111 protein-coding genes and 2 tRNA genes (2 of these 113 cut by a window edge) are annotated in these 112630 nt (G+C 60.0%); 63 read left to right on the top strand and 50 right to left on the bottom strand.

From position 1 onward, the window contains the following. Nucleotides 1-1158, bottom strand: partial view of a hypothetical protein gene (locus KCG45_RS01405; protein WP_218315363.1) — the 5' portion only. 123 nt of this gene lie to the left of the window's left edge; the window shows 1158 of its 1281 coding nt (coding positions 1-1158); the start codon lies at nt 1156-1158; its stop codon lies off the left edge, out of view. A 121-nt stretch (nt 1159-1279) separates the two neighbouring features. Here KCG45_RS01405 and queF point away from each other — a divergent pair, with 121 nt between their 5' ends. Next, nucleotides 1280-1750 (top strand): preQ(1) synthase, encoded by a 471-nt coding sequence (gene queF / locus KCG45_RS01400; RefSeq protein WP_218315362.1) that lies wholly within the window; start codon nt 1280-1282, stop codon nt 1748-1750. Nucleotides 1751-1813: 63 nt separating this feature from the next. On the opposite strand, the gene KCG45_RS01395 is transcribed toward queF, so the two are convergent. Next, nucleotides 1814-3091, bottom strand: coding sequence for an NADH:flavin oxidoreductase/NADH oxidase family protein (locus KCG45_RS01395; RefSeq protein WP_218315361.1), 1278 nt, complete (start codon nt 3089-3091; stop codon nt 1814-1816). A 132-nt stretch (nt 3092-3223) separates the two neighbouring features. Here KCG45_RS01395 and KCG45_RS01390 point away from each other — a divergent pair, with 132 nt between their 5' ends. From KCG45_RS01390 to KCG45_RS01370, 5 genes are all read left to right on the top strand, one after another. Beyond that, the gene (locus KCG45_RS01390) at nt 3224-5086 is read left to right on the top strand and encodes a putative nucleotidyltransferase substrate binding domain-containing protein (RefSeq protein WP_218315360.1); all 1863 of its coding nucleotides are present in this window, start codon (nt 3224-3226) and stop codon (nt 5084-5086) included. Nucleotides 5087-5117: 31 nt separating this feature from the next. Then, nucleotides 5118-5753 carry a 3'-5' exonuclease gene (locus KCG45_RS01385; RefSeq protein ID WP_218315359.1) on the top strand — a complete coding sequence of 212 codons (636 nt, stop codon included), beginning with the start codon at nt 5118-5120 and terminating at the stop codon, nt 5751-5753. 109 nt (nt 5754-5862) lie between these two features. After that, the gene (locus tag KCG45_RS01380) at nt 5863-6141 is read left to right on the top strand and encodes a DUF4212 domain-containing protein (protein ID WP_218315358.1); all 279 of its coding nucleotides are present in this window, start codon (nt 5863-5865) and stop codon (nt 6139-6141) included. A gap of 13 nt (nt 6142-6154) precedes the next feature. Next, nucleotides 6155-7930, top strand: a complete 1776-nt coding sequence (locus KCG45_RS01375; RefSeq protein WP_218315357.1) for a sodium:solute symporter family protein — start codon at nt 6155-6157, stop codon at nt 7928-7930. Nucleotides 7931-8042: 112 nt separating this feature from the next. After that, entirely contained in the window at nt 8043-11381 is a 3339-nt protein-coding gene (locus KCG45_RS01370) for a PAS-domain containing protein (protein ID WP_218315356.1), read from the top strand. On the opposite strand, the gene KCG45_RS01365 is transcribed toward KCG45_RS01370, so the two are convergent. Then, nucleotides 11378-12013 carry a response regulator transcription factor gene (locus KCG45_RS01365; RefSeq protein ID WP_218315355.1) on the bottom strand — a complete coding sequence of 212 codons (636 nt, stop codon included), beginning with the start codon at nt 12011-12013 and terminating at the stop codon, nt 11378-11380. The genes KCG45_RS01370 and KCG45_RS01365 overlap by 4 nt on opposite strands. A 4-nt stretch (nt 12014-12017) precedes the next feature. Beyond that, nucleotides 12018-13949 (bottom strand): acetate--CoA ligase, encoded by a 1932-nt coding sequence (acs, locus tag KCG45_RS01360; protein WP_218315354.1) that lies wholly within the window; start codon nt 13947-13949, stop codon nt 12018-12020. A 146-nt stretch (nt 13950-14095) separates the two neighbouring features. On the opposite strand from acs, the gene KCG45_RS01355 reads away from it, so the two are divergent. After that, nucleotides 14096-15484, top strand: coding sequence for a DcaP family trimeric outer membrane transporter (locus KCG45_RS01355; RefSeq protein ID WP_255547893.1), 1389 nt, complete (start codon nt 14096-14098; stop codon nt 15482-15484). A gap of 177 nt (nt 15485-15661) precedes the next feature. Here KCG45_RS01355 and KCG45_RS01350 read toward each other — a convergent pair whose 3' ends face one another. Next, nucleotides 15662-17086, bottom strand: coding sequence for a hypothetical protein (locus KCG45_RS01350; protein WP_218315353.1), 1425 nt, complete (start codon nt 17084-17086; stop codon nt 15662-15664). 160 nt (nt 17087-17246) lie between these two features. Between KCG45_RS01350 and KCG45_RS01345 the strand changes: the two genes are divergently transcribed. The 9 genes from KCG45_RS01345 to pseI all read left to right on the top strand — a co-directional run bounded on the left by KCG45_RS01345 (nt 17247) and on the right by pseI (nt 26236). Continuing rightward, nucleotides 17247-18536 (top strand): lipopolysaccharide biosynthesis protein, encoded by a 1290-nt coding sequence (locus KCG45_RS01345; protein WP_218315352.1) that lies wholly within the window; start codon nt 17247-17249, stop codon nt 18534-18536. Continuing rightward, a complete protein-coding gene (gene pseB / locus KCG45_RS01340; protein WP_255547892.1) occupies nt 18529-19536 on the top strand; it encodes a UDP-N-acetylglucosamine 4,6-dehydratase (inverting) in 1008 nt (335 codons plus the stop codon). The genes KCG45_RS01345 and pseB overlap by 8 nt, the downstream gene beginning before the upstream one ends. Further along, on the top strand, nt 19536-20699 hold the full coding sequence (gene pseC / locus KCG45_RS01335) for a UDP-4-amino-4,6-dideoxy-N-acetyl-beta-L-altrosamine transaminase (RefSeq protein WP_218315350.1): 1164 nt from the start codon (nt 19536-19538) through the stop codon (nt 20697-20699). The genes pseB and pseC overlap by 1 nt, the downstream gene beginning before the upstream one ends. Beyond that, a complete protein-coding gene (gene pseF / locus KCG45_RS01330) occupies nt 20696-21388 on the top strand; it encodes a pseudaminic acid cytidylyltransferase (protein ID WP_218315349.1) in 693 nt (230 codons plus the stop codon). Before pseC ends, pseF begins: the two co-directional genes overlap by 4 nt. Next, nucleotides 21385-22404 (top strand): PseG/SpsG family protein, encoded by a 1020-nt coding sequence (locus tag KCG45_RS01325; RefSeq protein ID WP_218315348.1) that lies wholly within the window; start codon nt 21385-21387, stop codon nt 22402-22404. The genes pseF and KCG45_RS01325 overlap by 4 nt, the downstream gene beginning before the upstream one ends. Nucleotide 22405: 1 nt before the next feature. Then, the gene (locus KCG45_RS01320; RefSeq protein ID WP_218315347.1) at nt 22406-23071 is read left to right on the top strand and encodes a class I SAM-dependent methyltransferase; all 666 of its coding nucleotides are present in this window, start codon (nt 22406-22408) and stop codon (nt 23069-23071) included. Nucleotides 23072-23193: 122 nt separating this feature from the next. After that, nucleotides 23194-24438, top strand: a complete 1245-nt coding sequence (locus tag KCG45_RS01315) for an NAD(P)-binding protein (RefSeq protein ID WP_218315346.1) — start codon at nt 23194-23196, stop codon at nt 24436-24438. Next, nucleotides 24435-25184 (top strand): WbqC family protein, encoded by a 750-nt coding sequence (locus KCG45_RS01310; RefSeq protein WP_218315345.1) that lies wholly within the window; start codon nt 24435-24437, stop codon nt 25182-25184. Before KCG45_RS01315 ends, KCG45_RS01310 begins: the two co-directional genes overlap by 4 nt. Next, complete coding sequence (gene pseI / locus KCG45_RS01305; RefSeq protein ID WP_218315344.1) at nt 25181-26236, top strand: pseudaminic acid synthase; 1056 nt, start codon at nt 25181-25183, stop codon at nt 26234-26236. The genes KCG45_RS01310 and pseI overlap by 4 nt, the downstream gene beginning before the upstream one ends. Before the next feature lie 15 nt (nt 26237-26251). On the opposite strand, the gene KCG45_RS01300 is transcribed toward pseI, so the two are convergent. The 4 genes from KCG45_RS01300 to KCG45_RS01285 form a co-directional block, all read right to left on the bottom strand. Next, the gene (locus tag KCG45_RS01300) at nt 26252-27733 is read right to left on the bottom strand and encodes a hypothetical protein (RefSeq protein ID WP_218315343.1); all 1482 of its coding nucleotides are present in this window, start codon (nt 27731-27733) and stop codon (nt 26252-26254) included. A gap of 121 nt (nt 27734-27854) precedes the next feature. Next, nucleotides 27855-27930, bottom strand: a tRNA-Thr gene (locus KCG45_RS01295). Between the two features lie 56 nt (nt 27931-27986). After that, entirely contained in the window at nt 27987-28886 is a 900-nt protein-coding gene (locus KCG45_RS01290; RefSeq protein ID WP_218315342.1) for a hypothetical protein, read from the bottom strand. Then, nucleotides 28879-30234, bottom strand: a complete 1356-nt coding sequence (locus tag KCG45_RS01285; protein WP_218315341.1) for a replication-associated recombination protein A — start codon at nt 30232-30234, stop codon at nt 28879-28881. The genes KCG45_RS01290 and KCG45_RS01285 overlap by 8 nt, the downstream gene beginning before the upstream one ends. A 104-nt stretch (nt 30235-30338) precedes the next feature. Between KCG45_RS01285 and KCG45_RS01280 the strand changes: the two genes are divergently transcribed. Both KCG45_RS01280 and KCG45_RS01275 read left to right on the top strand, forming a co-directional pair. Continuing rightward, nucleotides 30339-30977 (top strand): PadR family transcriptional regulator, encoded by a 639-nt coding sequence (locus KCG45_RS01280; protein ID WP_255547891.1) that lies wholly within the window; start codon nt 30339-30341, stop codon nt 30975-30977. Between the two features lie 124 nt (nt 30978-31101). Then, nucleotides 31102-31539, top strand: coding sequence for a hypothetical protein (locus KCG45_RS01275; protein WP_218315340.1), 438 nt, complete (start codon nt 31102-31104; stop codon nt 31537-31539). Between the two features lie 3 nt (nt 31540-31542). Here KCG45_RS01275 and KCG45_RS01270 read toward each other — a convergent pair whose 3' ends face one another. After that, nucleotides 31543-32730, bottom strand: a complete 1188-nt coding sequence (locus KCG45_RS01270; protein WP_218315339.1) for a glycosyltransferase family 4 protein — start codon at nt 32728-32730, stop codon at nt 31543-31545. 157 nt (nt 32731-32887) lie between these two features. On the opposite strand from KCG45_RS01270, the gene KCG45_RS01265 reads away from it, so the two are divergent. The 4 genes from KCG45_RS01265 (at nt 32888) to KCG45_RS01250 (ending at nt 37352) form a co-directional block, all read left to right on the top strand. Beyond that, nucleotides 32888-34066: a phosphoserine transaminase gene (locus KCG45_RS01265; RefSeq protein ID WP_218315338.1), complete on the top strand. Its 1179-nt coding sequence runs from the start codon at nt 32888-32890 to the stop codon at nt 34064-34066. A 113-nt stretch (nt 34067-34179) separates the two neighbouring features. Continuing rightward, entirely contained in the window at nt 34180-35763 is a 1584-nt protein-coding gene (gene serA / locus KCG45_RS01260) for a phosphoglycerate dehydrogenase (protein ID WP_218315337.1), read from the top strand. A gap of 72 nt (nt 35764-35835) precedes the next feature. Further along, the gene (locus KCG45_RS01255) at nt 35836-36942 is read left to right on the top strand and encodes an ATP phosphoribosyltransferase regulatory subunit (protein WP_218315336.1); all 1107 of its coding nucleotides are present in this window, start codon (nt 35836-35838) and stop codon (nt 36940-36942) included. Between the two features lie 20 nt (nt 36943-36962). Further along, the gene (locus KCG45_RS01250; RefSeq protein WP_218315335.1) at nt 36963-37352 is read left to right on the top strand and encodes a RidA family protein; all 390 of its coding nucleotides are present in this window, start codon (nt 36963-36965) and stop codon (nt 37350-37352) included. Here KCG45_RS01250 and KCG45_RS01245 read toward each other — a convergent pair. After that, nucleotides 37349-38374: an alpha/beta hydrolase gene (locus KCG45_RS01245; protein ID WP_218315334.1), complete on the bottom strand. Its 1026-nt coding sequence runs from the start codon at nt 38372-38374 to the stop codon at nt 37349-37351. The genes KCG45_RS01250 and KCG45_RS01245 overlap by 4 nt on opposite strands. A gap of 184 nt (nt 38375-38558) precedes the next feature. On the opposite strand from KCG45_RS01245, the gene KCG45_RS01240 reads away from it, so the two are divergent. Beyond that, nucleotides 38559-39848, top strand: coding sequence for an adenylosuccinate synthase (locus KCG45_RS01240; protein WP_218315333.1), 1290 nt, complete (start codon nt 38559-38561; stop codon nt 39846-39848). 39 nt (nt 39849-39887) lie between these two features. Here KCG45_RS01240 and KCG45_RS01235 read toward each other — a convergent pair whose 3' ends face one another. Both KCG45_RS01235 and KCG45_RS01230 read right to left on the bottom strand, forming a co-directional pair. Beyond that, entirely contained in the window at nt 39888-40271 is a 384-nt protein-coding gene (locus tag KCG45_RS01235; protein ID WP_218315332.1) for a DUF6768 family protein, read from the bottom strand. Continuing rightward, entirely contained in the window at nt 40268-40837 is a 570-nt protein-coding gene (locus tag KCG45_RS01230; RefSeq protein WP_218315331.1) for an RNA polymerase sigma factor, read from the bottom strand. Before KCG45_RS01230 ends, KCG45_RS01235 begins: the two co-directional genes overlap by 4 nt. Before the next feature lie 144 nt (nt 40838-40981). Here KCG45_RS01230 and KCG45_RS01225 point away from each other — a divergent pair, with 144 nt between their 5' ends. Next, a complete protein-coding gene (locus KCG45_RS01225) occupies nt 40982-41956 on the top strand; it encodes a helix-turn-helix domain-containing protein (RefSeq protein WP_255547890.1) in 975 nt (324 codons plus the stop codon). Nucleotides 41957-41958: 2 nt separating this feature from the next. Here KCG45_RS01225 and KCG45_RS01220 read toward each other — a convergent pair whose 3' ends face one another. Genes KCG45_RS01220 through argH form a run of 4 tightly spaced genes read right to left on the bottom strand, consistent with a single transcriptional unit; the run spans nt 41959 to nt 45715 of the window. Then, entirely contained in the window at nt 41959-42834 is an 876-nt protein-coding gene (locus KCG45_RS01220) for a precorrin-2 dehydrogenase/sirohydrochlorin ferrochelatase family protein (RefSeq protein ID WP_218315329.1), read from the bottom strand. Next, nucleotides 42831-44090 carry a diaminopimelate decarboxylase gene (gene lysA, locus KCG45_RS01215; RefSeq protein WP_218315328.1) on the bottom strand — a complete coding sequence of 420 codons (1260 nt, stop codon included), beginning with the start codon at nt 44088-44090 and terminating at the stop codon, nt 42831-42833. Before lysA ends, KCG45_RS01220 begins: the two co-directional genes overlap by 4 nt. Nucleotides 44091-44102: 12 nt before the next feature. Continuing rightward, a complete protein-coding gene (locus KCG45_RS01210; protein WP_218315327.1) occupies nt 44103-44342 on the bottom strand; it encodes a hypothetical protein in 240 nt (79 codons plus the stop codon). After that, on the bottom strand, nt 44339-45715 hold the full coding sequence (gene argH / locus KCG45_RS01205; protein ID WP_218316343.1) for an argininosuccinate lyase: 1377 nt from the start codon (nt 45713-45715) through the stop codon (nt 44339-44341). Before argH ends, KCG45_RS01210 begins: the two co-directional genes overlap by 4 nt. Before the next feature lie 40 nt (nt 45716-45755). Here argH and KCG45_RS01200 point away from each other — a divergent pair, with 40 nt between their 5' ends. Continuing rightward, nucleotides 45756-46355: a TlpA family protein disulfide reductase gene (locus KCG45_RS01200; RefSeq protein WP_218315326.1), complete on the top strand. Its 600-nt coding sequence runs from the start codon at nt 45756-45758 to the stop codon at nt 46353-46355. A gap of 58 nt (nt 46356-46413) precedes the next feature. On the opposite strand, the gene KCG45_RS01195 is transcribed toward KCG45_RS01200, so the two are convergent. Then, nucleotides 46414-46489: transfer RNA gene (locus tag KCG45_RS01195), tRNA-Val, on the bottom strand. A gap of 119 nt (nt 46490-46608) precedes the next feature. After that, on the bottom strand, nt 46609-46764 hold the full coding sequence (locus KCG45_RS01190; RefSeq protein ID WP_218315325.1) for a DUF1328 domain-containing protein: 156 nt from the start codon (nt 46762-46764) through the stop codon (nt 46609-46611). Between the two features lie 118 nt (nt 46765-46882). On the opposite strand from KCG45_RS01190, the gene KCG45_RS01185 reads away from it, so the two are divergent. Beyond that, the gene (locus tag KCG45_RS01185; RefSeq protein WP_218315324.1) at nt 46883-47869 is read left to right on the top strand and encodes an asparaginase; all 987 of its coding nucleotides are present in this window, start codon (nt 46883-46885) and stop codon (nt 47867-47869) included. Nucleotides 47870-47876: 7 nt separating this feature from the next. Here the strand turns inward: KCG45_RS01185 and KCG45_RS01180 are convergent, their stop codons facing one another. Genes KCG45_RS01180 through fmt form a run of 3 tightly spaced genes read right to left on the bottom strand, consistent with a single transcriptional unit; the run spans nt 47877 to nt 50661 of the window. Continuing rightward, entirely contained in the window at nt 47877-48989 is a 1113-nt protein-coding gene (locus tag KCG45_RS01180) for a zinc-binding dehydrogenase (RefSeq protein WP_218315323.1), read from the bottom strand. Next, the gene (gene truA, locus KCG45_RS01175; RefSeq protein WP_218315322.1) at nt 48989-49759 is read right to left on the bottom strand and encodes a tRNA pseudouridine(38-40) synthase TruA; all 771 of its coding nucleotides are present in this window, start codon (nt 49757-49759) and stop codon (nt 48989-48991) included. Before truA ends, KCG45_RS01180 begins: the two co-directional genes overlap by 1 nt. Continuing rightward, nucleotides 49756-50661, bottom strand: coding sequence for a methionyl-tRNA formyltransferase (fmt, locus tag KCG45_RS01170; protein ID WP_218315321.1), 906 nt, complete (start codon nt 50659-50661; stop codon nt 49756-49758). The genes truA and fmt overlap by 4 nt, the downstream gene beginning before the upstream one ends. A 53-nt stretch (nt 50662-50714) precedes the next feature. Between fmt and recR the strand changes: the two genes are divergently transcribed. The 3 genes from recR (at nt 50715) to def (ending at nt 52380) form a co-directional block, all read left to right on the top strand. Beyond that, the gene (gene recR, locus KCG45_RS01165; protein WP_218315320.1) at nt 50715-51308 is read left to right on the top strand and encodes a recombination mediator RecR; all 594 of its coding nucleotides are present in this window, start codon (nt 50715-50717) and stop codon (nt 51306-51308) included. Continuing rightward, nucleotides 51308-51733, top strand: coding sequence for a GNAT family N-acetyltransferase (locus KCG45_RS01160; protein ID WP_218315319.1), 426 nt, complete (start codon nt 51308-51310; stop codon nt 51731-51733). The genes recR and KCG45_RS01160 overlap by 1 nt, the downstream gene beginning before the upstream one ends. Before the next feature lie 62 nt (nt 51734-51795). Continuing rightward, nucleotides 51796-52380 (top strand): peptide deformylase, encoded by a 585-nt coding sequence (def, locus tag KCG45_RS01155; protein ID WP_218315318.1) that lies wholly within the window; start codon nt 51796-51798, stop codon nt 52378-52380. A gap of 166 nt (nt 52381-52546) precedes the next feature. Here def and KCG45_RS01150 read toward each other — a convergent pair whose 3' ends face one another. Further along, nucleotides 52547-52951, bottom strand: coding sequence for a four-helix bundle copper-binding protein (locus KCG45_RS01150; RefSeq protein WP_218315317.1), 405 nt, complete (start codon nt 52949-52951; stop codon nt 52547-52549). 104 nt (nt 52952-53055) lie between these two features. On the opposite strand from KCG45_RS01150, the gene KCG45_RS01145 reads away from it, so the two are divergent. Next, nucleotides 53056-54474, top strand: a complete 1419-nt coding sequence (locus KCG45_RS01145; RefSeq protein ID WP_218316342.1) for a DNA recombination protein RmuC — start codon at nt 53056-53058, stop codon at nt 54472-54474. A gap of 87 nt (nt 54475-54561) precedes the next feature. Here the strand turns inward: KCG45_RS01145 and KCG45_RS01140 are convergent, their stop codons facing one another. From KCG45_RS01140 to KCG45_RS01105, 8 genes are all read right to left on the bottom strand, one after another. Further along, nucleotides 54562-56085 (bottom strand): hypothetical protein, encoded by a 1524-nt coding sequence (locus KCG45_RS01140; RefSeq protein ID WP_218315316.1) that lies wholly within the window; start codon nt 56083-56085, stop codon nt 54562-54564. A gap of 407 nt (nt 56086-56492) precedes the next feature. Beyond that, nucleotides 56493-57287 carry a TrmH family RNA methyltransferase gene (locus KCG45_RS01135; RefSeq protein ID WP_218315315.1) on the bottom strand — a complete coding sequence of 265 codons (795 nt, stop codon included), beginning with the start codon at nt 57285-57287 and terminating at the stop codon, nt 56493-56495. An 11-nt stretch (nt 57288-57298) separates the two neighbouring features. After that, a complete protein-coding gene (locus KCG45_RS01130) occupies nt 57299-57577 on the bottom strand; it encodes an HPr family phosphocarrier protein (RefSeq protein WP_218315314.1) in 279 nt (92 codons plus the stop codon). A gap of 10 nt (nt 57578-57587) precedes the next feature. After that, on the bottom strand, nt 57588-58013 hold the full coding sequence (locus tag KCG45_RS01125; protein ID WP_218315313.1) for a PTS sugar transporter subunit IIA: 426 nt from the start codon (nt 58011-58013) through the stop codon (nt 57588-57590). Nucleotides 58014-58038: 25 nt separating this feature from the next. Beyond that, nucleotides 58039-58980, bottom strand: coding sequence for an RNase adapter RapZ (rapZ, locus tag KCG45_RS01120; protein WP_218315312.1), 942 nt, complete (start codon nt 58978-58980; stop codon nt 58039-58041). Between the two features lie 70 nt (nt 58981-59050). Beyond that, nucleotides 59051-59470 carry an HPr kinase/phosphorylase gene (locus KCG45_RS01115; protein ID WP_218315311.1) on the bottom strand — a complete coding sequence of 140 codons (420 nt, stop codon included), beginning with the start codon at nt 59468-59470 and terminating at the stop codon, nt 59051-59053. Between the two features lie 14 nt (nt 59471-59484). Continuing rightward, a complete protein-coding gene (locus KCG45_RS01110) occupies nt 59485-61068 on the bottom strand; it encodes a sensor histidine kinase (RefSeq protein ID WP_218315310.1) in 1584 nt (527 codons plus the stop codon). Then, entirely contained in the window at nt 61061-61831 is a 771-nt protein-coding gene (locus KCG45_RS01105; RefSeq protein ID WP_218316341.1) for a response regulator, read from the bottom strand. The genes KCG45_RS01110 and KCG45_RS01105 overlap by 8 nt, the downstream gene beginning before the upstream one ends. A 330-nt stretch (nt 61832-62161) precedes the next feature. Here KCG45_RS01105 and KCG45_RS01100 point away from each other — a divergent pair, with 330 nt between their 5' ends. From KCG45_RS01100 to KCG45_RS01090, 3 genes are all read left to right on the top strand, one after another. Next, nucleotides 62162-63778 carry a phosphoenolpyruvate carboxykinase gene (locus tag KCG45_RS01100; protein WP_218315309.1) on the top strand — a complete coding sequence of 539 codons (1617 nt, stop codon included), beginning with the start codon at nt 62162-62164 and terminating at the stop codon, nt 63776-63778. A gap of 133 nt (nt 63779-63911) precedes the next feature. Then, complete coding sequence (locus tag KCG45_RS01095) at nt 63912-64232, top strand: hypothetical protein (RefSeq protein WP_218315308.1); 321 nt, start codon at nt 63912-63914, stop codon at nt 64230-64232. 31 nt (nt 64233-64263) lie between these two features. Continuing rightward, on the top strand, nt 64264-64785 hold the full coding sequence (locus KCG45_RS01090) for a DUF937 domain-containing protein (protein ID WP_255547888.1): 522 nt from the start codon (nt 64264-64266) through the stop codon (nt 64783-64785). An 81-nt stretch (nt 64786-64866) separates the two neighbouring features. On the opposite strand, the gene KCG45_RS01085 is transcribed toward KCG45_RS01090, so the two are convergent. The 3 genes from KCG45_RS01085 to KCG45_RS01075 are packed head-to-tail and all read right to left on the bottom strand — an operon-like array spanning nt 64867 to nt 68783. Further along, on the bottom strand, nt 64867-66489 hold the full coding sequence (locus tag KCG45_RS01085; RefSeq protein WP_218315307.1) for an FAD-dependent oxidoreductase: 1623 nt from the start codon (nt 66487-66489) through the stop codon (nt 64867-64869). Nucleotides 66490-66526: 37 nt separating this feature from the next. Beyond that, nucleotides 66527-68380, bottom strand: coding sequence for a DUF885 domain-containing protein (locus KCG45_RS01080; RefSeq protein ID WP_218315306.1), 1854 nt, complete (start codon nt 68378-68380; stop codon nt 66527-66529). A 37-nt stretch (nt 68381-68417) separates the two neighbouring features. Continuing rightward, nucleotides 68418-68783, bottom strand: coding sequence for a DUF3597 domain-containing protein (locus tag KCG45_RS01075; protein WP_218315305.1), 366 nt, complete (start codon nt 68781-68783; stop codon nt 68418-68420). 101 nt (nt 68784-68884) lie between these two features. Here KCG45_RS01075 and KCG45_RS01070 point away from each other — a divergent pair, with 101 nt between their 5' ends. Continuing rightward, entirely contained in the window at nt 68885-69091 is a 207-nt protein-coding gene (locus KCG45_RS01070; RefSeq protein WP_218315304.1) for a hypothetical protein, read from the top strand. Nucleotides 69092-69113: 22 nt separating this feature from the next. Here KCG45_RS01070 and KCG45_RS01065 read toward each other — a convergent pair whose 3' ends face one another. Further along, entirely contained in the window at nt 69114-69797 is a 684-nt protein-coding gene (locus tag KCG45_RS01065) for an energy transducer TonB (protein ID WP_255547887.1), read from the bottom strand. A 288-nt stretch (nt 69798-70085) separates the two neighbouring features. Next, entirely contained in the window at nt 70086-70742 is a 657-nt protein-coding gene (locus tag KCG45_RS01060; protein ID WP_218315303.1) for an alpha/beta hydrolase, read from the bottom strand. A 107-nt stretch (nt 70743-70849) separates the two neighbouring features. Here KCG45_RS01060 and KCG45_RS01055 point away from each other — a divergent pair, with 107 nt between their 5' ends. From KCG45_RS01055 to KCG45_RS01040, 4 genes are all read left to right on the top strand, one after another. Beyond that, nucleotides 70850-71908 carry a cysteine desulfurase family protein gene (locus KCG45_RS01055; protein WP_218316338.1) on the top strand — a complete coding sequence of 353 codons (1059 nt, stop codon included), beginning with the start codon at nt 70850-70852 and terminating at the stop codon, nt 71906-71908. Continuing rightward, nucleotides 71905-72978 (top strand): cysteine desulfurase family protein, encoded by a 1074-nt coding sequence (locus KCG45_RS01050; protein ID WP_218315302.1) that lies wholly within the window; start codon nt 71905-71907, stop codon nt 72976-72978. The genes KCG45_RS01055 and KCG45_RS01050 overlap by 4 nt, the downstream gene beginning before the upstream one ends. Then, complete coding sequence (locus tag KCG45_RS01045) at nt 72975-73310, top strand: 2Fe-2S iron-sulfur cluster-binding protein (protein ID WP_218315301.1); 336 nt, start codon at nt 72975-72977, stop codon at nt 73308-73310. Before KCG45_RS01050 ends, KCG45_RS01045 begins: the two co-directional genes overlap by 4 nt. Before the next feature lie 160 nt (nt 73311-73470). Then, nucleotides 73471-75651, top strand: coding sequence for an EAL domain-containing protein (locus tag KCG45_RS01040; RefSeq protein ID WP_218315300.1), 2181 nt, complete (start codon nt 73471-73473; stop codon nt 75649-75651). Between the two features lie 131 nt (nt 75652-75782). Here the strand turns inward: KCG45_RS01040 and KCG45_RS01035 are convergent, their stop codons facing one another. After that, on the bottom strand, nt 75783-76337 hold the full coding sequence (locus KCG45_RS01035) for a type 1 glutamine amidotransferase domain-containing protein (RefSeq protein WP_218315299.1): 555 nt from the start codon (nt 76335-76337) through the stop codon (nt 75783-75785). A gap of 157 nt (nt 76338-76494) precedes the next feature. Here KCG45_RS01035 and KCG45_RS01030 point away from each other — a divergent pair, with 157 nt between their 5' ends. Then, the gene (locus KCG45_RS01030; protein WP_218315298.1) at nt 76495-77271 is read left to right on the top strand and encodes an ion transporter; all 777 of its coding nucleotides are present in this window, start codon (nt 76495-76497) and stop codon (nt 77269-77271) included. A gap of 62 nt (nt 77272-77333) precedes the next feature. On the opposite strand, the gene KCG45_RS01025 is transcribed toward KCG45_RS01030, so the two are convergent. Next, nucleotides 77334-78581 carry an NRAMP family divalent metal transporter gene (locus KCG45_RS01025; protein WP_218315297.1) on the bottom strand — a complete coding sequence of 416 codons (1248 nt, stop codon included), beginning with the start codon at nt 78579-78581 and terminating at the stop codon, nt 77334-77336. 157 nt (nt 78582-78738) lie between these two features. Here KCG45_RS01025 and parC point away from each other — a divergent pair, with 157 nt between their 5' ends. Then, nucleotides 78739-81033 carry a DNA topoisomerase IV subunit A gene (gene parC / locus KCG45_RS01020; protein ID WP_218315296.1) on the top strand — a complete coding sequence of 765 codons (2295 nt, stop codon included), beginning with the start codon at nt 78739-78741 and terminating at the stop codon, nt 81031-81033. A 95-nt stretch (nt 81034-81128) separates the two neighbouring features. Here parC and KCG45_RS01015 read toward each other — a convergent pair whose 3' ends face one another. From KCG45_RS01015 to KCG45_RS00990, 6 genes are all read right to left on the bottom strand, one after another. After that, on the bottom strand, nt 81129-81707 hold the full coding sequence (locus KCG45_RS01015; protein WP_218315295.1) for a hypothetical protein: 579 nt from the start codon (nt 81705-81707) through the stop codon (nt 81129-81131). Between the two features lie 246 nt (nt 81708-81953). Then, nucleotides 81954-83147: a CCA tRNA nucleotidyltransferase gene (locus KCG45_RS01010; protein ID WP_218315294.1), complete on the bottom strand. Its 1194-nt coding sequence runs from the start codon at nt 83145-83147 to the stop codon at nt 81954-81956. After that, nucleotides 83144-83743: a CoA pyrophosphatase gene (locus tag KCG45_RS01005; RefSeq protein ID WP_218315293.1), complete on the bottom strand. Its 600-nt coding sequence runs from the start codon at nt 83741-83743 to the stop codon at nt 83144-83146. Before KCG45_RS01005 ends, KCG45_RS01010 begins: the two co-directional genes overlap by 4 nt. 17 nt (nt 83744-83760) lie before the next feature. Further along, a complete protein-coding gene (locus tag KCG45_RS01000) occupies nt 83761-84321 on the bottom strand; it encodes a DUF1285 domain-containing protein (RefSeq protein ID WP_218315292.1) in 561 nt (186 codons plus the stop codon). A gap of 53 nt (nt 84322-84374) precedes the next feature. Then, a complete protein-coding gene (locus KCG45_RS00995) occupies nt 84375-84932 on the bottom strand; it encodes a GNAT family N-acetyltransferase (RefSeq protein WP_218315291.1) in 558 nt (185 codons plus the stop codon). Nucleotides 84933-84978: 46 nt separating this feature from the next. Continuing rightward, entirely contained in the window at nt 84979-86151 is a 1173-nt protein-coding gene (locus tag KCG45_RS00990; protein ID WP_218315290.1) for a PQQ-dependent sugar dehydrogenase, read from the bottom strand. Between KCG45_RS00990 and rnhB the strand changes: the two genes are divergently transcribed. The 7 genes from rnhB to KCG45_RS00955 all read left to right on the top strand — a co-directional run bounded on the left by rnhB (nt 86150) and on the right by KCG45_RS00955 (nt 93629). Then, nucleotides 86150-86770 (top strand): ribonuclease HII, encoded by a 621-nt coding sequence (rnhB, locus tag KCG45_RS00985; RefSeq protein ID WP_218315289.1) that lies wholly within the window; start codon nt 86150-86152, stop codon nt 86768-86770. The genes KCG45_RS00990 and rnhB overlap by 2 nt on opposite strands. Nucleotides 86771-86795: 25 nt before the next feature. Next, the gene (locus KCG45_RS00980; RefSeq protein ID WP_218315288.1) at nt 86796-87719 is read left to right on the top strand and encodes a calcium/sodium antiporter; all 924 of its coding nucleotides are present in this window, start codon (nt 86796-86798) and stop codon (nt 87717-87719) included. 241 nt (nt 87720-87960) lie between these two features. Next, on the top strand, nt 87961-89106 hold the full coding sequence (locus tag KCG45_RS00975) for a site-specific DNA-methyltransferase (protein ID WP_439648913.1): 1146 nt from the start codon (nt 87961-87963) through the stop codon (nt 89104-89106). A 174-nt stretch (nt 89107-89280) separates the two neighbouring features. After that, a complete protein-coding gene (locus tag KCG45_RS00970; RefSeq protein WP_218315287.1) occupies nt 89281-90066 on the top strand; it encodes an outer membrane protein in 786 nt (261 codons plus the stop codon). A 266-nt stretch (nt 90067-90332) separates the two neighbouring features. Beyond that, nucleotides 90333-91460 carry a dihydropteroate synthase gene (gene folP, locus KCG45_RS00965; RefSeq protein WP_218315286.1) on the top strand — a complete coding sequence of 376 codons (1128 nt, stop codon included), beginning with the start codon at nt 90333-90335 and terminating at the stop codon, nt 91458-91460. 93 nt (nt 91461-91553) lie between these two features. Beyond that, nucleotides 91554-92327 (top strand): outer membrane beta-barrel protein, encoded by a 774-nt coding sequence (locus KCG45_RS00960; protein WP_218315285.1) that lies wholly within the window; start codon nt 91554-91556, stop codon nt 92325-92327. A gap of 99 nt (nt 92328-92426) precedes the next feature. Then, a complete protein-coding gene (locus KCG45_RS00955) occupies nt 92427-93629 on the top strand; it encodes an alkaline phosphatase D family protein (RefSeq protein ID WP_218315284.1) in 1203 nt (400 codons plus the stop codon). Nucleotides 93630-93635: 6 nt separating this feature from the next. Here the strand turns inward: KCG45_RS00955 and KCG45_RS00950 are convergent, their stop codons facing one another. After that, nucleotides 93636-94415: an SDR family NAD(P)-dependent oxidoreductase gene (locus KCG45_RS00950; protein WP_218315283.1), complete on the bottom strand. Its 780-nt coding sequence runs from the start codon at nt 94413-94415 to the stop codon at nt 93636-93638. Nucleotides 94416-94554: 139 nt separating this feature from the next. Beyond that, entirely contained in the window at nt 94555-96012 is a 1458-nt protein-coding gene (locus tag KCG45_RS00945) for a sigma-54-dependent transcriptional regulator (protein ID WP_218315282.1), read from the bottom strand. Nucleotides 96013-96266: 254 nt separating this feature from the next. Here KCG45_RS00945 and KCG45_RS15405 point away from each other — a divergent pair, with 254 nt between their 5' ends. From KCG45_RS15405 to KCG45_RS00880, 14 genes are all read left to right on the top strand, one after another. Beyond that, nucleotides 96267-96389 (top strand): hypothetical protein, encoded by a 123-nt coding sequence (locus tag KCG45_RS15405; RefSeq protein ID WP_255547886.1) that lies wholly within the window; start codon nt 96267-96269, stop codon nt 96387-96389. A 16-nt stretch (nt 96390-96405) separates the two neighbouring features. After that, the gene (locus KCG45_RS00940) at nt 96406-97530 is read left to right on the top strand and encodes an NAD(P) transhydrogenase subunit alpha (RefSeq protein ID WP_218315281.1); all 1125 of its coding nucleotides are present in this window, start codon (nt 96406-96408) and stop codon (nt 97528-97530) included. 3 nt (nt 97531-97533) lie between these two features. Beyond that, a complete protein-coding gene (locus KCG45_RS00935) occupies nt 97534-97815 on the top strand; it encodes an NAD(P) transhydrogenase subunit alpha part 2 (protein WP_190787839.1) in 282 nt (93 codons plus the stop codon). Between the two features lie 3 nt (nt 97816-97818). After that, nucleotides 97819-99264, top strand: coding sequence for an NAD(P)(+) transhydrogenase (Re/Si-specific) subunit beta (locus tag KCG45_RS00930; RefSeq protein ID WP_218315280.1), 1446 nt, complete (start codon nt 97819-97821; stop codon nt 99262-99264). Between the two features lie 12 nt (nt 99265-99276). Further along, on the top strand, nt 99277-99636 hold the full coding sequence (locus KCG45_RS00925) for a hypothetical protein (protein WP_218315279.1): 360 nt from the start codon (nt 99277-99279) through the stop codon (nt 99634-99636). Nucleotides 99637-99800: 164 nt separating this feature from the next. Continuing rightward, the gene (locus tag KCG45_RS00920) at nt 99801-101003 is read left to right on the top strand and encodes a parallel beta-helix domain-containing protein (protein WP_218315278.1); all 1203 of its coding nucleotides are present in this window, start codon (nt 99801-99803) and stop codon (nt 101001-101003) included. Then, complete coding sequence (locus KCG45_RS00915) at nt 101000-102028, top strand: SO2930 family diheme c-type cytochrome (RefSeq protein ID WP_218315277.1); 1029 nt, start codon at nt 101000-101002, stop codon at nt 102026-102028. The genes KCG45_RS00920 and KCG45_RS00915 overlap by 4 nt, the downstream gene beginning before the upstream one ends. Next, nucleotides 102025-103014, top strand: coding sequence for an alpha/beta fold hydrolase (locus KCG45_RS00910; RefSeq protein WP_218315276.1), 990 nt, complete (start codon nt 102025-102027; stop codon nt 103012-103014). The genes KCG45_RS00915 and KCG45_RS00910 overlap by 4 nt, the downstream gene beginning before the upstream one ends. A 76-nt stretch (nt 103015-103090) precedes the next feature. Further along, on the top strand, nt 103091-103795 hold the full coding sequence (locus KCG45_RS00905) for an aspartate/glutamate racemase family protein (protein ID WP_218315275.1): 705 nt from the start codon (nt 103091-103093) through the stop codon (nt 103793-103795). A gap of 311 nt (nt 103796-104106) precedes the next feature. Further along, nucleotides 104107-105303: a deoxyguanosinetriphosphate triphosphohydrolase gene (locus KCG45_RS00900; protein WP_218315274.1), complete on the top strand. Its 1197-nt coding sequence runs from the start codon at nt 104107-104109 to the stop codon at nt 105301-105303. Then, entirely contained in the window at nt 105296-106054 is a 759-nt protein-coding gene (locus tag KCG45_RS00895) for an NAD(P)H-binding protein (RefSeq protein WP_255547885.1), read from the top strand. Before KCG45_RS00900 ends, KCG45_RS00895 begins: the two co-directional genes overlap by 8 nt. Then, nucleotides 106054-106500, top strand: a complete 447-nt coding sequence (locus KCG45_RS00890; RefSeq protein ID WP_218315273.1) for an ABA4-like family protein — start codon at nt 106054-106056, stop codon at nt 106498-106500. Before KCG45_RS00895 ends, KCG45_RS00890 begins: the two co-directional genes overlap by 1 nt. Nucleotides 106501-106575: 75 nt before the next feature. Beyond that, nucleotides 106576-108138 carry a long-chain-fatty-acid--CoA ligase gene (locus tag KCG45_RS00885; RefSeq protein WP_218315272.1) on the top strand — a complete coding sequence of 521 codons (1563 nt, stop codon included), beginning with the start codon at nt 106576-106578 and terminating at the stop codon, nt 108136-108138. Nucleotides 108139-108140: 2 nt separating this feature from the next. Next, on the top strand, nt 108141-108740 hold the full coding sequence (locus KCG45_RS00880) for a DUF938 domain-containing protein (RefSeq protein ID WP_218315271.1): 600 nt from the start codon (nt 108141-108143) through the stop codon (nt 108738-108740). A gap of 12 nt (nt 108741-108752) precedes the next feature. On the opposite strand, the gene KCG45_RS00875 is transcribed toward KCG45_RS00880, so the two are convergent. The 3 genes from KCG45_RS00875 to KCG45_RS00865 all read right to left on the bottom strand — a co-directional run bounded on the left by KCG45_RS00875 (nt 108753) and on the right by KCG45_RS00865 (nt 110109). Continuing rightward, nucleotides 108753-108884, bottom strand: coding sequence for an entericidin A/B family lipoprotein (locus KCG45_RS00875; RefSeq protein ID WP_218315270.1), 132 nt, complete (start codon nt 108882-108884; stop codon nt 108753-108755). A gap of 117 nt (nt 108885-109001) precedes the next feature. Next, a complete protein-coding gene (locus KCG45_RS00870) occupies nt 109002-109133 on the bottom strand; it encodes an entericidin A/B family lipoprotein (protein WP_218315269.1) in 132 nt (43 codons plus the stop codon). Nucleotides 109134-109161: 28 nt separating this feature from the next. Then, nucleotides 109162-110109 carry a DMT family transporter gene (locus KCG45_RS00865; RefSeq protein ID WP_218315268.1) on the bottom strand — a complete coding sequence of 316 codons (948 nt, stop codon included), beginning with the start codon at nt 110107-110109 and terminating at the stop codon, nt 109162-109164. Between the two features lie 68 nt (nt 110110-110177). Here KCG45_RS00865 and KCG45_RS00860 point away from each other — a divergent pair, with 68 nt between their 5' ends. Next, a complete protein-coding gene (locus KCG45_RS00860; RefSeq protein WP_218315267.1) occupies nt 110178-110420 on the top strand; it encodes a hypothetical protein in 243 nt (80 codons plus the stop codon). Between the two features lie 58 nt (nt 110421-110478). On the opposite strand, the gene KCG45_RS00855 is transcribed toward KCG45_RS00860, so the two are convergent. Continuing rightward, entirely contained in the window at nt 110479-112014 is a 1536-nt protein-coding gene (locus KCG45_RS00855; RefSeq protein ID WP_218315266.1) for a TadA family conjugal transfer-associated ATPase, read from the bottom strand. 238 nt (nt 112015-112252) lie between these two features. Here KCG45_RS00855 and KCG45_RS00850 point away from each other — a divergent pair, with 238 nt between their 5' ends. Beyond that, a protein-coding gene (locus KCG45_RS00850; RefSeq protein ID WP_218315265.1) for a DMT family transporter crosses the window boundary here: on the top strand, nt 112253-112630 show its start. Its footprint extends 537 nt past the window's final position; 378 of the gene's 915 nt are visible here — the first part of the coding sequence; it begins with the start codon at nt 112253-112255; its stop codon lies beyond the right edge, outside the window.

Raw genomic sequence — 112630 nt, 5'->3', positions numbered from 1 at the left:
CACCACGAATGTGCGCGTGCGCTCGGGGAGGTCCGGCGCCGCTATCGTGACGTGCAGCAGCGGGATGAAGAGCGGGGTCTTGCCCTGGCGGAACCCCTGTACCTGCCCCAGAGGCAATTGCGCTTCGCCTGTGATCGTGCGGCTCTGATGCGGCCCGATACGCTCGATCTTCTGCGCGCGTCCGACGCCTGCCGGTGCAGCGAGGCCAGAATCTTTTGCAGCGCTTGTGAGCACGGCACCTACGGACACGTCGCGGGCGGCATGGTCCGAACGGTTGCAGATTGCGATCCGGTATTCGACCGAGAAGTTCATCACGCTGCGCTGCGCCCTGACGATATCGAGCTGCAAGTCGATGTGAAGCGGACCGTGAGCAGCAGGCACTGCTGCCGGTTTTGCCGCCGAGGGAACGCCTCTTGTTGGTGCCGTACCGATCGGGCGGTCAATCGAAGTGCGATTGTAGGCGCTGGTTTCCCGTGGATTGGTGCGAGCAGCCGAATTGACCTTCTTGCGCCAAATCCACCAGCCCAGACCGATCACGCCAGCGAGCAATGCGATGAGAGCGGCCAGGGCAGAGGCTCCGAAGCCATCTTTGCCCGTTCCTGATGAACCGGCTTCGCGCACTTCCAGATCAGGCAGTCCACTTGTGGCGGCGTCAGGCGCAATGTCGTTCAGAATATCGCTGCCGACCTGTGGGACGGCGTTCGTTTGCGGAGATCCCGCTTCGCTTTCTTGTGGCGAAGCAGCGACTTCGGCCTTCGGAGACGCGGTGCCAGTTTGCGGCTGCGCCGGTCGTGCGTCCGGCAGAACAGCACTTGTCTGCTCCACCGTCTCAGGCGTTACAACGGGTCTTTCCGTCGTCCGTGCCTCCGCAGGTGGCGGAGCCGGTCGCACTTCGGGAGACGGCTGCGGATTGGCTGGGGCCTGCTGCTCGCGAGGATCAGGGATGGTGACTGGCCCGAGAACCACTCCATCACGTTCATCGACCGGCCCCTGCGGCGCGGGTGTTGGCGTAGGGGTGGGCTCGGGCAGGCTGAAAGTGCCGGGCGAACTCTGCGCGGCGATCGCACTCGGTGTCAGGATCAGACCTGGCGCACTGGCAATCAGCAGCGCCTTGCGGAGCCGGGGGGGAATGCGTGTGATGATGGTATGCGCGCGCATGGTGCGGGTAAGTCGTTTAAACAAATTGTGGTGGGCGGGGAACGGCAACATAATAGTTTCCTGTTGCATCCAGTCCAGTTCCGAGCTTGCACCCAAGATCATTTCGCTGCAACAGCGCGGCATGGAAAGCACACCCGAAAACGAACCTAAACCGCAGTTTCTCGGCAAGGACACCCCGCTTCCCGCGTCGCCCGATGAAGCGGTGCTCGACTACGTGCCCAATCCGCGTCAGGGATCGCTATACTTGGTGCGCTTCGCGGCTCCGGAATTTACTTCGCTTTGCCCGGTCACATCGCAGCCCGACTTCGCGCATCTCGTCATCGATTACGCACCGGGCGACACGATCGTAGAATCAAAGAGCCTCAAGCTCTTCCTCGGAAGTTTCCGCAATCACAACGGATTTCATGAGGACGTGACGGTCGGGATCGGTCAACGTCTGGCCGAAGAGATGCAACCAAGATGGCTCAGGATCGGTGGCTATTGGTATCCGCGCGGCGGCATTCCGATCGACGTTTTCTGGCAGACCGGAGCCCCGCCGGAAGGTCTGTGGCTGCCCGATCAGGGTGTGCAGCCTTACCGCGGGCGAGGCTGAACGCAGCGGCCCCAATCCTAAGCGCAGAATTCTGCGTGGCCAACGCTCGCCGATTTGCCGTCATCACCCGCGCGCTTCCATGATCGCCTTGTTCCGGGCTTCGATCGTGCGGAACGCCTTGAACACAGAGTAGGCCTCGTCGACGCGCCCTTCGTGGCCGAGCAACCAGAGCTGCTGGTAGAACCAGTAAATTCCGGCGAAACCGTTGATTGCCTTCATCATCTGGAACCGCTTGAGAAAGCCCAGCCAGTTGGGGATGAGGTCGAGATTGTCTTCGTATCGTGGCAGCGCCTCGCGCCCTTCGATAAGCTGGCGCGGTGCATCCGTCACAAGGCACATGGGCCGGCCAAGCCCGATGACGTCGGCCGCGCCCATATCCAGCGCCTGCTGCATTGCGGCCCGGGTCCGGAATCCTCCCGTAACCATAAGAGGCACGTTGACCTCGTCCTGCATCGCTTTGGCAAAATCGACGAAATAGGCTTCGCGCGCGGCCGTCGAGGGGGCAACGTTCTGCGCTTCCTCGTCCTCCATCCCGGCAACGCCCATCAGCTTTGGCTGTTCGTATGTGCCGCCTGAAATTTCAATCAGGTCGACCGACGCCGCCTCAAGCCATTGGACAACGTTGATACTGTCTTCGAATGCGAAGCCGCCTTTCTGGAAGTCCGCGCTGTTGAGCTTTACCGAGATCGGGAAATCAGGGCCGACCGCGGACCGGACAGCGCCGACTGCTTCCAGTAGGATCCGGGCGCGGTTCTGCAGGCTGCCCCCGTATTCGTCGGTGCGCAAGTTCACGCGCGGGCTCAGGAATTGCGAGATCAGGTAACCGTGTGCGGCATGGACCTGTACGCCTGTGAACCCAGCTTCCTTGCATGCCTTTGCAGCGATGCCCCAGCGCTGCACGAGATCGGCGATTTCATCCTTGGTCAGCGGGGTGGGTCTGCCGAATTGTCCGCCGGGCAGGGCAAGCGCCACATCGGATGACGATTTCGGGTTCGGGTTGACGACCTTCGGCGTTTGGCGTCCGCCATGGCTCAGCTGAGCCCACAAATGATTTCCGCCCCGCGTTCCAGCCTTTGCCCAGCGGGCGAGGCGTGCTGCCATATCGGCGTCGGGCTCCCGCTCGATCACGACATTGCCGGGCCTTTCGAGATGATCTTTGTCGATGATAATATTGCCGGTCAGAAGCATGCCAGCGCCCCCATCGGACCAGATGCCATAGAGCCGCTCAAGCTCTTCGGTCGGTCGTCCGTCCGGCGTCGCCATCCCTTCCGTCATCGCGCCCTTGGCGATACGGTTCGGAAGCTCTGCGCCGCATGGCAGAGTAAGGGGTTGGTCAAGCATGGGAGCGCCTCCTCTGTCGGTTTTCAATCGAAACTGAGCTACTCCGATCTGGTTCGACACTCAAGCATTCCGTCAGCGCTTGCCACCTATGTCGGATATCGTAGCAGGGCAAAGGTGGTTAGGATCGCTGATATGACCAGCGAGATCAAAGCCGTCGCAAACTTCCTTGCGCAAACAGCGCCGTTCCAGTTCCTCGGCGAGGAGCGGATTGCGTCGATTTCTCGCAACGTTGAGGTGCGCTACGCCAGGTCGGGCAGCGAGATTATCCGGGCCGGCGAGCACAACGACCATCTCTTCGTCGTGCGCTCCGGCGCGGTCGAACTTCGGCTGGCCGGCGACGAGTTGACCGCACGCCTGGGGACCGGGAGCACATTCGCTTACCCTTCGCTCTTGCGCGGCGGTGAAGTGCACAACACGACAACCGCGAGCGAGGACACGCTTCTTTACACGATACCCGCAGAGCAATTTCACGCACTCCGCGACGAAGTCCCGGCGTTTCGCCAGTTTTTCGCGGAAGACGAAGCCGCTCGGATCAAGCACGCTCTGGACAATCGCAAGCAAACATCCGCGTTCCAGCTTGATACGAAGCGTCTCGGCGATCTGATCGTCAACACCAACCCGGTTTCCTGCCCGCCGGATATCGCGATTGCGAGTGCGGTCAGCCTGATGCATGAACATGATGTCAGCACGCTTGCCATTTGCGATGGGCAAAGACTGCAAGGCATTTTTACCGACAAGGATCTGCGCAATCGTGTCGTGGCAGAGAGAGTGGCTCTGGATATCCCCGTGCGCGACGTCATGACTGCATCTCCGCAAACTTTATCGACCGAGGCAACCGCGGCCGAAGCCATGGCACTGATGGCAGCTGGCGGGTTCCGCCATATTCCGCTGGTCAGTGCGGATGGTGCACTTGCGGGCGTATTGAGCGCGACGGATATCCTTTCTGCCATCGGCAACAATGCGATCGACACCGGAACGGCGATCACCCGCGCGCGGACTGGGGACGCTCTGATCGAGGCTGCCAAGCGCGTTCCTGAAAGCTTCGCAGCGATGACTGCCTCAGGTTTGCAGGCGAGCCACGCAATGCAGTTCACCTCCGCCCTTGGTGAGGCGGTCCACCGGCGGGCTGCCGAACTGGCGGAGGAGGAGCTGGGAGCGCCGCCTTGTCCCTATGGGCTGGTCGTGTTCGGTTCGCTCGCGCGACGCGAGCAATTGGTGGGTTCTGACCAGGATAACGGGCTTGTCATTGCCGAAGATACGGATTCGGCGGGCGCTTCTTATTTCGAGGCGCTCGGGACGCGCATATCCGACCTGCTCGACGCGTCGGGATACGTCTATTGCAAAGGCGGGATCATGGCGAAAAATGCCGGGCAGCGCCTGACGCAGGAAGCTTGGCTGGATCGCTACGAAAAGTGGATTGCCGAGCCAACCGAGGACCGTATCCTGAAGGCCACGATCTTTTTCGACATGCGCTGTGTCCACGGTGAAGCCGACCTCGTTCGATCGCTCCGTCGCGAAGTTGTCGCGAAAGCGGCATCTTCGAGCATTTTTATCAGCTACCTCGCGCGCGATGCGCTCCGAAACAAAGTACCCTTGGGCATCTTCCGCAATCTTGTTCTGGAAAAATCGGATGATGGACAAAAGGTGTTCGATTCCAAGGCACAGGCAATCATGCCGATCGTCGATATTGCTCGCACGCTGGCGCTAGCGCACGGTCGCACGGAGATCAGCACTGCCGATCGGCTCGCTGCTCTGGCGAGAGAGGGCAAAATGAGTGAAGATGATAGCCAGAGCCTCACCGACGCCATGCTGTTCGTCAATGAATTGCGGATCGCCCACCAAGTGCGCCAAGTGGAAAGCGGGATGCAGCCTGACAATCTGATATCACCGTATTCGCTTTCGCCGCTGGAGCGCGATTATCTGAAGGATGCCTTTGCGGTCATCCGTAACGGGGTCGACGCGCTGCGGCGAAACTATGCGGGCGGCATTGCCTGAAATGTTTGCCCGGTGGCGTTTTGAAAGACGATTGCGAAGTCTCGCCGCAGCCGGGCACAGAGTGTTGCAGGACTACGCCGCAGCAGATTGGCCGGATCGCAGTTGCGCGGCATCGACAGCGCCCTATCTTGCGCTCGATTTCGAGCTCGATGGCTTGGGCATCGAAGCGCATCTGCTTCAGGTAGGCTGGGTGCCTTTTCAAGGCAGCTCGATCTGTCTGGCTGAAGCGCATTCGGTCGATATCCGCAGCAAAGCTGATCTTGATACCGCCGCCGTCACCATCCACGGGATAGGAGAGCAGCGCGCCGCCAGAGGACAGAAACTTCGCGAAGTCGCGCCGAGATTGGCCAAGGAATTGTCTGGACGCATCCTGATTGCACACGCAGCTGACATAGAGGTGAGCGCGATCGAGCGGATGGCGGCATCAGTATGGGGCGTGCAGCTGCCGGTCCGTTCGATTTGCACGCTCGCTCTGGAAAGGAAACTCAGACCCAACCTCGTCGGAACCGAGGCGTACAGGCTCGGACCAAGCCGCGCCCGTTACGGCCTCCCCGAATACGAAGCGCACGATGCACTGACCGATGCCATAGCGGCTGCAGAGCTTTTTCAGGCGCAGCTTTCACGCGTGCCTGCCGGCGTAACATTGGGGGAACTCGAGCAAACCTGACCTCTGATTCCACCCGTAAGACTAAAGTCCATCTCGCGCCAATGACAGGGTGCGCTTAGCGTCAATCCAAGCTCGGGAATTGTTCCCGGCACCAGAAGGAGGGGAGAACATGGACGACGACACACCCACAGAGCAAACGAGCGAGGCAGAGAACTCGTACTGGCAGGAAAATATCCGGCTGCTCGTTTCACTCATGGCGATCTGGTTCGCGTGCTCCTTTGGAGCGGGCATTCTGTTTCGCGACTTTCTCGATCAGTTCATGATCGGCGGATACCCGCTAGGGTTCTGGTTCGCGCAGCAGGGTTCGATCTACATCTTCATCGCGCTCATCTTCTTCTACGTCGTTCGTATGAAGCAGATCGAACGCAAATACGATCTCGACGATTGAGGGGGGCGTAGCCATGGAAACGCAAACTCTGATCTACATCTTCGTCGCCCTCAGCTTCTCGCTCTACATCGGTATCGCAATCTGGAGCCGGGCGGGTTCGACCAAGGAATTCTATGTCGCGGGCGGCGGGGTCAACCCGGTCGTCAATGGCATGGCCACGGCAGCCGACTGGATGAGCGCGGCAAGCTTCATTTCGATGGCGGGCATACTTGCCTTTGCGGGCTATGATGGCTCGGTTTACCTGATGGGCTGGACCGGCGGTTTCGTCATGCTGGCATTGCTGCTGGCGCCCTATTTGCGCAAATTCGGACAGTTCACGGTCCCCGATTTCATCGGCACGCGGTACTATTCGAAGACTGCTCGCGTGGTTGCGGTCATCTGCCTGATTTTCATCAGCTTCACCTATATTGCCGGGCAAATGCGCGGCGTCGGGATTGTGTTTTCGCGCTTTCTCGATGTCGAAATCACGATGGGCGTTATCATCGGTATGGGGATCGTGTTCATCTACGCCGTTCTCGGCGGAATGAAGGGCATTACCTACACTCAGGTTGCGCAATATTGCGTTCTGATCTTCGCCTACATGGTCCCGGCGTTCTTCCTCAGTTTCATGATCACGGGGACACCGATCCCGCAGCTCGGTCTTGGTTCGGGGGTGGCCGATGGCTCGGGAATGAGCGTCTTGCAGAAGCTCGATACCGTGTTGGTGGACTTGGGCTTCACCGCCTATACGGATGGGTCGAAGAGCATGATCGACGTGTTCTGCATCACGCTCGCGCTGATGGTCGGGACCGCCGGTCTGCCTCACGTCATCGTGCGCTTCTTCACCGTGCCCAAGGCATCGGATGCGCGCAAATCGGCCGGCTGGGCGCTGTTGTTCATCGCATTGCTGTACACCACGGCACCGGCCGTTGGTGCATTCGGGATGCTGAACTTCGTCGAGAAGGTGGACGATACCGCCTATAGCGAGGTCGATGAGTTCTTCCCGCTGTGGGAAAGCAACGGATTGCTCGCATTCCAGGACAAGAATGGCGACGGCGTGATGCAGTACCGCCCTGGAAATGCTTTCGAGGGCAAACCTGAATACACTGGCGAGTCCGGCCAATCGGGTGAGCGACTCCTGTCGAACACGCCGAATGCCGAAAGCGCCAACGAGGTGTATGTCGACCACGACATCATGGTGCTCGCCAATCCGGAAATCGCGAACCTTCCCGGATGGGTTGTGGCCCTGATGGCTGCAGGCGGCCTTGCGGCGGCTCTGTCGACGGCGGCGGGTCTGTTGCTGGTAATCTCCAGTTCGGTCAGCCACGACCTGCTGAAGAGCACCTTCGCGCCCAATATCTCGTCCAAGGCAGAGCTGCTTGCGGCGCGTATTGCGGCAACCGCTGCGATCATCGTCGCGGGTTACCTCGGCATCTATCCTCCGGGTTGGGTGGCGCAGGTTGTCGCATTTGCTTTCGGACTTGCGGCATCGAGCCTCTTCCCGGCGATCTTCATGGGCATCTTCTTCAAGTCGATGAACAAGGAAGGCGCAATTGCCGGCATGGTCAGCGGGCTGGTGTTTACATTCAGCTACATTCTCTACTTCAAACTGCTGGATCCGGCAGCGAACACAGCGGAGAACTGGCTGTTCGGTATTTCGCCTGAAGGCATCGGTGTGATCGGGATGCTGATCAATTTCGGTATCGCAATCGCTGTCGCCAGCGTGACCAAGTCGACCCCGCTGGAAATTCGCAAACTGGTGGATTCCATCCGTGTCCCGCGCGGGGCTGGGGACGCGCACGTACACTGATCCGACCTCTCCACGGATCGCACTGGGGGCGGCGCCGAATGTGGTGCCGCCCCTTTTTCTTGCACAATCGCCGTGTTTGGCTAGCTTTCGAAAGAGGGGAGGTTCGAAGATCATGCTCTTCGGTGCGGCTGTCGCGGCTGCCACGACATATCTGGCGTTTCTATTCTGGTTGGCCGCCCGAAGAGACCGCGCGGGTGCCGGTAAGCTTGGCCGGTACACGGGTCTTATCTACGGCCTCTCGCTCGCGGTTTATTGCACGAGCTGGACGTTTTATGGCGGCGTCGGCACGGCGGCCACGTCTGGCCTCGATTATTTGCCGATCTATCTCGGTCCGATCCTGTTGTTCACGATTGGCTTCGGGCTGGTGAGGCGCGTGCTCGCCCAAGGCAAGGCGCAGCATTCAACCTCCATCGCCGACTTCCTTTCAGCGCGTTACGGCAAGAGCGCGAGCGTGGCTGCGCTCGTCACCGTCATAGCGACCATCGGCTCTCTGCCATACATGGCGCTACAGCTCCAATCGGTTGGCAGCTCGCTGCTGACGCTGGATCCAAGCCTGGTCGACCAGGTCGCTGCCGACGAACTTGTCCTGCTGGTGGCCGGATTGATGGCTCTCTTTGCGATTATGTTCGGGTCCCGGCGCGCCGATCAGGCAGGAGACAACGGCGGGTTGGTGCTCACGATTGCCGTGGAGGCGGTCGTGAAGCTGGTCGCGCTGATCGCCGTCGCTGCTCTCGCTGTCGGCGTGTTGATGCAAAGCGATGCGCCAAGCCTGCCGTCAGCGTTCGAACCGGCTCAGCTCGACGCCCGCTTTGCAGTGCTCACACTGATCGCGGCATGTGCTGCGCTTTGTCTACCGCGCCAGTTTCACATGACGATCGTCGAGGCCCACGGCGAACGCGCAACACCCACCATGCGCTGGATATTTCCTGCCTACCTGTTGCTGACCTCTGTTGTGATTGTTCCGATCGTGCTTGCGGGGCTGATGGTCCTCCCGCAGAGCACCGACGCTGACACGATCGTGATGGCCTTGCCGCTTGCGACTGGAAACGAGGCGCTTGCGCTGCTCGTCTTCATCGGCGGGTTTTCGGCATCGACTGGTATGATCGTGGTCGCCAGCGTGGCTCTTTCGACGATGATAACAAACGACCTGATTGCACCGCTCGCATTCCGACGGGTTCTGAGCGGAAGCGGGGACCGCAGTCTCGTCGCGCCGAAATTGCTGACGATCCGGCGCGGCGTCATCGCCGCGTTGTTGTTCTTTGCCTATCTGTTCTATCTCGGCTTCGGTGCGATCACCAATCTTGCCGGGCTGGGCACGCTCGCTTTTGCGGCTGTCGCTCAATTTGCACCGGGCCTGGTGCTCGGTGTGCTGTCGCGCGCCGGGAACAAGGGTGGCATGATTGCGGGGCTCGTATCTGGCTTTGCACTTTGGCTGATTTTGCTGATCTTGCCTTCGGCGATCGGCTCAGAACCCCTTATTTCTATTCACCCCGATCCGCTTGTCTCAGGCGTGCTTATCAGTCTTGCCGCGAACTGCACCGCCTATTGGATCGGTTCCGTCTGGTTTCGGCCCAGCCTGGTCGATCAGGCTCAGGCCGCTGCATTTGTCGGTCTGCCCTCAAACGGCGCGGCGCTGAATGTGGTGACCAACAAACGTGTCGCGGATGTCCGCCTGTTGCTCGCGCAATTTGTCGGCAAGGACAGAGCGAATGCGGCCCTTGCATCCATGTCGCAAGCCTATCGCGATAAAGACACTGCGGACGACCATGTGATGGCGATGGCCGAGCGGACGATTTCGGGCGTGATCGGTTCGTCGTCGTCCCGAATGCTCGTGTCTTCTTGGTCAGACGGTGATCCGATCCCGCTTGCGCAGGTCGTCGCAATGATGGGTGAAACGAACAAGCGACTGTCCTTCAGCGCCGAGCTGCTCCAGATCGCGATCGAAAACATCGATCAAGGTGTCGCGCTTGTCGATTTTGAAATGAATCTGGTCGCGTGGAACAGCCGATATCAGACAATGTTCGATCTCCCGGACGAATTGGTTGCGGTCGGCACACCGATCGCCGACCTCATCCGGTACAATCTGCGCCTGAGCGACAATAGCGAATCCGACATTGAATTGCAGGTTCAGCGGCGGCTCGATCATATGCGTGCCGGACGCGAGCACCGGATGGAGCGCGAGCAGCACGACGGACGTATCATGCGGATCGTCGGATCTCCCGCTCCGGGCGGCGGATACGTGACCTCCTACACCGATATCACTGCCGACCGCCGGGCCGAGCAGGCGCTTGAGACCAAAGTGGCCGAGCGGACCGAGCAACTAAGCGAGGTCAATTCGGCGCTGGAGGAGGCCACGCGCTCCAAGACCCGCTTCCTCGCTGCGGCCAGCCACGATCTGATCCAGCCGCTCAACGCCGCGCGGTTGTTTGCATCTGCAGTGGGCGAGGAGGTGACTGGGCAAGCCCACCTCGAACGGCTTGTGAAAGACCTGGATGGATCAATTGCGTCGGCAGACCGACTGATCCGCGCGCTGCTGGATATCTCCAAGCTCGACAGCGGAGGCATCGAGCCGAAGCTTGCTTCCGTCCCGCTCAATGTCGTCTTTGACGAGGTGATGCGAGAATTCGCCGTACAGGCAGAGGCGAAAGGGCTGGAACTGCGCCGGGTCCACACCAGGGCCTGGGTGATGACCGATAGAGCCCTGCTTACGAGCGTCGTTCGCAATCTCGTGAGCAATGCGATCAGGTACACCTCATCGGGCGGCGTCCTGTTGGGTGTACGCCGGGCGGGCGATGATGTGCTGCTTTGCGTGCATGACACCGGGCGCGGGATTGCGGAGGCGGACAAGGGCCGGATCTTCGATGAATTCGAGCGGGCATCCTCCAGCGACCGCGAGGGTCTGGGGCTCGGCCTTGCCATCGTGCGGCGCATCACCCGGCTGCTGGACGTTCATGTCGAAACCGAAAGCGAGGTGGGGAAGGGCAGCCGGTTCGCGTTGCATCTGCCGGTGCTGAAATGGGAAACGCCTGCCACGCGCGAAAAGCCCTCGGGAACCGCAGCGAAAGTTGGAAACGCGAGAGTGCTTATTGTTGAAAATGAGCCAGCCGCTCTCAGCGCGCTCAAGACGCTGCTGGAAAAATGGGGTCTGGACGTGGTCACCGGACGTTCGCTCACGAACGCACGGGCTGCGTGCCCATCGGTTCCCGACATTGCAATCATGGATTACCGGCTGGATGAGGATGAGCGTGGCGACGCCGTGTATCTTGCCCTAGCCCGTGATTGGGGGGATGCGCCGCCCGCTATCCTGCTCACCGCTGAAGCCAGCGAAGAAACCGAACTGGCTGCTCAACGGATGGGCGCGAACCGCCTGCTAAAGCCATCTTCACCTGCGGCACTACGCGCTTTGATATCCGATTGTCTCAATCGCCGGAAAGTGACGGCTGAAGTCTAGCTGGCGGCACAATCGGCGGCGGGCTGTTCGACGTCGAGTTTTGCCGCGAGCAAAACCGCTTGCGTGCGGCTTACGACGCCGAGCTTGCGGAAGATCGCCGTAATGTGTGCCTTAACGGTCGCCTCGCTGATATCGAGTTCATATGCGATCTGCTTGTTCAGCAGGCCCTGTCGTATAGCCCCCAATATGCGCCGCTGCGCAGGTGTGAGACTGGCGATACGGTCCAGATCGTCATCGTCTTCGGCGCCTGTATCAGGAAACCAATGGTCCCCCTCGCGCACCGCGGAAAGGGCGTCTCGCATCTCGTCCAGGCTTGCCGACTTGGGAATGAAAGCGGCCGCGCCAAGCTGTTTTGCCGCACCAAACACGCGCGGTTCCTCGCTAGCGGATACAATCGCTATGGGCAGCGCCGGGAAATCCTGCCGCAGGTCCATAAGTACCGAGAGCCCGTGCGAATCTTCCATATGGAGATCGAGCAGAAGAGCTTCCGCATTCTGATCGAGCTCGGCGCGGGCCGCTCCGGCAGAACCAGCTTCCACGATCTCGGCATCGGGCCAGACCTTCGACACGGCATGGCTCAACGCAGTTCTGAACAGCGGATGATCGTCTGCGATGATGATGCGACTGGACATGGTCTCAGCGATTTTGCCGACCTTCGATCAAGCGATCAACCAGAGATGGGTCGGCAAGGGTCGAAGTGTCCCCAAGCGCGCCGTAGTCGTTCTCGGCCACCTTGCGCAGGATGCGGCGCATGATTTTGCCAGAACGAGTCTTGGGAAGACCATCGGTGAACTGGATATGGTCCGGTGTCGCGATGGGCCCGATTTCCTTGCGGACATGCGCGCGCAGCGCCTGGTGAAGCTCGTCCGATCCGCTTACGCCAGCGTTCAACGTCACATAGCAATAGATACCCTGGCCTTTGATATCATGCGGATAACCCACGACGGCGGCCTCTGCGACCAATTCGTGCAGCACCAGCGCACTCTCTACCTCCGCGGTCCCCATGCGGTGGCCCGAGACGTTGATCACATCGTCGACGCGGCCAGTGATCCAGTAATACCCGTCTTCGTCGCGCCTGCATCCGTCACCTGTGAAATACTTGCCGGGATAGGTGCTGAAATAGGTCTGTTCGAACCGTTCGTGATCGCCATAGACCGAGCGCGCTTGTCCGGGCCAACTCGCGGTGATGCACAGATTGCCTTCGACCGCGCCGTCGAGCGCGGCGCCGTCATTGTCGACCAACTGCGGCTGAATGCCGAAGAACGGCAAGCCTGCGCTTCCCGGCTTCATGTCGTGCGCCGCGGGTAGCGTGGTGATCATCACGCCGCCCGTCTCCGTTTGCCACCAGGTGTCGACTATCGGGCACCGCCCCGATCCCACGACATCGTAGTACCATCTCCAGGCTTCGGGATTGATCGGCTCGCCGACAGATCCCAGCAGCCGCAGTGATGAGCGATCGCGGCTGGTCACGAATTCGTCACCCTCGCGCATGAGCGCACGGATTGCCGTGGGGGCGGTGTAGAGGATACTGACCTTGTGTTTGTCGACCACGTCCCAGAACCGGCCATGGTCCGGATAGTTCGGCACGCCTTCGAATACGACGCTCGTCGCGCCGTTCATCAGTGGGCCGTAGACAATGTAAGAGTGGCCGGTGACCCAGCCGATATCGGCAGTGCACCAGTACACCTCGCCGGGCTGATAATCGAAAACGTAGTTGAAAGTGGTCGCTGTCCACACGCCGTATCCGCCCGTGGTATGCAGCACGCCTTTGGGTTTTCCGGTCGAACCCGAAGTGTAGAGGATGAACAGCGGATCTTCCGCGTTCATTCCTTCGCAAGGACAATCTTCATCCGTGGCGACATCATGAAGCCAGTGATCGCGGCCCTCTCTCATCTCGATCTTGGCACCGGTGTGCTTTATGACCAGCATTCCATCGATCGGGGTGTCGTGATCGAGTTCGTTCAGGGCCGCATCGACGTTCGCTTTGAGGGGAACACGCTTGGATCCGCGAAGCCCTTCGTCAGCGGTGATGACGAAGCGGCTGCCGCAGTCCTCGATCCGCCCAGCCAAGGCCTCGGGAGAAAACCCGCCGAATACTACGGAATGGATCGCACCGATCCGAGCGCATGCGAGCATTGCGGTGACGCCTTCGACGATCATGGGCATGTAGAGTGTGACCCTGTCGCCTTTTTTGACGCCCATTGCCTTCATCGCATTGGCCATGCGGATCACTTCTGCGTGAAGTTCGCGGTAGGTGAGAGTCCGTCCTGCGCTTGCAGGATCGTCCGGCTCGAAGATGATGGCAGTATCCTCTCCGCGCGTTCTCAGATGGCGGTCAACCGCGTTGTGGCAGAGGTTCAGCGATCCGTCGGCAAACCAGCTGATATCAGCGGGATCGAAGGACCATTCTCCGCCTCTGGTCGGCGCGCTGAACCAGTCCAGCCGTTTCGCCTGGTCGAGCCAGAAACCGTCAGGGTCTTCGACCGATTGACGATACATCTCATCATACTGCTCTGAAACGCAGTGTGTGACGCGTGTCATCGATGGGCGTGAGATGGCTTGGATCATGGCGAGTCTCCCTTTTGCGGTTCCATGGATAACGCGAAAGCGTGGGGGCGCGCCTTCAGACAAAGGTCTTACGACGTTCCTCCAATTGTGCACGCTGTGCCGTGCGTCCCATTCTCCGTCATCAAATAACGAGGGAGGGAGAAACCATGCCGCATCGATTGATTCGCAAGGAACTGCGCGCTGCATTGCTGTGCGCGACATGTCTGGCGGCCAGCCCCGTCGCAGCGCAGGACGCGACGGTCGATGAGCGCCTGGACCGCTTGGAAGCTTTGGTGGAAGGACTGATCGAACGGCTCGACGCGCAGCAGGGTACGCTGAATGAACAGCAGGCAGAAACCGCCGCCGCCGCCGAGGCGGTGATGGCTGAAACTCGCGCGCTGCAAGCGCGACAAGAGCAACTGGCCGCACAGATCGCCGATCCCACGACGCATGAGGGGAGGGGCTTCAAGGTCGGCAACACGACCTTTGCCTACACGGGTTATGTGAAGCTCGACGCCATCAGCCAGCGTTTCAGCGGCGGCGACGTGCCGAGCAGCAGCATCCTGCGCGATTTCCTGGTGCCCGGGGCAATCCCGATCGGTGGCGATCCATCCGGTTTCGATACCGATTTCAGCGCGCGGCAGACGCGGTTTATCTTCAAGACTGAGACCGATGTCGGAGCAGAGCACTCCTTGAATTCGCTGATCGAACTCGATTTCATGGTTACGGATGGTGGGAACGAGCGGGTTTCGAACAGCTTCGTCCCGCGGCTGCGTCAGGCTTACATCACTTATGACAACTGGTTGTTCGGCCAGACCTGGTCGACCTTCCAGAATGTCGGAGCTTTACCTGACAGTCTCGATTTCATCGGAACGACTCCCGGCACCGTTTTCGATCGCCAGCCGATGGTGCGTTACACCAATGGCGGCCTTCAAATCGCGGTCGAGCAGCCGGAAACAGAGATCACCTCGCCGGCAGGTACCAGGGTCTTGCCGGGTGACGACAACATTCCCGATATCATCGCGCGCTACAATTTTGCAGGCGATTGGGGTTCGCTCTCGGCGGCGGGTATATACCGCAATCTTCGCATAACCGATGACGATTTTGGCACTGGCAGCGACAGCGCGGCGGCCTATGGATTGAGCCTTGCAGGCAAGCTCAAAGTGGGATCGCGCGATGATTTCCGCTTCATGGCGACGGCGGGCGACGGTCTTGGGCGCTATATCGGTCTGAACATCGTCAACGATGCGGCCCTCGACCCTGACGGCGATCTCGATCCCATCTTCACCTATTCGGGTTTCGGCGCATACCGCCATTTCTGGAGCGACAAGCTGCGTTCGACCGTCGCGGCGTCCTATTTCAAGGCCGACAATCCGATCCTGCTGACGACCGACCAAGTAACCGACGAAAGCTGGAATGCACTCGCGAACCTGATCTGGTCACCAGTCGATCCGCTGACGATCGGGATCGAATACATGTATGCGGAGCGTACATTGGAGGACGGTCAGTCGGGCAACCTGCAAAAGGTCCAGATTTCCACGCAATACAAGTTTTAGCAAAGCGCAGATTTGTCCAAGCAGGCGTCTCTGTTGCTCGAAAAGAATTCGAACGTTGCGGTTGTTGTCTAATTTGAGGTGCAAGGCCGTTCGCGCGGGGTAATTGACCGTGCCGCAGCATGTCGGGTGCAACCGTACTTTCCACGCTGGCTGACAAACGTCGTGAGCGAGATCACATCATGCAACTAGCTTCACCTTGCTGCTGTCCGGCATTTGCTCCGCCCCGGTCGCCCGCGCGCGGAGATGGCGTTCAAGCACCTTGGCCGCTTGCGCTTTCAACTCGTCCAGGTCGGCACCGTAGGACGCATCATAGCTCTGCATCACCTCGATCCATCCGGGGTGGCTGTAGAATGCTTTCAAACGGCTGTAGATGTCTTCGCTCCACCAAGGCATTGAGAAGACGAGTCTACTCTCAACGAAGCCGTTCGCGTCGAACTTGATGCCGTCGAGGCTAGACAGGTAGGCAACAGGTCTTCCGCCGCTCAGAACGTTCATAGCGACCCCGCTATTCCCGCAAATCACGAGATCGCAAGCGGCGATCTCGTCGTCCAGCGGATTACCGATGGTCAGCTCGACCTTGTCGTCATTCAGGGCGAGACCGGCAAAATCCGTCTTGAGCAGCGTTACGGGATGCTGCCGGATCAGGATACGCGTTTGTGGCAGATCGACGCGGATCGTTGCGATCAGGCTCTTGAGCACATCGATCTTGGTTCCGGAGGTGAGAAAAATGCCCACCGTCTGGACGTTCTCGTTCCATTTCATGTCGCGCGCCGTACCCGGCTGTCCGATCAGCGCGACCTCGGCTGTGCAAGCGCTGCGACGTTTGTATATTTGAATCGTCCTGTCGCCGTAGACTAATGCACAATCAGCCAGGACAGGCGGTACCACCTCTACGTTCGCTGGCACAGGGGCGTGGTTGGAATAGATAACACGGCGGTCCATCCGGTGGGCCGCTGCGGCCATCCCGACCGCTTCAGGGCTGTAATTGCTCGCTATAATTGCCGCCTTGATGTCAGGGCGCTTTGCGAAGAGCCAAGAGAAACGAATATAATATGCGAGCGCACTTGCGAGCCGGGCGGAGGGCATGAAACTGTGCCTGCGGGCAAGGACCCGCAAGAATGGCCAGATATCTTTGATCGTGCCGATCATTTTCAACGCGATCGCCAACTGGCGAAAGTCCAACAGGTGCTTGCGCGCGATCGATAGGCGGAGAAGTCGTGCGTCAGGCACCAGGGATGCGATACGATCGATCGTCTTCTCTTCATTGGGAAAGTTGTGGAGCGTTGCGGCATCGGCATCGCCAGTTCTCACAGGGCCCAACGCGACAACACATTTTACCATGTAGACGAACAGAAGGATTGGCTGAACCAGGCGCTTTCCGGCCCGAGCATAAAGCATATCGACCAGGCGATAGAGTGCATTCTTTTTCTTGATTTCCTCGTAGACGGCCGTTCGACCCGCTGACGTTTCTACTTCGCGGACAATGGCAAGTGCGGTTCGAAGGTCGTAGCCTTTGCGCTTCGTACGGTCGCCAATGCCTGATGCGAACTGCTCCTGCACCTCGCTGAGCATCTCGTGCTTTTTAACCGCATCGAAAGCCACGCTGATCTACCTCATGAAAACCGATTGCACACAGACCGACAGGGTCAGCCCCTCCGGATTGAGCAAAGCTATCTCAGGCAATCGTTAACAATTTAGGTTTACAACTCCTCAAGTACTCGCAGGGGCGGGCGCCAAACGCGTGAGGGCACAAGAACGGTCGATGATCCGGAACCTATTCAGTTTAAACGCCAAGAAATTTCTGGCGTTGCAATCTTTGTTCTACGCTCTTGCCAACAGCATCGAGGCGCTCGTGCCGTTGCTGCTGGCACCGATCCTCACGCGTATGCTCGACCCCACTGGCTATGGCATTTGGGTGCTCTTCGTAACCTACGCGACGTTCATGCGCCCCATCGTCGGGCTAACGACGCAGGATGCGATCCGGATGCGTTTCTACGATCTGGATCAAAAACAGCTGGACCGGTTCACGCACACGGCTTTGTTCGTGATGGTGGTACTGGCGGCATTTGTATCGGCGGTTACGCTGGTGTTCGGCGAGGTAGTGGCGACATTGACCAAATTCCCCGAAGCCTGGCTGATCAGCATCGTTGTTGCCGCGTTTCTCTACGAAGTGTTTTACACAGTCCTCGCGCTTCAGCAGTTCCACAACCGGCGCGGTGCCTTCCTTACGACTCAAGTGATCCAGGCAGTCCTGAGTCTGATCTTTATCGTTTGCTTCCTGCTTGCTGGCTGGGACTGGCGCGGAGTCGTTCTCGGGCGCATGTTGAGCATGGGCATCGCCACGCTTTTCTCGCTCAAGTCGCTGGGCTTTACGTTCTCTGCGCTTGTCCGTGTCCCTGAGCGTTCTTTTTACCGCAACATCGCTTCGTTCGGAGTTGTGTATTGGCCCGCGGGCGCGGTGGTCATGGCGATGGCAACAGCCGACAAGGTTATCGCCGCACACTATCTCGGGGTGGAAGCAAGCGCGATGTACGGCGTCGCAGCTCTGTTCGCATCCGCATTCTGGATGGCTAATCACAGTTTCGTACTGGCATGGACTCCTTGGCTATTCCGCAAGCTCAAACTCGCCGCGAGCGAGGGCCTGCAAGAGGTCGCATCGGTGTCTATCCTGTATTTCGTGATGGCAGCAATTGCAGCTGCCGCGTTCTATTTCTTCGCGCTTCTGGTCGCGCCGACCCTGCTTGGCGAGGCGTTTCATAGCGCCATACCCCTGCTGCAATACGTCATGATAGCGATCGTCCTGCAGGGTTACTTCATGCACAACATGAAGTTCCTTCATTTCGAAAAGCGCATCGAGCTGATGTCGATCTTCAGCGCGGCGACGATCGGGCTGAATATATGGCTCAGCATCGTTTGGGTGCAGGCGATGGGAATTCGGGGGATCATGCTCGCGACAGCAGTTTCGTTCGGTGCGGCATTCATTATTAGCGGGATGCTTGTCATGGCGCGATATATGAACCTTCGTAAGGGAGCGAAAGCCGTTGTTGGATAATAAGAGCATCCTCGTGACCGGGGGCACCGGCTCATTCGGTAAAGCCTTCGTTCGTCAGGTCCTTGATAAATATCCGGGCGTGCGGCGGCTCGTCATCTATTCGCGCGATGAGCTCAAGCAGTACGAAATGAGCCAGGAATTCTCTCCGCAAGCCTATCCGGCGCTGCGGTATTTCATCGGCGACATTCGTGATCAGGGCCGTCTGCGGCGGGCATTCGAAGGCATCGATATTGTCGTTCACGCTGCCGCCCTGAAACAGGTGCCGGCTGCTGAATACAACCCGTTCGAGTGCATCAAAACGAATGTGCTGGGGGCGCAGAACGTTATTGAGTCCTGCTTCGACAGCGGGGTCGAGAATGTCGTTGCGCTTTCCACCGACAAGGCCGCTGCGCCCATCAATCTATACGGCGCGACCAAGCTGTGTTCGGACAAGCTTTTTACCGCTGCCAACAACGTGAAGGGCGCCCGAGATCTCCGCTTGTCCGTGGTTCGATATGGAAACGTCATCGGCAGCAGGGGCTCTGTCGTTCCGTTCTTTCTCGATCGACGTGAGACGGGTGTCATCCCGATCACCGACCCGACAATGACGCGATTCAACATCTCGCTGGACGAAGGGGTGCAGATGGTACTTTGGGCGCTTGAAAACGCACAAGGTGGCGAGATTTTCGTCCCCAAAATACCCAGCTACCTCATTACCGACCTGGCTGAAGCGGTCGCGCCCGAATGCGAGCTCAAGATGGTCGGCATCAGGCCGGGCGAGAAAATCCACGAAGAGATGATCACGACCAGCGACAGCCTCAACACTGTTGACCTAGGCCCGTATTATGCGATCTTGCCAACCACCACCGACCAGATGGCCGACGACTATCTGGACCGGGTCGGGGGCAAGCGCGTTGAGCCAGGTTTTTCCTATAACAGTGGCACCAATCCGGACTTCCTAACGGTCGAGCAATTGCGCGGATTGATCCGCAAGCATGTCGATCCAACGCATGAAGTCTGATGGCGAGCTACATACCCTATGGACGCCAATCGGTTACGGAGGCTGACATTGCCGCTGTCGTCGATGTCTTAAAGTCCGATTTCCTGACGCAAGGTCCGGTGGTCCCAGCCTTCGAGGAAGCAGTCGCTGCAGAAACTGGAGCACGGCACGCGGTAGCCGCCAATAGCGCGACCAGCGCGCTGCATCTCGCGTGCATGGCATTGGGCGTTGGACCGGGGGACTGCGTCTGGACCAGCCCGCTCACTTTCGTCGCCAGTTCCAACGCCGCCCTCTATTGCGGTGCTGACGTCGGCTTCGTCGATGTCGATGAGCGAAGCTACAACATGTGTCCGGCCAAGCTCCAGGAGAAGCTGGATCGAGCCGCGGCGTCGGGCCAACTGCCGAAGGTCATCATTCCGGTGCATTTGACCGGCCAGTCCTGCGATATGGCGGCCATCCATGCTGCGGCTGTGAAATACGGCGTGAAGATCATCGAGGATGCTTCTCACGCGATCGGGGGGCGCTTCGATTCTCAGCCGGTCGGCAATTGCAGGTTCAGCGACATCACTGTCTTCAGCTTTCACCCGGTGAAGATCGTGACCACTGGCGAGGGCGGCATGGCCCTGACGAACGACGATGAACTGGCCCAGCTCATGCGCCTAGACCGAAGCCATGGGATCACGCGCGATACCCATGCCATCCAGGCGGAAAATCCGGGCGCGTGGCATTACGAGCAACATCGCCTCGGCTACAATTACCGCATGACCGACATAAATGCGGCGCTCGGCCTCAGCCAATTGGATCGGCTCGACGACTTCGTGAAGCGTCGGCAACACATTGCAGATGCGTACGATACGGCCTTCGCCGACCTCCCTATCCGGACGCCATGGCAACATCCGAATGCCGATTCCGCATGGCATCTCTACGTTATTCGCGTGGAGGGCCAACGCGCCGTTTTTGATGCGCTGCGTGACGCCGGTATAGGGGTCAATCTCCACTACATCCCGGTCTATCTTCAGCCCTACTACCGCGGTCTGGGATTTGAACCCGGTCATTGCGCGAACGCAGAATTATACTATTCCGAGGCGATCAGCCTGCCGATGTTTCCCACGATGACTGACGAGCAGCAGCAGCGCGTCATCGCTGAGGTCGCAAAAGCGGTTTCCGAGGCTGCCCCTCGATGAATATCGCGATCATCCCGGCCCGCGGCGGGAGCAAGCGCATCCCACGCAAGAATATCAGACCTTTTGCCGGCAAACCGATGATCGCATGGCCCATTGAGACTGCGACGAATTCCGGATTGTTCGATCGGATAATCGTGTCGACCGACGATGACGAGATCGCAGAGATTGCGCGCGCCGCAGGCGCTGAAACGCCGTTCATCCGACCAGCCGAGCTTGCCGATGACCACAGCGGGACCACCGATGTCGTCGTCCATGCTTTGTCCGCGTTATTGGACACGGGCCCAGCGATAGACGCCGCATGCTGCATCTATGCAACCGCGGCCTTTATCTCGGCCGATGACCTTCGTTTAGCGTATTCCTTGCTTTCGTCAGAATGTGACTTCGCGTTCCCTGCTGTCCGCTACGGACATCCGCCGCAACGCGGGTTCGTGACCGCCGCCGACGGAAGCCCCCAATTGCTGCAACCCGGGCACCAAGCCACGCGCACTCAGGATCTTCCCCCCGTCTTTCACGATCCCGGACAGTTTTATTGGGGCAAGAGCGAGGCATGGCTCGAATGTCGTTCCTTCTTCGGTTCGAGAACGCGCTTCATCGAAATTCCCGAAACGCGGGCTTGGGACATCGACCGACCCGAAGACTGGACGATCGCGGAGAGCCTGTTTTCTGCCATGCGGGAGCAGGAACGGTGAATGCACTTTTCCGGTGCGATGCTACCGCAGATATCGGTTTCGGACATCTGAGCCGCTGCATCGCGCTCGCCGAAGCCCTCAGAATTTGCGGCGTGCGCAGCACCTATGCAGGAAAGTTTGACAAGGCTGCGCAGGACCAGATCGATATCGCAGGTTTTGACACCGTATGCCTCGCGCACGAAGTGAATACAGCAACCGTTGATCAGGAGCTCGCTGGCGCGATCGCTGACGGTGGTATCGACCTCCTGGTGCTGGACAGCTACCGTGCCGACGAAGGCTACCTTTCCGGTATCCGGTCGCTTGGCGTTGCGCTGATCGTGATTGACGATTTTGGATCGCTTGAAGCTTATCCCTGTGATGTGATCCTTAACTTCACATGGGATGCCGGATCGCTTGGTTATCCTGACGACCCGGTGCTGCTCCTTGGTCCCGAATATCTCCTTGCCCGGCGCGGGCTGGTCGAAGTCCGCGAGCAAAGCATCGGACGCGAGCGCCCCCGCGAAATCGAGAATTTGCTGATAGCCATCGGTGGATCAGATCCAAAAGGGATTGCGAAGCGCCTGACCCACCTTCTGCAGAACAATTATTCTCGTCTTTGCCTTCGCGCGATCGCCGAAGAGGGCGGCGACCTCGCAGCGATGCTGAATGAGTTTGCGCCGGGCAGTGGTGTTATCAAGAGGCAACCAGACCTTTCGCAGTCCCTGCTATGGGCGGATGCCGCCTTAACCGGAGGCGGACTTATCAAATATGAATGCGCATATATGGGCGTGCCTGCCGCCGCGATCGCGCAAAACGAAGGACAGGACGGCGAAAGCCAGTCCTTTGCCCGTGCGGGGCTCGTACACGACCTGGGGCTCGCCGATACCGTGGATGATGAGAAGCTGGCCGCATCTCTTCATTCGTTTCTCTCGGACGCGGAGCTGCGTACGCGCCTGTCTGCGCGCGCGCGCGCGGTGTTTCCGCCGGACACAACTGCGAAAGCGGCAAAGGCAATTCTGGAGGCTGTGCAGCGTTGAAATGACCAATATTTTCAAGGACGACATCGAATCCCTGGCGAAGCATTACGGCGAACTGGTTAAACGCCACGGCGACGCTGCCGAAAGCGCGCAATATGCGGACCGGCAAACGCAGGAACGGCGGATGCAGGTGCTGTGCGAAATCGGCGTGTCCAAGGATAGCAAAATCCTCGATTTTGGTTGCGGGACCGGTCAGATGCTTAGCCTGCTGCAGCGCTCTTTCGGTTTCGAAGGAGAATATATCGGCTACGATATCTCGTCTGAAGCGATCGAGTTTGCGCGCTCTGCACACCCGGACGGCAGGTTCGAGGTTCGCGATATTCTGGAAAACCCAGCGGACGAGATGTTCGATTACGTGCTGGTAAGCGGCGTATTCAACAACGCCATGTCCGATAACAGAGCTTTCTTCCAACAGGTTTCCAAGCGGCTGATGGCGCAGGCTGGAACCGGGTACGCGTTCAACATGCTCAGCCGCTTCGTCGACTACTTTGATGACGGGCTGTATTACGAAGATCCGATGCATGCCTTCCGCTTCTGCAAGGAAGAGCTGTCGCCGCTCGTCAACTTGCGCCACGATTATGCTGTGCGGCCCGGTTCGATCCCATTCGAGTTTACCATTTACGTGCATCGCAGCGACATCGATCCGCGCGCTCTCAACTCAGCGTAGCCCGGTTGCAGCAGCAATCGTAGTTAACGAATTGTCTACGCCTTCCCCTTAGTGGGGTTGGCCATGCTAGCTGAACCAACGTTCTACATCCTGACGGTCCCTCGACATGGGGATGACCGCGCATGAAACGCATAAAGATTGTCGGCGGAGGATTTACAGGGATCCTCGCCGCGTTTCAGGCTCACCGTCTCGGCGCAAGGAATATCGAACTGCATGAGCGGTTGGATCGGCTCGGTGGCATTGCCTTGCCGGAGGTCAATAACGGGCGCGAAATGCGCGAAGGGTGCATATATTTCGGCCCGGAAGGCGACCCGATTCGATCGCTGCTCGAACAGCATGGCGCCGTTTTCAAAGACTTCGATAACCGTTTCGGATCGGTCAGCCCCGGGCCGGACGGGCCGGTCTACACCGATGATTTCGGTGGACCAGCGTTACCGGGATCGAAAGCTCGACTGCATCCCCTTGATGGCAACAACCTGGGCGACCGCCTCGATTGCTATGAGGACGCGCTTGCATTCCCGCTTGCGCGTTATGTCCGGTGGCATGTCGGCTGCGCGCCTTCGCAATTGCACGCCAGCGCAGCCGATCCGCTCGCCATCAACCGGGTTTTCGCAACCGGCGCGCCACTTGAGGCGCTTTCGGAAGCGAAGCGATTGGATGGCCACGCCAACGCGCTGTTCGGCATCCCACGATCCATGTGGGATTATTCGAACAATGTTCAGGCGAGCTTGCCGGTCGGCGGCTTTACGGCGCTGATTGATCAGTGCCGTAGCGCACTGTGCTCTATCGGTGTCGACATCAACCAACGCAGCCTTGCTCGCCCCGCCAACGTGCTCGGTGAAGTTTCATCCGACGACGTGCTGGTCTGGGCGGCGAGCCCGATGCCGCTCTTCAAAGCTGTCGGCCTCGAAGCTCCCAAAGCTCCTGCAAAGAAATTCGCAACCTACACTTTCGAGGTCAACTGGACCGGTCCTGCGCCTTTCTACGCCCAGAATTTCACGGCCACTGGCAGCTGCTTCAGAGTGTATATTTATGAAAGCGGCGGAGCCAAGTTACTCACCGCCGAGTGTGTTTACGAGGCCGAAGGTGATGAGCTGGCCGAGGATATCCATCTCCTGCTCGACGGGTTCGAAGGCGAACTGACGATCGGTGGCCTGTTGTATCGTTCGATCAAACCGCGATGGCTTTACCACACGGTCGACACTATGGATAAGCTTGGTGGACTGAGGATGGTCCTCATGGACCGCCTTGGTGACAACTTTGTCCCCGGCGCATGGGAAGCATACGCCAAAGGCGAAAAGTTCACCGAAGTCGAGGCTGGCTTGCAAAAGGCTCTTGGGACCGGGATGATTGCGAAAGCATCATGATAAGCGCTATCATGCAGCCCACATATCTGCCGTGGATCGGATATTTCGATCTGATCGACAGCGCAGATACATTCGTGTTTCTCGACGACGCTCAGGTGCTGAAACGCAGTTGGGGTGTTCGAAATCGCATCCTTTGCCAGAACGGCGAGACTTATCTCACCGTGCCTCTTGTGGGTCATAGCCAACAATCAGACAGCACGTTTGCCAATACCGCGATCGACCCTGGTCCGAAATGGATGAGGACGCACCTCGCCACCATCCGCCACGCCTACGCCAAAGCTCCGCATTTTGCCGATGTCTTCGGCAATCTGGAAGCCTTGATGTCTGCGGGCCACAAGACGATCGGCGCGTTGAACATGGATTTCATCACCAGCACCGCGAGGAAGATGGGTATCGACACGCCTTTCGCGCAGTCGTCCTGTGTGGAAGACGCAGAGGGCCGAAAAGACGATCGGCTGCTCGCGATATGCAGGGCTATCGGATCCGATCACTATATCGCTGCCCAAGGTAGTGCGGATTACATCGAGCGCGAGCACGAAAGCGGCGCGTTTGCAGGGTCGGGTGTCGATCTGCGCTATCACAATTTCGTTCACCCTCATTATCCGCAAACGATGGATGTCTTCACGAGCCATATGAGCATTGTCGATCTGCTCGTGAATTGCGGCTATCCATCGGCTCTTGAAATCATCCGCTCAGGCCGGCGGGCGCCACTCACGAGCTTCGAGATGAAGAAAGAACAGGCATGACCGACGCCCCAGAAATAAGCATCGCCGGTCGGCGCATCGGATCTTGCTATGATCCCTATGTAATCTGCGAATTGTCGGGAAACCACAATGGGAGCCTCGACCGCGCCATTGAACTCCTCGAAGCCGCAGCTGCGACAGGCGCCGACGCAATCAAGATCCAGAGCTACACTGCAGACACGATCACGATCGACCATGACGCGCCCGAATTCCGGGTCGAGGGAGGTCTGTGGGACGGCCGCACGCTCCACGACCTCTATAGGGAGGCGCAAACGCCGTTCGAATGGCACGAACCGCTTTTTCGCAGAGCCAAAGAACTGGACGTGACGCTGTTTTCATCGCCATTTGACCAAACGGCCGTCGACATTTTGGAGGAACTGGGCGCGCCTGCCTACAAGATCGCTTCCTTTGAGGCAGTCGACCTGCCGCTCGTGGCGTACTGCGCTTCAAAGGGGAAGCCGCTGATCATCTCCACCGGTATGGCCAATCTGGACGAGATTGATGAGGTTGTCGCGACCGCTCGGAACAATGGCTGTAAAGAAATCGTGCTGCTGCATTGCGTGAGTTCCTATCCCGCACCCGACGAGCAATCGAATGTGCGGACGGTTCCCGATCTGGCGAACCGTTTTGATGTCGTCTCCGGACTTTCCGACCACACATCCGGGTCTCCGGTGGCGGTGGCCTCCATTGCGTTGGGTGGGGCCGTTGTTGAAAAGCACTTCACGCTCAGGCGCGCCGATGGCGGGCCGGACTCAGCGTTCAGTCTCGAACCTGAGGAGTTCACCGCTCTCGTGCGGGATTGCAAACGCGCCTGGCGGGCCCTGGGCAAGGCGACATACGATCTTCAGGGAAGTGAAAGCGCTTCCATCCAGTTTCGGCGTTCGCTCTATATTGTCCGGGATGTTGCTGCTGGTGAGACGATGACATCGCAGAATGTCCGCTCGATTCGGCCCGGCCACGGCCTCGCTCCGAAGCACCTGCCCGAGATCACTGGGAAGACGGCTGTGCGGGCTTTGAAACGGGGTGAGCCGCTCGACTGGACGATGATAGTCTAGGCAGCGTAAGGCGCGTTATTCTCTCCGCTCGAAATACCTGAACCTGACGTGCTCTCCGTCATGCTCCAGCACCAGGCGGTATTGCGAAAAAAGAGCGTTGAACCGCGGATCTTCCGAGAAAACGTGGGTCCAGTCCACTACGACGTTCCGCAGCGGCCAGCTCGTCGTCTGATCGAGGATGAGGGCATCCGGCGGCATATCCTCCCACAGCCGGAGGAACTCGTCATGGAGCATCCGCCTTCCGGGCTCTTCCAGCGTGAGCGGGGGCGGTTTGAGGCCTAGATTGTCGGGCGTGTCGAAAGGCTTCAATTCAGCCGCGACGTAGGAATTGTTAACGCTCGCGTTCCAACGCCACGCGCCGTGCACCGCCAAATACTGATTGACTGGAGACGGGTTCATGATGAGGACACCGACCCGTTTGCCCTCGACCGACAATCCGGCCGTATTCATTGCCTTATCAAGCTCGGTCACACCCTTTTGATAAGGAGCTGTGCTCAGGTATTCTCCGATCACAGGCCGTAGAAGGACTAGGGCGATGGCGAACAGCCAGATCGCTTTGACGTCGCGGTGTATGAACCATAACCAAACGGCATATGCGCAAGTGACCGGGAACAGGTGGTGGCTGTACCAGCGGGATTGGATCCACGCAGCCGCAACAGCCCCTGAAACTACCGCGAGCCCGATCACGGTTGGTCTTGCGGGAACTTTGAAGACAAATCCGATCAGGACGAAAAAAACTGCCAAGGCCATGCTGATGGCTGCTTGTTGTAAGTTGGTAACGCTGTCGGTGAGGTTGGCGTCAATTGCGTTGACGATCACGCCGATCGCTTCGCGTTGGTCCGGATCAAGGACCAACCAACTCAATATGTAAGCCGCGACGATAGCGCCGGAAACAACATTCTCAATGCGGAAAAGGATGAATGGCTGTCGCTGCAAAGCGGCATCCGCGATTTCGACCAAGAGTACAATCAAACTATAGAGATATTTGAGCAGCAATGTGGCACCAAGCCACAGGCCGACCAGAAGACGGGTCTTCCAGCCGATTTTTGTGCCGTCGGGGTCGGAGATGCGGAGAACGAGATAAGGCCAGAGACCCAGAACGACTATGTGCGCACGTAGCCCGAAAACGTTCAGGAACGCGATCGGCAGGGCGACCAGCACAACGAGGGATATGGCGAGAAAAAGGGGAGACGCACCCAGGGTGTTGCGCCGGACGTGATATGCAAGCCCCGCAGAGAACAAGACTGCGACTGATGTCAGGAAAATGGCGGTCAGATCGATTCTCAATCCGATAATGCCGCTCACCCATACAATGAATGAAAACCAAGCGCGTTCTGCGGGTGGGAAATAGAGGCTGTAATTTTCGAATGAATTGCCGAGCGTTGTGGAAAGGCGTCCCGACAGGATTCCGCCCCCTAAATCGGGGTGGATCCAGTAAATATGGCTGTAGAACAGCTGCAGACCGCCGACGAGCCCGATGGCTAAAGCAAGTAACATTACTGCGTTTGAGAGCGGCGAAAGTTGAGACGCTGCCGCTGACATTGGAGCCTTTGATGCCGGACCGACCGAACTGTTCGAGCGTCCATTCAAAGGCATTTTCGATCGCGTCCCCCAAAAATGGTGCCGGCTGCAGGAGTCGAACCCGCGGCCTGATGATTACAAATCAACTGCTCTACCAACTGAGCTAAGCCGGCCCATCCATCGGTTCCTCGACCACAAGCGCGTCCGATCGGAACGCGCGCCAAATGCTTCAAAGCGCGCCGAATGTCCACCCCTCTGTATAGGCAATTTGCGCGGTGAGGCATTTCGGTTCCCAGCGGCGTTTCTCGGGCGCGACCTTCCGCAGCCATGCGGCGGTCAGCAAGGCGTCGGACGAATGGTCGTCCACTTCGCCGATGCGGTCGACAGCGGGACAATCCAGCACTTCGAGCGCGGCGTTGAGATCGGCGTAGGTAAGCAGTTTCGTCCGCCCGCCCAGTGCTGCGGTCTCCTTCGATGCGAGGCCGGTGTAGATTTCGACCAGCAGTGATCCGCCCTGCTTCAGCCTCCGGTCGGGAATAGGGTCAACGGGCCAGACCGGCAGATGGCCCTGCAGGCGGTGAAGCATCCGCATCCCAGTGAGCGAGCTTTTGCCGACCTGCGCTGCTCCGACGAGGTTGAAATTGCTGACCGGGCGGCATTTCTGCGCGCGCTGCGCGGTTTCGGCCTCGCGAAAGCGGCCCTCTCGCGTGATCGCTCCCGGCAGCAGGAACTTGTCGCCCAAGCGGTCCTTACCATGGCGGAAATATCGCGAAGCCTGTGGGTGATCGACGAAACTGTTCGCGCCGAGATGCGGATCGCCTTCGCAGATATCGTCAATCAGCGCCCATAGCCGCTTCGCGCTTTTGGGGCTCGCGTCCCAGCCGGGGAAGAACGCGCCTGCGTCGTTGAACGGCAGGCTGATGCCCAGATCGATGCCGACCAGCGAATTTGCGGGAAGGTCATCGCGCAGGATTTCCATCACGTCATTGCGTGAGAATCCGCCTTCGGGAGGGTCGACCAAAACAGGTGCGCCGCCCTTTGCTTCGGCAATGGCGATCGCAATTCCCTGGTGCCGCTCACCCTTGGCACCGGACCAGTCGATCGCGACGAAGTGGTCCCATTCACGCATCCTTTTGCGCCACCGCTTCGCCGACAGAGCGCGGGTGACGCTCCTCCCGGAGCCTGTCCCAATATTCGATCCGCTCCCTGATCTTGCGCTCGAAACCGCGCTCGACCGGTTCGTAGTAGACTTGCGGCGCCATTTCTTCGGGCCAGTAATTGTCGCCGGAGAAGCCTTCTTCGGCGTTGTGATCGTAGGAGTAGTTCGCGCCGTAACCGATATCCTTCATCAGCTTGGTCGGCGCATTGAGGATGTTGGCGGGCGGCCTCAGGCTGCCAGTCTCCCTGGCGGCCTTGAACGCGGATTTCTGAGCGGCATAGGCCGCGTTCGACTTGGGCGCGGTGGCGCAATACAGGCACGCCTGGACTATCGCCAGTTCACCTTCGGGACTGCCGAGAAACTCATATGCGTCTTTCGCTGCAAGGCATTGTGTGAGAGCCTGGGGATCGGCGAGGCCGATATCTTCGCTTGCAAAGCGCACGAGGCGCCGCAGTACGTAAAGCGGCTCTTCGCCGGCGGTGAGCATTCGCGCCATGTAATAGAGCGCAGCCTGCGGGTCCGAGCCGCGCAGGCTTTTGTGCAGCGCGCTGATCAGGTTGTAATGTCCGTCGCGGTCCTTGTCGTAGACGGCGACACGGCGTTGCAGAAACGCACCCAGAGCGCCGGGATCGAGCGGCTGGTTGAGAGACGCATTGTAAAGCGTCTCCGCCTGGCCAAGCAGGAAACGTCCGTCGCCGTCGGCCGAAGCAAGCAGCGCGGCGCGCGCGTCCTCGGTCAGGGGCAGGGGGCCTTCGAGCTGTTCCGCGCGCGTAAGCAGCGCTTCAAGCGCGGCGTGATCGAGCCGTTCAAGGATCAGGACCTGGGCGCGGCTGAGCAAGGCGGCGTTGAGCGCAAAGCTGGGGTTCTCGGTCGTCGCGCCAACCAGTGTGACGGTGCCACGCTCGACAAAGGGCAGAAAACCGTCCTGCTGCGCCCGGTTGAATCGGTGGATTTCATCTACGAACAAGAGCGTGCGCTGGCCCGCCTGCGCCATCTTGTCCGCTTCGGCGAAAGCTTTCTTGAGATCGGCGACGCCTGAAAAGACCGCGCTGATAGACACGAACCGCATGTTCACTTCATCGGCGAGCAGGCGGGCAATGCTGGTCTTGCCAGTGCCGGGCGGTCCCCACAGGATCATGCTGGAAAGCTTGCCCGCTGCGACCATGCGCCCGATTGCGCCTTCTGGGCCGGTCAGGTGATCCTGACCGATGATTTCGGCAAGCGCGCGCGGGCGCAGCCGATCGGCCAGGGGCGCGTCATCACGCGGGGTGTCGTCCCGAGCGGGAGCAGGCGCATCATTTCCAAACAGGTCTGCCATTCGTGGACCGAAATAAGCCGCTCGTCGGAAATTACCAATCCGCTCTTGTATCGATAGCTCTAAGATATATCTTGGACCTATCTAATGATATCTGGAGAAGACGGATGACCTGGCAGAAATATGGCAAAGGCGGCTGGAACAACCTCGGTCCCATGATTGCGATGATGGCGGCTTCGGCGGCTAGCGATTGGGAAGACGGGGAGCGCCGAACGCGCCGCTCGCGAAACTGGCAGGATGGGCCCAAACGGACCAAACGGCGAGGGCGGATGTTCGGCACGGGCGAACTGCGTCTCGTGTTGCTGGCGCTGATCAATGAAGAGCCGCGTCACGGCTACGAATTGATCCGGGCGGTCGAGGACATGACCGGCGGCGCCTACGCGCCAAGCCCCGGTGCGGTCTATCCCACCCTGCAAATGCTCGAAGAAGAAGGTCAGATCAAACAGGCCAAGCCCAAGGATGATGACGGCGAGACAGGTGGAAAGAAGCCGTTCAAGGTGACCAAATCGGGCAAGACCGAACTGGAAGAACGCGCCTCGGAAGTCGACGAATTGATGGGCCGTCTCGGTGAGCACGGCGAGCGAGCCGAACGCGTAAAGGAAAAATCTCCCGACCTTTTCCGCGCCATGGGTAACCTTGCCAATGTGCTCAAGAACCGCGCCAAAGCTGGCAAGCTTGACCAGGGGACGATCAATGAAATCGTCGACATTATCGATGAGGTCGCAAAACGGATCGAGCGGCTCTGACGCCCTTCATCGGCGTCGCTGCAACGCCGATCGTTAACGCGTTTGCGGCGAACGGTCTGCGCGCCTAGTCTCCCCCGCATCGGAGCGGCCAGCCGATAAGGCCGCCCATTGCGTGGAGGGGAACATGAACAGAATTGGCGATGTGCGGACACCATGGCACCTTTGGGTGATTGGTGTGGTCAGCTTGCTCTGGAATGCGGTCGGTGCGGCGAGCTACACCATGACGGAACTCGGCATGCTGGAGGGGCTGGGTTTTCCGCCCGAACAGCTTGCTTATTTCTATGGCTTTCCTGCCTGGGCTGTCGCGTTCTGGGCACTGGGCGTGTGGGGCTGCCTGTTCGGATCGCTCGCGCTGCTGATCCGTAGCAAGTGGGCTGTATGGCTGTTCGGCATTTCGATCGTCGGCTTACTCGGAACGACGTATTATCAACGAGCTGTGGCCGCCATGCCGGATTCGATGCAGACCACAGGGCAGGATGTTTTCGCAGCCGTGATCTGGATCATCACCATCGGTCTGTTCTTTTATGCGAGCCGTATGAAGCGCGCCGGCGTCTTGCGTTGATCGCTACGCCGCTGCTGCCTGCGTTTCGTCGGCCAGTTGCAGCGCGCGGCGATCTTCGATCAGCCGGACATAAGTGTCGGCGACAACCTGGTTGATCGCTTCCCAGCCATATTCACGGCTGCGCGCTTCGCCTGCATTGCCGTGAGACATGCGCAGCGCCGGATCGGTGCAATAGGGCGCAATCGCCTCTGCATAACCGGCGATATCGCCGGGAGGCACCAGACGGCCCGTCACCCCGTTATTGACGATGCTGGATGCCCCCGTCGCGCCAGCTGCCACGACGGGAAGCCCGCTGGCCATCGCTTCGAGTGTGACGTTGCCGAATGTTTCAGTGATCGAGGGGTTGAAGAAAACGTCGCCGCTCGCCAACGCCTGACCAAGATCCTCACCCGTCTTGAATCCGGCAAAGATGCCACCCGGCAGTATGTCTTCGAACCACCGACGGGCCGGTCCATCGCCGATCACCAACACCTTGTGCGGGACCTGTCGTTTACGCAGCTGGACGATGGTTTCGGCAAAGACATCGAGACCCTTTTCCATGACCAGACGTCCCAGGAACACGATCGCCACATCGTCATCGGCAAGACCCATCGACCGGCGCCAGTCCAGATCGCGTTTCTCGGAGGAAAAGATCGTGCGATCCACCCCGCGCGACCACAGCGAGATGTCGTCGTGCATGTCCATCTCGAGCAATTCCTCGATCATGCTATCCGACGGAGCGACAAGCGCGTCGCAGCGATTGTAGAACCGCCTGAGCATCCGAATCACTATCGGTTCGAGAAACGCCATCTTGTAATAGCGCGGATAGGTTTCGAACCGGGTGTGAACCGACCCGAGCACTGGAAGATCGTGATCCTGCGCCCATTTGAGTGCGGCATGGCTCGCCACATCCGGTGATGACAAGTGCATGACATTCGGTTTGAACTTCAGAAGATCGCGCTTGATCCGGCCGTTGAGCCCCGTCGGGAACCGGTATTCGCCGCGCCCGAACGGGAAACCGACGGAGGGCAGGCTGACAAGATCACCGGTCGGCTCGAACGCAGGCTCGGCCACTGTCGGGGAATACACCCGTACGTTTGCGCCTTTGCCCAGCAACGATCCCACCAATCGATTGAGCGCCTGATTGGCGCCGTCTCGGGTGTAGTTGTAGTTGCCGCTGAACAGGGCGATGCGAAGATCCGAAGTCTGCATTGCGAGCGACGTTTAAGCGAGTGTCGCAAATATTGCGAGAGGTAAGAGCGGCAACAATTCTTTGCCTCCTGCGTTGACTCCTCAAACGACATCACTAGAGCGGCCAACGGGCCACGCGGTCCCAACGCCGCGCGAGCTCTCTGTAAGGAGAGAATACATGACTGAATATGCACGTGGGCTCAGCCATGAGCCGCCGCTCAAGCCTGAGCGTCCTCAATTTTCATCCGGCCCGACGGTCAAGTTCCCCGGATGGTCCCTCGACAAGTTAAAAACCGAATCGCTCGGACGCTCCCACCGCTCGGCTGTGGGCAAGGCGCGGCTGAAATATGCCATCGACCTGACGAAGGAATTGCTCGGCATCCCCGACGACTACATTGTCGGCATCATGCCCGCATCGGATACCGGGGCGCTCGAAGCTGCGATGTGGACGATGCTCGATCCTGCGCGCCCGGCAACGGTCGCTGCGTGGGAAAGCTTTGGCAATGTGTGGATTCAGGATGCGGTGAAGCAGCTGAAGCTGCCCAACCTGCAGACGCTTTCTGCCGATTATGGCGAGATCCCTGATCTTTCGACCATCCCGCAGCGCAATGACGTGGTGTTCACCTGGAACGGCACGACCAGTGGCGCGATGATACCCAACACCGACTGGCTGGAGCCGGGGCGTGAGGGCATCACGATCAACGATGCGACCAGCGCGATCTTCGCGATGGAGATGGACTGGGCAAAGCTCGATGCCACGACCTTCAGTTGGCAGAAAGTCATGGGGTCCGAGGCTCAGCACGGCATGCTCATCCTTTCGCCCAAGGCGGTCGAGCGCATCGAAAGCTATGATCCCCCGTGGCCGCTGCCCAAGCTGTTCCGGATGAAAAAGGGCGACAAGCTCAATCGCGGAATCTTCGAAGGCGCGACGATCAACACGCCTTCGCTGCTCGCAACCGAAGACTATATCGCGGCTCTCGAATGGGCGAAGTCGATCGGCGGTCGACAAACGCTGTTCGAACGTGCGAATAAAAACGCCGACACGGTGAAGAACTGGATCGAGGCGAAGCCTTGGCTGCGCAACATGGTCTCCGACCCGGCGCAGCGCACCAATACCGGCGTGTGCATGATGTTCCAGGGCGAATGGTACGACGGTCTTTCGGACGAAGACAAAGCCGCTGTGCCAAAGAAAATCGTCAAGCTGCTCGAAGAGCGCAATGTCGGTTACGATTTCAACGGCTACCGCGACGCTCCGCCGTCCCTGCGCATCTGGTGCGGCGGCACGGTCGAGGCGGAAGACATCGAACGCCTGCTGCCGTGGATCGAATGGGCTTACGAGACCGTCAAGAACGGCTGATGCCGGGCGGTCCGCCTGCCGGACCGCCACCTTTTTTCCAGATCGAACTGCCACATTGAACTGTATGAGCTGCGCGATCCCCGAGGCGCGCGGCTGACCCAAGGAATAATCCCATGAGCAAACCCAGAGTACTCATCTCCGACAAGATGGACCCCAACGCTGCGCGCATTTTCGAAGAGCGGGGCTGCGAGGTCGATGTCATCACCGGCGAGACACCCGAAGAACTGAAGGCCCGCATCGGCGAATATCACGGTCTTGCGATCCGTTCGTCGACCAAGGTCACGCCGGAAATTCTCGACGCTGCGACCAACCTCAAGGTTATTGGCCGCGCCGGCATCGGCGTCGACAATGTCGATATACCTTATGCCAGCGGCAAGGGTGTGGTCGTGATGAACACCCCGTTTGGAAACTCGATCACGACTGCAGAGCACGCGATTGCGATGATCATGGCGCTCGCCCGGATGATCCCCGCGGCAAACACCCGCACGCAAGCGGGCGAATGGCCGAAAAAGGATTTCATGGGCGTTGAGGTCACGGGAAAAACCCTGGGCCTTATCGGTGCCGGCAACATTGGCGGGATCGTCGCCGCGCGCGCGCAGGGCATCAAGATGAAAGTGATCGCTTACGATCCTTTCCTTACCGAAGAACGGGCGGTTGAAATCGGGGTCGAAAAGGTCGACCTCGATAACCTGCTGTCGCGCGCAGACTTCGTGTCGCTCCACACCCCGCTAACCGATCAGACCCGCAACATCCTGTCGCGTGAGCGGCTGGAGAACGCCAAGCCGGGCATCCGCATCGTCAATTGCGCGCGCGGCGGGTTGATCGACGAGGTCGCGCTCAAGGATTGCCTGGAAAGCGGCCAGGTTGCAGGTGCAGCGCTGGACGTGTTTGCCGAGGAACCCGCCACGCAAAACCCTCTGTTCGGTGCACCCAATTTCATTTGCACACCGCATCTTGGTGCATCGACAACCGAAGCGCAGGTCAACGTCGCGCTGCAGGTAGCAGAGCAGATGGCCGATTATCTGGTGAATGGCGGCGTCACCAACGCGCTCAACATGCCTTCGCTCAGCGCGGAGGAAGCGCCCAAGCTCAAACCTTACATGGCGCTCGCCGAAAGCCTCGGTTCGCTCGTCGGTCAGCTCGCCCACGGCAATCTCACCAAGATCAGCATCGAGCGCGAAGGCGCTGCGGCCCAGCTCAATGGCAAGCCGATCACAGGTGCGGTGCTGGCCGGGTTCATGCGGCGGTATTCCGACACTGTGAACATGGTCAACGCGCCCTATCTGGCGAAAGAGCGCGGGCTCGATGTCAGCGAAATCCGGCATGAGCGCGATGGCGCGTTCAACACGCTGATCCGCGTGACGGTCGAAACGGACGCCGGACCGCGTTCGGTTGCGGGCACTTTGTTCGGTGCGGATAAGCCGCGCCTGGTCGAGATTTTCGGCATTGGCATCGAAGCCGATCTCGATGGCGACATGCTCTACATCGTGAATGATGACAAACCGGGCTTCATCGGCCGGATCGGGTCGCTGCTGGGTGAGCGCGGTATCAATATCGGCACGTTCAACCTCGGTCGGCGGGACGCGGGCGGCGAGGCTGTACTGCTGCTGAGTCTCGACCAGCCATTGAGCGCAGAAACGCTCACCGACGCTGAAAACCTCGAAGGGGTGAAATTGGTCAAATCGCTGGCCTTTTGAAAATAGCGCGTCCTCGGGTTTGGCCTTTGGGGGCTTGACCCGGGGACGCTATCGCCGCACCGGCGTTTCGAAATGACTGATACATCCGATCTCCTTCCGGAAGGGCTGGAAGACCGCCTCCCTGCTTCGGCTGCGCGCATCAACACCGCGATGCGGGCCTGCCTCGATGTGCTCGACAATCACGGATACGACCGGGTGCGCCCACCCCTGCTCGAATTCGAAGGCTCGCTTGAGCATCGGATGCAGGGGATCACCACGCGGTCGATGTTCCGCTTTGTCGACCCGGCGAGCCTGCGCACGCTGGCATTGCGCAGCGATATCACTCCGCAGATCGGACGGATTGCTGCGACGAGCATGGCGAATGCGCCGCGCCCGCTGCGTCTTGCCTATTGCGGCGACACCGCGCTGATCCGTGCGAGCCAGCTCGATCCCGCACGAGAGCGCCTGCAGCTCGGGGCCGAATTGATCGGAGCCGACACCGCAGCTGCCGCAGGCGAGGTCGTTGCTCTTGCGGTACGTGCCCTTCGCGCCGCCGGGCTGACGGGCATTTCGGTCGATTTCACTCTACCTGATCTAGTGGACACGCTCGCAGCGAAGGCGATGCCGCTCGCACCCGCTACGGTCGAGCAGGTGCGCCGCGAACTGGATACGAAGGATGCGGGCGGACTGAAGGCCGCTGGCGGCGAGGCCTATCTGCCCTTGCTCTATGCCACCGGGCCATTCGAAGACGCGATGGCGAAGCTGCGCGAGCTCGATGCGGGCGGTGCGCTAAAAAGTCGCCTCGAAGGTCTCGAAGCGGTTGCATCGCGGATCGGTGACACTGCCCGTATCACGCTCGACCCGACGGAACGCCACGGCTTCGAATATCAGAGCTGGTTCGGATTTACCCTCTACGCGCACGGTGTGCGCGGTGCGGCGGGGCGGGGAGGCACGTATCAGATCGGCGGCCGTGATGAGGCGGCCACCGGCTTTACCATTTACGTCGACGCCGTGGCCGAAGCGGCGCCTCAGCCCGAAACGCCGCGGACCGTTTACCTCCCGCTCGGTTTCGATGCGAGCAAGGCGGAGCAATTGCGAAGCGCGGGATGGAGGACGCTGGAACAGCTATCGGAACACGAGGACCCGCGCGCGCTTGGATGTTCGCACGTGCTCGAGAATGGCGAACCCGCCGAACTTTAAACTGCCGAAGAGGATGTGCGATGAGTGAAAAGCCGGTGCCTGTTTCGATCGATCCGGACCCGCTGAAACCCTACGCGCTGGCCCCGGCATGGCGCGTGGGTGACCTCGTTTTTCTTTCGGGGCAGGCAGCCCTTGCCGAGGATGGCTCGATCGTCGGAGAGAATGATTTCGATCTCCAGCTCGGCCAGACGCTCGCCAATATCGAGCGCGTGCTCGAGGCCGCGGGAAGCGATCTGTCCAAAATTGTAAAAGTGACGATCTACCTGACCGACATGGCAAACTTCCCGAAAATCGTGGAAGCGCGCAAGAAGCATTTCACGCCGCCTTATCCGGCGGATACGACCGTCGAGGTCAGCTCGCTGGCGCTGCCCGAACTGCTCGTCGAAATCGACGTGATCGCGTCGGCTTAACCGAAGACGTCCTTCAGGAAAGCATCGATCGCCTGCGTTTGCGCGGCCCCTGCCTCGGTGCCGATTTCGCGGTTGAGGCGTCCATGATCGGTGTTCGGGATCGGGACCGCCTGCACATTCGCTCCGGCGGCGGTGAGTTCGCTTGCCAGCAATTGCGCCTGCCCGGCCGAGCGCTCCCGGTCCGCGACGTAAAGCGCGAGCCAGCTGGGAGCGTCCGGCGCGCCAACATATGTCACCGGCGAAAGCGCGCGTTGCCGCGCAGGATCGTCACCGAACACATCGAGATACAGGTGCCGTGTGCGCGAAGCTGCTTCAGCGATATTCTTCGGAATGTCGTAACCGGCGCTGTCCAGTAGAATGACGCCGCGTATGGCCTCGAATGCAGCGCCGGCGTACTTCGGATCGGTTCCGATCAGCGCGGCGAGGTGAGCGCCCGCGCTGTGACCCATAATGACGATCCGGTCGGCATCGAACCCTATAGCCGAGGCCTGCCCGCTGAGCGCCTGGATGGCCGCCCCGATATCGGCGGCCTGATCTTCAACCGTAACGCCAGGGAGCAGACGGTAACCAGTCGAGGCGAAGTAATAATCCTGACCGGTGAAATGCCTCGGTTTGGATTGCACCAGTTTGTGATTGCCCGCCGACCATCCGCCGCCGTGGATGTGGAGCACCAGTGGCAACTCATCGACAGCGCCTTCCGGTTCGAAGACGTCGACCTGCTGACGCTGGTCATTGCCATAAATTACCGTTCGGTCTGCGCGGATTTGCGCCTGGGGAGGAGGGCCGCTGCGCGCTTCCCTGCGTTGTTGCGCGCGGCCGCGCAGTTCGCCCGAGCATTCGTCAGAAAGCTGCGCCGCATTCTCGCGCATGCACGCCCTGATCACGGATCGATCGCGCCCGCACAGCTCGGTGATTTCGCGAATGCACTCACGTGATGGCCGGTCGCGTTGCTGGGCGAAGATCGGCGCTGCCACAAGCGCTGAGACAGTGAAGGCGGCAAGGGCTGATCTTGCATATTTCAAACCGATTCTCCCGCGATGCTGCACCGCCATCCCCCTGTCTCGACCGAAGCGAACACCAGGCCAAGAGAAACCGTGTCGCGAAATGTATTAGATGCTTTTCACAGGCTCATCGCAAGCAGCTTGCCCTTACCCTTCCAACCGCCTACGCCCGCGCCGTTTGTATACCCGTAAAGAAAGCTTTTGAATGGCCAACGTCACCGTGATCGGCGCCCAGTGGGGCGATGAGGGCAAGGGCAAGATCGTCGATTGGCTTGCCAGCCGCGCCGATGTCGTCGTCCGGTTTCAGGGCGGCCACAATGCCGGGCACACGCTGGTCATCGACGGGAAAGTGTTCAAGCTCAGCCTGCTGCCATCCGGGATCGTCTCAGGCACGATGAGCATGATCGGAAATGGCGTCGTGCTCGATCCATGGGCGCTGCGCGACGAGGTCGAAAAGCTCGAAGGGCAGGGCGTTGTCATCAATGACGATAACCTGGCGATTGCCGACAATTGCCCGCTGATCCTGCCCATGCACCGGGATCTCGATGGCTTGCGCGAGGCTGCGGCTGGCAAGGGCAAGATCGGGACCACCGGACGCGGTATCGGACCCGCTTACGAAGACAAGGTCGGGCGCCGCGCCATTCGGGTCTGCGATCTTGCTCATCTCGACAGCCTCGACCCGCAGCTTGACCGGCTATGCGCGCATCACGATGCGCTGCGGGCAGGTTTCGACCAGCCGCCGGTGGACCGTGAGGCTTTGATCGAGGAATTGCGCGACATCGCCGACTTCGTTCAGCGGTTCGCGCAGCCGGTGTGGAAGCGATTGAAGAAAGTCCGCAAGGCCGGCGCGAAGATCCTGTTCGAAGGTGCGCAGGGCGTGCTGCTTGATGTCGATCACGGCACCTATCCGTTCGTCACCAGTTCGAACACGGTCAGCGGGACGGCGGCGAGCGGCTCCGGCCTGGGCCCCAATTCGACTGGCTTCGTGCTCGGCATCGTCAAGGCATACACCACGCGCGTCGGGTCCGGCCCGTTTCCAACCGAACTCGATGATGAGGTCGGACAGGGTATTGGCGAGCGGGGCCATGAATTCGGCACTGTCACCGGGCGTCAGCGCCGGGTCGGCTGGTTCGATGCCGTCATCGTTCGCCAGACTTGTGCGATCAGCGGCGTGACCGGCATCGCCCTTACCAAGATCGACGTGCTCGATGGGCTCGACACGGTGAAGATCTGCACCGGATATCGCCTGCGCGGCAATGTCTACGATTATCTGCCGAGCCACGCCGGCGAACAGGCCGAAGTCGAACCGATCTACGAAGAAATGGAAGGCTGGAGCGAAAGCACGGCAGGCGCGCGCAGCTTTGCCGACCTGCCTGCCAATGCGATCAAGTACATCCAGCGCGTGCAGGAACTGATCGAATGCCCGGTTGCGTTGGTATCCACCAGCCCTGAGCGGGACGACACGATCCTGATGCGCGATCCATTCGTCGATTGACCACATATGCGGCGGCGTTGGGTGATACGCGCCGCCGGCTCAATCGTGATCCTTCTCCTCCGAAAGCAAAGCGACCTGCACCTGAAGTTTCTTCACTTCGCGCAGGATCGTCAGCATGTTCATGCGCGCGAACATAAATTCCTTTGCGAAGCCAATGATGATCAGCAAAGCGACGCCGGCAATCGCCCATAGCGCGTGAACGACCGGATGGTCGGCAGAATGCGCGACTTGCCAGATAACGAACAGGAACAGGATTCCCATCGCCACGGTGAAGCCGAAGATCAGTTTCGCCCAGCCGCCCAGCGGCCCTTTCCAGGTATCGCCGATCTGCTGGAAAAGCCCGCGATCGCCTTCGAGGGCATTCAGGAACTCATAGTCATCATCGCTCAGCGCATCTTTGATGCGATCATCGGGGGTTATCATGTCGTTTCTCCTTGTGAAGTCTCGGTCAGCGCCGCTTTCAACTTGCGGCGTGCGTGGAACAGGCGGCTCTTGGCGGTGCCTGTGGGGATGCCCTGAACCGCAGCGATTTCTGCGAGAGTGAAGCCCTCGACGAAGTGAAGGTGCGCTGCGAGACGCTGGTCCGGTGGCAGGGCGGCAAAGGCTTCTCGCAGCGCGAGCGCTTCACCCTGGACGGCCTGCTCTGATGGTTCCGGAGGATCACTGCCGTGGGTTTGCGGAATGCGACGTTGGCCGCGCAGGTGATCGGCCCCGCGCCGGTGCAGGATCGCAAAGGCATAGCTGCGAAACAGCGCCGGATCGCGCAGTTTGCCGATTCCCTTCCAGATCCCGATCCAGCATTCCTGCGCCAGATCGCGCGCGAGATCGCTATCACCGGTGAAGCGATATGCAGCGCGCACCAGCCGTGCGTTCCAGCGAGCATGCAGCCGCTGTAAAGCGTGGCGGTCACCCTGCTGCACCATCACGACGAGCAATTCGTCGAACAGAATGCCGGGTTTCGGCGCAGGAGGGCAAGATTTTTCGGTCATCACAAGTGTAGTCGGGTGTTAGGCGCAATTGGTTCAATTGCGATGCCAGACAGCGCGGAAATTCCACGATTTACTTGACCTGATCCCTCTTTGTTCTACTCTCGTTCCCTTAGCGGTGATGATTCGATGGGCGAGGCGAACGCGATGGCAGACGATTTTACGTATGATGTGGCGCGGGATTCCGCTGGGTTGCCTGCGCGGGTCGCGATTTTCGCCGACCGGCCTCGAATGCGGGCGGAAATCGCGGAGGATCTGACAGGAGCCGGGTTTCGCACCGTTGATGGCGGGGAGATTGCCGCGCTACTCGATGGACCGATCACCTTGCTGGGCGATGTGGTGATGGTCGATTGCCCGGTGCTGGATGGCAGTGTGCTCGCATCCTTGGCGCGGCTCGATATGCGAATTGCGCGATCCGGTGCGGAATTGATCGTGGTCACTTCGCTTGAGGCGCTGGACGATATTTTTGCGGTCCTCGATCAGTCACGGCCGCAGATACTGGTCGAGCCAAGCCGGGCCGAACGCGTGGTCGCCGTGGGCCGAACCCTCGCGAATGTTTCGGGTTCGCGCGCGCGCGAAATGAGCGAGGAAGATAGGATGGCGTTGCTGCGGCTATCACAGCAGGTGGATGGCATTGCGCAGGAACTTGACCGGATATCCCTGTCCGATGCGCCGAAACCGCAGCGTCTGAGCGATTACAAGCGCGAATTTCGCGGTGCGGGCGAACCGCTGCCCGGCGACAAGGGTTTGGGTGCCAGGTCTGCTTATCCGCCGCTGCCCGACCCGCGCATGGTCCGGCAGATGCTCGCGGCGCGGCAGGCACGCGCGCGGTTTTTCGATGGAGAGCTGTTTGCAGACCCGGCGTGGGATATGCTGCTCGACCTCACGGCAGCGCACGCGGAGCACAAGCGGGTATCGGTAACGTCCCTCTGCATCGCAGCGGGTGTTCCGGCGACCACTGCGCTGCGCTGGGTCAAGCAGATGGTCGAAAGCGGTATCTTCGAACGGGTCGCGGACAGATCGGATAAACGGCGTGCGTTCATCGCCTTGAGCGAGCGTTCGGTCGAAGCGATGGCGCGTTATTTTGCCGAGGTCGAAATCCCGCTGGCGCAGGCGGCGTAGCCTCAGGCTTGCCGGTCTTCACCCTGCCATCGGAGGATGACGGTCAGGCGATTTTGCTCGGCGGCGCTGGATGACCGCATGCAATGCGCCTGCCGGCTTCCCTCTCGCGCTTCCCGGCAGCGGGTTCCCTCGCAGACGAGCCGTTCGGCATCAGCTCGTGCGCGGGCCATGATTTCGCTCGGAACGTCGCCGTCACAGCATACAGCGTCGGCCTCTCCCAGCAAGCGCGCCTGCTTTATGGTCAAGTCTTCGGGGTCGGAGCTCCGGATGGCAAACTCCACGGTTTCGCCGAGGCCGCTATCGAGTTCACCGGATGCCCAATGGTCAGCCCTTTCGGCTGAGTCCGGGTCGAACGGGTCGAGCGCACCGCCTTCGCGCAGCGCCGCATCGATGGCCCTGCGCCGCTCGCCGCCATCGGGAAGGCGCTCGCGCAGGGTCGGACGGAGCCGCTTCAGAGCCTCGGCCAGCGCACCCAGAGATTGCGGCAGCAGCCGTTCGAGCCGCAAGCGGATGTGCTTCGCGAGGCCCGCCGACGCTCCTCCGGTCCCCACCGCGATCAGCAGCGGGTCTCGGTCGAGAATACTCGGTGTGGTGAAATCGCACAGTTCCGGCCGGTCGACGACATTCACGATCATCCCCGCACATCGCAGGTTGATCGCCGCTGCCTCGCACGCCTTGGCATCGTAATAAGCGACAAAAGCGATCCGCACGCCCTCGTCGATCGCGCGTTGGATATCGTCCACAACGATGCCTCCGGCGCGCTGAACCAGTCTCCGCTTGGGTTCAGCCGTCTCGCCTTCGCCCAGCACCAATACCTTCTGACCTGCGATCTGGTGGAACAGCGGGAGGCTGCCGATCTCTGGTCGCGGTCCGCTCATACGAGCCAGTCGGGCACGCGCTCTGCATCCATGATCGCGCTTGCCTCGATCCTGTCGGCAACCACTGCGAACTTGTCGCCATCGACAAGCACCTCGGCGACGAAGCCGCGCGAATTGTAGCTGGACGCCATGGTTGCGCCATAGGCCCCGGCTGTGCGGAATACAGCAAGATCGCCTCCTTCAAGTAGGTCGCATTCGCGGCCCATCGCAAAGGTATCGCCGGTTTCGCAGATCGGGCCGACGATGTTGGCTGTCATCTGCGCGCCGCGGGGCTGAACCGCTGCAAAATCGTGATACGCCCCATAGAGCGCAGGGCGCGCCAGATCGTTCATCGCCGCATCGACGATCACGAACGGATTGTTGAGCCCGCGCTTCACGCGGATTACGCGGGTCAGCAACACGCCCGCATTCCCGGCGATGATACGGCCGGGCTCGAAGATGAGCGAAACGCCCCATTCCCTGGTGACGCGTGCAACCATGGCGCCGTACTCGGCAGGCGAGGGCATCTCGTCGCCGCGCTTGTAAGGCACGCCGAGGCCTCCGCCGAGATCGACATGGCTGATCGTATGGCCTGCCCCGCGAAGGGATTTGACCAGGGTGCCGAGTTTTTCGAATGCCCGTTCGAGCGGCGCGAGTTCGCCAAGCTGGCTGCCGATATGCACCGCGACACCGCGCAGTTTCACGCTGGGCTTGCTCGCGAGCATCCCGAAGATCTGACCGGCCTGATCGATGGGGACTCCGAATTTGTTGTCCGCCTTGCCGGTCGAAATCTTGTCATGCGTGCCGGCATCGACGTCGGGGTTGATGCGCAAGGCACATTGAGCGGTCTTTCCCATACTGGCGGCGATTTCCGCGAGTTCGAGACCTTCTTCCTCGCTTTCGATGTTGAACTGGCCAATGCCTGCATCGAGCGCCTCGGCAAGCTCGCGTGCGGTCTTGCCGACGCCCGAGAAAACGATCATTTCCGGAGCCATTCCGGCTGCCAGCGCGCGGCGCATTTCGCCGACGGACACGCAATCGGCGCCATATCCCTGTTTTTGCAGCACTTTGAGCACCGCGAGGTTCGGGTTCGATTTGACCGCGAAGGCGATTAGCTTGTCTGGCACTTCGCTGAGCGCCTCGCGAAACACGCGGGCATGCCGTTCCAGCGTGGCACGCGAATAGACGTAAACGGGCGTTCCCACCTGCTCCGCGATCTGTGGCAGCGGTACGTCTTCGGCGTGCATCACGCCGTCCTTCAGGGCAAAGTGATCCAAGGCTATTCTCGTTTATTCGGGAGGAAGATCGAACGGATCGTCTTCGCGTTCTTCGCTGCGCCGGCGTAATTCGACACTGCGTTCAGGAGCGGCGAGGGTGCTGAGTTCAAGCAATTCTTCGGCGGTCGGCTGATCGGGCGCGCCGTAGGGTGCAACCGGAAGGCTTGCGCCCTCGACCGGCGTCAGCTGCGTCCGCGAACCGCATGCGGCGAGCGCCAAACCCATTCCCAAAAGCAAAACCGTACGCATCATCTGTCCATTCCAAGCTCGGCGCGGGCGCGCTTCACCTGCCTGTCTACCTGCTCCGGGGCGGTTCCGCCATAGCTTGCGCGCGCCGCAACGGAGGCATCCACGCTCAGCGCATCGAACACGCGGCTGTCGATCCGGCTGTCGATTTCCTGCAAGTCGGCGAGTGGCAGTTCATCGAGTGCGCATCCGCGTTTTTCCGCGAGCTTCACTGCCGCGCCGGTGATATGATGCGCCTCGCGAAAGGGAATGTCAGCGTCCGTCACGAGCCAATCGGCAAGATCCGTCGCGGTTGCATATCCCAGCTCTGCTGCCTCGTGCATCCGATCGGCGTTGAAAGTGCTTTCCGCGACCATGCCCGTCATCGCCGCGATGCTGAGCGCCATCAGACCGGCGGCTTCGAAAACGGGCGGCTTGTCGTCCTGCATGTCTTTCGAATAGGCGAGGGGAAGGCCCTTCATCGTGATCATCAGCGCGGTGTGGCAGCCAATGACGCGTCCCGCATGCCCGCGTACGAGTTCGGCCGCATCGGGGTTCTTCTTCTGCGGCATGATCGAACTGCCGGTCGAAAGGGTATCGGGCATCCGGACGAAGCCATAGGGCTGGCTTGCCCAGATGATGAGCTCTTCGGCAAAGCGCGAGAGGTGTAATGCGCAAACGCTCGCCGCATACAGGTAATCCATCGCGAAATCGCGGTCCGATACAGCATCGAGCGAGTTGGCGGTCGGTCGGTCGAAGCCGAGCGCGCTCGAAGTCGCATCGCGGTCTATGGGAAAGCCGGTTCCGGCAAGCGCGGCGCTGCCCAGCGGGCTTTCATTGAGCCGCTCGCGCGTTCCCGCCAGCCGCGAACGGTCGCGCCGGATCATCTCGTAATACGCCATCAGGTGATGGCCGAGGGTCACGGGCTGCGCGGTTTGCAGGTGAGTGAAGCCCGGCATGATGGTGCTGGAATGCTCGCCCGCCCGAGTGACCAGTGCGCGTTGCAGCGCCTCGAGGCCGGAATCCATTTGATCGATCGCTTCACGAACCCAGAGCCGAAAATCGGTGGCGACCTGGTCGTTGCGGCTCCGCGCGGTGTGCAGGCGCCCCGCGGCCGGACCGATGAGATCGGACAGCCGCGCCTCGGTCGTCATGTGGATGTCTTCAAGGTCCCAGTCTTCGGGCACACCATTCTTTTCATACTCTGCAGCGATGTCGGACAGGCCATCCGAAATCGACTTGGCGTCCTCGGGACTGACGATCCCTTGCGCCGCGAGCATCGCGACATGCGCCTGCGATGCCGCAATATCCTGCCGCCACAACGCCTTGTCGAAGGGGATCGAGGCATTGATTTCGCGCATGATCGCGCTAGGCCCTTCGGCGAACCTGCCGCCCCACATCGTGTTCGACTGGGTATCGGCGTTGTCTGAGGAGTCGCTCATGATCCGGATTTCACTCGTTTTGGCTGCTTCGGCGCTTGCTCTTGCCGGGTGCGATAGTGCGCCAGAGGAAACTGCGCAACGCGGTAACGCGGCAGAGGCCAATGGAGGCGCGCCAACCCCGCCGCCACTGCCGGGTCAGATCGTGCGGTTCAAGGCGGGGACGGAGCTGCCGGACCTCAGCTTTACTGATCCCGGCGGGGCTGAGCTGAGCCTGAGCGATCTCAAAGGCACGCCGGTCCTGCTCAATTTGTGGGCGACATGGTGCGCACCCTGTGTGATCGAGATGCCGACGCTGGACGCGCTCGCAACCGAGATGGGTGACGATCTGAAAGTGCTGACCGTGAGCCAGGACGTGCGCGGGGCGGAGCTGGTCGAGCCGTTTTTTGCCCAGCGCGATTTTGCCAATCTCGAACAATGGCTCGATGAAGACGCGACGCTGAATGCGGCCCTGAACGAAGACGGTCTCATGCCGCTAACAATCCTGTTCGATGGCGAGGGCAAGGAACTGTTTCGGGTCGCGGGCGGATATGAATGGGACAGCGAGGAAGCGGTCGCGCAGATTTCCGAAGCAATCGGATCCTCCGGCGGCGGCGAATGATCCCATCGCGGCGCGCTTTGCGCCAGAGGACGCGAATCGAGAACTTTCTGGAAAAACGTGGTGGGCGATGACAGGCTCGAACTGCCGACCCTCTCGGTGTAAACGAGATGCTCTACCAACTGAGCTAATCGCCCCAACCACGGGCGCCCTTGACCGGGCGAAAGCGCTATCTAGCGGCTAAAAACGCAAAAGCAATCGCTGATGTAATGTTTTGGACCGCCCTCGCGATCGAGGACGGCCCAGATGTATGCGGTCAGGTCGCGCGGCGCAGGAAAGCGATCACCGCAAGGATCAGGAAGATCACGAACAAAACGTAAGCGATGTTAGTGGCAGCGCCCGCAATACCTCCGAATCCAACTATCGCGGCGACGATGGCGATGACGAAGAAGATGATGGCCCATTTCAGCATTGGAATTCTCCTTTAGAGACAGAGCCTTAAACTGGTGGCCGCCATGAAGGTTCCGCACCGGGTGAGGGAGCGACATTGTCGGTAGTGAAATGCGGGGCTCAACGTTAAGGCTGGACGGATGAGCGCACCCAATCTCCTCGTCCTCGCCACTGGCGGAACCATTGCCGGTATCGCAGGCGCGGCCACTCGCCACGATTACCGCCCCGGGCAGATCGCCATCGAAGACTGGCTTGCCGATGCGGCTGAGTTCGGGCTTTCGGCGGAGCTTACCGGCAAGCAAATTGCCAATATCGGCTCGGAAGATATCGGGCCCGCAATCTGGACCCGCCTTCATAGCGAGATTACCGCCGCGATGGCCGATGATGCGGTCGATGGGATCATCGTTACCCACGGGACCGATACGGCCGAAGAAACCGCATTCCTGCTCGACCTGACATTGCCCGCAACGAAGCCGGTAGTGCTCGTCGGGGCTATGCGCCCCGCGGACGTTGTCGGTAGCGACGGGATGCGCAATTTCGTGAACGCGGTGCGCGTTGCCGGAGATGCAGGTGCGAGCGGTCGCGGGGTGCTGGTCGTCATGGGTGACCGAGTGCTTGCCGCCCGTGATGTGCGAAAGGTGCGCACCCGCGGCACCGATGATGCGTTTCGCGGTTTTCCGAGGGGCGGCATCGCTCTGGTAACGCCAAGCGCTCTGGAATGGTTCGGCAATCCATGGCGCGAAGGCGAGGGCGCGCGTTTCGGCTACCGCGAAGACCTGCCGGAAGTGCCAATCCTGTACGTGGCTGCCGGGATCGGGCCGGATCTCGTCGATCGAATTCTCGGGGACGATGCAAAGGGGATTATCGTCGCCGGGGCCGGGGAAGGCAACATGCCCGAAAACGTGCGTCGGCGACTGGCTGAACATGCGCAGCGGGGCTTGGTCGTCGTTCGCGCTAGCCGCGTCGATGAAGGGCTCGTCGACCGCGAAGAAGGCGAAGACGATGCGAATCGCTTTGTCGCGGCCCGCGCGCTCAATCCGCAGAAATCGCGGATCCTGCTCAAACTGCTGCTCGGCGAAGGGGTAAGCGACCTGGAAGAAATCCAGGCCGCTTTCGATAACCCTTAGAACAAATCTACGCCCAGGGCGTGACCAGATATTTCTCGCCGGTTTTCATCTGGCGATAATCCGTGATCGCATCCTTGGTCAGCATTTCCTCGAGATTGACCTTCGCCTTGTAATGCGAGGCGAATGTCGTGGTCAGGTTCTGCTGTACGCGGGTGCGCATTTTGACGACGGTCTCCATGCCGGCCTTCTGCAGGAACGGCGTCAGCAGCCAGCCGGAAATGCCCCATTGCAGGCCATAGCTGGGAGTCAGGATGGTCGGGCTGAGATCGAGCCGCCCGTACATGTACATCTTCTTGTCCTGCGTGGAGCCATAACGCGAATATTCGTCCATTTGCGACGCTGCGACCTGTTCCATCGCCTTCAGCACGTTGTCGCTCGCCTGACCGCCGCCGATCGGGTCGAAGCCGAGAAACGCCCCGGTTTCCTTGATCGCGCTGCGAAGCTGTTTCATGTAATCGTCGTCGGACGAATTCACGATGTGGGTTGCGCCGATGCCCTTGAGCAGGTCGCCATGCTCCTGCTTGCGCACCACATTCACGATCTTCATTCCGTCTTCGAGCGCGATCTTGTTGAGCATCTGGCCGAGGTTGGAAGCCGCAGCGAGGTGCACGATGGCGTCGTGCCCTTCCATCTTCGCAGTTTCGACGAAGCCCAATGCTGTCATCGGATTGACGAAGCTGGACGCGCCAACCTCGCTCGAATGATCGCCCAGCGGCAGGCACATCATCGCATCGGCGATGGCATACTGGCTGAACGCATTTCCCGGCACACATGCGACGCGCTGACCCATCAGCGCTTTCGCCATGTCGCCATCGCCGGTCGCGACCACTTCACCGGCCCCTTCATTGCCTGCAGGCAGGCGCTGGCCATGGCGGTTCTTCTGTCCTGAAAGGAATGGCTCGGGCATCTCGGCGATGACTTTGCCGGAAGAGTAATCGGCATTGTCAAAATCCGCAGCGCTGGTGAGGATCGCAAGGTCCGACGGATTGATCGGCGCGGCCTCCATTTTGACCAGGACCTGGTTGCCGGTGGGCTGCGGGAAGCTTTCCTCGCTGATCTCGAGAGTAAGTTTTCCGCCCTTGTCGAGCGTGGTGAAAAGCTGTTTGCCGGTCGTGGTCATTATTCTTCTTCTCCTGAGTCGGGATAGATCGCTTCGACGAAGTAGAGGCCTTGGGGAGGGGCGTTAAGCCCTAATCGCTGACGATCGCGTGCGGCCAGCGCTTCTGCGACCTGCCCGATCTCCCAAGTTCCGGCTCCCACAAATTTCAGACAGCCGACCATTGAGCGCACCTGGTGATGCAGGAAACTGCGCGCTTCGGCATGGATGTGGATTTCCGGGCCGTAGGGGCCCTCCGCTGTCGTGACATCGAGCCGGTCGAGCGTTTTGACCGGATCCTTCGCCTGACATTTGACCGATCGGAAGGTGGTGAAATCGTGTTCACCGATCAGCGATTTTGCAGCTTGTTGCATCGCCTCGATCTCGAGCTTTGGCGCGACTTGCCATGCGCGGTTCTTTGCCAGCGCCAGTGGGGCGCGGCGGTTGACGATGCGGTAAAGGTACTTGCGACCGACGCAGGAAAACCGCGCATGCCAATCCTCGGACACGATTGCGCACGCATTCACCGCAATCGGTTGCGGCCGGAGATGCGCGTTGATCGCTCCCATTAGCCGGAAGGGGGCGATATCACGCTCCAGATCGACATGGCTGCGCATGGCGAGCGCGTGCACCCCGGCGTCGGTACGGCCTGACGAATGAAGCACCGCATCCTCACCGGTGATCGCATGCAGCGCGTCCTCGATGGCCTGCTGCACGCTCGGCCCGTGCTTCTGCCGCTGGAGGCCTTGATACGGCGTGCCGTCGAATTCGTAAGTGAGCGCGAAGCGGGTCAAGAAAGTACTGCCCCTTCGGTTACTGCGCGCCCTCGCAGAAAGTCGCTGCGGTCCATTGCCGGTTTACCCGCGCGCTGGAGCCGAAGCGGTTGCAGCGCGCCGGCCCCGCAAGCGATCGTCAATTCGTCGTCCAGCACAGTGCCCGGATTGCCGGAGCCATCACGCGCTTCGGCCTTGAGCAACTTCACTCGATCTCCCGCGAGATCGAACCACGCACCGGGAAATGGCGCGAGGCCGTGCACATGACGGACCAACTCGCCTGCCGGGCGCGACCAGTCGATTCGCGCCTCCGCCTTGTCGATCTTTGGCGCGTAGGTGGCGTTTGCTTCATCCTGCGGCTGTGCAGCATAGCCACCGAGATCGGCAAGCACTTCGACCATCGCGCTTGCGCCGAGCTCCGCCAGCTCTTCGGTCAATTCGCCGGTCGTCTTGTCCTCGATCGGAGTGCGCGCGATGTGCAGCATGGGGCCTATATCCAGCCCGGCTTCCATCTGCATGATCGTGACGCCCGTCTCTTCGTCGCCTGCCATGACCGCACGGTGGATCGGCGCAGCCCCGCGCCAGCGCGGCAGGATCGAGGCATGGATGTTTAGGCAGCCATGGGCCGGTGCATCCAGCACCGCTTGCGGCAGGATCAGACCGTAAGCCGCCACCACTGCCGCGTCGGCTTTGAGCGCAGCAAAGTCAGCCTGTGCTTCTTCGCCCTTTAGCGATTTTGGCGAGCGCACGGGAATGCCCAGCGCTTCCGCCTTTGCCTGCACGGGGGAGGGGCGCAGCTTCTTGCCTCGCCCGGCCGGACGCGGGGGCTGCGTGTAGACGCATGCGATCTCATGACCGGCTGCATGGATGGCGGACAGCGCAGGCACCGCGAAATCGGGCGTTCCCATGAAAATTATGCGCATGACGCTTCGCCCCGGCCTTTCTCGATCACGCGCCAGCCCCTATCTCTCCCCTCATGGCATCGCAAGAGATCGAAGCGCTTTCGGGCGCATTGGCCCGGCTTCCCGGCCTCGGACCGCGCAGTGCGCGGCGTGCCGTGCTGTGGCTGGTGAAGAACCGCGAACAGGCTCTGCCCGCATTGCTCGAAGCGCTCGATGCCGTGTCGGAAACGCTGGTCGAATGCGCCACTTGCGGCAATGTCGACACGCGCAATCCCTGCGGGATCTGCGCCGATGTGAAGCGCGATGCCAAGGCGATTTGCGTGGTCGAGGATGTCGCTGACGTCTGGGCGCTGGACCGGGCGCGGCTGTTCCAGGGGCGGTATCATGTCCTGGGCGGAAGGCTCTCCGCGCTCGACGGGGTGGGGCCGGAAGATCTGAACATAGCGGGTCTGCTGGAGCGAGTGGCCGACGGCCGCGTTGACGAAGTCGTGCTCGCCATGAACGCCACGCTGGAGGGCCAGACCACCGCGCACTACCTTGCCGAACGGCTGGAGCCGCACAACTTGCGCATCACCCAGCTCGCCCACGGCCTGCCGGTAGGCGGAGAGCTGGATTATCTCGACGAAGGCACGTTGGCGCAGGCGCTGAGGGCACGGCGGCCGGTCTAATGACGCTACAGATCGAGGTGTTGGCTGACGGCGACTTTCGCGACGTTGCCGATCTCTGGTATCAAAGCTGGCTTTCAACCGGGGCGGAACACGGCGAGGGAGTGACTCCAGACGTCCTGGAACGACGCTTGCGCGGCGAGCCCTGGGATATCTGGGTGGCGCGATTGGACGCCAAGGTCGCTGCATTCCTCGCCATCGACCGCAAGGATGCCTGCCTGAGCCAGCTCTTTGTCGCTCCTGAATTTCAGAATCGCACAATCGGGCGCCGAATGTTTGAACTTGCGCAGCGCGAGATGCCCTTTGGTTTCTGGCTGCGAACAGATGAAAGCAACACCGGCGCGCGCCGATTCTATGAGCGCAAAGGGCTCGAGTGTGAATGCATTGAGGCAGGCCGGGCCTACTACCGATTGCGACCTAAACCATAAACGATCACCGTCATCGAAGCCTCGCGCTTGCGAGCACCGCTTGTGCGTACTAAATTATGCAAATGGCTATTCGCGAAATCCTCGAAGTGCCGGATCCCCGGCTCAAAACAGTATCCGTCCCCGTCGAAGCGGACGAGTTCAACGACGATCTCAAGCAGCTCGTCGATGACATGTTCGAAACGATGTACGACGCGCCAGGCATCGGCCTTGCGGCGATCCAGGTCGGCGTCCCCAAGCGGGTGCTGGTGATTGATCTTCAGCCCGACGATCCCGACGCGGAACCCGTCGAATGTGATCACGACCATGGGCATGACGGGCACAAGCACACGCATCAGCCGACCAAGAAAGAGCCGCGCATCTTCATCAACCCGGTGATCGTCGATCCGGCCGAAGAGCTTTCAACCTATCAGGAAGGGTGCCTCTCGGTTCCCGAAATCTACGCCGATGTGGATCGCCCAGCGACCTGCACGGTGCGGTATCAGGACCTCGACGGCAACAGCCATGAGGAAAATCTCGAAGGGTTGCTTGCAACGTGCCTCCAGCATGAAATGGACCACCTCGAAGGGATCCTATTCATCGACCACCTTTCGCGGTTGAAACGGCAGATGGCGCTGAAGAAGCTGAAGAAACTGCGCCAGGCGGCTTAGTTTCGCTTCGCGCTCATATGCAGGGCGCAGCGACCTTGTCGATGCTGTCTGAACGAATCAGCGCCGGAGGCGGTGCAAGGGCGACCGCCCGCCCGCAGCGACGCGAACTTCAGGTCGCATGAGCGAGGAAATCGCACGCCGGATGGCGTGCGCAAACCAAGATCTCTCATCCCTCGGTCTTCATTCGGCCGACCGCTTTTTTCACGTCGCGGATCACCTCTTCGCACATCTGCACGCAGCGCTTGCAATGCCGGTCATCGTGCATCGAGCAGTGCTCAAGGCATTGTTCGCAGGCAACAATCGTCGCAAGGCCCATGGCCCGGATCGCGATGACGTTCTGTCCCGTGCGGCGTGACCCCATCCGGTAGAACGCCGTGCACGCGTCCGACGCATCGAGACAGCGGCGGATGCATTCGGCGCGCTCTTTTGCATCGTCTTCCGCGAGGCAGGCATCGGCGCACGAATTGATGATAGCAGCGCCGTACATGGCGTGCTTCACGGCCTCGCCCAGGTCCGAATTGTAATCGTCCCCCACGTGCGGGTGATCCTGAATCATTTCCTTGATCGACATCGAATTGCTCTCCTTTGTAAGTGGAGCGAACGGGGCTGGGGATTGGTTCCGAAATGCCGGCTTTCACGCTTGGCCTGCGGCTTCGTTCCAGCTATGTTCCGCTGATGGATGCAAATGTTGTGATCGCTGCTGTGGGTGTTCTGGCCTTGCTCATCGGGCTCGGCGTTGGCTGGTTTCTGGGCGGTAGGCCGGCCGGCGAATTGCGCGAGCGCCTGGGCGAGCGTGAAAGCGAGTTCAAGACGGCGATTGCGGAGCTTGGCGAGGCGAAGATCGACCTTTCGGCAGCGAATGAGCGCGCAGCGAGGGCCGATGCTCTGGCCAAGGAGCTGGAGGCCGCGCGCGCCGAGAACGCTTCGTTCAAAGCGGAGCGTGCCGGGTTCGCCGAGCAGAAGCGCCTGCTCGAAGAATCGCGCGGCGCATTGCTCAAGGAGTTTGAAAACACCGGCGCGCAGGTGCTGGGAAAAGCGCAGGAGGCGTTTCTGCGCCGCGCCGACGAGCGGTTCAAACAGTCGGAGGAAGCGGGCGAGCAAAAGATCAAGGCGCTGCTTTCTCCGGTCGGCGAGCGGCTGGCGAAATACGAACAGCAGGTCGAAACGCTCGAAAACCAGCGCAAGGATGCGTTCGGACAGCTCCATGGACTGATCCAGTCGATGCGCGAAGGGCAGGAAGAGGTTCGGCGCGAGGCCCAGCGGCTCGGCAATTCGCTGACCAATGCGCCAAAAGCGCGCGGGCGCTGGGGCGAGCGGGCGTTGCAGAACGTGCTCGAGCAATGCGGGCTGGCCGAACATACCGATTTCCACCTCGAACAGTCGGTCGATACCGATGCTGGCCGCCAGCGTCCCGATGCGATCGTCAATGTGCCGGGCCAGAAACAATTGGTGATCGACGCGAAGGTTTCGCTGAATGCCTATCAGGCCGCGTTCGAGGCGGACGACGATGCCGAACGCATCACTCACCTCGACCTCCACGCCAAATCGATGCGCAACCATGTCCAGACGCTCGGGTCGAAAAGCTATCAGAGCCAGTTCGAAGACGCGCCCGATTACGTCGTAATGTTTGTTCCGGGCGAGCATTTCGTGGCCGCCGCGCTCGAGCACGATCCCGAACTGTGGGATTTCGCTTTCCGTAACAAGGTGCTGCTCGCGACCCCGACCAACCTCGTCGCCATCGCACGGACGGTCGCGCAAGTTTGGCGGCAGGACAAGATGGCGGAAGAAGCGCAGGAGATCGGCAAGATGGGTGCAGAGCTGTACGACCGCCTGCGCGTCGCCGCCGAGCATTTGAAACGCGTCGGCGGGGGGCTGGATAGCGCAGTCAAGAACTACAACAAATTCGTCGGCAGCTTTGAACGCAACGTGCTGTCATCGGGCAAGCGGCTGGCGGACAAGGGCATCGAGATCGGCAAGGCCGAAATCGAGGAAGTCCCGCTGGTCGAAAGCACTCCAAACTACAACGCCGCCGATGCGGGTGAGGTAGATGCGTTGGAAAACGCGAACCGAATAGGGCGCGACGCGGCGGAATAGGGTGCTTGGGTGCGGGTTGGCGGGAGTCGATCCCATTTGGGGACGGAACTTCGAACTTTCGATTTCGCCAGAAGCAGACACTGAGGACTATTCGGAGCACCGCTTGATGAGGTTGGCTCGACTATCTTCTGTCAGGAATATCAGTCCATCCCAGTCCGCTACTGGTGCAATTTCACTGGTCAAGATTCGAGCATTTGAGGCTTGCCAGATCAGGTCATTCGATCCTTCGCCAATATGCCAAACACTATTTCGATTAATACCCAGGACCCCTCCTGAGCCGGGCGCTGACATGAAAGTCATTCTGCGGAATGCCTGATTCAGGCCTTCAGTCTCGTATGAACCTTCGACACGACTGGTTCGATCTGCGAGCTTTACCAAGGCCAAATTTGGGAAAGACCCCGTAAGTTCATATCCTCCGCTTCCGCCTGTGACAAAGGTCCGTTTTGCTTCCGGCACATCATGCGCTTTGACAAAGCTTCCCAGGCTATCTGAGACTAGTTGGATGGCTTCCCCATCGAAGGCATAGAGTTCGTTCTGAGGCCCTTTAATAAGCGCAACCTCTAGGCCTGAAGCATCACCCAGATAGCGATCCAGCTCACCGGAGTGCTGCGGGAAGTCCTGCAGCACTCCTTCGCGCAGCACCTTCGCGGGATCGCAAAAGAGTGTGAGGCGCAGTGTCGGACTGAAATCCGCGCACTGCGACGACCATTGCGTTGAGGATATGTCGGTTTCTGGTCCGATACCGAATAACCATTCGGCTAGCCGCCCAAACCAACTACGGCCGGTGAAGCGATGGACCTGGTCAACATTCAGACTTTTCTCCAAATTCAGCTTAATTGCGTAGTCGTTGCCGTAGCCTTCCGCAAACAGCCACCCGTAGCGATCAATGTTCAGACTTTCCCACCAACCATGCTCCATCGTATGCGGCAAGGATAGCGCATGAGTCTCCTCACTCTTACTGGATTTCAGAGAGAGACCATGTCCATCATCTTGAACAGCAAAATTAAATTCTGGGAAGCTCTTCTTCGGGATGAATGGTCTATCCTCACCCCAAAATTCAACGCGACCTTCTTTGAGCGCAAAGTAGGTTTGACGGGTCGAGCTTCTTGGTTCTTGGGGCCACCCAACAAGAAAAACCTTGCCCAAACCAGACTGCGCGTTCTCAACTGAAAGCGCCCACCTCTCCTCGGTCCAGGGACCTTCGACAAGCTCCATCTGACCATCAGGAGCTAAAGACCAGATGCGATCTTCGCGAGTTCGCCCCACAAACTCTTCGTAGCCACCAGCGAGATGCTTGCTTTCGCGAAGGTATATGAAATGGCCGTCCGTCCCTAGAACTAGATGGTCGGGGACGTTGATCGGACCAACGAGTCGATAGTCCGGCTGAATGTGCCAAAACACCTCTCGAAGGTAATGTTTACTGGCGTCGGGCGGATCTTTGACATTATCGCTTAGTAAAGGTGTCGTTGCTTCAAAAGCAAACTTCAGTTTCGAGGGACCCTGTGATCGTGAATACGGCTTCGAGGCTGCGACTCTCTCAATGGTGATTGGTCTTGCGCTGTAACACGGTGCATTTTTGGACGCTGCTGGCTGTGGTCCAACCAGCATCATGGTGGCTAGTGTGCAGGAGGCAATCCAACGAAGCATACGGCGTCGATAGCAAGAAATTCTGAAGGGTTGATTGCCAAGTCTGAGATTAGGTCAAAGGCTGGAACCCAGGCTAATGCGAGAACAGTGTCCGCTTTCAAGGCATTCAGCGCCAAAACCAGACCTTCCACCTACCACCCCATCACAGACATCCAAATCGGCGACTGCTTTCCTACTCCGACGAAAAGCGTCACCTTGCGAGCGGCTCTTTCATATTGTCGGCTCCCCACCGGTGCGGCTCTCATCGACCGCTTCGCGTGCGTCCCTGTTGGACAAGTGTCACCCGTATCCTACATTTGTAACAGTCTGAAAACAGGCGATAACCATCTGTAGGAGATGCATGACACTTTGCGTAATGTGTCACCCTTTCCCTACAGGCTGTCCAGCACCTCATAGGCCAGCACCGCACCCGCAACCGCGGCATTCAGCGAATCGGCGCGTCCGCGCATCGGCATTGTCACCCGCAGATCGCATTCGGCTTCGTATGCTTCGGGCAGTCCTTGGGATTCGTTGCCGACCAGAACGAAGCACGGTGATGCATAAGGGGCACCGCGATAGGGAACGGCATCGCGCAGGCTTGCCGCGACAAGCTGTCCTGCCCCGCCGCGCAGCCATGGGACGAAATCCTCCCACCGCGCCTGTGCCACGCCTTGTGTAAAGACCGCGCCCATGCTCGCCCGCACAGCCTCTGCGCTGAACGGATCGGCGCAATCGTCGATCAGGATCAGACCGCCTGCGCCCACGGCGTCTCCGGTGCGCAGCATCGTACCGAGATTGCCGGGATCGCGCAGCGCCTGCGCAACCAGCCAGATCGGCGCGGCGTCGCGGTCCAATCGGTCAAGCGCCGTCTCCCATTCATCGAAAACGCCGACGACGCTCTGCGCGTTCGATTTGCCGGTGATCTTCGTGAGGATATCGGCCGAGGTTTCGATGATTTCGCCGCCTGCACCCGACACCTCGGTTTCAAGGCGTGAAAGCAGCGGGTGCGCGTCGCGGTTTTCCGCCATGACGAGCTGGCGCGGCAGTCGCCCGCTTTCGCGAGCATCTTCAAGCAGGCGCAAACCTTCGACAAGGAATTGCCCGGCGCGTTTGCGGTGCTTCTTGTCTCGCAGGGACCGCAGATATTTGACGGTCGGATTGGAAAACCCGGTGATCTGTTTGCGCATATCCGGCTGCGCTATTCTTCGCCGAACCCGTTTTCAATCAGCCCGACCAGCTCCCCGAGCACGTTCTCGGCATCGTTCCCGCCGACGATGACATCGACACTGTCGCCTTTGGCCGCGCCGAGCATCATCAATCCCAGGATCGAACCGCCCGCTGCTTCGTGCCCGTCCTTCGCAACGCGCACATCTACACCATCCGGCAGCGCCGCGACCGCGCCGACGAACTTCGCGCTGGCGCGAGCGTGGAGCCCCCGCTTGTTGACGATGGTGACATTGCGGCGAAGTTCGCTCATCCGGGCGACCTCACGCCTTCGCAGCGGTCTGCCCGGCATCCTCGCCGAGAAGTTCGCTGGCCACGGTAATGTAATTGCGGCCCGCCTGCTGGGCGGCTTCGACCGCCTCGACCACGTGCATCTTGCCGCGCGCCCCGGCGAGGCGGATGAGCATCGGCAGATTGATCCCGGCAATGACCTCCACACGCCCGATTTCGAGCAGGGATATCGCAAGATTGGACGGAGTGCCGCCAAAGAGGTCGGTGAGGATGATCACACCGCTACCGGTATCGACGGTTTCGATTGCCGCGGCGATATCGGCGCGGCGTTGCTCCATGTCGTCGCTGGGGCCGATACAGACGGTCTCAATGCCGGACTGTTTGCCGACAACGTGCTCCATCGCTTCGACAAACTGGTCCGCGAGGCGGCCATGGGTGACCAGGATCAAGCCAATCATGCGGGAAGTCACGTCCGTAAGTTACCTAACCCGGCACACGCTCGATTTCATCGGCGGCACGCGAGCCCAAATTTCGATGCCGGACAGTGGGCGAAAATCCTGCCTCACGCAAGCCTTGCGCCATGCGTTCGGCGGTGAAAACCGAACGGTGTCTCCCCCCGGTACATCCGAAAGCGACGTGCACATATGCCTTTCCCTGAGCCTGGTATCGCGGAAGGAGGGTCAGCAAGAGGTCGCGTATCTGCTCGAAGGCGGCGTGGAAGGCGGGGTCTTTCTCGATATGGTCGCCGACCGGCGCGTCGCGCCCCGTTAGTTCACGCAGCCCATCGACCCAGTGCGGATTGTCCAGAAACCGCATATCGAAAACCAAGTCGGCCAGCGGAGGCATGCCCCGGGCGAAACCGAAGCTCGAGATGGTGAGCGTGGCATCGCTGGCCTCGGTAATGTCGAACAGATCACGCACGTGACCTTGCAGCTCATTCGTGGCGAGCGAGGTCGTGTCGATGACCGTGTCCGCTCTGTGGCGTAGCTGTTCGAGCAGATCGCGTTCGGCTGCGATCCCTTCGAGCAGCGGTCTTCCGCGGGTCATGGGATGGCGGCGGCGCGTTTCGTTGTACCGGCGTTCAAGCTCGATATCGGCGCAATCGATGAACATGAAGCTGACCGAAAGATCGGGCCGGTCGGCGAGTTTGCCCAACAGCTCGATAATGTCCGCCGGCACGAACCCCCGGGTGCGCGAATCGAAACCTATAGCGAGCGGGCCGCGTTGCTCGTCGATCGGCTCATCACCCGGCGCGACCAGTCGTTCAAGCATACGGACCGGGAAATTGTCGATCGTTTCCCAGCCGAGGTCTTCGAGCACATCGAGTGTCGTCGATTTCCCTGCACCAGAAAGTCCGGTCACGAGGAGAATGCGTTGCGGGCCGGGTTCGGCAGCAGGGTTGTTGGCAGGATGCGCAGTATCCATGGCTTCGTTTTCGCGAGATTGCGCCGGAATGGAAAGCGCGTTTTTTGCAAGGGTTGTGGATTGGCAGACGCTAGATGCCACTCAGACCGTGCCTTGCCAGCGCCAGCTCGGCGCGCTGGGCCGGAGCGATCTCGCCCGGGAGGAAGGGCAGCACAGGCACCGAAACGCCAAGCAGATCACGAATTGCAACCCGTTCGGGCAGCCGGTCGCCTTTTTCGCCCAAGGTGAGGATCAGTGCGACCGGCACGGCTTGCGCGGTCGGCAATTCCACCAGACCTACGCCGCGCACTTCGAGAAGCCCCGCAATATTTGGAGGCGGCGTAGCGATAACCTCTTCGCCGTGCCGCTCCAGTGTCACACCGTCATCACCGATCAGCTGCGCGCCTCGGTCTATGAGTGCGAGAGCAAGACTGGATTTACCGGTGCCTGGGACCCCTTCCAGCAACAGGGCTCGGCTGCCAATCGCGACACCAGTGCCCCGGAATGTCATCGACCGGGCGCCTGTCATGCAGCAGGAAGCTTGAAACGCAAGCACGCACCGCTTTTCCCATCCGGGCGAGCTTCCGCCGCCAGTGATCCATCGTGGGCTTCTGCGATGGCTCGAGCGATCGCCAGTCCCAAGCCTGAATGATTGCCGAAGTCTTCTTCTTCGGGGCGGACCGAATGGAAGCGGTGAAACACCTTTTCCCGCGAATTTTCAGGTATTCCCGGGCCAGAATCGCAAACGACGACAGTCACGCAGCTGCCATCATTATCGATCGTGACCTCGATTGGGGCTTCGGGCGGGGAGAAGGATACGGCATTGTCGAGCAGGTTCTCGACCACGCGTTCCAGCCGTGCGCCCACGCCAAGCACATGCGCCGCGAAACCACGAGTGTTGAGTTCGATGCGATGGTCGAGATTCTCTGCCCGGTGCTCTCGGCTGCCGATGATTTCCCGCACCAGGCTGACCATGTCGATCCGTTCCAAAGTGGCGCGCGACATTTCCGCATCGATCCGGCTGGCGTCCGATATTTCCGAAACGAGGCGGTCGATGCGGCGTACATCATGCGTAGCAATCTGTTCCAGTTCCCGGCGGGTCTCGGCGTCTTTCACGCGGGGCAGGGATTCGATCGCGCTCCGCAGGCTGGCGAGCGGGTTTTTGATTTCATGGGCAACGTCGGCGGCAAAACTGTCAACCGCGTCAATCCGCTGCCGCAGGGCGCCGGTCATATCGGAAACCGCACGGGCGAGCAGTCCGATCTCGTCGCTGCGCTCTGGCAGTCGCGGCACCTCGACGTCCCGCTCGCGCCCCTGACGCACCTTGATTGCGGCGCGGGCAAGCTCTCGCAGCGGAGTGACAATCGTGCGCGCAAGATAAAGCGACAGCATTGCAGAGGCGAACAACACCAGGAGAACCGCAGTAACAAGCGTAGTCCGGGCGGCGCGAACGGTCGCGGTGATGTCCACGGCGTTACGTACAGTCAGCAATGTGGCGCCGTTTAGGCCAACCGGAGCAGCGGCGGTGATGACTGGCGTACCATCTTCCCAATCGTAAAGGGTGATCTGGCTAAGGCGTTCTTCGCGCGCGCGGACGAGCTCGGGCCATGCATCTGCGGTTTGCGCTTCGGGTTCGACATAATCGGTTACGGCCTCAGCACTGACGATTGTATCGACCGTACGATCGAGCCAGCGCGCGAATTGCTGATCCCACGTATCGTCGCTGATGTCATCGAATTCGAACGAAGGTTCATCGAGTGCGAAGCTGTCCGCCCAAAGCAGCCCCTCGGCATCGAACATGCGCAGCCGCATTCCCTGCTCCTTGCCGATCTGAACGAGCAGGGCCTCTTGTCTCTCACGAGTGGCACCGGCGAGCGCCTCGGCGGTAATCTGCGCCTCGATCCGGGCCAGCTTGAACCGTTCGTTGATGAGCTGAGTGCGGTAGCTATCGATGTAGAACAGACCCCCGCCCAGCAATGCGAGCGGCAGGATGTTCACCACCAGAATACGCGCAGTGAGCGAGAACCGTCCGCCCCCGCTCAATGTTTCGCTGCCGCTGCCGACCTGCGGCGTCTCCAGACTGGCGCTTTGGTAAGCGTCTTCAGCCATCGTTGAAGCTGTAGCCTGCGCCGTATAGCGTATCGATCGCGCTGAATTGCGGATCGGCGCTGCGGAATTTGCGCCGCATCCGCTTGATGTGGCTGTCGACAGTGCGATCATCTACGAAAATGTCGTCGGGATAGGCCGCGTCCATCAACTGATTGCGGCTCTTGATGACGCCCGGACGCGCGGCGAGCGCTTCGAGGATCAGGAATTCGGTGACGGTCAGGCTGACCGGACGTCCATCCCATGTCACGTGATGCCGGGCAGGATCCATCTGCAACCGTCCGCGCTCCAGGCTCTGGTGCGCAGCTTCTCCTGTACCGGTATCTTCTCCGCCAAGCTCCCGCACGGGGTCGGCGCGGCGCAGGATGGCGCGGATGCGCGCGATCAGAAGACGCTGGCTGAAGGGTTTGGCGATATAGTCGTCGGCGCCGAGTTCAAGGCCGGCTTCCTCATCTTCCTCATCATCCTTCGACGTAAGGAAGATCACGGGAAGGGGGACATGCTCGCGCACCAGCTTGAGCAGTTCCAGACCATCCAGTTTCGGCATCTTGATATCGAACACGCCGAGCGCGGGCGGGTTTTCGATCAGCGCCTTGAGCGCGGTTTCGCCGTCGGAATACAGCCTTGTCACGAAACCTTCCGCCTGCAACGCGATAGAAACGGTTGTCAGGATGTTACGATCATCATCCACGAGAGCGATTACCGGTGCGTCTTCCGAGGCGACCGGGGACGCCTGCGAACCCTCATCGCCGGTGGCGCCTTCCATCGTATCGGTCATACTTACTCTCCTGCGGCTTGCGGGGGTACAGCCGCGTTTCCAGACGATTAGCGCGTATGAGAACGAGAGACAACGGAGCCCAGTTTATGCGGCCAGTTGAGTGCACGTTACCTCTTTGGGTTAATGGCCGTGTGCGCGTTTGACGTGCGCAGAGTGGGGATATATGCGAGATAAAAAATGGGATTAGACGGATTCTGCGGGCATATTTTTGCCCTTTCTGCAGGCTATTGCGCTTCACCGTGCATACCGGTGCATGAATCGCTGGGAACTGCCTGCTTCCGTATGAAATGAAGCCAGTCCTTTGATGGAGATTTGACGTTGACGCCTCTTGCCCAATCGCTGACCAGTCAGGGGATCGAAACCCGAGCGGAAATCCACCCCAATCTTGGCACGCCCGCGCTGGTCGAGGCGTCGCTCGCCGCCGAAGAGGGCGCGTTGTCAAAGCATGGTGCCCTCGTGGTTCAGACCGGCGCAAAGACCGGCCGCAGCGCGAAAGACAAGTTCATCGTTCGTGATGAAACCACCGAAGACACGGTGTGGTGGGGCAAGGTCAATGCGGCGATGACACCCGAACACTTCGCCAATCTCAAAGCGGACTTCATGACAGCTTTAGGGGGCAAGGAAACACTATATGTGGCTGACCTTTTCGGCGGTTCGCAGCCGGAGCACCGCGTGAATGTGCGCGTCATCAATGAACTCGCTTGGCACAACCTGTTCATCCGCACTTTGCTGGTTCGTCCGACCACGGAAGAGCTGGCCGACTTTGCGCCTGAATACACAATCATCGACCTTCCCAGTTTCAAGGCTGACCCGGCGCGCCACGGCACGAACAGCGAAACCGTGATTGCGGTCAACCTCACTGAAAAACTGATCCTGATTGGCGGCACCAAATATGCCGGCGAGATGAAGAAGAGCGTCTTCGGCATCCTCAACTACCTGCTGCCGGTTAAGGGTGTCATGCCGATGCATTGCTCGGCCAATATTAGCGAAGATGGCAAGACCGCAGTGTTTTTCGGTCTGTCGGGAACGGGCAAGACCACGCTTTCGGCAGACGCATCGCGCACGCTGATCGGCGATGACGAGCACGGCTGGTCGGACACCGCGGTCTTCAATTTCGAAGGTGGTTGCTACGCCAAGATGATCCGCCTGTCGGAAGAGGCCGAGCCAGAGATCTACGCGACCACGCGCCGATTTGGCACCGTGCTTGAAAACGTCGTGATGGACCCGCAGACGCGTGAACTCGATTTCGACGACAACTCGCTCGCTGAAAACACGCGCGGCGCGTACCCGATCGACTATATCCCCAATACCAGCGAGGATAATCTCGGCCCGGTTCCAAGCAATGTCGTGATGCTGACCGCCGATGCATTTGGCGTGCTGCCTCCGATTGCGCGGTTGACGCCCGATCAGGCGATGTATCACTTCCTTTCTGGATACACTGCAAAGGTTGCAGGGACTGAAATCGGCGTGACCGAGCCGGAAGCCACTTTCAGCACATGTTTCGGCGCGCCGTTCATGCCGCGTCATCCGAGCGTTTACGGCAACCTGCTGAAAGAACGCATCGCCAAGGGGCAGGTCCAGTGTTGGCTGCTCAACACCGGCTGGACCGGCGGCAAGTACGGCACCGGCAACCGCATGCCGATCAAGGCAACGCGTGCGCTTCTGAACGCGGCTCTCGACGGCGATCTCGACAATGTCGAATATCGCAAGGATGGCAATTTCGGTTTCGAAGTGCCGGTCCATGTCCCAGTCCTAGCGGAGCAGGGGATCGATCAGACGATCCTCGACCCGCGCAGCACCTGGGACGACAAATCCGAATATGACCGGACCGCGCACAAGCTGGTGCAGCTTTTCATCGACAATTTTGCCGAGTTCGCGCCGCATGTGGACGAAGGCGTGCGCCAGGCCGCACCTGCTGCGCCCATTGCCGCCTGATTGCGCTTTACAAGCTGGAGAGGAAAAGCCCCGTCCGGTGCATCTGCGCCGGGCGGGGCTTTTTTCGGCACGAAAGCTGTGCTGATACGTCTGATTAGGGACAGGGATACTTAAGAGACTGGAGAGCAGATCAATGAGCCTTTTCGATCAAATCCTGGGCGCGGCCCACAACCACCCGACCGTGAAAAACATGGCTGATAAACTTGGCATCGATCAGTCGGTTGCAGAAAAGGCTATCGCCGCCCTGACCGACGGTCATCAGGCGGATGGCGACACGTTGGAGGTGGCCTCGGCGAAAAGCGGTCTCGATCAGAACATCCTTTCGCAAGTGATGGCACATGTCGGCGGTGAGGGTTCGCTGACCGGTTTCATGCAATTGCTTGACCAAGACCATGACGGTAACCCGCTGAACGATATCACCGATATGGCGTCGGGCCTGTTCGGTAAGAAATAAGCGCGACAGCGCTCCCACATTCAGGAGAGATATGATGAGCCTTGCTCAAATGCTGCAACAGACCGGCGCGATCAGTTCGATGGCGAGAGAACTCGGCGTCGATGAAGGGACCGCGAAAACAGCGGCGGGCGCGCTTCTTCCTGCGATCGTCGCTGGGATGGGGCGCAGTGCCACTGGCGGTTCGACGACACCCGATCCGATGGGCGGCCTCGGCAGCCTTGCAGGCGCGATCCTCGGCGGTGGCGGGTCGTCTGCTGGCGGCCTGCTCGATGCGGTACTGGGCGGCAGCCCAACGCCAACGGCGCCGGGCAACGATATTCTCGGCAATATATTCGGCAGCAAGGATGTAAGCCGTTCGGTCGCGGGCGAAGTCGCCTCGATGACGGGTCTGGACGAGGGGCTTCTCAAGAAGATGCTCCCGATCCTCGCAATGGCTGTCGCTGGTTACATGGCAAAGCAGGCCACTGGCGGTGGCGCAGGAAGCGCTGCACCTTCGCAGAACCCGCTTGGCGGGATCCTCGGATCGATTGTCGGCGGGATGATGAAACGGTAAGTCGCGATCGGATGGGAACGGCGCGGCTTATCGGCTGCGCCGTTCCCATCCGAATATCGGCGTTTCGCGACTTCTGGCCAATCACTCAGCTCGTCGGCGCTCGTCCAGATAGGTCCAGATCCGGCTGACGACTACGGACCCTTCGCCGACTGCGCTGGCCACTCGCTTGATCGAACCGGATCGCACGTCTCCTACAGCGAAGATGCCGTCCGTTCCCGTTTCGAATGGGGTTTCGCGGCCGACTTGCGCTCCGGTGAGTACGTATCCCTTGTCATCCGTTTCCACCAGGCCGGAAAGCCATTCTGTGTTTGGCGCCGCCCCGATCATGATGAACAGCGCTCGTGTGTCGACGCGGCGCTCACCGTCCTTGGTCTTGAAGGTCACAGCTTCCAACCAGTCTTCACCGTGGAGCGCCGTCACTTCGGTGTGATAGTGGATTGTTACCTTGGGGTCGGCTTCCAGCCTTTGGCTGAGGTAGCTGGACATCGATGCAGCCAGACTTCCCGACCGCACGACGAGATGAACATGCGCCGCTGTTCGCGACAGGAACATCGCTGCCTGTCCAGCTGAATTGCCGCCGCCGATCACGACTGCCTCCGTACCACCGCAGAACCGGGCTTCCATCTCGGTGGCGGAATAAAAGATTCCGGCTCCCTCGAGCCGTTCGAGATTGTCGAGCGGTAGGCGATTATACTGGACGCCCGTGCTCACCAGGATGGACCCTGCGCAAAGCTCGTCACCGTCATCCAGCGTGGCGCAGAAGCTGCCATCGTCTCGCTTGATCAGCCCGACGACCCGCCGAGGCATGACGAAACGTGTGCCGAATTTGAGCGCCTGAATCTGGCCGCGATAGGTCAGATCGGTGCCGCTGATGCCGGTAGGAAAGCCCATGTAGTTTTCGATGCGGCTCGAAGTGCCCGCTTGCCCGCCGACTGCTGTGTCCTCGATCACGAGGGCGTCGAGCCCTTCGGACCCGGCATAGACCGCCGCAGCCACCCCGGCAGGTCCGCCGCCGACAATGAGCAAGTCGAATTCGCGCTGCGAACAGATGTCGAGATCGAGCCCGAGATATTGCGCGACCTTGCGCGGAGTCGGATCGTCGAGTTTACGGTCGGAATCCAGCACGACCGAGGGCTGGTGCCCGGTAAGGTCGCACACCTGCGCGGTCTCACTGTCCGAGGCATCCATGTCATAGCTCTGGAAGGGAATGCGATTGCGCGAGAGGAACCGTTCGACGGCTTGCACGTCCGGATCACGGTCTGCGCCGATAACCTTGACGGATGAATTCTTCAGCTCGAACTGCCGCCGACGCCGCGCAGCGAACACAGTGATGATGTGATCGGAGAGTTCGGGAATTCGGCTCATCAGGTCGAGCATTGCCGTCCGCGGTGCTTCGATCACGCGGGTTTCCTGCGCCGCGCGCATCGGCAGGAACCAGGTGCCCCGGTTCATGAAACCGATTTCGCCCATGAACTGCGTCGGTCCGAGCGCTGCATCGAAGAGTCGCTCTTTCGAATAGGGGTCGACGACTTCGATCTCGCCTTCGAGCACATAGACGAAGGTGTCCATCGGATCACCGCTGCGCGCGAACCAGTGCCCTTTTGGATAGGTCTTTTCTTCGCCGATCTCGCAGATGGCGTCTACATGAGCATCGGCCAGCGGCACGCGCCGCATGGTTTCGAGATCTTCACCGAGTTGTTCCATGCGAGCCTCCTGAATGATCGCCAAGGCCTAGATGGGGTCAGGCGCGTGCACCTGCAATGTAGCGCGAGACCGTTTTATCGACGACATCAAGCGGCGCGTTCCCGCCGAGAATGACTGCGGTGTTGAAAGCCTTGAAGTCGTAGGCGGAGCCCAGCTCCGCTTCGGCTCTCGCGCGTTGTCGCACGATCTCGCTATGGCCGATCTTGTAACTGCAAGCCTGTCCGGGCCAGCTGCAATACCGATCGACCTCACTGGCGACTTCTTCGTATTTCGATCCGTTACGCTCGACAAAGAACTGGCGAGCCTGTTCGCGGCTCCAGCGTTTTGAATGCAGCCCGGTATCCACGACGAGGCGGCAGGCTCGGAAGGCAAGGCTTTGCAAATATCCAAGTCGCCCGACCTTGAAATCGTCATACGCGCCAAGCTCATCGGCGAGCTGCTCGCCGTACAATGCCCAACCTTCGCTGAATGCGCCAAAGGCAAGGATCGAGCGGATGAGGGGCAGGCGGTTCGAATATTCGCCTTCCCATACGTGGCCAGGGATGGCTTCGTGGAATGTGAGATCGGGCAGGTCGTATTTTCGGTGCAGGTCGGTGGTCCGCAAATTGATCCAGAAGCGGCCGGGGATCGAGCCGTCCTTGCTGCCCGCACCGCCATAGGCACCGGGCGCGCCCGGTTCTTCGTTAATGGGTATGCGCCGCACTTCCATGTTCGGGTCCACCAATTGGTTGAAGGCGCGCGGCATCTGTCCCTTGATCCAGTCGATCCGTTCATCGATGAATTCGAAGATCTCCTCGCGACCCGGATCACCTTCGGCGAACTTGTACCGCGGATCTTGGGAAAGCGCCTGCATCCGTTCCCCGACGCTGCCGGTCGTGTAGCCGACTTCGCGCAAGATCGGGTCCATGCGGCCATGCAGTTCGGCGAGCTCGTCCAGCCCTTGCCGGTGAATCTCGTCGGGGCTGAGCGAGGTGGTCGTAGACGCGCTCGTGGCCCACGAATACCACGCTTCGCCTTCCGGCTGAGACCACATGCCCGGATCCGAATCGGCTACCTTGCGCATCGAGTAAAGTTCGGCGAGCTGCGCTTCCAATGCCGGGGCGACTTCCTTTTGTACGAGCGTATCGGCCAGCGCTGCGCCGGCATCGGCACTGCCAAGATCGGAGCTTTGGAGAGGTTCGACCAGCGATCCACCTTCCATCGCGTCCTTGAGTGCAGTGCGCATCTGGCCGATCGCCTTGTCGAGCAGGAAGTCTGGCGGGACAACGCCGAACGCGCGGGCTTGCTGCATTCGCTCCAGCTCACCGTTCAGCACCTTGGGCACTTCGGCAATCCGGCTCAGATAATGATCGACGTCTGCACTGTCGCGAAGGGGCTGGGTCGCGCCGAAGAAGCGCGGGAAATCGATATATCCGCCGACATTCTGGATCACGACATAAGGTGCGTTGCGCCAGCTGCCGACTGCCACATCGCCATAGGGCAGGTTCATGCCCTCGATAGCCTTGGAAAACGCGCTTTCAACAACGTCGAAGCCGACTTGTTGATCGGCTGTCAGGTTGTCTTTCGGATAGGCGCGGGCATCTGCCAATAGTCGCTCGAGGGTCGCTTTATACGCCTCGCGCCCTTCCTCACCTGCGGCGCCCATAGTGCCGCGCCATGCCGCATATTCCCCGGTGTCGACACCCAGGCCGGTCGCACGAGCCGGTTCATGTTCGAGCATTGCGTAAGCGATGCGGTCCAGCATTGCGTCGGGCGACAGCGAAGCTGGTGGCAGTGCATCTGCGGCAGAATAGCTTGCTCCTGCACAGCCGGGGATGAGCGCCAAGGCGGAAACGCCGCCAAGCCCATAAAGGGCCTGACGGCGTGTGATGTTCTGGTTTGTCTCTCTCATGGCGACCGGTGTTACCGTCCGCCTGAAAGCTGTCAAATCAGTTCTTGAGTTCGCCGGGCACGACGCCGCCAGCCTTGGCGATCTCGTCCATGACATCGCGGTGCAGCTTGATATTGTCTTCCGCTGAACCCGAATAACCCGCGTTACCCATTTCCTGGGCGAGCTCTTTCCGGTTTTCGTAGCTGGGATCGATTTTGACCAGTTTCATCAGGTCGACGATCGAAGTGCGCCAGTTGAGATCCTCTGCGCCGGGGATATTGGCGATGCGTTTCTCGACCTCTTCCTGGCTGATCGGCGCGCGCTCTTTTGGACCGGATGTCGCCGTAGGCTGGGGGTTGCCCTTGATCTCTTCCTTGTCGTCGTCCCCGAAAATCGCGTTTTTGATTGAACTGAAAATACCCATGCATTCCTCCTCGTTATGATCTTGCAAGTGTTGCGCCCGCATGTGCATGTCACACCGAACCGACACTTCATGCAACCAACGTTCGACGAGGCTATTCGTTCATGGATATCGTTCTTTCCATCGTGATGCTCGCAGCGTTCGCCCTGTTGGCGGGCGCTTTCGTCTATTGGCGCCGCACTGGAGAGCTGAAGCAGCCCGCGCTGATGGTGCTGCTGGCGGGGATCGCGATCGCGAATGTGCTGATCTGGACCGTGCCGACATCTGACGGGAGCTCGCCAATCGAGCGGGCCGAACAGGCCGGCGGGTAATACCCCGCCAGCCGCGGGCCGATCATTCGGGCAGTTTCCAGTTTACCGAATTGCGATAGGTGCCGGATATCGGATTGCCATAGCTGTCCTTGGCCGGATCAAACCGGGCCCGGCGCTCGATCAGTCTGCAGGTTGCCTCGTCAAGCTGCGCGTGTCCGGTCGACTTCGTGATCGTGCAGTCGCTCACCTTGCCATCGCGGTCGATGGTGAGGGCGAAGCTGACCACGCCTGAAAGCTCCTCACGCACCCAGCGGCTACGATAGTCGCTGTCGGTCACCCATCGGCCGGGATTACCCCGTGGAGATGCCGTGATCGGGTCGGGCAAAGCGGAGGTGGGGGTAGCGTTGCCGATGGGGCCGCCGACGTCGACCGGGCCGATGGTTCCGGTTCCAAGGTCGGGCAATGTGTCGATCGGCGCGCTGGGGCCGGGGTCGAATTCGAAATCGAACGGCGTTTCGACCGTCGTCTCGTAATTGGGGGTGACTTCGCGAGACTGCGCGGGTTGCTGCTCGGTCTGTTCCACCGGCGGCTCGATTTCAGGCTCGATCGGGGTGACGTCGAACACGTCCGGGTTTTCCACGATGTCGGGGATCACACCTTTCACCGCAAGGCCGATGACCAGCATGGCGCCGAAGGCGGCTGGCACTCCCAGTGCACCCAGCGCTGCCACAGGGTTCGCTCTGTTGGCGGATTGCGCGTAGCTCATATCAAGGCTCCTCTCTCACTTATCAGGTGAGCGGCGCCAGCAACGAGGGGGGTGGATAATCGAAACCGGCACCTCTCAGTCGCAATGTTACAACATAACAGAGGTAATGAAAGCACTTTCGCGTTTCTTTTCAATACCTTTCCTGGTTTCCGTAGACGAACGCGCCCGTCGCGCCGGGTGATGACGCGTTTTGTGGCGCACCCCAAGCGAGCGCAATCCTGCCCGGACGCGGCTAAAGCTCTGGTTTTCGTCATCAGCGGATCGGACGCAAATACGCCGAATCGTTGCCTACTTGATTGGGCAATCCGGCGAGAGGCGGAAGTCGAGGTAATTGTCGACCGACAACATCATATCGTCCATTTCATTTTCGAAGAAATGGTTCGCGCGGGGGATTTCGTCGTGATGAATTGTGATGTGTTTCTGCGTGCGCAATTTGTCGACGAGCTTCTGCACGGCGGTTGGCTGAACCACGGTATCGGCTGCGCCCTGCACGAAGATCCCGCTGGCCGGGCACGGCGCGAGGAAGCTGAAATCGTACATGTTTGCAGGCGGTGCGACAGAGATGAAGCCGCGCACTTCGGGGCGGCGCATCAGCAATTGCATGCCGATCAGCGCGCCGAACGAATAGCCTGCAACCCAGGTCGTTTGCGCCTCGGGATGGATAGATTGCACCCAGTCGAGCGCGCTCGCCGCATCGGACAATTCACCAATCCCATTGTCGAAGCTTCCCTGGCTGCGGCCGACGCCGCGAAAGTTGAAGCGCAGAACCGCAAAGCCGCGGTCGGCAAATGTCTTGTAAAGCCGCTGGACGATCCGGTCGTTCATCGTTCCACCGCCCTCCGGATGCGGATGCAGGATCATCGCGACAGGCGCACGCGGGCGCGGGGGAGGGGAGAAACGACCTTCAAGACGGCCTTCGGGGCCGGGGAAGATGACTGATGGCATGAACGGACCTTGCGCTAATATGGTGTTCGCGCGCCGGGTGGCGTGCGCGAAAGCGGGCTCTATATAGGGTCGGATGCAGAATTCGCAATTTTTTGTAGAGGCGTCCTATTCCTGATCGCATCTATCTCGATCATGCCGCGACCTCGCCGCTGCGACCCGAAGCACGCGCTGCGATGGAAGAGGGTTTTCGCATCTGGGCGAACCCGTCTTCGCCTCATGCGGAGGGACGCAAGGCCAAGGCCGCGCTTGAGGAGGCGCGTGAGCGGATCAAGGCGGCGCTGGGCTGGAACGGCGAACTGATCTTCACCAGCGGCGCGAGCGAGGCGGCAGACCTTGCCCTGAAATCGGCAAAGGCCGGTGCGCGACTGGTGGGCGCGACGGAGCATGACGCTGTGCTCAAGGCTGCACCGCAGGCAGAGCGTCTGCCCGTGGGTAGCGACGGTGCGCTCGATCTCGATACCTTGGCAGAAGCGGTTCAGCGCGAACGTCCACTGGTCGCTGTCCAACACATCAATTCCGAAACCGGCACTGCGCAGCCATTGGACGCAGTCGCCGCGCTCGTCCGCGATGCGGAAGGCTGGCTGCTAGCCGATTGCTCACAGAGCGCAGGTAAACTCGCGTTGCCGGACTGCGATATGGCTATCGTCTCGGCACACAAATTCGGAGGTCCGATCGGCATCGGGGCGCTCCTTGTGAGAGATTACGCCATGCTCGAACCGAGCGGTGGGCATGAACGAGGGTACAGGCGCGGGACCGAGAACCTGCCCGGAGCGCTGGGCATGGCGGCGGCGCTTGAGACGGCAGGCGGGACATATCTGGCGCCCGAGGTACTGGGACCGTTCCAGCAATTGGCGGCGCGGTGCGAAGAGATGGGCGGCACCTGGCTTTCCCACCAGCTTTCCGATCCGAGCCCATATATTTACGCCATCGCGATGCCCAATATGTCCGGAAGCGCGCAGGTCATGCGTTTCGACATGGCCGGTATCGCCATATCGCAGGGCAGCGCCTGTTCGAGCGGAACGATGAAGACGAGTCACGTGCTTGAGGCAATGGGTCTGGTTCACAATGTCGCAGCCAACACGATCCGGGTGAGCGTCGGCTGGTCGACCACGCGCGCTGACGTGGAACGGTTCGCCGACACATGGATAGAGCTAGCAGCCCAATGATCTATCTCGACTATCAAGCAACCACCCCGCTCGCGCCAGAATCGCGCGATGCCATGCTCCGCTGGCTCGATGGTCCGGAAGGCACGGGCTTCGGCAATCCCCATTCACCGCATCGGATGGGACGGCAGGCGGCGGCAGCGATCGAACTCGCGCGCGATCGCGTGGCCGCGCTGTTCCCGGCAGGCGGGCAGGTCATCTTCACCAGCGGCGCGACCGAAGCGCTGAATCTCGCGATTCGGGGGAGCGGGACAAAGGGCAGTGTTTCGGTTTCCGCGATCGAACACGCCGCCGTGCTCGACACCGCAAAAGCGGTCGGCGGAGCCCACATCCTCAACGTTTCGAAAGAGGGACAGTGCAACACCGCCCAGGATGTGCCCGCGGATGTGCGGCTGATCGCGGTGATGCAGGTCAATAACGAGATCGGCACGATCCAGCCGACCATCGACTGGCATCGCAAGGCGAAAGAGAACAATGCGCTGTTCCTGATCGACGCGGTGCAGGCATACGGGAAGATGGAAGTCACCGGCGCAGACATGATCGCGATCTCGGCCCACAAGTTCCACGGTCCGAAGGGCATCGGCGCGCTTTGGATCCGCGACGGGATCGAGCTTGAGCCGCAAGTGACGGGCGGACTTCAGGAAGGCGTGCGATCCGGCACGTTGTCGCCCGCGCTGATCGCCGGAATGGGCGCAGCTGCGCACCTCGCGAAGGAAGTCCGCAGCGAAGACGCAGCCCATACCGAGGATCTTTGGAACCGCGCGCGCGAGCTTTTTTCCGGATGGGAACTCAACGGCAGCGCGGATGCGCGCTGGCATGGCAATCTCAACATTCGCCGCGACGGTCTGGACGTCAATCGCCTGATGAGTGATTGCCGCAATGTGATGTTTTCGGCGGGCAGCGCCTGCGCGAGCGGGTCAGGCCGGACGAGCCACGTGCTCGAAGCGATCGGCCTGTCCAAGGCTCAGGCCAAATCATCTATCCGGCTCGGTTTCGGTCGCTACACCCGGCTGGCCGATCTGGATAAGGCCGCTGGCGCGATCAATCAGGCGGCGAAGGATCAGGGCCTGTGAGCATATCAGTCACTTTCATTGATCCGCGCGGAGCGCGCGTCGTTGCGAGTGCTGAGCAAGGCGACACCCTGCTGCGTGCGGGGCAGGCCGCGGGACTTCCGCTCGAGGGCACGTGTGAAGGTCAGATGGCCTGTTCAACCTGCCACGTGATCGTCGCCGCCGAATGGTTCGACGAGCTGACCGAGGCAAGCGAGGAAGAGGAGGACATGCTCGACTTCGCCGCCGGGGTGCGGCGTACCAGCAGGCTCTCCTGTCAAATCGAACTCACCCAAGATCACGATGGACTTACAGTTAATGTTCCGGCTGAAAGCATCGACGCACGCCGAATTTGAACTCCATCACCGGTATTTCGAGCGGTTAATCACTTCCTAAGCCATTCCCGTCATATTGCCGTGCAAGCGCGCACTTGGTTGGCGGGTCATACCGTTGATCAACAGACGCGCAGAACGGTACGTTGGGGAATGAAACTTGGCATTCGGATTGCTCAATCGAATGAGTCGCGGCTGGAAAGAGGAAGCCGAGAACCAGCAAGCGGCGGAAGAATCCAACTCGCCTCCGCGCCGCACCGATGTGCTACGCGATATCGAGGATGTCGGAATCGGACTCTTTTGGGCGACCAACAAGAAGGGCGAGCTTTCCTACCTTTCAACGCAAGCGCTGGACTCCTTGGGTGATGGGGGTGAGAGCCTCATTGGCCAGCAGCTGTCCTCTGTCTTCACCGAAGCTTCGATCGAAGCGGGAGAATATTCCGGCCGTTCGATAAAATTGCGAATGAAGGCTAACGGCAAGATCGACCACCAGATTGTCGAGATCAATCTGAACGAAGCTGGCAGGGACGACCCGTCCAAGCATTATTGGTGGCGCATCACGGCCCGCCCGAAAATGGATCGGGTCGGCGGCCTCATCGGATATCGCGGAGTTGCAACGGATATCACGAGCGAATTTCGCCATCAGCAAAGCATCGCCAAGCAATCGCAGTATGACGAGCTGACCGGTCTCGCCAACCGCCGGCGCATTGGCCACAAATTGTCGACCATGCTGAACTCTTTCAAGACATCAGGGCGTTCGTGCGCGTTGCTGATGCTCGATCTCGATCGGTTCAAGCAGGTGAACGATACTCTGGGTCATCCGGCAGGCGATGAGTTGCTCAAACAGGTGGCGCAGCGTCTTCAGGCCCTGATCAAGGATCGCGGCGAAGTGGGCCGCATGGGCGGCGATGAATTTCAGATCCTCTTGCCGGACATGGATGATCGCAACGAGCTTGGCGAGCTGTCACGCCGCATAATCCAGATGCTGTCTCAACCTTATTCGATCAATGGGCGGCGCGCGCAGATCGGGACGTCGGTCGGAATCGCAATAGCCCCCTATGATGGAGTCGATGTCGATGAAATCCACGCCGCCGCCGACCTTGCGCTGTACGCGGCCAAGGAGAGCGGGAAGGGGGCATTCCGTTTTTATACCGCCGATCTAAAGGACGACGCATCGCGCGGTGTGCGAATTGAAGAAGGCCTGCGTGATGCGCTGCATCGCGGCGAGCTGACGCTCAATTATCAACCTCTGGTTGATCCGAAGAGCGATACAGTGAAGAGCTTCGAAGCACTGATGCGCTGGCAGCATCCCGACGAAGGGCCGATCTCGCCGAGCCTTTTCATACCGATCGCTGAACAGACCGACCTCATCATCAAGCTTGGCGATTGGGCCTTGCGGCAGGCCTGCATGGATGCGGCCCGATGGCCAGGCGACGCGCGCGTAGCGGTGAACGTATCAGCCAAGCAGTTCATGTCGAGCGACTTCCGCAAGAGCGTAGCCTCAGCGCTGGCTGCGAGCGAATTGCCCCCCGCGCGGCTTGAGCTGGAGATCACGGAAAGCGTCTTTGTCGGCGATGTCGAACATGTCGACAAGACCTTCGCTTCGCTCAAACGGTTGGGCGTGCGCATGGCGATGGATGATTTCGGAACGGGGTATTCCTCGCTTGGCTATCTGAAGCGCGCGCCCTTCGACAAGATCAAGATCGACCAGAGCTTCGTTCATGGATGCACCGAGGGTGGTGACACCAATCCGGCCATCATCACCGCCATCGTTTCGCTCGCAAAATCGCTCGAAATGGAAACCGTTGCCGAAGGAGTGGAGGCGATGGACGAGCTGAAACTTGTGAAAGACCGGGGAGCGGACTTCGTCCAAGGCTACATTTACTCACGGCCTCTGACCCACGAACAGGTTCTCGAACGCCTCGAAAACGGAAATCTCGTTTTCCGGCCAAACGGCCCGCCGCGCTATCGGGCCGATCGCATGACCGTTTTCCGCAAGATCGGGCTGATCCATGAAGATCACTACTACGACGTCATGCTGCGTAACCTGTCGAAGACCGGTGCGCGGATCGAAGGTCTTGCGGGGGTTCCACAGGGTGAGGAAGTTGTTCTCGATCTTGGCGGCGGTCAGCTGGTGGTCAGCAAAGTCATTCATTCCGAGGATGGAACTCAGGGCGTAGAATTTGAAGTACCGCTGGTCAGCGATGGATATAACGGCCTGGTCACGCGCAATCGGATTTCTCCTTATGTGCTCGCCGAAGCAGGAATGCCGCTCGCAGCCTTGGGATCGGGTGCTTATCCAATGGAGAAGCTGCTCTTGGGGGCGATGAGCGTACCCAAATTTACCCAACTCGAGCTGAGCTAGAATTAGCGCGCTCCTGCGCTAGAAACACAAATCCCGCCACGTCATGACAAAAGACGTGGCGGGACTGGATTGCCGGCCGGGACAGGTCTGTAGGAGGATTGAGCCCCGCCCGGCGGTGTAAATCGCGGATATCAGGCGTTTTCCGGAACCCGATCCATATCTCCTGCCATTTCGAGCGCGCTCATCAGCGTCGCCGTAAAGGCCGGGATATCGTCGGGATTGCGGCTGGTGATGAGGTTGCCGTCGAGTGCGACCGTCTTGTCGACGATGTCGCCGCCTGCATTTTCGAGGTCAGTCCGGATCGAAGGCCATCCCGTTACGGTCTTGCCGTCGATTATATCGGCTTCTGCGAGAAGCCATGGCGCATGACAGATCGCGGCGATCGGCTTGTTCGCCCCATCGAACTGCTTGACCAGGTCGATTACAGTGTGGTTCATCCGCAGCACGTCCGGGTTGATTTGTCCGCCCGGAAGCAGCAGCGCGTCGTAATCGCCTTCGGACACTTCCTCGACCGTCAGATCGACCTTGACGCTGTCGCCCCAGTTTCCGTCCTTCCAGCCCTTGATTTCACCATCTTCGAGGCTGGCGATGGTGATGTCGGCACCGGCATCTTCCAGCAGTGATTTCGGTTCCATCAGTTCAGACTGTTCAAACCCGTCAGTAGCGATGATCAGAACGCGTGCCATAGATATATCTCCTTGTAATTGCTTTGATAATCCTACGAATGAGACCCTCGATCGTTCCGCGATAGCCGCCGAGCCGTTGCGATGGTAAGGCGAGTTGTAATTGTCCGCCCCGGCACCATTTCGCTCGGGCACCTGCGGGCTTTCGGAGAATTCACGAATGACAATTCAGGAACGTGCGCGGGGCCTGGTCGAAGCGCGCTGGTTCGAACGTTTCATAGTCACTGTGATCGTGATCAATGCGATCGGTCTGGGACTGGAAACGTCGCCTGCTGCGATGGAGCAGGCCGGCGGTCTGATCCGCCGGCTTGACCAGATTGCGATTGCGATCTTCGTGGTCGAGCTCGCGTTGAAGCTGTTCGCGTACCGGCTCGCATTCTTCCGCAATGGCTGGAATGTTTTCGACCTCGCGATCGTCGGTGCGGCACTGGTGCCAGCGGGCGAGCAATTCTCGGTGTTGCGCGCGCTGCGCATTCTACGCGCATTACGCCTGGTTTCTGTCGTCCCGAGCATGCGCAAGGTAATCGTCGGCCTATTCAGCGCGATACCCAGCATCGCCACCGTCATCGTGATGCTGCTGCTGCTTTTCTACATCAGTGCTGTCATGGCGACGAAGCTGTTCGGCACCGCATTTCCCGAATGGTTCGGCACTCTCGGTGCCTCACTGTATTCGCTGTTCCAGATCATGACACTCGAAAGCTGGTCCATGGGTATCGTGCGACCTGTGATGGAGGTGTATCCGTGGGCGTGGACGTTCTTCGTCCCGTTTATCCTCGTCACCAGCTTCATCGTGCTGAACCTCTTCATCGGTGTGATCGTCAACGCCATGGCCGAGGCCACCGATGAAGAAGCGCATGACGAGCGCGAGATGATAATCGAGGAGCTGAGAGCCTTGAGGCAGGAGGTTGTGGCCTTGCGGGATCGCGGGCAGCCATAGGAGCGCTTGCCCACGCCGAACCAGACTACGGAGACGATGATCCGCCGACTACGCCGCGCGCATCATCCAGCTTTCAGGACAAAGAACATGACCGCCATCGCAGACATGATGGTTATGCCTGCGATACTGAGCGTCTTCATAGCTGCGCCAGGCCGATCTTCTTCAGGCATCCCACAGCGAGTGATGACCAAATGATTCAAGAGGGCGATCACCGGTCCGACGACAAAGTAAATCGAAGTGACAAGATCGATAAAGACGGCGAAATTGCCCATCATTGTGGCCAAGATGACGTAGCTGAGCGCAGCAATGATCGACAGGAAAACTGCGTATGTCCGGGTGGAGGCTCTGCCACCAACATTGCCGAGATATTCCTGATGGATGGCGCCGTACCCGCGGGCCGCTCCGTCGAACGACGCGATCATTGTCGTCGCCATGACGCACAGGGCAGCGATAGCCGCCAGATAGGCTGGGATTGTTCCAAGGGTTTGACGGTACAGGTCGATGACTTGCGAAGCCAGCTCTGCTGCGCCGGTTTCTGGCGCGATCCCGCCTGAATGCATAACACCGGCGCCCATGACGCAGAAACACAGCGCAAGAAAGCCGGTCAACAGATATGACGCCAAAAAGCCCTTACGCATTGTTTCGGGGCTTAGACGGTCGCCTTCTGCGTCGGTCTCTTGCGATTTCAATGTCCAGAGCGAGATCTGCACCGATTGACCTACTGGGCTTGGCATGAACCCGGCCAGAGCCACCACGAATAACAGCGCGAGCGGGTCCAACGCCCAGTCCACGCTGGTGAAGCTCGCCCATTGGACACGTGGGAGCGCCAAGGCCGATGCAGTGATCGTCGCGACCGTGAGAAATGCGATCAGCAGTTTGTTCACCCGGTCGAGCCAGCCATATCCGCCGACGAGCAAGAGGGCGACCGTCGCCGCCATTGCTATCCCTGCAAGCGCCAGAATCGGCAAGTCGATGCCGGTCAAAGCGGCAAGAATTGCGGCTGTTGTCGCACTGACTGCGGCAAGGCCGATAGGTGCGATCGTCAACGATGTAACCGCGTATAGAATGACGGCCCAAACGCCCAGCTCGCGGTAACCGCCTATGATCGTTCGGCGGGTGGAGTGAGCGTAATCCATGCCGAAGCGGAAAGCCGGATATTTGAGTACGTTGATGGTGACGATCACGACAATCAGCGCCAGGCCGAACATCGCTCCGGCACGGGTGGATTGGACGAGGTGCGAGACGCCGATTGCCGAGCCTGAAAATACAAGTCCGGGACCAGCCGCCCGTTGCCAATCGCTCAGTTTCATATGTTTCCAATCGGGAAGGAACCGATGCGACCAGCTCTGCAGGGGTTCTAGACAGACATCGGACGCAATGGCAAGATCAAGGACCGAGGAGCGCTTTCGACCCATTCCTGTGGAAACGCCTCTCCCCGCGCACGGCGTGCGTTGCTAAGCGGGACGCATGTCCGAGACCGATACCGAACACGATTCTGATCCATTTGACGCAATTGTCGATGCACCGTTCGATGCTGCATTGTCCGAGCGGTATCTCGTGTATGCCCTTTCCACGATCACTGCGCGTTCGCTGCCGGATCTGCGCGACGGGTTGAAGCCGGTTCACCGGCGGCTGCTGTGGACCATGCGTCAGCTCAAACTAGACCCGTCCAACACTTTCAAGAAATCGGCCCGGGTCGTGGGCGAAGTGATCGGCAAGTATCATCCGCATGGCGATACTGCTGCGTACGATGCAATGGTTCGGCTCGCGCAGGATTTCTCGCTGCGCTATCCGCTGGTCGAAGGGCAAGGAAACTTTGGCAATATCGACGGCGATAACGCGGCTGCATACCGTTATACCGAAGCGCGCCTGACCAAGACAGCGATGCAATTGATGGATGGGCTCGACGCCGGCACGGTCGATTTCATTCCGACGTATAACGGCGAAGAGCAGGAACCCGAATTGATGCCGGGTCTGTTCCCCAATCTGCTGGCTAATGGCGCGAGCGGGATCGCAGTCGGCATGGCGACGAACATTCCCAGCCACAATGTTGCCGAAATCATCGATGCGACGCTGGAGCTGATCGACAATCCGCATGTCGAACATGCCCGTTTGATGGAGCTGTTCCACGGTCCCGACTTACCCACCGGCGGGCAGGTCATCGACAGCAAGGACATCATCTCCGAAGCCTATGCAACCGGGCGCGGCTCGTTCCGGGTGCGCGGCGTATTCGAAGCGCCCGAAGCCGATAAGGCGGAGGACAAGGCAGCAGGGCTTGAGCGGTTGGGCGGCGGCCAATGGCAGCTCGTCATTTCCGAAATTCCCTATCAGGTCGCCAAGGGAAAGCTGATCGAACAGATCGCGCAGGCGATTGCCGACAAGAAACTGCCTATTCTCGAAGACGTACGCGATGAAAGCGACGAGACGATCCGCATCGTGCTCGTTCCCAAGAGCCGGAATGTCGATCCCGAATTGCTGAAGGAAAGCATTTTCAAGCTTACCGATATGGAAACGCGGTTTGGGCTGAACCTCAATGTGCTCGATGCGAGCCGGACGCCGATGGTGATGGGGCTCAAGGAATTGCTGGCCAACTGGACGGCGGCCCAGATCGAGATCCTCCAGCGCCGCACGCAGCATCGGCTGGACCAGATTGCCCGGCGGTTGGAGCTCGTCGAAGGCTATATCATCGCCTTTCTCAACCTGGACCGGGTGATCGAGATCATCCGATACGAGGACGAGCCGAAGGCGGTGATGATGGCGGAATTCAGCCTCTCCGACCGACAGGCCGAAGCGATCCTCAATATGCGGCTGCGAAGCCTGCGCAAACTTGAGGAAATGGAGCTCAAGCAGGAAAAGGATAACCTGCTGGCAGAGCAGGATGACCTGCAAAAGCTGCTCGATAGTCCGGCGCGCCAGCGGACCCGGCTCAAGAAAGATCTACGCGCCCTGCGCAAGGATTACGGCGAGGATACCGCGCTAGGCGCACGCCGCACCCGCATCGAGGAGGCGGAGCCGGCTGTCGAATTCTCGATGGATGCGATGATCGAGAAAGAGCCGATCACCGTGATCCTGAGCCAGAAGGGCTGGATTCGTGCGGCCAAGGGCCACGTCCCACTCGATCAGGAATTCAAGTACAAGGAAGGCGATTCACTCGCCAACATCCTTCACGCGCAGACCACCGACAAGCTGCTGATCGCGGCGCATAACGGGCGGTTCTATACGCTGGGCTGCGATAAGCTGCCTGGCGCGCGCGGTTTTGGGGAACCCGTGCGCACAATGATCGATCTGGAGGCGGATACCGCGATCGCGAGCATGATCGTCCACCGGCCGGGCGGGCGGCTTTTGCTGGCATCTTCGATCGGCAAAGGGTTCGTGGCGGAAACAAACGAACTGCTCGCCGAAACCCGAAAGGGCAGGCAGGTGGTAAACCTCAAGGGCGATGCGAAGCTGCAGGTCATCCGCGAAATTCCCGAAGAGCATGATCACGTCGCCTGCGTGGGCGACAACCGCAAGCTCATCGTTTTCAACCTTGAAGAGATGCCGGTCATGGCGCGCGGTCAGGGGGTCATGCTGCAACGTTACCGCGATGGCGGACTGTCCGATGCGACGACGTTAAGGCTGGCAGATGGGCTGAGCTGGAAAATGGGCGGATCGGGCGATCGGACTCGCACTGAAACCGACATCTGGCAGTGGAAGGTCGCGCGCAGTGCGGCCGGACGACTACCGCCGCAGGGCTTTCCGAAGGATAACACTTTCGACTGAACGGCCTGAGCCCGGGCGCCCGCTGTTCCGCAGAAACAAAAAAGGCCGCGAATGTCGCAATGACACTCGCGGCCCCTTTTTTGAATTAGTCGAGTTTAGCCTGCGTCTGCAGCTTCCTCTTCGGTTTCAGCCTGCTTTGCAGCGGCTTGCGCCGGGGTAAGGATTTCCGCGCCTTCGGGGACTTCGACGGTGTTCGCTGCGATGTCCTGAGCCGAGAACAGCACCATCAGGGCACCGTCGGGATCGATGACGAAGGATTCGCGCTTGAGCGTGATGATACCGGCATCGCTCTTGACGATGGCCGTGTCTTCGCTGTCCACGGTGTATACGGTGCCAGCGGGCATTCCGTCCGCGCTGATGACCGCCGCACCTGCGACGAGGGCGGCATCACGCTTTGCATCGGCTTCGGCCTTCTGCGCGTCGAGCATGCTGTTGATCTGGTCTTTGGTCGCGTTGACGGTCCATTTGCCTTCACGTTCGGCAAGCAGGTTTGCGGGCAGCGGAGCTTTGTGCGCGCCAGTGTCGACGGTCACAATGCCATCGGCATTGCTTTCAACAGTGCCGATCGGCGCGTCGTCATTGCCGTATACGGTTGCGCCTGCATCCTGCGCGGATGCTGCGAACGGGGCCGCGGTCATTGCGGTGGCCAGAATTGCCAGCTTTGCAAACTTCATAAGATTAAGTCTCCGTTGATCAAACTCGTAAGGGCCGCCGCATAACGGAAGGGCAGCGCACGCATGTTTGGCATCGGACCCGAGAGGGCCAACAATGTCGACGCCAACAGCGATGAAATGCGCGCACCCGACCAATGTGCGAAACGCGCAGGAAGTTCCCCTAGACAGGGACGAAGCGCATTTCAACCGGGCGACCTGTTAGTCTCGTATGACGAATCGCAGGTGAAGCGAACCTTAACGTAAACGTTAAGAGGCTCTCAGTTCCTCATCGAGGATCTGCGCGACGCGGTCTTCGTCCGGGAATCCCTCTTCGACCCAGCGCCTTTCCACCGCGCGAAGAATGCGCGCGACTTCGGGCCCGGCATCGACCCCGCGCGCAACGATCGTTCCGCCCTTGAGCGGAAAGGTGGGGATGTCCCAATCCCTGATCTCGCTCGCGCTGTCGCCAAGCAGGATGAGCCGGTTCACCGCGATATCCGTACCTTCGTCATAGGACAGCGCCTTTGGGTGGAACCGGTCGCTTTGCAGACGTTTCGCAGTGCCGACCAGCACGCTGCGCTGAGCCTTGGACAGCCGCAGGCGTGCCGCTACGATCTCTGCGACGTCAGGCGAGGGCGGGAGCAGGGCGGCGAGGCGGCGCAGCGGATCGGGCGCATATCCATACTGCCTTTCTCGCTCGATGACGTCACGCATCAGTTCTACATGCGGGAGGGCACTCTCGGGCAGGATCACCCGCAGCACGGCGCGGTTGAACATACGTTCGACCGTGTCACCCGGATCGGGCAGCGCCAGCAGTTTAAGCAATTCATCGGCCACGCGTTCGCGGCTCAGACCCTTCATCGTATCGGCAAGGGCGGCGCACGCCTCCTCGGCTTCCTGGTCGAGTTCGGCGCCAAACCGTGCCTGGAACCGGTAATATCGCAGGATACGCAGGTGATCTTCCGCGATCCGCTGTCTGGCATCGCCAATGAAGCGTACGCGGCGCGGTACAAGGTCTTCCAGGCCCCCGAAATAGTCCGATATCTCAAGCGTTTCAGGATGTGCATAGAGCGCATTGATGGTGAAATCGCGCCTCGCCGCATCCTCGCGCCAATCGCTTGCGAAGGCGACCGTGGCGCGTCGGCCGTCAGTCGAGACGTCGCGGCGCAAGGTGGTTATTTCGACCGGTCCATCTTCCAGCAGCGCAGTGACGGTGCCGTGATCGATGCCAGTTGGGACGGTCCGGATGCCCGCCTCGCGGCAACGATCGATGATGGCGTCGGGTAGATGCGTGGTGGCGCAATCGACATCGCTCACGGGTGAGCCCAGCAAAGTATCGCGGATCGCTCCCCCGACCCAGCGAATATTCTCTGCGCCCAATGTGTCGGTCAGTGTCTGCAGCCCAGCACGCTTCGGCCATTCTGCAGCACCAAGCGAGCCGGGAAAACCCGGTCCGGTCATGCCGATTGCTCGAAAGAAATACGACGCGAAAGGTTCGCGATGATCGCAGCAGTCACGCCCCAGATCCGATAGCCTTGGTAATCCATTTCCAGATAACGCCGGTTCGCCCCCCGCCAGTACACTTCGTTGACCGACCAGTTACTGCGTTCGAGCAGCAGTGCAAGTGGCGCTTCGAACCATGCTTCGACTTCGGAAGGGTTGGGCACAAGCTCCATTCCCGACGGCACCACGCCCAGCACAGGCGTAACACAGAACCCCGTGCCGGTCTGGTACTCGTCGCTTGTGCCGATCACGCGCACTTTGTCGCGGGGCAGCGAAAGTTCTTCCTCCGCTTCACGCAGCGCAGCGGTTACGGCATCTTCGCCGGGGTCGAGCTTGCCACCGGGAAAGGCGACCTGGCCTGGATGATCGCGCATGCCGCGTGGCCGCTGGGTCAGGATGACCTGCGGATCCTCCTCCACATCGGTGACAGCGATCAGAACGGCGGCAGGGGTGGAGCGGCCATCGGCAAATTCCGCGTCGGTCAGAAGATCGGGCATGTCGCGGGAATGCCCCGCCTCGAATGCCGCTTTTAGGGAGGTGAAAACAGTGCTCATGCAGCCTGCGCGTTCCTTCAGGGAAGCAGCGAGAAAATCGCGCCCTGGCTCGTCACCATCAGGCCCTGTTCGATATCGTCGCCGCTCGTCTCCATCGCGATATCGGCCAATTGCGCATAGGTTGACCGGTTGAGCCGCGCCTCGCAGCCGCGCCGCACATGAAGATAGATCGCAGGGGTATCTGGATCGCCCGCTGCGCGGATCGCATTGTCGGGGCCAGCGACAACCAGCTCGTCGGTGTTCAGCCGGAAAGCGATTTCGCCGTCGCGCATGACGCAATCGACCGCGATAAAGGCTGCATCGTCCACCTCTATACTGAGCTTTTCGAACGGCGTGACGAGCCAATGCTGCGCTTTGTCGTCACGGGTCAGCAGTCCTGAAAAAGCGCGCACCATGGCGGGACGGCGTATCGGATCGCCTTCATGATACCAGGTGCCGTCCGCGGCGATGCGCATTTCGCTTTCACCGATCTGCTGCGGAGCCCATCCTTCGACCGGGGGAAGCTTGCGGTTCTCAACTTGCTCCGCAATTTGGGCGAGGGTGAGTTCGGCGAGGTATGGGGGCGGTTCGTAAGGCATAAGACTTTAATGCGATGCCAGAACTCTGCGTTCCCGCCAAGTCGAGCGAAATTCTAATCGCGTCCGGCGATCCCGCCTGCGGGATTCCATGGGCCTAGCATGCCTCTGGATGGCATCGCAGAAAGGGCCGCACCGCGCGCGAGCAGGCGCTCGGGCTCGAACGGGCCGGGACATCGCCAACCGCCGGTGACCGAAGAAGAAAATCCCCAGCGCCCGTAATAATCCGCGTCGCCTATCAGAACTTGCGGGAACGAGGGCGATCCGGTTTCGGCGAGGCGCGTATCGGCATCCAGCATCGCGGCCATCAAACCCATGCCGAACCCTTCGCCCTGGCGTTCGGGCAGCACTGCTACCGGACCGACCATGACGAGCGGCACAGCGCGCGCGTCGTCATCGATCAGTGCAATCGGCCAGCATTGGATTGTGGCAACGAGCATCTCGTCTTCGTCGAGCGCCGCGAAACTGAGCGCGTCGAGCGGAGCCATGCCGGCACGAATGCGATACGCCGTGCGTGCATGACGGTCTTTCCCGAACGCACGGTCGAGCAATTCGTCGACCATTGCAGGGTCGACGGCAGATAACGGTATAAGGGTCGCAGCGTGATCTGACATGGGCCGGCGCGCTTAAGCGGTTTGGCGCGCTATGCCCATTAAAAAATCACATGCTCAGTTTCAGCACGCGGCCCTCTGGACCGTCTTCGGCAACCCATATGCTGCCATCCGGCCCTTCCTCGATCGACCGGATGCGGCCCTCCATATCATAGCGAGCGACCTCAGATGCTTCGTCGCCGTCGATTGCGACATGAACCACCGCCTGGCTGCTCAGCCCTGCGATCAGCGCATCGCCCTTCCAAGGGCCGAACATGTCGCCGGAATAGATAATCATGTCGCCCGGCGCGATTACCGGTGTCCAGGTCGCCGCCGGCTTCGTAAATCCGTCATCGGCGGAATGATCCTCGATAGGGTCGCCGTTGTAGTGGTTGCCGTATGAGCGCGACGGCCAGCCATAATTCGCGCCCGCAGCCACAAGGTTAAGCTCATCGCCGCCTGCAGGGCCGTGCTCCACGTCCCAAAGCCGCCCCTCGGCATCCCAGTCCATCCCGAGGATATTGCGGTGTCCATAAGACCATATCTCAGCGGTGTTACCGCCTTGATCCGCCATTGGGTTACCGTCTGCTGGCGTCCCGTCGAGATTGAGCCGGACAATGGTTCCGAGCGTGTTCGAGATATCCTGAGCCGGTTCGAGTTTCTGCCGATCACCGCTGGCGATGAACATGTATTGTTCGTCCGGCGAGAAGGTGATGCGGTGCGAATAGTGGCCCTGTCCGGTCACTTTCGGCGCTTGCCTCCAGATGACATTCAGATCCTCGATCGCGCACGCATCGGCTTCTTCGCAGACCATCGTGCCGCGGCCGACCACTGCGCCGCGCGTGTCGCCTTCACCGGCTTCTGCCCAGCTGAGATAGACCGTTCGGCTGTCGAAGGTGTCGGATGCTTCGGACGCGAGAAAGGCAATATCGCCGAAGCCGCCTTGTCCGCCATATGCAACTTCCGGGACGCCCGTAACCGTGCCCATCCGGCCCGCGCCATCATTGGCGGCGGTGTCGATGAATTTGAGCGAGCCTTCCTTTTCGGTGATGAACAACAACGCGCTGCCCGGCGCGAACTCGATCGCCCAAGGTTCATCGAACGTGCCCATATCGGTGACTTCGAAAGCAATCTCGGTGTTGTCTGCGGAATCAGCACTATCCCCGGTTTCGGCGGCGGCGCAGCTTGCGAGCGCGAAGACGGAAAGGGAAAGTGCGAGCGGAAGCTTGGATGCGTGTGTCATGGTTGAAGTAACTCCCGTTGGTAAGTTCGGTGCCCGGCCCGCCGTGATCGGAGTCGATGAAGCCGGACGCGGACCGTTGGCGGGGCCGGTCGTGGCCGCTGCGGTGGTGCTGGGCGAAGACGTACCGGCAGGGCTCGATGATTCCAAGAAATTATCGGCCAAACGGCGGGCTTTACTCGACAAAGATATCCGCCGCACATGCCGCTGGGCGGTGGCTTTAGTAGAGCCGGACGAGATCGATCGGCTCAATATCTTCCAGGCGACGATGGAGGCGATGACGCGCTGTGTGGCGGAACTGGCCGAACAAACCGGCGACAATTGCGAGGTTCTGATCGATGGCAACATGACGCCTGCCGGTCGGCGCGAGGGCTGGCGCTGGCACGCGCGCGCTATCATTGGCGGGGACGGGATCGAGCCTGCGATCAGCGCAGCCTCGATCATCGCGAAGGAGTGCCGCGACCGGATGATGATCGAAGCCGCCGCCTTGCACCCGCATTACGGTTGGGAACGGAACAAGGGGTATGGAACGAGAGAGCACATGGAAGCGTTGCGCCTCCATGGACCGACACCCTTGCACCGCCGAAGCTTTGCTCCCGTCGCGCAAGCGACTTTGCTATAGGGCCCGCTTGCCCTAAGCGCCGCCCATGCTGAATGCGATTCTCCTGAGCCTAGCCGGACTGGTCGGCCTTGCCATTGGCGGTGAGCTGCTGGTGCGCGGGGCGGTGGGTATCGCACAGAAACTGGGCGTCTCGACGTTGTTTACCGGTCTTGTCATTGTCGGTTTCGCCACCTCGATGCCGGAAATGGTTGCGAGCGTGCAGGCTGCTCTTGCCGGATCGCCGGAGATTGCATGGGGCAATATCGTCGGATCGAACCTAGCGAACACTCTCCTGATCCTTGGCGTCTCCGCTTTGGTCATGCCGATCGTGTTGACCGGCACCGGCAGGCGAGACGCGGTTGTGGCGCTTGGTGCGACGCTGCTGCTTTGGGCGCTTGTCTGGTCGCAATGGGGTGAGCGTTGGATCGGGATCGCTCTGCTTGTGGGCATCTTGGTATACATTGTCTGGCGTTATCGCCACCCCGGCGCCGCTCAGATCGAGGAGGAAGACACGGACGGCCCCTCCAACACGGTGATCGCGGTCCTGCTGTTCCTCGTCGGCCTCGGCATTCTGATCGCTGGCGGTAATGCGCTGGTTACCGGAGCGATTTCGCTGGCGACGATCTTCAAGGTGCCGGAGACGGTGATCGGTCTGACGGTGGTTGCAGTCGGCACGTCCTTGCCCGAACTCGCAGCCTCGATCGCAGCGGCGCTGCGCGGAAAGCCAGGCCTTGCGCTTGGCAATGTGGTCGGCTCGAACATCTACAACATCCTGTTGATCGGAGGGGCGACGATGAGCATCGCGCCCTTCGCGTTGCCAATTGAGCTGGTCGGCCTGCAGATGACGCTGCTGACCGGGAGTGCGCTTTTGCTGCTCGGGCTGCTATGGCGCGGGAAGGTAATTGGGCGGCTTCTCGGAGCGGGCCTCGTTGCCGCGTTCGCCGCTAATGTGGTGCTCGTCTTCAATTAAATACCGCCACCGAGTCTTCGCGAACACACCCCTCCATATCGAGTCCCCAATTTGTTCAGGGACTCAACATCTTGTGGCGGTCACCTTTCGTTCCGTGTGAAGCACGACGTGCTTTACGGTGCATTAACCATAAGCCTCCAGAATCTTTGCTTGACGGGGAGTCCCGATGGACTCACCCTGTGGATAACTCTGGGTCCGGTGTGTGGAGAATGGTGTCGTGGGCGTGATCGAAACAGCGAAGGTGCGCACAAGGCGCGCTTCGAAAGCAACGAAGAAACTCGCTGCGGAAGATATCCGTTCGCTCCTTCCGATCGGCCAGATCCTGTCTGGCGACTGTGTCGAGGCGATGCGCTCGCTCCCGGACAATTCGATCGATTGCGTCTTCGCCGATCCGCCATACAACCTCCAGCTGGGAGGCAACCTTAACCGCCCCGACGGCAGCGAGGTCGATGCGGTTACCGATCACTGGGATCAGTTCGACAGTTTCCGTGTCTATGATGAATTCACCCGCGCCTGGCTGACCGAGGCGCGCCGCGTGCTCAAACCCGATGGCGCGCTCTGGGTGATCGGCAGCTATCACAACATCTTCCGTGTCGGCGCGATTTTGCAGGATCTCGGCTTCTGGATCCTCAACGATGTTGTCTGGCGCAAGACCAATCCGATGCCCAATTTCAAGGGTACCCGTTTCACCAATGCGCATGAGACTCTGATCTGGGCGAGCCAGGGTGAAAAGGCGCGCTATCATTTCAATTATCGCGCGATGAAAACGCTGAACGACGAGCTGCAAATGCGCAGCGACTGGGTGCTACCGATCTGTTCGGGCGGAGAGCGTTTGAAGGAAGACGGCAAGAAAGCGCATCCCACGCAAAAACCGGAAGCGCTGCTATACCGCGTGCTGCTGGCGACCACCGAAACCGGCGACGTGGTGCTCGACCCCTTCTTCGGTACGGGGACGACAGGAGCCGTGGCCAAGCGTCTTGGCCGCGATTGGATCGGCTGCGAACGCGAAGATTTCTACCGCGGCGTCGCGATGAAGCGGATCGAAAAGGAACTGCCGCTCGATGAGAGCGCGCTAAAGACGATGCAGTCCAAGAAAGGCGCGCCGCGCGTCGCATTCGGCACGCTTGTCGAAACCGGCCTCATTCCGCCCGGAACGACAGTTTTCGACAAGAAACGCCGCTGGTCCGCAGTCGTCCGCGCCGACGGATCGCTTGATCATAACGGCAAGACCGGATCAATCCACGGGCTTGGAAAAGACCTTCAGGACGCACCCAGCTGCAACGGCTGGACCTTCTGGCATTACGAAGTGGACGGTCCGGATGGTAAGGAGATGAAGCCGGTGGACGCTGCCCGGCAGATCCACTTGCTTGCCTCTGAAGACGGGTAACGCAGGGCAAGGCATCCTCAGCTCGTCGTTTATAACATTCACGCGCAACATTCTGTCGCGGCAAGCGAACAGTTGGTCGCAAGTGCCTGAAACTTGACGCAATCTCCCTCGTTCATGGGCTCGGACGGGCGCATCCCCCAAAGCGCTTGTCGTCCAGAAATGAATGAGGAAGACATGATTACAGTATTCAAACGTAGCCTGGTTCCCGCGGCAGCGATCGCGGCACTGGCGGCGCCCTCCGCAGCCTTGGCCGATGGTCCGTATATCGGCGTCAGCGGCGGCGTTGCCCTGCCAGAAGACAGCTCCAATTCGGGTGAGTTCGATCTCGATGTTCCGGCCACCGACGATTTCGGCGCAATCGCTGCCGGGACCGACCTCGGCTGGGAAACCGAATTTGATACCGGTTTCGCAATCAGCGGGCAGGCCGGTTACGCATTCGACAATGGCTTCCGCCTCGAACTCGAAGCTGCCTATTCCGAATATGATGTCGATACGCACAGCGGCCTGACCGTTGGCGGAACCAATATCGACGGTGCGGACGTTGCGGTGCTGACCCGCGGTGTGCCCGATGTCGCCAATCCGACTGTCGGAACCGTGATCGCCGATGGTCAGGGCGATGTTTCCAACTTCGGCGTGTTCGGCAACGTGTATTACGACATCAATACCGGCAGTGCGTTCAAGCCTTACATTGGTGCGGGCATCGGGTATCAGTGGGTCGACGTCGATTTCAGCCCGTCCGGCGTGGCTGTCGCCGACGATGATGACAGCGCATTTTCCTATCAATTAATGGCTGGTGCCAGCTTCGAAGTGTCGCCTGGATTCGACGTGTTCGGACAGTACACCTACCGCGACACGACAGAAGATGCGGAAATCCCGCTCACCCTCCTGCCTGCGACCTTGGGTGTGGATTCGTCACAGTCGATCCTGTCGCTGGGCGTGCGGTTCCAGCTGGGACAATAATCCGCCGATTTCCGGCTTTGACTAGAGAGGGGCTGCGCAGCGATGCGCGGCCCCTTTTTTGCATGTGGATGCCGTTTTCTGCGATCCGGCTGTTAACAGCGGGCCGAGCGGTGCTGTCCTACTCGCAAGCGAGACGCTATCGAGATCGGCATGACACATCACCCCTCTGGACCCAGCTCCCATCACTCCACCATTGCGGACGTAGAACGCTCAGAGATTTCATGCTCGGGACCGTGTAACATGCGGTCCATGTCTCGGTGTATCCCATGAGCGGGGCGGTCGGCGCTGGGGTGTATATCCACCCGATCGCGTTCGCTACTGGCCCGCAGGCGGAGGACGGGGCAGCTATCCGTTTGGCCGGTTCGATGGTGTATGCCAGCCGGTTCGCGCTCGTCACACGCGAGGGAGCAGTAGCGGTACGCCGGTCTCTGTTCGGAGTACGCGAGTTCGAAAGCGCGCTCGGCGATCTCGATGCCGCGCTCGAAACGGAAGCGCGGCGGCAATGGGGCAACCTGCAGAAAGCGCATGCTCCGCTGCAGGCTGGCGAGCGAACCATACGCTTCGATCAGCCGCAGGTGATGGGTGTGCTCAATGTGACGCCCGACAGCTTCTCCGATGGCGGCGACTTCCTCGAGCGCCCAGATGCTGGCAAAGCCCATGCCGCTGCAATGCTGGAGGCGGGTGCGGCGGTTATCGACATTGGCGGCGAAAGCACGCGGCCCGGTGCTGCTGCCACGTGGGAGGGAGACGAGAAGGAGCGGGTGCTGCCCGCTGTCGAGTATTGCGCCGCAATGGGCGCGGCGATCAGTGTGGATACGCGGCGCGCAGGCGTGCTCGAGGCGGCATTGCAGGCAGGAGCGCACATCGCCAACGACGTGTCCGCGCTGCGTTACGATCCGCGCTCGGCCGAGCTCGCGGCCAATGCAGGATGTCCTGTGATCCTGATGCATGCTCCGGGAAGCGGCGATGACCTGCATGATGGCGGCGAATACGACGATGTGGTCAGCGACGTGTTCGACTTCCTCAAAGATGCGCGAGAGCGCGCCATTGCAGGCGGCATCGCAGAGGATCGCATCATGCTCGATCCCGGCATCGGTTTCGGCAAGAGCCTGGCGGACAACCTCGCTTTGCTGAACGCGCTGCCGCTGTTTCACGCGCTGGGGTCGCCGCTGCTGCTGGGCGTCAGCCGCAAGCGTCTGATTGGTGCGCTCTCGCATGAGGAGGCGGCTCACGACCGGCTCGGTGGGTCGCTTGCGCTGGCGATGCGCGGCATGGATGCAGGCGTCCACATGCTCCGTGTCCACGATGTGAAAGAGACCGTTCAGGCGCGCAATGTATGGCGCGGTCTGCGCGATGCAGCGCTCACCGATTTCGCCCAATTACCAATGGATTGATCGAAACGGGAAAAGAAAACGAAGGCAGTGTAACCGAACCGAAAAACGCGGCGAACGGGAGGTATCCATAACGGTAAAAAGGGTTGCCTTCCGATGATCAAGATAAACGCTCCTCGCACGATCGCATTGGCGCTCACGCTTCCTGCGGCGGCATTCGCCTCTTCCGCTTCGGCGCAATCATCGGAGTTCAACCCGGAAGGCGGTTTCTACGTGTCCGTCCAGGCCGGTGTTTCCTCGCCGACGGATGAGACTTTCGACGGAATACAGGACCCGGTCGCGGGATCACCTGGAGTGGCAGGCGCTCCGGCTCAGGTAGAGGTGGAATACGACGAAGGCTTCAATGGAACCGCCGCGATCGGATATCGCCTTCCCAGGGCCGTGTTCGGCCTTCTGCAGCCGAGCGTAGAAATCGAATATGCCTATTCCGAAGCCGATGTCAGCGGCGGCAGCTTCAACGGCGGTATCCAGAGGTTTGACGGCGATGTCGAAGTGCACACGGTCTCGCTCAATTACCAGACGGATTTCCGGTGGTCCAACGAGCAGCGCTTCATCCCGTTCATCGGCGGTGGCATCGGTATCGCCGATGTCGATCACAACGCGAACTACTTCCCCGCCGATGGCATTGCGACTGCGCCGACATTCGCCGTGACCGGCGGCGACACGGGCCTGTCTTTGCAGAGCAATATCGGTATCCAGTACGTTCTGTCCGATAATATCGAGCTGCAAACCCGCGTGCGCTATCAGCGCATCACCGGGCTCGATTTTGAACGGCGCTTCGTCGGCGGCGGTGCCGACCTGTTCAACGCGGACCTCGATGGCCGGTTCGAGACGATCAACGTCCTGGCCGGTGTGCGCTACCGCTTCTGAAGCCTGATCGCGAGAGTTGGGCGAAAGTCGTGATACCGTAATGGTGTGATCCTATGGGTTGTGCAAATAGAGGCACAGCACAATCCAGGGGACTCGCACATGCGCCGACTTTCGCTTCTCGCTCTTACAGCCGCCGCGGCAGGTCTCTCAGCCGGACCCGTCATCGCGGATCAGCACGGCGCACATCTCGAACAGCCCGATCGTTTGCACGGAGATACACATGTTTCTGTGTCGGCAGAGGATTTGCTGGCACCGTACTACGCGCAGCTTGAAGACCAGGTCGATCTGCCCGTCGCGCCGCCGAACACAGCAATTGCGCCGGAAACCGTCATCACCCGGCTGGCTTTTGGAAGCTGCAATCATCAGTCGCGCTCGCAGCATATGTGGGCGCAGATTGCTGCTACCAATCCCGAGTTGTTCCTCTTCATCGGCGATAACAATTACGGCGATCAGGGCTGGGATGGCGACGCTGCGCTGACCACTTTGCGTCAAGCCTACCAGACACAGGCGGAAACGCCTGAGCTGGCCGCATTTCGCGCGCAAGTTCCCATGATGATCACGTGGGACGATCACGATTTCGGTTTCAATGACGGCGGAGCGAGCTTCACGTACCGCCACTGGTCGGAGACGATTTTCGAAACGTTCTGGGGTGCATCGAACGAAGTGAAATCGCGCCCCGGCATCTATGAAAGCCGTATGTTCGGGACTGATGACAAGGTCACGCAGGTAATCATGCTCGACACCCGTTTCTTCCGTTCCGACCTCGCGACGATGCCCTACACGCTGGAGCGTCCTCCGCTAGGCCCGTACGTGCCGAGCGAAGACCCGGCCAAGACCATGCTGGGCGGCGCGCAGTGGGAATGGCTGGAGCAGGAGCTTGCCAAGCCCGCAGACCTGCGCGTGGTCGTTTCCTCGATCCAGGTCATCACCGACGCCCATGATTATGAAAGTTGGGAGGCTCTCCCGCTTGAGCGCGCCAAGCTTTACGGAATGCTGGCAGCCCGCGCCGACAGTGGAATGGTGCTGCTGTCTGGTGATCGCCATGCAGGCGGGATCTATTCCGACACACCGGAGGCGGCAGCCGGTGAGCAGATTTGGGAGCTGACGAGCTCTTCGCTCAACTACTCATTCTCGTCTACCGAGCGGAACACTGCGCGCGAACCTGATCCAAAGCGGCTCACCGACTTTATTTCCGAGGAGAACTTTGGCCTGGTCGAGATCGATTGGGATGCGCGCACCTTCACCACCAGCCTGCGCGGAAGCGAGGGTGAGGTTCGGGTGACGCGCACCGTTAGCTTTTAGGAGAACCTAGCCGGGCGACGCCGCGCTGCCGGCGAGCAATCCGCCATCGAGCGTGAGTTCCGAGCCTGTCATGTAGGCACTCTCGTCGCTGGCCAGGAAAACGCACGCCGCAGCAACCTCCTCGACCGTTCCGAAGCGCTTTAGCGGTGTGTCCGCAACCAGAGCCGCCATATTGGCCTCCCGGTCGGGGCCATCGCCGAGCATAGGCTCCCACATCGGAGTGAGGATCGCTGCGGGATGCACCGAATTGCAGCGGATTGCCCACCCTTGCTGTGCAGCATAGAGCGCCACCGACTTGCTGTGATTGCGGATCGCGGCCTTGCTCGCAGCATAGGCAGCGGCTCCGGGAATGCCGACGAGGCCGGAACGGGACGACATATTGATGATCGACCCTTTGCCCTTCGCCTTCATCGCCCGCAGCGCATAGCGGCAGCCGAGAAACGTGCCGTCGGTGTTGACCGAGTGGACGGCATGCCAGTCTTCGAGTGAGGCGTTTTCCGGGTCGTGGGCGCGCTGTCCGCCCTCAAAACCGGTTATCCCGGCATTGTTTACCAAGACATCGATAGCCGGAAATTCGGTTTCCAGCGTCGCCCAGTCGCCTTCGCAGCGCACATCGAGCTGGCGAAATTCGCAGCCGAGGGCCTTTGCGGCGGACTCGCCCGCTTCCCGATCGATGTCGGTAAGGATGACGTCGGCGCCTTCGTCGAGGAAGGATTTGCAGATGGCTTCGCCAATACCTCGCGCAGCGCCGGTTACGACGCAGCGCGACTTGGAAAGTCTAGACATGAAGATACCTCGAAATTCAGATAACAAAACGGACGTAGCGACGTCCGGAGCTAAGGATTTTCCGCTTTAGCGGATGCTCTTGTTCATCTGACTTCTCCCAATATTGCAGTCTCCCGCTTAAGGCACGGTGCGCTGTCGATCAAGCCGCGTTGTCGATCCCCAGATCCGACAGCTTGCGATATAGCGTCGATCGGCCAATGCCGAGCCTGCGGGCGACCTCGGTCATGCGTCCGCGGTAATGCCCGATTGCCAACCGAATGACGTCGGCTTCTATCTCTTCAAGCGGGCGCAGGTTGCCGTCTTCGGTGTAAAGCATCACGCCCATGCCGTCATGCGAACTGGCCAGCGGATCGCTTTCGATCTCGCCCAGCATTTCGGAAAGTTGCGGGAAGCTCTCTTCGATTAGAGTGTTGCCTTCGCAATAGACCGCTGCTCGAAACAGTACCGACTGCAGCTGGCGCACATTACCCGGCCATTCATAAGCGGCGAGCAAAGCCAGCGCGCTGTCGGATACGGACAGATGCTTAAGACCGGGCTGCTCCCCGATCCGGCCCAGAAAATGACGGGTCAGTGCGGCGATATCGCCGCTGCGCTCTCGCAAGGGAGGAAGAACAATACGCTTGGCCGACAGGCGCGCTGCAAGGCCCGCGTGGAAATGGCCCGCATCCACGAGGGCCGAAAGCGTGATGTTGCTCGCGACAAACATCCGGACGTCGACCCGAAAGCCGTGGGTTGCACCCACGGGCCTGACGATCCCGGTTTCGAAAGCCTCGGCGAGCCGCGCCTGAACGTCTGGGGTCAACCGATCGACCTCGTCGAGCACCAGCGTGCCGCCATCGCATTGTTGCAACGCGCCAATCTGACGGTCGAATGCGCCAGGAAACGCGTTCGGTTCGTGCCCGAACAGCACCGATTCCATCGAATTGGGTGTCACGCTGGCGGCATTGATAAAGCGGAGCGCTTCCTTCGAACGTGGACTTGCGGCGTGCATGGCGCGCATCAGCATTTCCTTGCCAGTCCCGCTTTCCCCTTCGATCAGTGCATGGCCGTGACCGCGAGCCGCCTTCGCTGCTTGCGCAAGGGCGGTACGGAATTTCGGCGCTGTTCCGATCATGGCGTCGAAGTCCAGCGTCGCGGACATCTTTTCGGTCAGCGGTGCAAGCTCGGCCTGCGGTGCCTCTCGGGTGGTGACGCTGCGTAGCGCCTCCATCAACCGGTCCGGTGATACCGGTTTGACGAGATAATCGCTCGCGCCAGCACGCATCGCCTCGACCGCGAGCAGCGGGGATGCACTGGTCGTCAGCATTAGGATGGGAAGGGCTGGCCGACGTTTCTTGAGCTCTTCGATCAGCGCGCAGGCATCATCGCCCGGAACCCATTGATCGAGCAGGATCGCGGATAGTTGCATTCCCTCGCGAGTGCCCAGCATAGCAATCGCAGATTCGCCATCGGCCGCGACGACAGTGCGCCAGCCATCGCGCGCGGCAATGGCCGATATAAGGCGGCTCTGCGCAGGCTCATCATCAATGAGCATCACGAGACGCGTATCGGCCGCCGCAGGCGTCAGGTTTTCGAGGTGCGAATCCATGTCGGACATAGGTTAAGTCGCAATCCCTCCACTCTCCCCGGAAACCGTCCCAGGGTGAAACGTCGGGGGAGACTACGCCGATGAGGTAAAGACCGAATTAAGGCTGAGGTGCCTCACGAGCGGATTTTGTCCTGTTTTTGCGTCCATCCCCCTCATCAGAGCGGGCTTGAGTGCAGCGGCTCTCCACGATACGGGCAATGTTTATCCAAGACCGGCACCTTTCGCCGTTCTCAACGTTAGACATCCAAGGGGATATGAGAGCCATGGCATCGCACGATATGGACAAGGCAAAACAGACCTACAGCGGCTTCATGAGCACGCTTAAATGGGCTGTTCCGGTCATTGCCATCATAACACTTTTCGTAATTACGCTCATCGCTGATTGAAGGCAGACACCGCCACGTGAAAATTGCTGTCCTGAAAGAGCGCGCCGCAGGCGAAGAGCGGGTTGCCGCTACGCCTGAAACGGTCAAGAAATTCATTGCTTTAGGCAATGATTTCGCTGTCGAAACCGGTGCCGGTAGCGGCGCTTCGATTTCGGACGATGCCTATAGCGAGGCGGGGGCGACCATCGGCGATGCCGCTGCGTGCGTGAAGGATGCCGACATAATCCTCGGCATTCAGGCCCCGGAAGCCGCTCTGCTCGACGGTGCCAAGCCCGGCGCTTGGGTGGCGGCGCTGTTCGATCCGTTCGGCAACAAAGACCTTGTCGATGCCTATGCCAAGGCAGGGCTCGAAGCGTTGTCGATGGAATTCATGCCGCGCATCACGCGCGCGCAGAGCATGGACGTGCTCTCGAGCCAATCCAACCTTTCCGGATACAAGGCCGTCCTGACCGCCGCCGACACTTTCGGCCGCGCATTTCCCATGATGATGACGGCAGCCGGCACCGTAAAGGCGGCCAAGTGCTTCGTGATGGGCGTGGGCGTCGCCGGCTTGCAGGCGATTGCCACGGCCAAGCGTTTGGGCGCGCAGGTTTCCGCAACCGATGTGAGGTCGGCTACGAAGGAACAGATCGAAAGCCTTGGCGCAAAAGCGATTTTCGTCGAAGAGGTCGAGGGGATCGAAGGCGAAGGCTCGGGCGGCTATGCCACCGAAATGAGCGATGAATACAAGGCCGCTCAGGCAAAGCTCGTTTCCGAACACATCGCCAAGCAGGACATCGTCATCACCACCGCGCTGATTCCGGGCCGTGCCGCACCGCGCCTCGTAACAGATGAGCAGATTGCAACCATGCAGCCGGGCAGCGTCATTTATGACCTTGCGGTCGCGCAAGGTGGGAATGTCGAGGGGTCGGTCCCTGATGACATGGTGGTGCGCCACGGTGTCAAAATCATGGGCTATGCCAACACGCCAGCACATCTCGCCGCCGACGCGTCGGCGCTGTTCGCGCGCAATCACCTCAATTTCCTCTCCGCGTTCTGGGACAAGGAGGCGGGCAAACCCGAGCTTGACGAAGAGATTGGCGACGCAATCCGTCTGACAAAAGGCGGCGAAGTTGTGAACGAGCGGCTGAAGGGGGCCTGATCCATGGATTTCATCAGCATTCTCTCGATCTTCGTGCTGGCGTGTTTCGTCGGCTATTACGTGGTCTGGTCGGTCACCCCGGCATTGCATACGCCGCTGATGGCGGTGACCAATGCGATCTCGTCGGTGATTATTGTCGGCGCGCTGATCGCTGCGGCAGAGGCAGGCAGTCCCACGGCCAAATATCTCGGACTCGCAGGCGTGGTCCTGGCAAGCATCAATATCTTCGGCGGGTTTGCCGTGACCGAGCGGATGCTCGCCATGTACAAGAAAAAGGAGAAGTAAGAGATGATCTTCTCCATTCTCGCAGGCGCGGCAGACGCTGCATCGACCCCCGCATGGGTCCCGCTCGCATACCTTGTTTCGGGTGTATTCTTTATCCTCGCGTTACGCGGGCTATCGAGCCCCGCGACAAGCCGCGCGGGCAACCGCAACGGCATTATCGGTATGCTGATCGCAGTGGCGACGACGCTTGTCACGCATGACATCGCGAATATCGTCGAAATCGGTATCGCGATCGCGATCGGCGGCCTGATCGGCTTCACCATCGCACGCCGTATCGCCATGACCGCGATGCCAGAGCTGGTTGCAGGTTTTCACTCGCTGGTTGGTATGGCAGCTGTGCTGGTCGGCTGGGCCGCTTACCTCAATCCGGGTGCATTCGGCCTGCTGGTCGACGGGGCAATCTCGCCGGTCAGCAAAATCGAGATGGGGCTGGGCATTGCAATCGGGGCAATAACGTTCTCCGGCTCGGTCATCGCCTTTGCCAAACTCTCGGGCAAGATGAGCGGATCGCCGATCCTGCTGCCCGGGCGCCATATCATCAACCTCGGCACGCTTGCAGCGATCATCGTCCTAACGGGTCTGTTTGCAGCGGCGACAGGGCCTGCAGCAACCCTGCCATTCATCGTCGCGGTAACCGTGCTCGCCTTTGCCATCGGTTTTCTGCTGATCATCCCGATCGGCGGCGCGGACATGCCTGTCGTCGTCTCAATGCTGAACAGCTATTCCGGCTGGGCGGCGGCAGCGATGGGCTTTACCCTCGGCAACACTGCTATGATAATCACCGGCGCGCTGGTCGGATCGTCGGGTGCGATCCTGTCTTATATCATGTGTCGCGCGATGAACCGGAGCTTCATCAGCGTGATTGCCGGAGGTTTCGGCGCGGACGATAGCAGCGGCAGCGCCGAACCCCGCGAACAGCGCCCCTATAAACAGGGGAGCGCCGAAGATGCTGCTTACATGCTCGAGCAGGCTGAGAAGGTCATCATCATTCCGGGCTACGGCATGGCGGTCGCGCAGGCTCAACATGCGCTGCGGGAAATGTGTGACGTGCTTGAGGAAAACGGGACCGAAGTTAAATTCGCGATCCACCCCGTTGCTGGCCGGATGCCGGGCCACATGAACGTGCTGCTTGCAGAGGCAAGCGTCGATTACGACAAGGTCTTCGAACTCGAGGACATTAATTCCGAATTCGCGCAGGCGGATGTCGCCTTCATTATCGGCGCGAACGACGTAGTGAACCCAGCGGCCAAGACCGATAAGTCCTCACCCATCTACGGAATGCCCGTGTTCGACGTGGACAAGGCCAAGCAGGTGTTTTTCATCAAGCGTTCGATGGGCGGTGTGGGTTATGCCGGAGTCGACAACGATGTCTTCTACATGGACCAGACCGTCATGCTTCTTTCGGATGCGAAGAAGATGGTCGAGGAAATCGTCAAGGCGCTCGATTAGGGTTCGCAATCCATGCGCACCATCGTGATCTTGCTGATCGTGTTCCTGGTCGGCCTCGCTGCGTGGTTCTTTCTGCGCGAGGACGGTGTGCTGGAGCAAGTGACCGAGGCCCGGGTGGAGCAGGCCTTGCTGGCTAACCGTGTGCCTGCACCGATGGCAGAATGCATGGCGGCGCGGCTGGTCGATCGGCTGAGCCTGAACCAGTTGCGCAAGCTGGAACGCGCGGCTCCACAGGACGGCGAAAGCCGGATTCCCCTGTCGACCGGCGAAGCGCTGGCGAGGCTGCGACGGGTCGATGATCCCGAAGCGCTGGAGGCGGTCGTGACGGTCGCGGGCGGATGCGGGTTCGAACTCCTGTTGCAAGGGCGATAACCAAGGCTGTCCCCTTGCGGTTCAAGCGCGGTAACATTGGATCGGATGACGGGCCATTTGCGACTGGGACTTCACCGCTGATCTGCACCGACATCATTTACAGCCGAGCGCTCTTGCAATCCGGCTATCTTGCGGCACTATGGCTGCGGGATAGGGAGACATTCATGATCAGATTGACGATTGCTGCATTGGCGCTTTGTGGTGCGGCGCCGGTCTTTGCCGAAACACACACGATCACGCCGGGCGAAGGGGCTCAGGAGCGCCTGCAGGAAGCGCTCATCCTTGCTGAACCGGGTGACGAGATCGTGCTGGAGGCAGGACGTTACGAGCTGACCGACGGGCTGAGCCTGGATGTCGATGGAGTTACGCTTCGCGGTGCGGGAATGGACGAAAGCGTGCTGGACTTTACGGGCCAGCAGGGGTCGGGTGAAGGACTGCTTGTCACCTCCGATGAGGTCACCTTGCGCGATTTCGCCATGGAGAACCCAAAAGGCGACGGGATCAAATCGAAGGGCGCCGATAACATCGTCTATCACGCGCTCAAGGTGACATGGACCAACGGCCCTGACGCGTCAAATGGAGCCTATGCGATCTACCCGGTGGAAAGCACTGGCGTGCTGGTCGATGGTGTCTACGTGTCCGGCGCTTCGGATGCTGGCATCTATGTCGGTCAGTCGAGCAAAATCACGGTGCGCAATTCGATCGCCGAGCAGAACGTCGCTGGTATCGAGATAGAGAACAGCCGCGATGCTCTGGTCGAAAACAACATCGCGACCAAGAACACCGGCGGTATCCTTGTCTTCGACCTGCCGGGCCTGCCGGTGGTCGGCGGAGGGAATGTCATCGTGCGGCAGAATATCGTCAGCGAAAACACAACGCCGAACTTCGCGCCTCCAGGTAATATCGTCGCCAGCGTGCCGAGCGGAACCGGCATCATGGTGATGGCCAATGAAAAGGTCTGGATCGAAAACAACCTGGCGAACGGCAATTCGACCGCGCCGCTTATGGTTATCGCCTACACGCAGGAATTCGACGATCCTCGTTACAATCCGTATCCGCGTGATGTGGTGATCGGTGCGAATGTCGTCGAAGATGGGGGCAGCAATCCGGATTTTCCCGGCGGAGAGCAATTTGCAGCGGCCTTTGGCGGCGCGATACCTCCGATCCTGTGGGACGGGCTGTCGGATTCGGATCGACCGGCGTTGATTGTCACCTCAGGCATTCCGGGTGTCTCGCTCAATCTCGCGAATCAGGGCCAGTCGATCATGGAGGCGCAGCCTGGCCCTATGACCGCGCCAAGCGAAATCGAGCAATGGGACATGAGCGGGATCGGCGCTCCCGCTGAATTGGAGGCGCGGCTCAGGTGAGACGTTCTTTCGCGCTGCTTGCGGTATCTGCTCTTGCCTTTGGCGGAGCGATTGCTGGCCGGGCGTTTCCTCCACCGCAGGTCAACGATTATGTCATCGCTGGCGATACTCTTCCGCGCGCACTCGCCGATTTCGGTTTCTTTGCCGATAGCGCTGGGCGGGAGGCAGTTTCAGGCGTAACCTCGTACAGCCTCAACACTCCGCTGTTTTCGGACGGTGCCGACAAGCTGCGCTATATCTATCTGCCCGCCGGAACTGAAATGAGCGCCGATGGCGATGGGCTGCTGCAGTTTCCGGTGGGAGCGGCGATCATCAAGACTTTCGCTTTTGGTGAGGGCGACGAGCAGCGCTTCATCGAAACCAGGGTGCTGCTGCACCGCGCGGACGGATGGACCGCGCTGCCATACCGGTGGGATGATGCGCAGTCCGAGGCCAAGCTTGCCCTCGCAGGAGCACGGCTTCCCATTACAACTCCCGCAGGCGAACAGATCAGCTACCGCATTCCCAACAAGAACGAATGCAAGACGTGCCACAGCAAGGATGGCGAAGTTATCCCCATAGGTCCGAAGGCGCGCAATCTTTCCGCCGAGTGGCTCTCTGCAATGGTCGAAAGCGGCCAGCTCGATGCATTTCCAGAAGGTGCGGACATGCTTCCCGACTGGAACCGACGCGGCGAGAAAGCCACAACAAGCCTCGCGCGCGCTTATCTCGATGTGAACTGCGCGCACTGCCATCAACCTGGCGGCGGCGCATCGAATTCAGGCTTGGACCTGCGCTGGGAGCAGCATGATCCCCACGCGCTCGGTGTGCGCAAGCCGCCGGTTGCCGCAGGGCGGGGCGCGGGTGGGCACACGGTTTCCATCGCTCCGGGTGATCCTGACTCGTCCATCCTCGTGTACCGGATGAACTCCGCTGAGCCCGGCATTGCGATGCCGGAACTGGGCCGTTCGACGATTGATCACGATGGTGTCGAGGTTGTACGCCGCTGGATCGCTGAAATGTCTGGGACAGAAATCACACAATGAAATGGCCTCTCCGCATACTTTTGGCGCTGATAGCGCTCGTCGTAATAGCATTTCTGGTGTTCCGAACACCTGACACCGATCTTGTCGAAATGCGGGCCAAATATGGTGCCGCACCCTCGCAATTCGTGCAGATTGGAGACGGCGTAATCGCTCACGTACGTGACGAAGGCCCGCGCGATGCGCCTGCAATCGTCCTGCTGCACGGGTCCAATTCGGATCTGCGCACATGGGATGAATGGGCCGATGGTCTAAAGCAGGATTATCGTGTGGTTCGTTTCGATCAGGTCGGGCATGGTCTGACAGGTGCCGATCCGAACGACGATTACAGCCGCGCCAATTTCACCGATGACATCCGCGCGCTCACGGCTTCGCTTGGCCTTGAAAGCTTCATCATCGGCGGCAATTCGATGGGCGGCAAGCACGCGCTGGCCTTCGCAGCGGCCTATCCCGAGAAAGTCACGGGCCTGATCCTGGTGGATGCGAGCGGCGGACCGATGATCCGGAGCAAAGACGATGGAGAGGACAGCGGAAATATAGGCTTCACCATTGCCCGCACCCCGATCATCAATAGCATCGCGGAGCAGATTACGCCGCGAAGCCTGATCCAGCAGTCGCTCGAGCAATCGGTTTCGGATCCGGCGATCATCACCGATGCGATGGTCGATCGCTATTGGGAGCTGCTGCGATATCCCGGCAATCGCAGGGCCACGATGCGGCGATTTGCTACGGAGTACGATCCGCTGGCAGAAGGCGAAATCGCGGGGATCGAAGCGCCCACGCTCATCCTCTGGGGCACGGAAGACAGGCTCATCCCACTCGCTGCGGGCGAGTGGCTCGATGAGATGATGCCCAACAGCCAGCTTATCGCCTATCCCAACATTGGTCATCTTCCGCAGAAGGAAGCGCCTGAAGCGACGCTAAGCGATGTCAGGAAATGGCTGGACGGTCTTGGCGCCACAGCCGAGAGTGAAACGCCCGAGAATTAACCTCATGACGTGGACGCAGGATCAAGTTTGGCGCTAGATCGTTCTATTGCTTCTGATCGAATTCAAGGAAATACATTTGCGCAAACTCGGACTTGTCGGCGGCATGAGCTGGGTGTCCACCGGCATCTATTACGAGCGGATCAACAGGCTCGTACAGAAACGCTCCGCCCCGATGGCCAGCGCCCCGCTGCTCATCGAAAGCCTGAATTTCTGTGAGCTGTATGGCCTGCAGGATGACAAGGACTGGAAACGCGCGGCAAGCGTGCTTGGTGACAGCGCCAAGCGGCTGGAAGGTGCCGGGGCCGAGGCCCTGATCATTGGCGCCAATTCTATGCATAAACTCTACGATGAGGTTGCATCGCAGGTCGAGATACCGATTCTCCATATTGCCGAGCACGTCGGGCTTGCGCTGAAGGCGGCAGGTCACAAGAACGCGGCGCTTATCGGCACTCGTAATGTCATGACCGAAAGTTTCTATCGCAAACGATTGGTCTCGCACGGGATCGATCTGCTGCCGCCCAATATGAAGACGGTCGAGACACTCAACCACATCATCTATGACGAGTTGATGGTGGGCAAGGTGACCAGAGATGCGGAGCGTCAATTGCGGAGCATCATCACCACGAAGGCTCAGGAGGGTGCCGATTCCATCGTTCTCGCCTGCACCGAACTCGACCTGATCGTCGACGTGGATGCAAACGTCCTGCCCGTTTTCGATTCCACTCGAATTCATTGCCAGGCGGCGGCCGACTGGATCCTGGAGCAGGAATTGGTGGAATAGCGGTCATCTCGTCGCTTTCCGGCCACGGTCCGGCTTGGTGCGTCTTAACAAATGATGCGTCGCCGATCGTCACTGTCTAGGCCCGAATATGAGTTCGTCATTGTAATGAAGCAGACAAGCTCTGGGCTCTCGGGTCGCCTGAGGTCCGCGGGATCGCTCTTCAACCCCAATACATTGAAGAGCGATCCCGGTCCTTCTCCCACATTGCGCAGTAAGGTCGGCGAACCGGTCGCTGTCCACGGCAATCATTGGACGTTGCCGATCTGTTCCCGTTGAGCCGCTGCCCGCGCTGACCTAATCGCTGATGCGTGATGACCCGCGTCCCTTATGCAGCCGACCCTTCGCAAACACGCGGGCGCGAATTCGGTGTTCAGCCCCGCCCGGACGGAGGCGGCCATGTGAGCCATAGGGAAGCGGAAACGAGAGGGCCGCGGAGCGAATTTCAACGGGACCGCGACCGGATCATTCATTCGATGAGCTTCCGGCGCCTCAAATCGAAAACCCAGGTGTTCATTGCTCCGGACGGCGATCATTACCGCACGCGCCTGACACACAGTCTCGAAGTCGCGCAGATCGGGCGCGTTCTGGCGCGGGCTCTCGCACTTGACGAGGATCTGACCGAAGGGCTCTGCCTTGCGCACGACCTCGGTCATCCGCCGTTCGGCCATGCGGGGGAAGATGCTCTTTCCGAAGCGATGAGCAGATATGGCGGCTTCTGCCACAACGCCCAAGCACTTCGCACGGTGATGCGGATCGAAAGTCCCTATCCCGCGCATGATGGGCTCAACCTGACATGGGACTTGCTGGAGGGTTTGGCCAAACATAACGGACCCGTCTCCGCACCGAACTGGGCGCTGGCGCAGCTGAATGATGCGTTTCCTTTGGATCTTTCAACATGGCCGTCGCTCGAGGCGCAGATCGCAGCTGTTTCCGATGATATTGCGTACGATAATCACGATATCGACGACGGATTGAGAGCAGGGTTCCTGGGTCTGGATGATCTCATGGAGCTCGATTTCCTGGCTGATCAATGGCGAGCCGTCGAAAAGCGGTTTCCCAACGCTCCCCGCGACCGGATGCTGCGCGAACTGATCCGCGACCAGATCGGGCTGATGGTCAATGATGTGATCGAGCATACACGTACGCAGGCGGCTGGGCTGGGGTCGGTTGCCGATGTCAGAAATGCGGACCGGCAGATCGGCGGGTTCTCACCGGCAATGGCCGAGCATGAAAGGGCGCTGAAACGCTTCATGTATCGCAAGCTCTATTATCACCCTGAGCAGGTCGAAGCCGCGCAGCGCGCACGGGATGTCATTGCACGTCTGTTCGCTGCCTATTCGCAGGACGAACAGCTGATGCCTGCCGATTGGCGTGAGCGGCTGCCGCCCGTAGAACCTCATCGATCGCGTATGATCGCCGATTTCATCGCTGGGATGAGTGACAGTTTTGCAATGAAGGCGTGTGGTAGGATATACGGGGAGCAACCGCAGGGATTGAGCAATGTCTAACCTCAGAAGCGGCAGGCAAGCAAACAGGACGATGGGCCGGAAGTCGCCCGAACGCATCGGTATGGTCGGGGCTACCGGGCTGATCGGTCGTCGCGTCATCGAGATTTCCAGCGAGACCGATCAGGCCCGGATCGTCGGAATCGCCCGCCGGGAGATCACATTGCCTGAAGGCGCCCGGATGGAAATGTTCGTCGCCGATCCTGCCAAATGGGGTGAGGTGTTCGAGGCGGTCCAGCCGCGGTCCTTTATCTGCGCTCTTGGTACTACGTGGAAAAAGGCTGGCCGCGACGAGGAAGCGTTCCGGGCGGTCGACCAGGATTTGATCCTGCAAACGGCGGAAGCAGCCAAGGAAGCTGGCGTGCTCAACATGGTGCTTATCAGCGCAGCCGGTGCCAATCCGGGCTCCAAGAATTTGTACATGCGTGTAAAAGGCGAAACCGAGCAGCTCGTGTCCAAGGTCGGATTCAAACGACTCGATATCCTTCGGCCCGGACTACTTCGAGGATCGCGCCAAGATGATTTCCGCTTCGCTGAGAAGGCCGCGATGACGGTCGCACCTCTGGTCGAGCCGATGCTTCCAGCCAAGTACGGCATGTATCATTCGGTGAGCGCCGATCTGGTCGCCGAAGCTGCGCTTGGTCTGGCGATGCGCCGTGCGCAGGGACGCTTCACGCATGATCTCGACGCGATGAAGCGCGCCGCGCGCGAATGGCGCGCCAAAGCCGATAAGGATCGGGAACCAGACGACTGATGGATTGGGGACTGGTCTTTAGTGCGGTTAATCTGATTGCGCTTGTCGCATGGGTATTTCTCATCGCATTCCCGCGTTGGCCGTCCCTTCTTTCCGCCGTGCTTTATATGGGCGTGGGGCTGCTCTGCCTCATCTATTCGGCGGGGTTGATCGCGGTGCTGTCGGGTGTGTTGCCCACCGGAGGGGGAGGGGCGAATTTCACTTCTATCGATGGCGTGCGCGCAATTTTCTCCACCGACGTCGGCGTGACCATAGGCTGGACACACTACCTCGCATTCGATCTGTTTGTGGGCCTCTGGATCGCGCGGGATGCCGATGCGAAATTCTTCTCTCGATGGCTGCAGGCTCCGATTTTGCTGGCAACTCTGATGGCCGGACCGCTTGGTCTGTTCATCTGGCTACTGATCCGCGAACGGCGAGCCCGCGCATCGGGCAGGTTCCAGTAGCGTAAAGCGCTGGACCGCCAGCGCCGCTTTGCCCTAGGCTTATCGGTAAAGTCACATTGGGGAGAGGCCAAAGCCATGGAGCAGAATGCTCATCACAGCTACACCACGTTCGATGAAATCCTGCAGTTCTGGGCGAGCGAACGCCCCGATGCGACCGCTTTCGAACAGGATGGCCGGATCACGACGTACGCGCAGACCGATGACCTGACGCGGCGTCTGGTAACCTTGTTCAAGGATCGCGGCGTGGCAAACGGCGACCGGATCGCATGGCTTGGCAAGAACAAGGATATTTATTTCCTGCTTTACCTCACGGCAGCGCGTATGGGCGCGGTGATGGTCCCGATCGGTTGGCGGCTGGCACCGCGCGAGATTGCCTATATCCTTGAAGATACAGGCGCGAAGCTTCTGTTTTGTGGCGATGAATTCGTCGAAACTGCGCAAACCGTGTCGCAGGACGTACCGGCAAAGCCGCAAGTGATCGAAGCCGAAGCGGCGCGGCGCGAAGCGTCCCAATTACCGCCGGCCAGCTACGATCCTCCCGCCGCAGACGAGCCGATCCTGCAACTTTACACCTCGGGCACGACCGGCAATCCGAAGGGCGCGGTGCTTTCCAACGCTAACCTTCTCGGTCTGCGGAACCCCGGCAACGAAGCTGGTCTGGATTGGAATTTCTACGAGGATGGAGACTGCATGCTCATCGCCATGCCGTGTGCTCATATCGGCGGAACTGGTCTGATGAATATCGCCGTCGCCAACGGCATCCGCAGCGAGGTGCAAGGTGAATTCACCCCGATCGGCGTGCTCGAAGCGATTGAAAACGGCGCGACCCATATGTTCATCGTGCCTGCGGCGTTGCAGATGGTAGTGCAGCATCCACGCGCTGCCGACACCGATTTTTCCAACCTCAAATATTTGATGTACGGCGCTGCGCCGATGCCGCTCGAATTGTTGAAGGAAGCGGTCAAGACGATGCCGACGACCAAGTTCCTGCAGGCGTACGGCATGACGGAAACGAGCGGGACAATCTCGCTGCTGCCGCCGGATGACCACAGTCTTGAAGGTAATGAGCGGATGCGTTCGGCCGGAAAGGCCGTGCCCGGTGTTCAGATCGAAGTGAGGGACAGCAACAACAACGAGGTGCCCCGCGGTGAAATCGGGGAAGTCTGCATCAAGTCACCGTCCAATACGGCAGGCTATTGGAAGCTTCCGGAAGCCACGGCGAGCACCATCGACGACGACGGTTGGCTGCATACGGGCGACGCCGGAATTATGGATGCGGACGGCTACGTCTATATCCAGGACCGGATCAAGGATATGATCATTTCGGGCGGCGAAAACGTTTACCCCGCTGAGGTCGAGAATGCGATCTTCGGTCACCCGGCCATCGCGGAGGTGGCGGTGATTGGCATACCATCCGAAAAATGGGGCGAGGAAGTGAAAGCCTGCGTTGTTTGCAAGGCTGGTGCAGAAATCGACGAAGGCGAGGTTATCGCTTACACCCGCGAGCGAATTGCGGCATTCAAGGCTCCCAAGAGCGTTGATGTCATCCCGGAAATGCCGCGCAATGCCTCTGGCAAGATCCTCCGCCGCCAGTTGCGCGATCCCTACTGGCAGGGACAGGATCGGCAGGTGAGCTAGGCGTGAAAAAGCACGCGCCCGCTACCGAGCGAAATCGTGAGTTCATCGCAGAAGTTCTGGCAAAGGAGCTGCCCAAGACCGGCGTAGTCCTCGAAATAGCGAGCGGATCGGGCGAGCATGCCATCTACTTTGCGCACCGTTTCCCTCATTTGGAATGGCAGCCGAGTGACCACGAACGCGAAGCTCTGGCGTCGATCTTCGCCTGGGAAGAGGATCATGGTGCGCCGAATTTACGGCTGCCGACCGTTATCGACGCCGCCGATCCGGATAGCTGGGAAGTGCATGAAGCGGATGCGCTGCTCTGCAGCAATATGGCGCATATCAGTCCTTGGTCGGCGACCATTGGAATGTTCGAGGGCGCGGCTCGTGTCCTCAGCGAAACGGGCGCACCGATTATTCTGTACGGACCCTATTTTGAAAAGGACGTCGAGCCGGTTCGGTCCAATGTCGACTTCGACCTCAGCCTGAGGTCAAGAGACAATCGCTGGGGAATTCGCCAAGTCGATGAAGTCGATGCTCTGGCCGGACAACATGGCTTTAGTCGAACTGCGCGGCATGAAATGCCGGCAAACAACCTGGCGCTGGTTTATCGCCGTAACTGAGGCACTGCGAGGTCAGTCGATGGCTTCTTCGCCGGCGCGGCCGACTGAGGAAATGTCTTCGCCCAGTCCCTGAACCGTGTTGCATCCTGCAATGGATGCCAGAATCGCGGTGATGGTAAGCGTGCGCGTGATGCGGTTTTTCATGTCGAGAAGCCTATGGTGACAAAGTCATATAATCGCTTGGATCATCTGAATGTGCAATGAAAAAGGGGGCGGCCGCTCCATAGCGGCCGCCCCCTTTTCGGTAACGCTTTATGTCGATTAATCGATAGCTTCTTCGCCTGCCCGGCCGACCGAGCTGATGTCTTCGCCAGCGCCTTGCACGGTGTTGCACGCAGCAGCGGAGAGAGTCATCGTGCCCAGCGCGATTGCGATCATGGTCTTGCGGATCATAAATACCTCCTTGAGTTATGACGCGATTTTAATGCTTGGCAGGGCGTTCGGGTTCCCCGGTATCGCCCGCAGGTGCGTTTATTCGGGCCAATTGACGTTCGCGCCATGCAATCAGCACGCCGGCCGCAATGATCAGCGGGGCGCCGAACCACAGGTTCTGACTTGGTGCCTGGTCGAACACTGTCCAACCATACCATGTCGCCCAGAGAAGGGAGGTGTAGTCCATCAAGAGTATCACCGCCGCGGAACCAAATCGGAGCGAGGTGGTGAGCAAAATCTGAGCCAGGGCCCCGCAAAGCGCAACAGATATGATGATTGCCCAAGTCACCGGATCGTGTGGACCGATCACGAAGGGGAGCGCAATTGCCGAGATCGGCGCGGTGATTGCAGTAAACCAGAACACGATGCTCCATGGGCTTTCGGTTTTGTTGAGATCCTGAATCTGGAAGCTGATGAGCGCGACGAGCAGTGCCGCGATAAGGCCGACCGCAGCGCCGAATGGGTCGACCAGATCGCTTCCACCTCCAAGGAAGCTCGGCTCGGTGACAAGCAGCACGCCCGCAAAGCCGAGAACCACTGCGCCCCAACGGTAGCGCCCTACGCTCTCACCGAAAAACATGACCGATATCAGGACGGCGAAAAACGGGGCGGTGAAACTGATCGCAGTGGCTTCGGGCAGCGGCAGCAGCATGACTGCACCGTAGACGAAGAACATGCCGGTGAGGCCATATGCTGCACGGCGTGCATGGGCGCCGAACCGCTTGGTCTTAACCGTCGCCAGCCTACCCCAAGCGGCGAGGAGTCCGGCAACGCAAACTAGTGTGATCGCCTGCCGCCAGAATACCAACTCGGCCAGATGGACCCCGCGTGTTCCCGCTAATTTGACCAGCATTGCCATCATTGCCAGCGTCGCCGCGGTGGCAAGTCTAACGCCGAGTGCAAGCAGGGGGCGGGGGCGGGCGACGAATCCATCCATTGACCGCGGGCTGTAGGCAGGTCTCGATATTGCGCAAGCGCTGTGAGCGACTACATCGCCAGACTGTGATGGATTTCCTGACGCAAATTGCCTTCGCAAGCGACGCGGTCTTGCTGGCCTCCACCGGCGGCCTGTTCTGGGTCGTCGCGGCCTTGTGCGCCTTCATGGAGCGCCGCCGGAGCAGAGCGCGCTCGGTCGACCGCCTAGAGCGAGTCGGTTTCATGCCGTGGACGACCTTGTTCGTGCTTTGCGCAATCATCGGCGGGGGAATGCTCGCGATGAGCCTTCCCGTGGTGCTGGGAAACTTGTGATCTTGCAGCCCAGCGAGGTGGCATTCATTGCTCCTCTCACCGGCAGCGCCCGTCTGCGTTAGAGGCAGGCCTCGAGATAGGCCTGATCGAAGCCGAACTGACGCGCTTTTTCGAGCGTGTACGGGCGCAGGCCGCTGGAGCGGAATTCGCCGAGGATTTTGCCATCCTCGCTCTCGTCCAGATACTCGAACTTGAACAGGTTCTGGGTCACGATGACATCGCCTTCCATCCCGATGACCTCGGTGATGTCGGTGGTGCGGCGTGAACCGTCGCGAAGACGCTTGACCTGAACGATCAAGTCGACGCTTTCCGCGATCTGGCGACTGATCGCCTCCTTTGGAATCTTGATGTCGCCCATCAGGATCATGTTTTCCATACGGCCCAGGCACTCTCGCGGTGAGTTGGCGTGAAGCGTACACATCGAGCCGTCGTGGCCCGTGTTCATGGCGGCGAGAAGGTCGAAACATTCTGCCCCACGAATCTCACCCAGGATGATCCGGTCAGGGCGCATACGCAGGGCGTTCTTAACGAGGTCACCGATGGTGATGGCACCTTGGCCTTCAAGGTTTGGTGGACGCGTTTCGAGCGGTAGCCAGTGCGGTTGCTGCAGGCGAAGTTCCGCGGCATCCTCGATGGTGAGCACGCGCTCGCCCGGGTCGATCATTTTCGACAGGGCGTTGAGCATGGTCGTTTTACCTGAACCCGTACCGCCGGAGATGACAATGTTCATCCGGCAGGCACCGGCGATTTTCAGTGCGGTACACATCTTCTCGCTCATGGAACCGAATTCCTTGAGCATGTCCAAGGTGATCGGCTTCTCGGAGAATTTACGAATGGAGATCGCGGTGCCGCGCAATGAGAGTGGCGGGACGATCACGTTGACACGCGAACCATCTTTCAAGCGGGCATCGGCGAGCGGCGTGGTCTGGTCGACACGGCGGCCGACCTGGTTCACGATCCGCTGTGCGATCTGGAAGAGGTGCTGTTCATCGCGGAACCGGATCGGCGCGATGATGAGCTTACCTTTTTTCTCGATGTATGTCTGGTCCGGACCGTTGACCATGATGTCGGAAACGTCCGGGTCATTCAGCAATTCTTCGAGCGGGCCGAAGCCCAGCAGCTCGTCGATCAGGACTTTCTCAAGCGCGAACTGTTCACGGCGGTTGAGCGTGACCTTGAGCTCGGCCAGCACTTCCATGATGATCGGACGGAATTCCTCGCTCAGCTCTTCTTTGGAGAGCGTTGCGGCGGCTTCCGGATCGACCCGTTCGAGCAGACGGGGGAGCACCTGCTCCTTGATCTTGTGGACGCTTGCTTCGAATCCGCTGGCATCATGTTCGGTTTCGTGCGTCGCATTCATCCGCTCGGCGAGGCGGTCCATGGCTTCTGCAGAGTTCTGCGGCTTGGAATTGGCGGGCGGCGGGGCAGCGGATTTGGCTTTCTCCCCTTCTTCGGGGAGCGGCGGGAACTGTTCGCCGCCCTTCGCGCCACTGCCCGAAGGTTTCCCGGTCGTCATTGGCCGTGCGACGCCGAATGCCGGACGTCCGCCCGTTTTCGAACCGCCTGCACCGCCTTTTTTACCGAATGCGCTCATTCCAAGCCCCCGAGGCCTATAAATTCATAACACTACGCTTGCCCGCATCAGGGCGAACAGCGCCTCTCGAAGTTTGGTGAATAATTCGGAAACCTTATTTTTTTCCTAAATTTCGGGTGACCGCCGAGTGGTTAACACAATAAGCAATGCTCGGCATGCTTAAGGCAGTCGTTACGCTTGCGTTTCCAGCAGGCTGCGTTCACCGCGCCAGCATGTCTTGGCGGCTTCTGATCAGACGATGACCCACGAAGAGCGTATCGGGCTGGCTTATGCAGCGAGCGGTTTCGCGACCTTGGCTGTGGGCGACGCGGTGGTAAAAACCATGGCTGGCGAGTGGCCACCCTTCGCAGTCGCGGCGTTGCGGTTTTTCTTAGGAGCAGCTGTGCTGTCGGTGCTGCTGCTGCGGAGCGAGGGTCCTGAGGCGTTTAAGCCAAGACAGCCCTGGCTTCAGGTCGCACGCGGGGTTTGCCTCGCTCTTGCTTCGGTATGCTTCTTCTCTGCGATATATATCATGCCGCTCGCCGAAGCTTTGGCCATCGGCTTTCTCTCTCCAGTGCTCACGCAGGTTCTCTCAGGCCCATTGCTGGGCGAACGAGTGCGGCCGTCGGTTTATGGC

It is taken from the genome of Erythrobacter ani, from assembly GCF_019204025.1.
Classification (GTDB): domain Bacteria; phylum Pseudomonadota; class Alphaproteobacteria; order Sphingomonadales; family Sphingomonadaceae; genus Erythrobacter; species Erythrobacter ani.
This window is presented reverse-complemented; position numbering and strand designations above follow the sequence as displayed.

Bases quoted from the DNA above. Each gene is read 5' to 3' on its own strand.
- KCG45_RS01065 (WP_255547887.1), bottom strand. From the start codon at position 69,797: ATGAGCTACGCGCAATCCGCCAACAGAGCGAACCCTGTGGCAGCGCTG.
- KCG45_RS01395 (WP_218315361.1), bottom strand. From the start codon at position 3,091: ATGCTTGACCAACCCCTTACTCTGCCATGCGGCGCAGAGCTTCCGAAC.
- KCG45_RS00920 (WP_218315278.1), top strand. From the start codon at position 99,801: ATGATCAGATTGACGATTGCTGCATTGGCGCTTTGTGGTGCGGCGCCG.
- KCG45_RS01240 (WP_218315333.1), top strand. From the start codon at position 38,559: ATGGCCAACGTCACCGTGATCGGCGCCCAGTGGGGCGATGAGGGCAAG.
- KCG45_RS01300 (WP_218315343.1), bottom strand. From the start codon at position 27,733: ATGTTACTTGCTTTAGCCATCGGGCTCGTCGGCGGTCTGCAGCTGTTC.
- KCG45_RS01180 (WP_218315323.1), bottom strand. From the start codon at position 48,989: ATGACCACGACCGGCAAACAGCTTTTCACCACGCTCGACAAGGGCGGA.
- KCG45_RS01275 (WP_218315340.1), top strand. From the start codon at position 31,102: ATGAACAGAATTGGCGATGTGCGGACACCATGGCACCTTTGGGTGATT.
- KCG45_RS01090 (WP_255547888.1), top strand. From the start codon at position 64,264: ATGATGAGCCTTGCTCAAATGCTGCAACAGACCGGCGCGATCAGTTCG.
- KCG45_RS01145 (WP_218316342.1), top strand. From the start codon at position 53,056: ATGGATGCAAATGTTGTGATCGCTGCTGTGGGTGTTCTGGCCTTGCTC.
- KCG45_RS00950 (WP_218315283.1), bottom strand. From the start codon at position 94,415: ATGTCTAGACTTTCCAAGTCGCGCTGCGTCGTAACCGGCGCTGCGCGA.
- KCG45_RS01085 (WP_218315307.1), bottom strand. From the start codon at position 66,489: ATGGAACAACTCGGTGAAGATCTCGAAACCATGCGGCGCGTGCCGCTG.
- fmt (WP_218315321.1), bottom strand. From the start codon at position 50,661: ATGCGCATAATTTTCATGGGAACGCCCGATTTCGCGGTGCCTGCGCTG.
- KCG45_RS00875 (WP_218315270.1), bottom strand. From the start codon at position 108,884: ATGAAAAACCGCATCACGCGCACGCTTACCATCACCGCGATTCTGGCA.
- KCG45_RS01270 (WP_218315339.1), bottom strand. From the start codon at position 32,730: ATGCAGACTTCGGATCTTCGCATCGCCCTGTTCAGCGGCAACTACAAC.
- pseF (WP_218315349.1), top strand. From the start codon at position 20,696: ATGAATATCGCGATCATCCCGGCCCGCGGCGGGAGCAAGCGCATCCCA.
- KCG45_RS01290 (WP_218315342.1), bottom strand. From the start codon at position 28,886: ATGCGTGAATGGGACCACTTCGTCGCGATCGACTGGTCCGGTGCCAAG.
- KCG45_RS01095 (WP_218315308.1), top strand. From the start codon at position 63,912: ATGAGCCTTTTCGATCAAATCCTGGGCGCGGCCCACAACCACCCGACC.
- queF (WP_218315362.1), top strand. From the start codon at position 1,280: ATGGAAAGCACACCCGAAAACGAACCTAAACCGCAGTTTCTCGGCAAG.
- KCG45_RS01030 (WP_218315298.1), top strand. From the start codon at position 76,495: ATGACAATTCAGGAACGTGCGCGGGGCCTGGTCGAAGCGCGCTGGTTC.
- KCG45_RS01015 (WP_218315295.1), bottom strand. From the start codon at position 81,707: ATGAAGTTTGCAAAGCTGGCAATTCTGGCCACCGCAATGACCGCGGCC.
- KCG45_RS01365 (WP_218315355.1), bottom strand. From the start codon at position 12,013: ATGTCCAGTCGCATCATCATCGCAGACGATCATCCGCTGTTCAGAACT.
- KCG45_RS01230 (WP_218315331.1), bottom strand. From the start codon at position 40,837: ATGACCGAAAAATCTTGCCCTCCTGCGCCGAAACCCGGCATTCTGTTC.
- KCG45_RS01000 (WP_218315292.1), bottom strand. From the start codon at position 84,321: ATGCCTTACGAACCGCCCCCATACCTCGCCGAACTCACCCTCGCCCAA.
- KCG45_RS01150 (WP_218315317.1), bottom strand. From the start codon at position 52,951: ATGTCGATCAAGGAAATGATTCAGGATCACCCGCACGTGGGGGACGAT.
- KCG45_RS00885 (WP_218315272.1), top strand. From the start codon at position 106,576: ATGGAGCAGAATGCTCATCACAGCTACACCACGTTCGATGAAATCCTG.
- KCG45_RS01130 (WP_218315314.1), bottom strand. From the start codon at position 57,577: ATGAGCGAACTTCGCCGCAATGTCACCATCGTCAACAAGCGGGGGCTC.
- KCG45_RS01390 (WP_218315360.1), top strand. From the start codon at position 3,224: ATGACCAGCGAGATCAAAGCCGTCGCAAACTTCCTTGCGCAAACAGCG.
- KCG45_RS00990 (WP_218315290.1), bottom strand. From the start codon at position 86,151: ATGACACACGCATCCAAGCTTCCGCTCGCACTTTCCCTTTCCGTCTTC.
- recR (WP_218315320.1), top strand. From the start codon at position 50,715: ATGGCATCGCAAGAGATCGAAGCGCTTTCGGGCGCATTGGCCCGGCTT.
- KCG45_RS01320 (WP_218315347.1), top strand. From the start codon at position 22,406: ATGACCAATATTTTCAAGGACGACATCGAATCCCTGGCGAAGCATTAC.
- KCG45_RS00935 (WP_190787839.1), top strand. From the start codon at position 97,534: ATGGATTTCATCAGCATTCTCTCGATCTTCGTGCTGGCGTGTTTCGTC.
- KCG45_RS01115 (WP_218315311.1), bottom strand. From the start codon at position 59,470: ATGACATTCCGGGGCACTGGTGTCGCGATTGGCAGCCGAGCCCTGTTG.
- KCG45_RS00955 (WP_218315284.1), top strand. From the start codon at position 92,427: ATGCGCCGACTTTCGCTTCTCGCTCTTACAGCCGCCGCGGCAGGTCTC.
- KCG45_RS01060 (WP_218315303.1), bottom strand. From the start codon at position 70,742: ATGCCATCAGTCATCTTCCCCGGCCCCGAAGGCCGTCTTGAAGGTCGT.
- KCG45_RS01315 (WP_218315346.1), top strand. From the start codon at position 23,194: ATGAAACGCATAAAGATTGTCGGCGGAGGATTTACAGGGATCCTCGCC.
- KCG45_RS01185 (WP_218315324.1), top strand. From the start codon at position 46,883: ATGAGCGCACCCAATCTCCTCGTCCTCGCCACTGGCGGAACCATTGCC.
- KCG45_RS01040 (WP_218315300.1), top strand. From the start codon at position 73,471: ATGAGTCGCGGCTGGAAAGAGGAAGCCGAGAACCAGCAAGCGGCGGAA.
- KCG45_RS00980 (WP_218315288.1), top strand. From the start codon at position 86,796: ATGCTGAATGCGATTCTCCTGAGCCTAGCCGGACTGGTCGGCCTTGCC.
- KCG45_RS00890 (WP_218315273.1), top strand. From the start codon at position 106,054: ATGGATTGGGGACTGGTCTTTAGTGCGGTTAATCTGATTGCGCTTGTC.
- pseI (WP_218315344.1), top strand. From the start codon at position 25,181: ATGACCGACGCCCCAGAAATAAGCATCGCCGGTCGGCGCATCGGATCT.
- KCG45_RS01370 (WP_218315356.1), top strand. From the start codon at position 8,043: ATGCTCTTCGGTGCGGCTGTCGCGGCTGCCACGACATATCTGGCGTTT.
- def (WP_218315318.1), top strand. From the start codon at position 51,796: ATGGCTATTCGCGAAATCCTCGAAGTGCCGGATCCCCGGCTCAAAACA.
- KCG45_RS01190 (WP_218315325.1), bottom strand. From the start codon at position 46,764: ATGCTGAAATGGGCCATCATCTTCTTCGTCATCGCCATCGTCGCCGCG.
- KCG45_RS15405 (WP_255547886.1), top strand. From the start codon at position 96,267: ATGGCATCGCACGATATGGACAAGGCAAAACAGACCTACAGCGGCTTC.
- KCG45_RS00870 (WP_218315269.1), bottom strand. From the start codon at position 109,133: ATGATCCGCAAGACCATGATCGCAATCGCGCTGGGCACGATGACTCTC.
- KCG45_RS01010 (WP_218315294.1), bottom strand. From the start codon at position 83,147: ATGACCGGACCGGGTTTTCCCGGCTCGCTTGGTGCTGCAGAATGGCCG.
- KCG45_RS00855 (WP_218315266.1), bottom strand. From the start codon at position 112,014: ATGAGCGCATTCGGTAAAAAAGGCGGTGCAGGCGGTTCGAAAACGGGC.
- KCG45_RS00860 (WP_218315267.1), top strand. From the start codon at position 110,178: ATGGATTTCCTGACGCAAATTGCCTTCGCAAGCGACGCGGTCTTGCTG.
- KCG45_RS00900 (WP_218315274.1), top strand. From the start codon at position 104,107: ATGACCCGCGTCCCTTATGCAGCCGACCCTTCGCAAACACGCGGGCGC.
- KCG45_RS01345 (WP_218315352.1), top strand. From the start codon at position 17,247: ATGATCCGGAACCTATTCAGTTTAAACGCCAAGAAATTTCTGGCGTTG.
- KCG45_RS01140 (WP_218315316.1), bottom strand. From the start codon at position 56,085: ATGATGCTGGTTGGACCACAGCCAGCAGCGTCCAAAAATGCACCGTGT.
- KCG45_RS00930 (WP_218315280.1), top strand. From the start codon at position 97,819: ATGATCTTCTCCATTCTCGCAGGCGCGGCAGACGCTGCATCGACCCCC.
- KCG45_RS01375 (WP_218315357.1), top strand. From the start codon at position 6,155: ATGGAAACGCAAACTCTGATCTACATCTTCGTCGCCCTCAGCTTCTCG.
- KCG45_RS01160 (WP_218315319.1), top strand. From the start codon at position 51,308: ATGACGCTACAGATCGAGGTGTTGGCTGACGGCGACTTTCGCGACGTT.
- KCG45_RS01135 (WP_218315315.1), bottom strand. From the start codon at position 57,287: ATGCGCAAACAGATCACCGGGTTTTCCAATCCGACCGTCAAATATCTG.
- KCG45_RS01285 (WP_218315341.1), bottom strand. From the start codon at position 30,234: ATGGCAGACCTGTTTGGAAATGATGCGCCTGCTCCCGCTCGGGACGAC.
- KCG45_RS01380 (WP_218315358.1), top strand. From the start codon at position 5,863: ATGGACGACGACACACCCACAGAGCAAACGAGCGAGGCAGAGAACTCG.
- KCG45_RS01225 (WP_255547890.1), top strand. From the start codon at position 40,982: ATGGCAGACGATTTTACGTATGATGTGGCGCGGGATTCCGCTGGGTTG.
- KCG45_RS01280 (WP_255547891.1), top strand. From the start codon at position 30,339: ATGACCTGGCAGAAATATGGCAAAGGCGGCTGGAACAACCTCGGTCCC.
- KCG45_RS01355 (WP_255547893.1), top strand. From the start codon at position 14,096: ATGCCGCATCGATTGATTCGCAAGGAACTGCGCGCTGCATTGCTGTGC.
- KCG45_RS01035 (WP_218315299.1), bottom strand. From the start codon at position 76,337: ATGGCACGCGTTCTGATCATCGCTACTGACGGGTTTGAACAGTCTGAA.
- KCG45_RS01050 (WP_218315302.1), top strand. From the start codon at position 71,905: ATGATCTATCTCGACTATCAAGCAACCACCCCGCTCGCGCCAGAATCG.
- parC (WP_218315296.1), top strand. From the start codon at position 78,739: ATGTCCGAGACCGATACCGAACACGATTCTGATCCATTTGACGCAATT.
- KCG45_RS00995 (WP_218315291.1), bottom strand. From the start codon at position 84,932: ATGTCAGATCACGCTGCGACCCTTATACCGTTATCTGCCGTCGACCCT.
- KCG45_RS00865 (WP_218315268.1), bottom strand. From the start codon at position 110,109: ATGGATGGATTCGTCGCCCGCCCCCGCCCCCTGCTTGCACTCGGCGTT.
- KCG45_RS01125 (WP_218315313.1), bottom strand. From the start codon at position 58,013: ATGATTGGCTTGATCCTGGTCACCCATGGCCGCCTCGCGGACCAGTTT.
- KCG45_RS00960 (WP_218315285.1), top strand. From the start codon at position 91,554: ATGATCAAGATAAACGCTCCTCGCACGATCGCATTGGCGCTCACGCTT.
- KCG45_RS01250 (WP_218315335.1), top strand. From the start codon at position 36,963: ATGAGTGAAAAGCCGGTGCCTGTTTCGATCGATCCGGACCCGCTGAAA.
- KCG45_RS01265 (WP_218315338.1), top strand. From the start codon at position 32,888: ATGACTGAATATGCACGTGGGCTCAGCCATGAGCCGCCGCTCAAGCCT.
- KCG45_RS00970 (WP_218315287.1), top strand. From the start codon at position 89,281: ATGATTACAGTATTCAAACGTAGCCTGGTTCCCGCGGCAGCGATCGCG.
- KCG45_RS00895 (WP_255547885.1), top strand. From the start codon at position 105,296: ATGTCTAACCTCAGAAGCGGCAGGCAAGCAAACAGGACGATGGGCCGG.
- argH (WP_218316343.1), bottom strand. From the start codon at position 45,715: ATGTGGGGCGGCAGGTTCGCCGAAGGGCCTAGCGCGATCATGCGCGAA.
- KCG45_RS00910 (WP_218315276.1), top strand. From the start codon at position 102,025: ATGAAATGGCCTCTCCGCATACTTTTGGCGCTGATAGCGCTCGTCGTA.
- acs (WP_218315354.1), bottom strand. From the start codon at position 13,949: ATGATCCAAGCCATCTCACGCCCATCGATGACACGCGTCACACACTGC.
- KCG45_RS01110 (WP_218315310.1), bottom strand. From the start codon at position 61,068: ATGGCTGAAGACGCTTACCAAAGCGCCAGTCTGGAGACGCCGCAGGTC.
- KCG45_RS01210 (WP_218315327.1), bottom strand. From the start codon at position 44,342: ATGATGCGTACGGTTTTGCTTTTGGGAATGGGTTTGGCGCTCGCCGCA.
- KCG45_RS00945 (WP_218315282.1), bottom strand. From the start codon at position 96,012: ATGTCCGACATGGATTCGCACCTCGAAAACCTGACGCCTGCGGCGGCC.
- KCG45_RS01255 (WP_218315336.1), top strand. From the start codon at position 35,836: ATGACTGATACATCCGATCTCCTTCCGGAAGGGCTGGAAGACCGCCTC.
- pseC (WP_218315350.1), top strand. From the start codon at position 19,536: ATGGCGAGCTACATACCCTATGGACGCCAATCGGTTACGGAGGCTGAC.
- KCG45_RS01075 (WP_218315305.1), bottom strand. From the start codon at position 68,783: ATGGGTATTTTCAGTTCAATCAAAAACGCGATTTTCGGGGACGACGAC.
- KCG45_RS01200 (WP_218315326.1), top strand. From the start codon at position 45,756: ATGATCCGGATTTCACTCGTTTTGGCTGCTTCGGCGCTTGCTCTTGCC.
- KCG45_RS01105 (WP_218316341.1), bottom strand. From the start codon at position 61,831: ATGGAAGGCGCCACCGGCGATGAGGGTTCGCAGGCGTCCCCGGTCGCC.
- KCG45_RS01005 (WP_218315293.1), bottom strand. From the start codon at position 83,743: ATGAGCACTGTTTTCACCTCCCTAAAAGCGGCATTCGAGGCGGGGCAT.
- KCG45_RS01070 (WP_218315304.1), top strand. From the start codon at position 68,885: ATGGATATCGTTCTTTCCATCGTGATGCTCGCAGCGTTCGCCCTGTTG.
- serA (WP_218315337.1), top strand. From the start codon at position 34,180: ATGAGCAAACCCAGAGTACTCATCTCCGACAAGATGGACCCCAACGCT.
- KCG45_RS00925 (WP_218315279.1), top strand. From the start codon at position 99,277: ATGCGCACCATCGTGATCTTGCTGATCGTGTTCCTGGTCGGCCTCGCT.
- KCG45_RS01310 (WP_218315345.1), top strand. From the start codon at position 24,435: ATGATAAGCGCTATCATGCAGCCCACATATCTGCCGTGGATCGGATAT.
- KCG45_RS01235 (WP_218315332.1), bottom strand. From the start codon at position 40,271: ATGATAACCCCCGATGATCGCATCAAAGATGCGCTGAGCGATGATGAC.
- rapZ (WP_218315312.1), bottom strand. From the start codon at position 58,980: ATGGATACTGCGCATCCTGCCAACAACCCTGCTGCCGAACCCGGCCCG.
- folP (WP_218315286.1), top strand. From the start codon at position 90,333: ATGAGCGGGGCGGTCGGCGCTGGGGTGTATATCCACCCGATCGCGTTC.
- KCG45_RS01025 (WP_218315297.1), bottom strand. From the start codon at position 78,581: ATGAAACTGAGCGATTGGCAACGGGCGGCTGGTCCCGGACTTGTATTT.
- KCG45_RS01080 (WP_218315306.1), bottom strand. From the start codon at position 68,380: ATGAGAGAGACAAACCAGAACATCACACGCCGTCAGGCCCTTTATGGG.
- rnhB (WP_218315289.1), top strand. From the start codon at position 86,150: ATGGTTGAAGTAACTCCCGTTGGTAAGTTCGGTGCCCGGCCCGCCGTG.
- KCG45_RS01220 (WP_218315329.1), bottom strand. From the start codon at position 42,834: ATGAGCGGACCGCGACCAGAGATCGGCAGCCTCCCGCTGTTCCACCAG.